This window comes from Reyranella sp. CPCC 100927, from assembly GCF_007859315.1.
In the GTDB taxonomy this organism is placed as follows: Bacteria; Pseudomonadota; Alphaproteobacteria; order Reyranellales; family Reyranellaceae; genus Vineibacter.
This window is the reverse complement of record NZ_VOHA01000013.1, coordinates 1-113,234: the sequence shown is the minus strand read 5'-3', so window position 1 is coordinate 113,234 and position 113,234 is coordinate 1. Positions and strand designations below refer to the sequence as shown.

Sequence of the window (113,234 nt, the reverse complement as noted above, 5' to 3'; positions counted from 1 at the left end):
GAATTCATCCTGTCGACGGCGGGTGTCGGCCATGCCATCGCCTACGCCTATGACAATTTCGACAATCGCCGCATGTACGGACTGATCGTCTTCGTGATCGGCTTCATGGTGGTGGTGAATACGATGGTGTTGCTGTGGGAGCGGCGCCTGGCCCAGCGCCGCGGTGCGCGATGAGGGGGCAGACATGACCATCGCGGCAAGAGGGCGCGACAGCATCCTGGTCCTGATCGCCATCCTGGCGGTCTGGCAGGCGATCAACCTGGTCGGCGGCGACAACCTCATGACGTCGCCGCTGGCCACCGTGCAACATGCCATCGACATGATGGGACAGGCACGCTTCTGGCCGCATCTGCGCGAAACGATCACCGCCTATCTCGCGGCGCTGGCCATTGCGGTGCTGGGTGGTGTCGGCTTCGGCGTGTTGCTGGGCGCGCACCGACTGACCGGTGACGTGGCCGAGCCGATCTTCGTGGCGCTGTACTCGATCCCCAAGGTGACACTATATCCGGTGATCCTGCTGGCATTCGGCCTCGGCATCCAGGCCAAGATCGCATTCGGCGCCCTGCATGGCATCATCCCGATCGTCATCTTCTCCTTGAATGCCGTGCGCCAGATCAACCGCACCTGGCTGCGCACGGCGCGCACGATGTCGCTGACGCCGCTGCAGACCGTGCGCCACGTCATCATCCCCGCCACGGTGCCCGAGATCTTCTCGGGCCTGCGGGTGGGTGCGGCGCTGACACTGCTGGGAACCATGCTGGGCGAGCTGTTCGCCTCCCAGCGCGGGCTGGGATTCCTGCTGATGACGGCGATCGACCTGCACGACGTGAAGACGATCATGGCCATTGCCCTCTTGATCACGCTGTTTTCCGTCGCCATGAACACGGTCATGCTGACGCTGGACCGACGCCTCCATGCCCGATTCTGAAACACCGCCTGATGGGACGATCGCCCTGGCGCGCGTCCAGGGCTCGCCGCTGCATCACCAGGTCTACCTGATCCTGCGCGACACGCTGCGGTCGGGCCGCTACCGGCCGGGCGAGATGCTGCCGACCGAGGATGCGCTGTCGACCCAGTTCGGCGTGTCACGGATCACCATTCGCCGGGCGCTCGACACGTTGGAGCGTGCAAACCTGATCGAACGGCGCCAGGGCAAGGGCACCTACATCCGCCGCGACGCCCCCTCCTCGCCGATTCACGTGCCAATCTACAGCATTATCGAGCAGATCACCCGGCTGGGCGCCACGACGGATGTACGGGTGATCGAGTTCAGCCACGAGGCGCCGCCGCCGGACGTGCGCGCACTCTTCGGCCTGGAGGAGACGCAAACACTGCAGCGCGCCGTGCGCGTGCGCCTGCAGAACGGCGAGCCCTTCGTGCATCTCACCACGTTCGTCGCCGAGCGGGTGAGCGCTACCTTCGGTCGGGCCGACATGGAGCGGATGTCGCTGTTCGACCTGATCCATCGGGCCGGCGTGCGGCTGCATTCCGGCCACCAGACAGTCAGCGCCACGCTCGCCACGCCGCTGATCAGCCAGCGCCTGAACGTCAAGATCGGCTCGCCGCTCCTGCGCACCATCCGCGTACTCAACGACGCCGAAGGCCACCCTATCGAGCACCTCGAGGTGCTGGCATCCCCGGAGTTGTTTCAACTGCGCTTTTCATTGGAGCCAGACGACCTCGCAGCCATCCATCAGCGCCGCGCCGAGCCATCCTCGCCCCCCTGAGGGCAGCGGCTGCGTGTCTGGCATAGGTGGTCTGATAAAAGCCGCGAAGGGCTTTACAGAATCACCACTGCGTTCCTAAATTTAGCAGTGAGACATTAACTGGTACGCGTCGTCGGGTGGCAATGCTTTCCCTGGCCCGACGACAGCGGCGGGGATTGGGATGCTGCTGGCGAAAATCCTGCGGAGGCTGGTGCGCACCGGGACGTTGACACTCGTCGACGCCGCGGGGCAGCCACATCGCGTCGAAGGCAGTCAATCCGGACCGGACGTCACGGTCCGCTTTCGTGACCATGTGACGCCCTGGCGGCTGGCTCTCAGTCCGCGCCTGGCCATCGGCGAAGCGTACATGGACGGCACGCTCACGATTGATGACGGCCGCCTGGTCGAGTTTCTCGACCTGCTCGGCCGCAACATGGCAACGATGGAGCGCTCCTGGTGGCTGGCCTGGTCCTTCCGCGTGCAGCGATTCACGCGCTGGATTCAGCAGAGCAATCCCATTGGCCGCGCCCAACGCAACGTCGCGCACCACTACGACCTCAACGGCGCGCTCTACGCCCTCTTCCTCGACCGCGACCGACAATACTCCTGTGCCTACTTCCCCAATTCCGACGCTACTCTCGAGGTGGCTCAGGCGGCCAAGAAGCGCCACATCCTGGCCAAGCTCCGAGTCGAGCCGAATCACAAGGTGCTCGACATCGGCTCGGGCTGGGGCGGTCTGGGCCTCTACATCGCGCGCGAGAGCGGCGCCGACGTCACCGGCGTCACGCTCTCCAGCGAGCAACATGCCGTCTCCACGCAGCGCGCCGCGACCGAAGGACAAGGCACGCGCGTCAACTTCAAGCTGCAGGACTACCGTCTGGAGACGGAACGCTACGATCGCATCGTGTCGGTCGGCATGTTCGAACATGTCGGCGCCGTCCATTACGACGAATACTTCAGCAAGGTGCGTGATCTACTGAGTGATGACGGTGTCATGGTACTGCACGCCATCGGCCGCATGGAGCCACCCGGCGGCACCAACCCGTGGATCCGCAAGTACATCTTCCCGGGCGGCTATACACCCGCCCTGTCGGAGGTGCTGGCGTCGATCGAGCGCGTGGGCCTATGGGTCACGGATATCGAGATCCTGCGGCTGCACTACGCCGAGACGCTGCGGCACTGGCGTGACCGCTTCATGCAGAACCGCGAGGAGGTCAAACGGCTGGCCGGCCTCGATGACCGCTTCTGCCGCATGTGGGAATTCTACCTCGCCGCGTGCGAGATGAGTTTCCGTCACATGAACCAGATGGTCTTCCAGATCCAGATCGCCAAGCGTGTCGACAGCGTGCCGCTGACCCGCGACTACATGTACGACGCCGAGCGCACCACCGACTTGCCCCTGCCGCGACCGGTGGCAGCGGAGTAATAGTGGCACCACGGTCAACCGGGGCGGTCACGGCCGCCGCAGCCAGAGTCATCCCGAGCGCAGCGAGGGATCTCCTGCGTAAGACGCACAGCACGCCGCTCGCAGGAGATCCCTCGCTGCGCTCGGGATGACGAGGGCCCCACCCTCACTGACGACGCTGCGCCAATATGAAAAGCCGGCGGAAGGGAAACAGCGTGCTGCCGCCGGCCTCCGGTGGATAGGCCGCCCGCACGCGCGCCCGGTAGTCGGCCTCGAAGGCGCCGCGTTCGGGCTCCTGCAGCCGGTCGAGGAACTGCTTGAGCCACGAACCCTTCACGAACTCGGCCACGGGGTTCTCGCCCTTCAGCACCTGCAGATACTCGATCTCACAGATGTCGAGCGAGGCGGCCCGGCCCTCCAGGAGCCGCCAATAGTCCTGTGGCGCGCCGACCGGCCGGCGCCGCAGCAGCGGCTCCAGCGCTGCCCGCCACGGTCCCTGCTCGATCGTTTCGATGACGCAGGTGTGTGACGGTGCAGCGAAATTGCGTGGCATCTGGACCGCCATCCAGCCGCCGGGCGCCACGGTCTCGAGCAATGCCGGAAACAGCGTGTCGTGGCCGTCCAGCCAATGCAGTGCCGCGTTGCTGTAGAGCACATCGACGGACCGATCCGGTCGCCATGTCGCGAAATCGGCCTGTACGAAGCTGGCCTGCGGATAGTCGGCGCGCGCCTTGGCCAGCATCTGCGGCGAGGAGTCGACGCCGATGAGCTTCGCCTGCGGCCAGCGCTGCTGGAACAAGGGCGCCAGATTGCCCGCGCCGCATCCCAAATCTACGACGGTGGCAGGCGCCGCGGCCGGAATGCGCGCCAGCAGATCCAGCGCCGGCCGCAGCCGCTCACCGGCGAATTTCAGATACTGGGTCGGATCCCAATCGCTCATGGTCGCTACCTCTCCATCGGCAACGACCGTGCCTGAAGGCCCTAACGCCGACAAGCATCGCCGCCTGTCATGCCTCCGCCGGCACCGGCTTGGGCAGCGGCATCAGCGCCACGGCCATGGAGACACAGCCGATTTCCCCCTCGACATCCAACAGCGCACCGCGCCCCATACCCAGGCCGCGCGCCGGCTCCCAGCGGGTGGTCGGCTGGACCCCGATCCAGTCGCCACGCGGCGGCCGGAACAGGTGGACCGTCAGGTTGGGATTGGGATCGGCCAGGACGTTCGACAGCGGCCTCGCGATGCCATGAGCCCAGTCCGCCGGCCCCAGCACCCGCGCCAGCGGGCCCGCGCCCTCGACCACGTCCACGGTCAAGCGGAACCAGGCGACACCGTCGCCACTGCGGACTTCCATCGCATCCATGAACCAGGGGCCGCCATGCGGCGCCCTCGTCGTGCGCAACGGCAGTTGTGCCGGATCGACATCGCGAAACGCATCGCCGCCGAAGGCCGGCACGGCGATGGCCCGCTCGCGCGCCAGCGTCACCCGGACAGTCGCGCACGGCTCGGCCTCGCCGTCCGGCCACAGCGTATTGTCGACCACGGCAACGCGCCCGCCGGCACGCACGACAGCGACCTGCGTGCGCAGACGCGCTTTCGGTGTCGGTCGGAAGAACCAGGCTGCGGCACTGACGGCACTGCCCCACCCCTGCGCCGCAGCCTGGGCCTCGATCTCGGCCGTCAGCAAGCCCGCCACCGCGCCGCCCTGCAGGCCGACAAACGGACCGGACGCCAGCGCTGACGGCCCATAGGTCCCGCTCTGCGAATCGAAGTCGAATACCGCCACGTCCCCCTCCACCAACATCGGACGCGCCGACGACCGATGAACCTGCTTGATCGATCCTGCAATCTGGCCAAGTGTCAGGTGGCAAACAAAGGGCCGATCCTCACCTAAGATGAAATCTGCTCATCTCTCAGAAAATCCCCTGTCGCCCGCGCAGGCAATCCCGCCGTTGTCGGCGCTGCTGGCCTTTGAACGCGCCGCGACCCACCTCAGCTTCCGGCGCGCGGCGCAGGACCTGGCGATCAGCCCCTCCGCCGTCAGCCACCAGATCCGCGGGCTGGAGGAACGCTTCGGTGTGCGCCTGTTTGCCCGGACCGGGCGCGCGGTGCGTCTGACGCCCGACGGCGAGCGCTACCTGCACGCAGCATCGGCAGGCTTATCATTGCTTGATGAGGCCGGCCGCGCGTTGCACCGGCGCGGGCGCGGCGGCCCGCGCGAGTTGCGGGTCAGCGCGCTGCCGTTCTTCACCAGCACCGTGTTGATCCCGTCCCTGGCCGCGTTCACCAGCCGCCATCCGGACCTGACCGTGCATATCGAAGCAACCCACCAGTACGCCGATTTCGACAACGCCGGCGTCGATGTCGCCATTCGCTACGGCCGCGAGCGCTCGGCAGGACTGCGTCTGGAGCCACTGGTGGACGTGCGCAGCCAGCCGGTGTGCGCGCCCATCATCGCGCGCGCCGGCTTGCGCAAGCCCGCGGACCTGGCGCGACAGGTGCTGATCCATGTCGACCAGCAGCCACGGGCATGGCCGGCATGGCTCAAGGAAATGGGGGTCGCACATTTGAAGCCGCGCGGTGATCTTTGGTTCGATTCCATGCCCGCGGCACTTGAAGCCGCCGAACAGGGGCTCGGCGTGGCGCTGGCGATGTACCCGCTGATCAAGGGCCGCCAAAGTTTCGGCACCCGGTTGGTGATGCCTTTCGACGGGCGTGCCGAGCGCAGCAGTACGCTGTACTTCGTTTGCCGGCCCGAGCAAGCCAAGGACAGGCGGATCAGCGCCTTTCGACGGTGGCTGATCGCAGCCGTCGCACGCGCCAGCGGCCACTAGGCGTCGCGACGCGGCATCAGCGGCCACCGGATTGGCCACTTGCGGTTCACGGCAATCGTCGCGGTCGCGATTGCCAGCATGCCGGCGATCTGGGCCGGCGTCATCCGCACGTCGTAGACCCAGGCATCGGCGATCAGCGCCGTGACCGGATAGATGAAGGTCAGGGCGGCGATGGCCGCACCGGACAGCCGCGGATAGGCGGCATACATCAGCACGTAGACGATTCCCGTATGCAGTACGCCCAACCCGATCAACCAGGGCCATGCGGGCGAGACGAGTTGCTGCGCACCTGGTGTTGCAAGCGGCGCCATCAGTGCGACACCCATGATCGTATGCGCCAAGGTCACGACGGCGGGCCTTGTCTGCGTGATGGCCTTGGCGGCGACGACGGCGCCAGCGTAGAGCAGCGAGGCGGCCAGTGACAAACCAGCGCCCAGCAAAACGACGCCGGCCTCCCCTTTCAATCCCGGATCGAAGCCGACCGCCAGCACCAGTCCTGCGAAGGCGAACAGTACCCAGACGATCTGGTCGCGTGTCGGCGCATCGCGGAAGGCGAACCAGACCAGGAGCAGCACCCAGAAAGGCTGCACGTGATAGACGATGGTCATCAGCGTGATCGAGATCGAGGCCAACGCCTCGAATCCCAGGACCCAATTCGCCACGATGCACAAGCCACCGACAATGGTCAGAACAACGTCACGGCGGTTGCCGAATGGTCGCCGCAGGTAGCCCGCCAACACACAGAAAACCAGCATCGCCGCGGCACCGATGGCGCACCGCCAGAAGACGGCGTTCAACGCGCCGACACCGCTTTCCTTGACGAACAGACCGATCGTGCCGGCGATCGCCATGGCGAGGCTGAGTTGCAGGGTGGGGCCGATACGGCCGTTAGTCATCGCCTGCGGCCTCCAAGGCGCAGGGACGCGGCCGTTCGCGCACCATCAGGTGAAAGGCCGCCGCGCTGAGACTGAGGCCGACGACAGCAACCCATACCAGCGTGTAGCTGCCGGTGCGGTCGAACACGAAACCGCCGGCCCAGGCGCCTGCAAAGGCGCCGATCTGATGTCCGACGAAGGCAATGCCGAACAGGAATCCCAGCTCGCGCCGCCCCCAGAGATCGGCGACCAGGCCGGACGTCAGCGGAACGACCCCGGTCCACAGCAGACCGATCAACGCCGCGAAGACGATCGCCGACGGTGCCGAGGGCGGCAGCGCCAGGAAGCCGAGGACGACCGCGGCCCGAGCAATATAGACCACCGCCAGAACGCGCGCCTTGGGCTGGCGGCCACCGGCGAGACCGGCGAGGTAGGTTCCTGGAATGTTAAAGGCGCCGATGCAGGCGAGCACCCCCGCTGCGACGGCGACGGACAACTCACCGTCCGTGAGGATCGTCGGCAGATAGGTGGCGATGAAGGCAAGCTGGAAGCCGCAACTGGCAAATCCCAGGTTCAGCAACCAGTAGTCACGATCGGCGATCGCCGCGGCGAAGGCGCCGCCGACCGGCACCGCGGCTGCGCCGGCTGGCGGCGGCCGCTTTTCGGTGAGCCCCAGGCCAAGCAACGGCATCGTCGCGGCAACGGCGGCCAGGACCAGGAAGGTCGTTCGCCAGTCGGCGACGTCGAGCAGCACGCTGGTCGCCGGCACCATGGCGAACATGCCCACCGAGCCGGCGGCGGATGCCACGCCCAGATGCCGGCTACGCTGCCTCTCGGGCACGAGACGCCCGATGAGCGCGAGGATCACGGCGTAGGTCGTGCCGCTTTGCCCCAGGCCGACCAGTACGCCCAGGCCGAGGATAAAAAAGGCGCTATCGGCCGCCACGGCAGCCAGGCCGAGGCCGAGCGCGTAGCAACCACCGGTGCCGACCACGACCCATCGCGCCCCGATACGATCAGCCACCAGGCCCGCGAACGGCTGCGTGAGGCCCCACACCAGGTTCTGGATGCCGACCGCCAGGCCGAAGACTTCGCGCGAGAAACCGAGGTCAGCTGTGACCGGGCGCAGGAACAGCCCGGAGACCTGGCGCACGCCCAGCGCGATCGTCATGACCAGCGAGCCGCAGATCAGGGCGATTATCCAGGACGGCAGCAATGAGGTGCGTGTGTGCATGGCGCATGCTCATCGGACACGCGACTTCACACAAACGAATAGATTTGAATATCCACTTCAATTTGACTTATGCTTTGACGATGGTCGAGCATCTAAGCCTGGATCTGCTGCGCCTGCTGGTCGCCGTCGCCGATGCCGGCACCTTCAGTCGCGCCGCCACGGCCCTGGGACGTACCCAGTCCGCCGTCAGCATGCAGGTGCGCCGTCTGGAGGACATTGCCGGCCGCCCGCTCTTCATTCGTGAACCGCGGCGCGTGCGGCTCACGCCCGCGGGCGAAAGCCTCGCGGGCTACGCACGCCGCATCTTGGCACTGGAACGCGAAGCGCGTGCCGATCTGGTCGAGGACCAGCTCTCTGCCGTGGTGCGTCTGGGCGTGCCGGATGACTATGCCCATCTCCTGCCCGACCTGCTGCAACGCTTCGCCGAGCGCTACCCGAAGATCATCGTCGATCTGACGTGTGGCGAGAGCGCGCGGCTGTTCCCCGCCATCGACGCGGGCGAGATCGATCTTGCCATCGTCACGCGCGGTACCGGTCAGGACGCCGAGGTGCTGCGCCGCGAGCCTTTGGTCTGGATCGGGCCCCGTACCGCTTATCCCGAGCGCCGCGAGCCGCTGCCGCTTGCTCTCTATCAGCCCGGCTGCGTCGCGCGCGATCACGTGCTGCGGGCGCTGGCGAAGGGCGATCGGACGTGCCGCCTCGCCTACGAAAGCCCGAGCATGACGGGCCTGCTCGCGGTCGTGCGTGCCGGCCTTGCTGTTGCCATCCTGGCCCGAACGAGCGTGCCGCCTGATCTGCGAATCATCACCGCCGATGTCGGCCTGCCGTCCCTGCCGACCGTTGAAATCGGCCTGGCGCGCAACCGCGCAGCGACATCACCGGCCATCGAAGCGCTCGCGACCCTGATCGTCGATACGATCGGAGCCCCTATGCTGGATGCGGCAGCTGACTAGCCTGCGCCCGCTACGACTAACCCCGCAGAACGGCGTACGCAACGAACAGTGGCGCCAAGCACCGCCAACACCGTTACAGAGTGACGCACGCGCCGATGGACGTCGATGTACGGGGAGGTAATTACGGTATAGGACGCACTGGCCCGTGTGAGCGAGATGCTCTTATCGACAATACACACAGTTCCCACAGGCGAAGGCTGCGTGCGCCCCTCTTACGAACGGAATAGCGTCTGTTGATGGACCCAGCCCCCAAGGACAGCAACGTTACCCGCCTGCCCCATGCCGGCGACGACGTGCAACTCCGCGAACCGCCGCACAATTTCCAGGTCGAGCAGGCACTGCTCGGCGCAATTCTGGTCAACAACCTCGCCTATAACCGGGTCTCCGACTTCCTCAAGACGGAGCATTTTGCCGATCCTCTGCACGGGCGGATCTTCGATACCGCCGCCCGCATGATCGAGCGCAGCCAGGTCGTCGACTACAAGACGCTGCGGACCTTCTTCGAGAACGACGAGACCCTGGTCGCTGCCGGCCGCCAGAACTATCTGGCCGAACTTGCCGCCGCCGCCATCAGCATCATCGACGCCGGCGACTACGGACGGCAGATCCACGACCTCTTCCTGCGGCGCCAGTTGATCGACGTCGGCGAGACGATGGTGAACGACGCTTTCGTGCGCGACATCGAAGCGCCGGCGCTGATGCAGATCGAGGTCGCCGAAAAGAAGCTGTACGAGCTGGCATCGGCCGGTCAGATCGAAGGCGGCTTCCGTCCGTTCAAAATGGCGATCACGGAAGCGGTGGAACAGGCGGAAAGCGCCTACAAGCGTGTCAGCGGCCTGACCGGCGTCGCGACCGGCCTGCATGCGCTGGATCACCTGCTGGGCGGCCTCCACCACAGCGATCTGATCATCCTCGCCGGGCGTCCCAGCATGGGCAAGACGGCGCTGGCCACCAACATGGCGTTCCATGCCGCGCGCAACTACCGCGAGGAGTTCGATGAGAACAACCAGCCCAAGGTGGCCGAAGGTGCCGTGGTCGGCTTCTTCTCGCTGGAAATGTCGGCCGAGCAGCTTGCCACCCGTATCCTCGCGGAACGGTCCGAGGTGTCGTCGGAAAAAATCCGCCGCGGCGAACTGAACGCGCACGACTTCGACCAGGTTCTGGCCTGCAGCCGCGAACTGGAAATGATGCCGTTGTTCATCGACGACACGCCAGGACTCACCGTGCAAGCGCTGCGCACGCGCGCGCGACGGCTGAAACGCCAGCATGGGCTGGGCCTGCTGGTGATCGACTATCTGCAGCTGCTGCAGGGCGCCTCGCGCGGCCGCGACGCCAATCGCGTGCAGGAAATCTCCGAGATCACCCGTGGGCTGAAGATGCTGGCCAAGGAGCTGAACGTGCCGGTGATCGCACTGTCGCAGCTCAGCCGTGCCGTCGAGCAGCGCGAGGACAAGCGGCCGCAGCTCGCCGACTTGCGTGAGTCGGGCTCGATCGAACAGGACGCCGACGTGGTGATGTTCGTCTATCGCGAAGAGTACTACCTGACCCGCAGCGAGCCGACGCGGCGGCCGGACGAAAGCGACGAACGCTTCAACGAACGGCATGACCAGTGGAAGCAGCGCTGCGAGCAGGCCTACGGCAAGGCCGAGACGATCGTCGCCAAGCAGCGCCACGGCCCCACCGGCGCAGTGCGGCTGAAGTTCGAAGGCGCCATCACCAAGTTCGACAACCTGCCGGCCGACGACAGCTACGTGCGGGACCAGTATTGAGTTCCTTCTCCCGTAAACGGGAGAGGGATCAACGCGTCCGGTGTTTTTCGAGCCAGCCCATGGTCGCTTCCGGCACGCTGTCGGTGCTGGGCAGGTAGGGCTTGATGTCCAGCAACGGCGTGCCGTCGAGGCAGTCGAGGTAGCGCACCTTCAACGTATCCGCCGTTGCAAAGCCGTCGAAGGCAACCACCGACATGCCCAGCTTGTTGGGTCGTCGCGGCGCGCGCGTGGCGAACACGCCCCGCGGCGTGGCGTCGAACGGCGGCGTGAACGTGAGTTCGGTCACGCGCATCTCGTGCAGCGCATAGATCAGGATCAGGTGCGAGAAGCCTTCCAGGCTCTGCAGGCCGGGCTGGAACTCCTTGAACACATGCGCAAGACAGATCGGCGCCGGATCGAGCTGGCGGCCGTTGCGCGGGCAGTCGGCCAGCGTCTTGAACGGCGTCTCGATACGGCCGATGGCCTGCAGGACCGGCAGTTCATCTACATTGTGATGGGCCATGATTGCCGCGCCGTGGTGAAAATTCTGATTGCCACACTACCGCAAAGGATATCTTGCCGGCGCACCCAATCGCGCCCATGCTCACATGGTCAGGTATACGAACGGCCCCTTGCGTGGTTCGTTTCGGACCTCGCATCGCGTCCTGGTATGCCTTGGCATGCGTCCAAGGAGGGTTCCATGGACACCATGCGGATGTTGTTGAGTACCCATCGGTCCTGGGAGGACTGGGCCGTGATGGGCTTCGGCGCGCTGATCGTCGTTTCCCCCTGGCTGACGCCGGGTGAGGCGGCGACCTTGTCGCAGACCATCGTGATCAACGCGGTTGTCGTCGGGTTGATCGTTTGCGCGTTGGCCGCACTGGAAATGCTGGCGCTTGAGCACTGGGAAGAAGCGATCGGCTTCATCTGCGGCGCGTGGCTGATGATATCGCCTTACGTCCTGGGCTACATCGGTGATGGCGCCCTGCGCTTCTGGCATGTCGGCCTGGGCGCCTTGGTGGCGCTCTTCGCCGTCATGGAGTTCTGGCAGGACACAGGCCCGGAAGGGACGGAGAAGTCGTAGCGCTCTGCGCCCTCTCCACGCCAAAGACGTGAAGAGGGCTGGCCGCCACAACGTCCCGTTGTCACACCACCGTGGCGGCAGCCCGGTAGCGATGTACCTCGCGCACCAGGGATGCACCGAGGTCCTTGATCAGCTTGACGGCCATCTCGTCGTTCAGCGTGCCGTCAGCGCCGAACTTCGTATGCGCCGCACCGATCATCACCTCTGGCTTGTTGATGGGGCGACCATCGAGGAACACCATGATCTGGCGCAGGTGGTATTGCGCGCGGGCGGTACCGAGGACGCCCATCGAGGCACCCAGCAACGCGATCGGCTTGACGGCAAAGGGCTGTGGTGTGGTGCGCGACAGCCAGTCGATGGCATTCTTGAGCACGCCCGAGGTCGAATAGTTGTACTCCGGCGTGGCGATCACGACAGCGTCGGCGCCATGGATCGTGTCGCGCGCCGCAGCCACGGCGGCAGGCACACCGGCCTCCAGGATTTCCTGGTTGTAGAGCGGAAAGTCGCCGATCTCGACCGGCACCACTTTGGCCCCTTCCGGCAGATTCTGTGCAAATATTGACAGCGCCAGGCGGTTGAACGACGCCTTGCGCAGACTGCCGCACAGGCCGGCAATCGTGATCGGATCTTGGCTCATCAAGAGGCTCCCCCAGGACCTTAAACGCCCACGCACCCTGCCTCACCCGGGCGCCGTCTTTCAACCACCCAGGCCAAACCGTCGACTTTACCCACAAAAGTCACATGGCCACGCGTATACCTTCGCGCCACATCGTGTTGATGTACCACATCTTTTGCCCCATACACGGTGTCGATGTTGCCCTCCCCTCAAGCCCATCTCGCGGACGCTGTTCTCACCGTCGATCTCGACGCCGTTGCTGCCAATTGGCGGTACCTGCGCGATCTCGGCCGTGCCGCGGGACGCCCCGTCGACTGCGCTGCGGTGCTCAAGGCGGACGCCTACGGCCTGGGTGCTGCGCCGGTTGCCCAGCGCTTGTTCGCTGAAGGCTGCCGCCACTTCTTCGTTGCCCATGCCGATGAGGGTGTTGCGGTGCGTGCCGTCGTGCCCGACGCTTGGATCTGCGTCCTTAACGGCTTGCCGACAGGCGCCGATGCCGACTACGTCGAACTGGGGCTGGTGCCGGCGCTGAACGATCTGGGCCAGGTTTCGACCTGGCGTTCGGCAGCGCAGCGATATGTCCAGCCGCTGGACGCCGTGGTGCATCTCGACACGGGGATGAACCGGCTGGGTCTGACGGTCGATGAGGCAGCGCTGCTGGCCAACGACCGCATGCGCCTGCGCGGCCTGCGCCTGGCCCTGCTGATGAGCCATCTGGTGTCGGCCGAAAAGCCCGCCGATCCCATCAACCGGGAGCAGCTTGACCGGTTCCGGACTTTCGTCTCACGCATGCCGGGCGCACCGGCGTCGGTGGCCAACTCGTCGGGCATCTTCCTGGGCGGCGACTTCCATTTCGACCTGATGCGGCCCGGCGCCGCACTCTACGGCATCAATCCGACCCCAGGCGCCACCAACCCGATGCGCCAGGTTGCCTCCTTGCGCGCCCGCATCCTGCAAGTCCGGCAAATTGATGCCATGACGGGGGTTGGCTATAACCACGACTGGCGCTCGGCGCGGCCCAGCCGCATCGCGGTGATCGCGGTAGGCTATGCCGACGGCTATCTGCGTGCGCTGGGCAACCGCGGCGAGGTCATGATCGACAATCATTTGGCAAGAGTCGTCGGCCGCGTGTCCATGGACCTCATCACCGTCGATGTCACCGACCTGCCCGAGACCGTCGTACGACCCGGCGCGTTCGCCGAGTTGATCGGCGCGCACCAGACGCCGGACCAGGTCGCCGAAAAGGCCCACACCAACGGCTACGAAATCCTGACGTCGCTCGGCGCGCGCTATCACCGCGCCTATATCGGTGCCGCATCGTGACGTTGGCGCCATTGACGCTGCTGGGCCGCATGACGCTGGCGTTCATGACGCTGGTGGGTTCGGTCACGATCTTCGCGGCACAGGCCATCGCCCAAGGGTTGCGTCCACCCTACTACCGCCAGCAGATCGTCCGGCAGATGCTGGAGATCGGCTACTACTCCCTGCCCGTGGTCGGCCTGACCGCGATCTTCACCGGCATGGTGCTGGCGCTGCAGAGCTATACCGGCTTCGCGCGCTTCTCGGCCGAAAGCGCCATTCCACAGGTCGTCGTCGTTTCCCTCACCCGCGAGCTGGGCCCGGTGCTGGCCGCCCTCATGGTTGCCGGCCGGGTCGGCGCCGCCATGGCAGCCGAGATCGGCACCATGCGCGTTACCGAGCAGATCGACGCGCTCACCACCCTGTCCACCGATCCGTTTCGCTACCTGGTGGCGCCGCGCCTGATCGCCGCTGTCGTGAGTTTGCCGATCCTGGTCCTGGTCGCCGATCTGATCGGCGTGCTGGGGGGTTACCTGGTGGCGGTCTATAAGCTGGAGTTCAACGACCTCACCTATCTGAAGAACACCATCGACTACCTGCAGTTCGAGGACGTGTTCTCCGGCGTGGTGAAGGCGGCCGTGTTCGGCTTCCTGATCGCGCTGATGGGCTGCTACCAGGGTTACCACTCCAAGGGCGGCGCCCAGGGCGTCGGTGCCGCCACCACGGCGGCGGTCGTGTCCGCCTCGATCCTGATCCTGACCTTCAACTATTTCCTGACCGAAGCCTTCTTCGCGCGCTGAGACATGGACGCTCCCAAGATCAGCCTCAAAGGCGTGCGCAAGTCGTTCGGGCCCAAGACGGTGCTGGCCGGCATCGATGTCGACGTCGGTAGCGGCCAGTCGCTGGTCGTCATCGGCGGATCCGGCTCAGGCAAGTCGGTGCTGCTGAAGTGTATCCTCGGCCTGCTGCGGCCAGAGGCCGGCTCGATCCGGATCGATGGCGAGGAAACGGTCGGCATCAACGGCACCGAGCGCGCCCGCGTCATGAAGAAATTCGGCATGCTGTTCCAGGGTGGCGCGCTCTTCGATTCGCTGCGGGTCTGGCAGAACGTTGCCTTTGGTCCGATCCAGGCCGACGGTGTACCGCCGGCCAAGGCCAAGGAGATCGCGCTCACCAAGCTGGGCGCCGTCGGCCTTCCGCCCGAGGTGGGGGAACTCTACCCCGCCGAGCTCTCAGGCGGCATGCAGAAGCGCGTGTCGCTGGCGCGGGCGATCGCGCGCGAGCCCGAGATCATCTTCTTCGACGAGCCGACCACCGGGCTCGATCCGATCATGGCCGACGTGATCAACGAGCTGATCGTGAAGTGCGTGCGCGAGTTGGGCGCCACCGCCATTTCGATCACGCATGACATGGCCAGCGCCCGCAAGATCGGCGACCGCATCGCCATGATCTATGAAGGCAAGCTGATCTGGCAGGGATCCACCGCCGAGGTCGATCGTTCTGATAACGCCCACGTCGATCAGTTCATCCATGGTCGCGCCGAGGGCCCGATCAAGATGCAGGTCAAGAAGCTGTGAAATCGCCGTGGGGCAGCGACGGAGAAACATGGCGTGACGATCGCAAGTCAGCCGCCGTTCCGCTGCCGATCGTCGTTGCATTCCGCAGGTCCAGGGTTGTCACCTTCGGTGTCGTGATCGTGTTCGCTCTCGCCATGGTCGCGCTCGGCGTCTTTCTTTGGATCCAGGCTGCGCAGCAGACACGGTTCAACCCTGTCATCGGACGGATCGGCGCTGCTGTTCTGATCGGACTTTTCGCTCCCCTGGGCATCGCCCTTGGCGTGCAGGTGCTGAAACGCGCACCGGCACTGATTATCGACGCCGAGGGAATCGTGGACAACACCACGCTGGTGTCGGCCGGACGGGTACCCTGGCTTGATATCCAGCGGGTGCGCGCGACCGTCGTCGGTGAAGAGCGTTTTCTCACCCTGGACGTTGCCGATCCTGCGAAGTATGTGCGGCAGGGAAATATGCTGAGGCGCTGTTTCAACGCCCTGAACCTGCGCATCTATGGCAGTCCGGTGCATATCTCGGCCAATGCCCTGGCGATCAGCTTCGACGGTCTGGCTGCCATCATCAACCGCCTTCACGCACAGCACCAGGCAACGCGCGCAGGAGGAGCATAGGATCATGGCCCGCGCCACGCGCTCCTTCGTCTGCCAATCCTGCGGCGCGGTCTACGCCAAGTGGGCGGGCAAGTGCGAGGCGTGCGACGGCTGGAATTGCATCGTCGAGGAGACCGCGGGCACGGCGGCCGCCGGCGCGCCACCAGGCCGCCTGGGCAGCGGCAAGGGTCGGCGCATCGAGTTCGCGGCACTCTCCGGCACCTCCGAGCAGCCACCGCGGCTGGTCACGTCCATCAGCGAATTCGACCGCGTGTGCGGTAGCGGCCTGGTGCCCGGCTCGGCGCTGCTGATCGGCGGCGATCCCGGCATCGGCAAGTCGACCCTGTTGCTGCAGGTGGCGGCGGCGCTGGCCAGGAGCGGCATTGGCTGCGCCTACATCTCCGGCGAAGAGGCATTGGACCAGGTGCGGCTGCGCGCCAAGCGGCTGGGCCTGGAGCAGACCGACGTTCAACTCGCCGCGGCAACCTCGATCCGCGACATCGTGGCCACGCTGGAAGCCCGTGACGGGCCGGCGGTCGCCGTCATCGACTCCATCCAGACGATGTGGCTGGACACGGTCGACAGCGTACCGGGCACAGTGACCCAGGTACGCGCCAGCGCCCAGGCCTTGATCGAGTTGGCCAAGCGGCGCGGCGTCACCGTGCTGCTGGTCGGCCACGTCACCAAGGAAGGCACCATCGCCGGACCGCGGGTGCTGGAGCACATGGTCGACACGGTGCTCTATTTCGAAGGCGAGCGCGGGCACCAGTTCCGGATCCTGCGCGCGGTCAAGAACCGCTTCGGCCCGACCGACGAGATCGGCGTGTTCGAGATGTCCGACCGTGGGCTCACCGATGTGGCCAACCCTTCGGCCCTGTTCCTGGCCGAGCGGCGCGGCGCGGTCTCCGGCGCCTGCGTCTTCGCCGGCGTCGAGGGCACGCGGCCGGTGCTGGTCGAAATCCAGGCCCTGGTCGCGCCCTCGTCCTTCGCCACACCGCGGCATGCCGTGGTCGGCTGGGATTCAGGGCGGCTGGCGATGGTCATCGCCGTGCTGGAGGCGCGTTGCGGTGTCACCATCGGTCCGAACGACGTCTACCTGAATGTCGCGGGCGGACTGCGCATTGCCGAGCCTGCCGCAGACCTGGCGGTCGCCGCGGCGCTGATCTCGTCGCTGGCCGACACGCCGGTGCCATCAGACATGGTGGTGTTCGGCGAGATCGGCTTGGGTGGCGAAGTGCGCGCTGTCGGCCAGCGCGAGGCGCGACTGAAGGAAGCAGCCAAGCTCGGCTTTCGCACCGCGCTGTCACCCACCATCATCGCCGCCGCTGGTCAACCGGCAGCGCGGCCAGTGGGCGGCATCAACGTTGACGAAATTGGCCATCTGTCCGACCTTGTAGCCCGGTTGCGGCCGCCGGGGCGTGCGCTCGGGCGAACGCCTGACGCGGACGAGCGGCGTCGGCCCTATGCCCCAGCCGGACGCCGGCAGGGCTCTTACGATTGAGGGATCATGGAATCGCTCGGCCTCACTCCGCTCGACTTCGTCGCACTGGCCGTTCTGGTCTTCACGGCCATGATGGGCCTATCCAGCGGACTGGTACATTCACTGCTATTCATTGCCGCCTGGGTCGGCGCCGGCATCACTGCCTGGCACCTGCGGCCGGCACTGCAACCCGAACTCGAGAAATTCGTGTCCTCGGAGCAGGTCGCCTACTTCGCGACCCTGCTGGGCATTTTCATCATCGCGCTGATGCTGTTCAGCATCCTGGCGAGCGCCTTTGGCAAGATGGTGCAGTCCAGTCCCCTGCGCATCCCCGACAAGATCCTGGGACTCGGGTTCGGCGCTGTCTGCGGCGCTCTGCTCCTGTCGACCGCCTTCCTGCTCTACACCTACATTGCCAAGCCCGCCGACCCGCCGCCGCCGATCATCAGCAACGCCCGGACCTATCCGATGGTGAAGGCCGGGGCCGACTGGATCGAACCGTTCCTGCCGGAGAGCTTCAAGACGCGCGCCCGCGCCGCCGGGCGGTCGGCCTCGCCGCCGTCTGATCCCGCCACCGGCGGCGCGCCGCCAGCCCCCAGCGCACCGGCAACGCCGCCACCAGCGGCCCCGTCGGCGCCCAAACAGTAGCGGACCGTCTTTTCCCAAGGAAAGGACAGTATGTGCGACGCTAAATCTGGTGGCGAATTGATTTGAGAGGAGTATAAGGGCCCCGCTTCCGGCAGGACCGGTGGCGCGGTGTGAGGCGGAGCAAGATGGTGACGCCGTTTCCCGGCACGAACCCCCTCGACGACGACCACCTGCACGAAGAGTGCGCACTTTTCGGCATCTACGGCACCAGCGACGCCGCCGCTCATACGGCGCTCGGCCTGCACGCCCTGCAGCACCGGGGCCAGGAGGCCTCGGGCATCGTCTCGTTCGACGGCACAGCTTTCCACAGCCACCGCGACATGGGGCTGGTCGGTGACATCTTTGGCGACGCCAACGTCATCCAGAAGCTGAAGGGTCACGCCGCCGTCGGCCACAATCGTTACGCCACCACCGGCGACACCGTGCTGCGCAACGTGCAGCCGATCTACGCCGACTTCGAGTTCGGCGGCCTCGCCGTGGCGCACAACGGCAACATCACCAATGCGCATATCCTGCGCCGCGACCTGGTCAAGCGCGGTTGCCTGTTCCAGTCGACCATGGACACCGAGGTCATCAACCATCTGATCGCGCGTTCAACCTACCACACGGTCGTCGACCGGGTGATCGATGCGCTGCAGCAGGTGAAGGGCGCCTACTCGCTGGTCATGCTCACGGCCGACGGGTTGATGGGCGTGCGCGACCCCTACGGCGTGCGGCCGCTGGTCCTGGGCCGTTTCGAGAATGCCTGGATCCTGGCGTCCGAAACCGTAGCGCTGGATATCCTTGGCGCGACCTTCGTCCGCGAGATCGAACCGGGCGAGCTGGTGCTGGTGGGCGAGCACGGCCTGAAATCGATCAAACCGTTCAACAAGGCGCCGCGCCGGCTTTGCATCTTCGAGCACATCTATTTCGCCCGTCCTGACTCGATCATGGACGGGCTTGGCATCTATGAGGTGCGCAAGCGCATCGGCATGGAGCTGGCCAAGGAAAGCAACGTGCCGGCCGATGTGATCGTGCCGGTGCCCGATTCCGGCGTGCCGGCCGCGATGGGCTATGCCCAGCAGTCCGGCGTGCCGTTCGAACTCGGCATCATCCGCAACCATTACGTCGGACGCACCTTCATCGAGCCGGCCGACCATATCCGCCATCTGGGCGTGAAGCTGAAGCACAACGCCAACCGCGCAACCCTGCAGGGCAAGCGCGTGATCCTGGTCGACGACTCGATCGTGCGCGGCACGACGTCGGTGAAGATCGTCGCCATGGTGCGCGCCGCCGGCGCGCGCGAGGTGCATATGCGCATCGCCGCGCCGCCCACCACGCATTCCTGCTACTACGGCGTCGATACGCCCGAGCGCGACAAGCTGCTGGCGGCACGCATGGACGTGGCCAGCATGGCGCGGTTCATCGGCGTCGATTCGCTGGCCTTCGTGACCATGGACGGGCTCTATCGCGCCGTCGGCGAGCCCAAGCGCGATCCCTTCAGCCCCAAATTCTGCGACGCCTGCTTCACGGGCGACTATCCGATCTCGCTCGACGACCTGGACGACCCCGAGCAACGCCAACTGTCGCTGTTGCGCGAATCGGCCTGACCATGACTGCTGTCCCTCCGCCAGCGGGCGCGGGCCGGCTGGCCGGTAAACTCGCGCTGGTCACCGGCGCCTCGCGCGGCATCGGTGCCGCCGTGGCGCGCCGCTTCGCCGCCGAAGGGGCGCACGTCATTGCCGTCGCGCGCACCATCGGCGCACTCGAAGAACTCGACGACGCGATCAAGGCCGGCGGCGGCAGCGCGACCCTGGTACCGTTCGACCTCACCGAGTTCGATGCCATCGACCGCATGGGCCACGCGCTCTTCGAGCGTTTCGGCAAGCTGGACGTGCTGGTCGGCAACGCCGCCCTGCTCGGGACCCTGTCGCCCGTCGGCCATATCGAACCCAAGGTTTTCGAGCGTGTGCTGGCCGTCAACGTCACGGCCAACTGGCGCCTCATTCGCTCGCTTGACCCGCTCCTGCGCCGATCCGACGCCGGCCGCGCCATTTTCGTGACGTCGGGCATTACCCGCCATGCGGCACCCTATTGGGGCGTCTATGCCGCCACCAAGGCTGCGCTTGAAACCCTCGTGCGCATCTACGCCGCCGAGGTGGTACACACGCCGGTCAAGGCCAACCTGATCAATCCCGGCCCGACCCGCACCCGCATGCGGGCCGATGCCTTCCCCGGCGAAAACCCGGAAACGCTGCCGACGCCGGACGCCATTGCCGCCGCATTCGTGCCGCTGGCCGAAGCGTCCTGCACGCTGCACGGCGAGTGGATCGCGGCTGACGAATGGCTGAAAAGCCAGGGCGCTACCAGACAGTGAAAATCAGGCGACGATCGATCGCCACGCACAACACACTGCTGTTGCGCTGCGCGCAGCCCGAGTCTGACTTGTGCGGGCGCGAAACGACTGGCGCGAGGCGTACCCTTTGCCGCTATCCAGCGCTTCTACAAGAGCGGCATGGTCGAAGGCGGCATCAAAAGGTTGATCGACATGCCCATCCCCACCTTCATCCGTGAGCAACCCTCAGTCCTTGACCGCTGCATCGCTTCGACACGCACCTTCACCGCAACATGGTCGCCCGGCCCGTTCGACAGCATCGCCCTGGTCGGCTCCGGTTCGTCATTCAACGCCCTCCAGGTAGCACGGCCGCGCTTCGCTGCTGCGCGGCGTGGACCGGTCTGCGTGCAGGAGCCGGAGGACTTCGTCGCCGAACTGGGGGATGCCACGGCCCGCCCCCTGGTCGTCGTGCTCTCGCAAAGCGGCGCCAGCATGACGTCCATTGCCGCGGCAAAAGCGGCCGTCGAGGCCGGTTTCGCAACGCTGGCCATCACCGCAACACCGGACGCACCGCTGGCACGCAGTGGCGCCCAGGTCCTGATCATGCCGGTGGGTGACGAACCGGTCGGCCCGAAGACCAAGGGGTTTCTCGGTTCGATGGTCATGTTGTTCCTGCTCGCCGAGGCGCTCGGTGCGCCGGCATCGGCTGCGATCACCGGCGAGATGCTGGCACGGCTGATCGAGCCTGCCCGTGAGGCCGCCGCGACACTCGTCCCAACGTTGGAAGCTGTCGATCAGATCGTGGTCGCCGGTCGGCGGTCCCATTATGGACTGGCGCTCGAGGCCTCGCTCAAGATCAGCGAGATGGCCGGCCTCCCCACGGCGGCCTTCCCGACCGAGGAACTGCTGCACGGACGCCTGCATGGCCTCACGAGCCGCAGCCTGGCATTCATCATCGCCGAGGGCGATGGCGAACAGGCCGAGGCGGAACGTGCCGCCACCGTCATGGCAACGCACGGGTGCAGGCTGCTGGTGGTCGATTCCGCCGGCTCGCACTGGCCCAAGGACCTGGCTCTGCCGGTCGCCCCCTGGAGCGCGCTCGGCCTGATTCTGCCTTTCCAATGGCTGGCCGTGCTTCTGGCACAGGCGCGTGGTCTGCGCCCCGAAGCGATGCGGTATGGCAGCCTGTCGGCCGCGTTGGCGATCAAGACGGACAACCGGCCATGAGCAATCCCGCGGTCGGGATCGACGTGGGTGGCACCACGATCAAGCTGGGGCTCATCACGCGCGATGGACGCGTTTGCGCGCGTCACCGCGTCCCCTATGCCGCCTCGCGTACCTTCGACGAGATTGCCGATAGTCTGGCCAACGCGGTGCGAACGATGGAGGCACAGGCCGGCATGAAGGCGGCAAGCCTGGGCATTGCCGCCCCCGGCCACGCCCAGCCCGGCGACGGCGTCATGGTCGACGGCACGCGCAACGTGCCGCTGCTGAAAGACAGATCGCTTGCCATGGCCGTGAGCGAACGCCTGGCGTTACCGTTCTTGACCTTGAACGACGGCAGTGCCGCGACGCTCGGCGAACAACACTACGGCGCCGGCCGGGGCCTGTCGCGCTTCGCGCTGATTACGCTGGGCACCGGGGTGGGCGGTGGCATTGTCATTGACGGCCGGCTGGTTACCGGCGGCGACGGCATCCCACCAGAGCTTGGCGCGATCGTCCTCGACGATCAGCGTAGCTCGCGTCGTACGCTTGAAGACTTTGCGTCCGCCAGCGGTTTCGTCGCCGCCTATGAAACCGCGGGCGGCACATCCGGCTGTCTCGCGGCTGAGATCTTCCAGCGCGCCACGGCCGGTGATGCCTGCGCCAGCGCGGCGATCGACGCCGTCTGTCGTCGCATCGCCCACGGCCTGGGCATTCTGATCAACGCTCTGAACCTGCAGGCCTGCCTGGTCGGTGGCGGCATCGCCCAGGCCGGCGCACCGCTCGTTGACGCTATCGTCCGCCACCTTCCCGACTTCACGTGGCATTTCCTGCTCGCCCGGGCACGCGTCGCCCTGGCCGAGACCGGCGATGACGCCGGTATCCTGGGCGCGGCGAGATCGGCGCTCGATCAACCCGCGGTTAGTCTTCCGCGCTGACGTACGGGTTCTTCGGCTTGCGCATCACGATGCGGATCGGCACGCCGGGCATGTCGAAGTCGTCGCGCAGGCCGTTCACCAGATAGCGCGTATAGCTTTCAGGCAGGGCCGCCGGCTTGCTGACGAACAGCGCAAAGGTCGGCGGCCGCGACTTGATCTGGGAGCCATAGCGGATACGAATGCGTCGTGCATCGACCAGGGGCGGCGGGTTGCGTTCGACCATCGCCGTCAGCCAGCGATTGAAAGCCGCGGTCGGAATGCGGCGATTCCACAGGGCATAAATCTTCATCACCGCCGGCATCAGCTTGTCGACACCACGGCCGGAGTGCGCCGACAGACCGACGATCGGCACGCCCTTGACCTGCGCCAAGGATACCTGCAGGCGATCACGCAGCCGTCGCCACGCCGCCGCCTGTGCCTTGGCATCGCCACGTGCCAGTTCGTCGATCTTGTTGACGGCGATGACCAGGGCACGGCCCTCCTCCACCACCATGCGCGCGATGGCGAGATCCTGCTTTTCCAGCATCGGGCCGGCGTCGATGGCTAACACCACAACATCGGCGAAACGTACGGCTTCGAGCGTATCGCGCGCCGACAGCACCTCGAGGCGCTCCGATACGTTGGCACGCCGCCGCAGACCGGCGGTGTCGATCAATCGAATCCGTTGCTCCTCGAATCGCCAGTCGACGGCGATCGCATCGCGCGTGATGCCGGCTTCCGGACCGGTCAGCACACGGTCCTCACCCAGCAGCCGGTTCAGCAGGGTGGACTTGCCGACATTGGGGCGACCGACGATGGCAAGCTGCAGTGGTCGGTCAGGTGGTCCGTCCGGACCGCCTTCCCAATCGGTCTCCTCGCCGTCCACAGGATCGTCGTGCCCGATATCGTCACCGACCGCGTCGTCCGACACCGTCTCCGGCGCGATCAACGGCACCAGGGCATCGCGCAGATCGGACAATCCCAGGCCGTGCTCGCCCGACAGCGGCACCGGCTCGCCCAGCCCCAGGCCATAGGCTTCGGCGACGCCCGAGATACCGTCGCGACCTTCGCATTTGTTGGCCACCATGATGGTCTTGCGCGCGTGCGCCCGCAGCCAACGGGCGAAGTTCTGGTCCATCGGCGTGACACCGGCCCGGGCATCGATCAGGAACAGCACGGCGTCGGCATCCTTGACGGCCTGCTCCGTCTGGCGCCGCATGCGCGCCTCGAGCGCCTCGCCCTTGGCCTCCTCCCAGCCCGCGGTGTCGATCACCGTGAATTCGAGGTCGGCCAGCCGGCCGGCGCCCTCGCGACGGTCGCGCGTCGTGCCCGGATCGTCGGCAACGATTGCCGAGCGCCGACCGATCAGCCGATTGAACAGGGTCGATTTGCCGACGTTGGGCCGGCCGACCAGGGCAAGCTTGCGCATGTGTCGTCTCGAGAGGACCTCATGTTTCGGACCGCACGCGGCCACGCGCGCCCATGACCCGGCGCTAGGCGCCGGTGCGCGCGTGGACGCGCGCGGTCCGAAACAACATTCTACCGCAGCGCGACCAGACGTCCGGTGTCGGTGAGTACATAGGCGGTCCGGTCGGCGATGACCGGCGCGATCATGATCGGCGAACGCAGGTCCAGCTTGCCCAAGGGCCGGCCGTCATACGGCGACACCGACAGCAGCTCGCCCGTCGAGCCGCCGATCAGCAGCCGATCACCGGCCAGCACAGGTCCGGCCCACACGATCGGCTCACGCTTCTTCTTGTCTTTGAACGCGGTCAGCGGCGTCACCCAGTGGACTTTGCCGTCATTGCGGTTGAGGCAGATGATCTCGGCGCTGCCGCTGATGACATAGACCTGCGATCCCGCGACCCAGGGCGTCTGGGCGCCCGCGATCGACTTTTCCCACAGCCGCGCGCCGGTGCGCAGATCGATGGCCGCGATCTGTCCGGCACTGCCGATGGCAATCGCACGGTCACGATCGATCACCGGCCGGCCGCGAATGTCGACCATCGCCGCCACGGGACCACCCGGGCCGCGACGCTGGCCGATCAGCGACTCGTTCCAGACCTGCTTGCCGTTGTCGAGGCGCAGTGCCACCAGTTCGCCGGAACTGAACGGCGCCACCACGATATCGCCCGACGCCGCCGGGCTGGTGCCCGCCATGAACGCCGCCGTCTCCGACAGCGACGGATAATCCCACTGCTCGGAGCCGTCGGCCGCCGCCAGCGCATGCAAGCGCCCGTCGATGCTGATGGCCAGCACGCGGTCCTGAAACACCGTCGGCGCGCCACGCACTGGCGCCGACACCGGAGCGCGCCAGACTTCGTCGCCCGTGTTCGGGTCGAGCGAGAAGACGAACGCGAACCCGGTGGTGACGAACAAGCGACCCGAGTAGTAGGCCAGTCCGCCGCCGAATTCGTCGTTGTCGCGGGCCTTGTCGTTCTTGAGCGCCTTGCGCCACATCAGCTTGCCGGTGGCGGCTTCGAAGGCCGACACCGTACCCTCGGCATCCTTCACGAACACACGCCCGTCGGCGATGATCGGCGGGGTCAGAAGTTGGCGGTCGGAGTTCGAGCCGGCGCCGATGTCGGCTGTCCAGGCGATCTGCGGATTTTCGCCGAGCTCCAGATGCTGCATGGCGAAGTTGGCGAAGCCGCCCGACTGCGGCCAGGAGTCGTTGACCACAGGGCGCGGCAGGCTGACGTCGCCACTACCCGCTTCTGCCGTGACCTCGGTTTGCGGCGCCAGGACGCTGGTCCGGTCGCCGGGCAGCGGCGGGCCCTTGGAGCTGCCGAAAATATCGCAGCCGCCGAGCGCCAAGGCACCGACAGCGAGCAGCGGCACGGCAGCCAAACGAAGACTTGCTGATTGTTTCATGGCCTACCTGTTACGCGATATCGATCAATTCTTCTTGCTGCTGCCGTCGCCGCCCAGGATGGCGGCCATTTCACGAGCCCGCTCGCGCAGTCCCGGCGGTGTCGTCGTGTCGTCACGCAACTCGGCCCACAGCGTCCGCGCCGCCGCCGTATCGTTACGCTTCATCGCCACCACCGCCATCATCTCCAGGGCCGATGGCCGCCACGGCTGTCCCTGTACGGCCAGCGGCTGCAGCTTCGCCTGGAGTTCGTCGGGGCTGGCGGTGTCGAACGCCTGCATGACGCCCATCAGGACCGACAGGTCCTTCAGATCCGACGCGTTTGCTGACGGCGACGCCGCCGCATAGGCCGCCGCCGCCGCGGCATGGTCGCCGGCCTCGGCCTTGAGCTGAGCGATCTTGAGCCGGGCCAGCGACGCATAGGGCTCGACACCCGTGGTCAGCTTTTCCAGGGCCGTGATGGCAGCCGTCCGGTCCTTGGCCGCACCGTCGACAGCTCCGGTGAAGACGATGCTGGCCTTGCTGCGCTCGCTGGTTTGATACCAGTTCCAGCCGTTCCAGCCGGCAACCGCCAGGATCAGCACCACGGCGGCGCCGATCACCATATTGCCGTAGCGCTGCCACCACTCCTTCGCCCGGTCCTGGCGTAGAGCTTCATCGACTTCCTGGAAAATATCGGCCACGCGCCCTATCCGGTGGTTAAGAGGGGATTTTTTCTTGCGCGGCGTTTCTATCCCGGCAAGCGCGTTTTGGCAAATTCACACGGTGTGCTGGACGGCTTTACCGCCCCTGTGGATTCTGCAACAATTTCAACAAAATTGGTGTCAGTTACGGTAATCGGCGACGGCTCGATGACGGTGTATCAGTTGACCGAGGCGCGGGCGCGCCGGAAGGTGGTCACCTTCGACCGCCGCGAGTTGATGGACCTTCTCAATCTCTACAGCCGCCGCGTCGCGTCAGGCGAATGGCGCGACTACGCCATCGACTTCCGGCCCGGCATGGCCCTTTTCTCGATCTTTCGCCACAGCTGCGAACAGCCGCTGTTCGCCATCGCCAAGGTCGCCGGGCAGCCGCGGCACGATCGCTACCAGGTGTTTACCGGCCCGCGCCGGCTGGCACAGGGCGAAACCCTGGCCGATGCACTGAAGGTCTTCGAGCGTAAGCCACGCCTGCTGAAGCCGTAGGAATCCTTCCCTGAAGTCTGGCTCGCGTAACGTTCGGGCAACGCTTGCGCTCTAGTAACGCGCGTATTATATGAGCGTCCATGAGTACTGACCAGTCAGTCATTATCCCAGCCGAGGCTGGGGCGGGGCTGGCTGGCCGCAGTCGGCGCCCCGAGGACCGCGAGCGCGACATCGTGCACGCGGCCCTGCGTCTTTTCGTCGAACGCGGCTTTGCGGCCACGAAGCTCGATGATGTCGCGCGCGCCGCCGGGGTCAGCAAGGGGCTGCCCTATCTCTACTTCCGCAGCAAGGAAGAGCTGTTCAAGGCCGTCATCGGCGAGGCCATCCTGGGGCCGTTCCATTCCGGCGAAGATCTGGTCGCGACCTTCGAGGGCACCACCGAGGCTCTGCTGCGCGAGATCGTCGCCCGCACCCGGGCCTTCACGGACACCCCGGCCGGCGGAGTCGTCAAGCTGATCGTGGCCGAAGCGGGGAATTTCCCCGATGTCGCCCGCTACTTCATCGAAGAGGTCGATCGCCACGGCCTCCAGGTGTTCATCGACGTTCTGAAGCGCGGTATCGCCCGCCGGGAGATCCGGCCGCTGGATGACATCGACAGCGCCGCCGTGATACTGCGCATGCCGCTGGGCATGTATTCGATCTGGAAATGGTCGCTGGCAGCGCACACGGAGCCAGCACCGGCAGCCGACCCATTCTTCGAGACGTACATCGACATCTTTCTTAAAGGTCTAAGACCATGAGGTTTCGTCGTCTGCTGATTGCCGGCGTCGCCCTGGTCATCGCCGTTGGCGGCGTCGGTCTCCTGGTCGGCGCCCAGCGTCAGCCGGCAGCCCTTACACCGAACGCACCGACGCCGGCCGAACGGCCGCTCGAACTGCTCGACATCGAGGTCCACACGATCGCCCCGCGCACGCTCAAGGAGAAAGTGCGTTTCACGGGCTCGACGCAGCCGGTCGACCAGACGGTCGTGAAGTCCCGGGTCGCGGCGCGCCTGGCCGAGGTGCTGGTGCGTGAGGGTGACCGGGTTGCGCAAGGCCAGGTTCTGGCCCGCTTCGAGATCACCGAGTTGCAGGCACGCCTCAATGAAAAGATGTCCAACCTGGAGGCGGCCCGCGCCGAATCGCGATGGGCGGAAAAGGATCACTCCGACAAGGCGTTGCTCTACGAACAACGCGCCGGGTCCCGCGCGGCATTCGAGCAGGCGCGTTCCGTCGCCGAGGCCAAGAAATCGATGGTGGCGGTGGCCGAAGCGCAAGTCGCCGTGGCGAACGAAAACCTGAGCAATGCCGTCGTGGTGGCCCCGTTCGCCGGCATCATCGGCGAGCGCTTTGCCAACCAAGGCGAGTCGATCGCGGTCGACGGCAAACTGTTGAGCTTGCTCGATACCCGTCGTGTCGAGGTCGCCGCCCAGGTCCCGGCGGCGGACGTCGTGCCCTTGCGCGTCGGCCAGCCGGCCCTCGTCGTGGTCGAGGGATTCGGTGAACGCCTGTTTGCGGCCAAGGTCACACGCATCAGCCCGACCACGCAGCCGGGCTCGCGCTCCGTGCCGGTCTTCGTCGAGATCGGCGATCACGATGACGCGCTGCGCGGCGGGCTGTTCGGTACCGGCGAAGTCACTGTGGCCGAAGCGCGCGGCGTGATTGCGATCCCGGCCGGCGGCATTCGCCGCGACGACGAGGGCGACCATGTGCTGGCAATCCGCGATGGGCGCCTGGTACGCGTGCCGATCACACAAGGCCGTCGCTGGGCTCGCGGCGACTTCATCGAGATCAGCGGCATCGGTGCCGACGAGCGCATCATTGTCGCCCCCCTGCCCGGCCTTAAACCTGGGCAGGCTGTGAAGACGGTGTCGCCGTGATGAGGGACTCGCTTCCCTTCCCCGCTGCGCGGGGAAGGTGGCCGAAGGCCGGATGGGGAGCCGACGTGGTCTTTGTTACCAAGGCCACGGGGGATCCCCTCCGCCCCTGCGGGGCACCTCCCCACTTCGTGGGGAGGACAAACCTATGAACCTGACACGCATCGCGGTCGACAATCCGGTGTTCGCCACCATGATGATGGTGGCGTTCATCGTGCTGGGCACGTTTTCCTACCGCCAGCTCGGGATTGAGCAGTATCCCAACGTCGACTTTCCGGTGGTGGTGGTCAGCACGATGTATCCCGGCGCCTCGCCGGAAACCGTGGAGACCGAGATCTCGCGCAAGATCGAGGAGCAGGTCAACTCGATCGCCGGGGTCAAGAACCTCACGTCGCGCTCCTACGAAGGCCAGTCGGTGGTTATCGCCGAGTTCGAGCTGTCCGTACCCTCGGCGCTGGCGCTGCAGGACGTCCGCGAGAAAGTGCAACAGGTACGCGCCACGTTCCGCGACGAGGTCAAGGAACCGCTGGTCCTGCGCTTCAACCCCGATGACATCCCCATCGTCTCGGTCGCCATCCGCTCCGATGTACGCTCCAAGCGCGACCTGACGACGATCGCCGACCGCATCGTGCTGAAGCGGCTGGAAACCGTGCGCGGCGTCGGCAAGGTCACCATCGTCGGCGGCGTAAAGCGCCAGGTCAACATCCACCTCAACCCCGAACGGCTGCAGGCGCTGCGCATCGGCCTCAACGAGGTGCTGAACGCGATTCGCACCGAGAACCAGAACTTCCCGGCCGGCAACGTCACGCGGCACAACGACGACAAGGTGATCGAGATCGATGGCCGGATCGTCGATCCCAAGCGCTTTGCCGATCTGATCGTGGCGCGCCGCGGCAACGCGCCGGTCTATCTCGGCCAGGTCGCCGAGATCGTGGACGGCGAACAGGAGCGTGAGAGCGCCGCGCTGCTGAACGGTGAGCCGGCAATCGCCATCGACGTGGTCAAGTCGCAGGGCACCAACACCATCGAGATCGCCGATGGCATACGGCGCACCGTGGCCGAATTGATGAAGAACGGCCTGCCGTCCGACGTGCGCCTGGATATCGTGGTCGACACCTCGCGCGGCATCCGCAATTCGGTCGACAACGTGCAGCGCACCCTGATCGAGGGTGGCCTGCTGACGGTCGCCATCGTCTTCCTGTTCCTGCATTCGTGGCGCAGCACCATCATCACCGGTTTGGCGCTGCCGGTGTCGGTGCTGGGTGCTTTCATCGTGCTGGCGCTGTTCGGCTTCACGCTGAACATCATGACCTTGATGGCGCTCAGCCTGGTCATCGGCATCCTGATCGACGACGCCATTGTGGTGCGCGAGAACATCACCCGCCACCTGGCGATGGGCAAATCGCATCGCCAGGCGGCATTGGACGGCACCAACGAGATCGGGCTGGCGGTGCTGGCCACCACCTTCACCATTGTTGCCGTGTTCCTGCCCGTCGCCTTCATGGGCGGCATCATCGGCCGGTTCTTCTTCCAGTTCGGCGTCATGGTGTCGGCCGCGGTGCTGATCTCGCTGTTCGTCTCCTTCACCCTCGACCCCATGCTGTCGAGCGTCTGGTACGATCCGCAGGCGCACGGCGCCAACGGCCGCTTTGCGCGGGCGCTGGAAGCGGTCCAGCGTTGGCTCGCCGCCGGTTACCGTCGGCTGCTGGGCTGGGCGCTGAACTGGCGCAAGACAACCCTGGCGGTGGCGTTGGCCGCCTTTGTCGGCAGCTTCGGCCTGATCCCCTTCATCGGGGTGGAGTTCGTACCGGAGGCGGATCTGGGCGAACAGATCATCTCGGTCGAGACGCCGACCGGCTCATCGCTGGAATACACGGCCGCCAAGCTGCGCCAGGTCGAGGCGGCCGTGCGCAGCTTTCCCGAGATTGCCTACACCTACGGCTCGGTAAACACCGGCTACGTGGTCGGCAAGAACCAGGCCAACCTTTACGTACGCTACAAGGACCTGACGCAGCGCAAACGCTCGCCGGCACAATTGGCGCAGCCGATCCGCGACCGGCTCGCCGCGATCCCCGGCATCGTCTACTCGGTGACTGCCGCCAGCGGACCGGGCGGCGCGCAGAAACTGATCCAGCTGTCGCTGCAGGGCCCCGACATGGTCACGCTGGACCGGTTGTCGCGCCAGGTCATGGACATCGTGGCCACGATCCCGGGCACGGTCGACATCGACCGCAACCTGAAGGCCGCGCGGCCGATCGTCAGCGTCAAGGTGAGGCGCGACGTGGCATCCGATCTCGGCGTCAACTCGGCGCTGGTGGCGGAAACCGTGCGCCCGCTGTTTGCCGGTGATGAAACCAGCCTGTGGAAGGCACCCGACGGCGAGAACTACACCGTCATGGTGCGCCTGCCGCTGGCCGATCGGGCCAGCCGCGAGGACCTCGAGCGCATCTGGCTCGCGACCAGCCCGGACGCCAATGGCTCGCCCCGCATGGTGCAGCTGAGCCAGATCGCATCGATCACCACGTCGGTGGGCGCCTCACAGATCAACCGCCGCGACCTGCAGCGCGAAGTGCAGATCACGGCGAACGTCGCCGGCCGCGCCGGCGGCGAGGTCAGCCGCGACCTGCAGTTGGCGATCGCCAAAATAGAGCTGCCGCCGGGCTACCGCTTCGTGTTCTCCGGCTCGACCCGTGACATGCAGGAAAGCGCCGCCTATGCCGGCCAGGCGCTGCTGATGGCCGTGATCCTGATCTACCTGATCCTGGCGTCCCAGTTCGGCAGTTTCCTGCAGCCGATGGCCATCATGCTGTCGCTGCCGCTGTCCCTGATCGGCGTATTCCTGGGGCTGCTCATTGCCGGCACGACGCTGAACCTCTTCAGCGCCATCGGCTTCATCATGTTGATGGGCCTGGTCACCAAGAATGCCATCCTGCTGGTGGACTTCGCCAACCAGGCCCGGGCTCACGGAGCGACGCTCCGTGACGCCCTGCTGGAGGCCGGCACGATCCGGTTGCGGCCGATCCTGATGACCACGCTGGCGATGATCTTCGGCATGATCCCGCTGGCGCTCGGCCTGGGCGAGGGCGGCTCGCAACGCGCGCCGATGGCCCATGCGGTGATCGGCGGCCTGATCAGTTCGACCCTGCTGACCCTGATCGTGGTGCCGGTGTCACTGATCTACATCGACCGGATCGCGGGCTGGGCCAAGCGCCGCTTCAGCCACTCGGCCGACACGCGCGCCGGCGGACATCCGACGCCCGCAGAGTAACGTACCGGCCTCGACAGTGTGATCAGCCACCGCGATGAACCGTGGGCCCGTTTGGCTGGCGTTTGCTGGGCTTCCGCGGGCGCCCGTGGCAATTGGCTGCGCTAGCACCCCGCCACGGCGCTTGACAACCGGTCACGCCTGACTATTTTCGCCCAACTTTGACGGATTTCGCCCCGGCCGGGGCCAGGAACGGACCAACATGGCCAAGCCAACCTCGATCCTCGTGAAGATGGTGTCCACCGCCGACACCGGCTTTTTCTACGTCGCGAAGAAAAATCCGCGCACCAAGACGGAGAAGCTCGAGCTGAAGAAGTACGATCCGCGGGCGCGCAAGCACGTGCTGTTCAAGGAATCGAAGATCAAGTAGCCGCCAGGCTGCAGCCATCAAAAGGCCGCCCGCTCGGGCGGCCTTTTTTGTTTGCCAACACGACCGGCTATTCATTGCGTCATACCGAGCGACGTTCCGCCGCGTGGGTGCATGCGCGGTTGCGGTGTAGAACCAATGCCCTGACGTCTCGCGTGAATGGCATTGCTGTGTCCTTGCACAAGATCACCCATGATCGCGAACCGCGGTCATCGCACGACAGCCGAAAGCCCACCGGATTGATGTTCCACATCGTGGCCGGTGCGATCCTGGTTGTCGTGATGGTGTTCGCCGCGCTCTACGTCATCGCGTTCTAACGCTCGTGCCGCGCGCGACGCGGCATTTGCAGCACAAGTTTTGAACATGGCGCCACAAGAAATGGTTTTTTGACCCGGCGTCCCATCGCAACCATTTTCCGTTCAGCCACGATGCACACGCGCTCGACATGCTGTCGCTGTGTGCCCCATCCGTCGGCAACGGAGAATGCCATGGACAGCACGGCCACATCCCAGATCCGGCAAATCAACGCGCCGCTGAACTATCTCGTGCGAACCGGCGAGCACCCGTACAGCTATCAGTACGAGCCGCCGTCCGGCGTCCCGCTGCGCAGCGGGCAGTATGTCGCCGAGACTGTCACCGTCCGTGACGGACGAGCCCTGGTCGATACCTTGTCGCTCGATCGGCACGGTTTCGAACTGCGAACCCATCCCAGCGCCGTCACGGATTTTACCGACGACGATGCCATCCGCGCCGCCTACTACCCCGAGATCGCGCAACTGGTGAGGGATGCCACCGGCGCAGCGCGCGTGCTGGTGTTCGACCACAACGTCCGGCTGGGTGCTGCCGCGCGGCCCGACGGGATCCGCGAGCCGGTCAAGCGCGTCCACAACGACTACACGGAGACGTCGGCCCCGCAACGCATCCGCGATCTGCTCGGCGACGAGGCCGAGGCCTTGCTGCGCCACCGCTACGCCTTCATCAACGTATGGCGCCCCATCCGCGAACCGGTCCTATCCTCGCCATTGGCGGTGTGCGACGCCCAGAGCGTGGCCCCAGACGACATGATCCCGAGCGAGCTGCGGTATCGCGATCGTACCGGCGAGACCTACGCCTTCGCCTATAGTCCACGGCATCGCTGGTTCTACTTCCCCAAGATGCGACGGAGCGAGGCGTTGTTCCTGAAGTGCTTCGACTCGGCGACCGACGGACGGGCACGGCTGACCGCCCATACGGCATTCGACGACCCCACGATACCCGCCGACGCGCCGCCTCGCGAAAGCATCGAAGCCCGCACCATCGCCTTCTTCACGCCGGACAGCACCGGGCGATAAGCGTCGATCATTCGTGGCAAGGGCCCGATCAGCCGATCGGGCCCTTGCTGCTAGAAGCGGCTTTGCAACGTTTTGCAGTGGAACAGTCACCACTTTGCCACGGCTTGCCTCGCTCTTTCCTTAATCGTGACCCCGCGCTGACCAGATCGACCGCCACGTTCAGGGCTGGCGGAAACATTTGGTGAGTTCCTAACCCACCCGGTCCGCTGAGCGAGGAGACCCAATGACCCGCAAATTCATTGCCGCTGTAATCGCCGCTGTGGTCGGTATCAGCATCGGCATCGCCAGCCCGGCCATGGCCCGCGACGGAAAGCACGGCCGTGACGGCTGGCGCGATCGACATCACAGCCACGACGGATGGGGCGACAAGCGCCACCGGGGCTGGGATCAGGGCCAGCACCGTGGCTGGCGGGACCGCAACCACGATGGGCGCGTCGACTGGCGCGATCGCGGCCGGTACCGGGACCGCAATCACGACGGTCGTGTCGACTGGCGTGACCGGCGGTGGCGCGATCGCAACCACGATGGGCGCGTCGACTGGCGTGACCGCCGCGGCCACCGGCACGACCGGCCGTGGTGGTACTAACGGCTAGCCAGCATCATCGTCTGATCGGGGACAGGCGCGCTCAAGGCGCGCCTGTCCTTTTTTCGTCCCGGGGTTGCGGATTGACGGCAACAAGGGCCTGATCCGGAACATGCGGATCGGCATCGACCTTGGCGGCACCAAGATAGAAGGCATTGTGCTCAGCGACGACGGCAGCGAAATGGCACGCCGACGTATCGCCACGCCGCCGGGCACCTACGACGACATCCTTGTGGCAATCCGCGATCTGGTCACCGGGCTGGAACGGCAGGTCGGAGCACCCTGCTCCGTCGGGGTCGGCACGCCCGGCGCGATCTCACCCGCGACCGGCCTGATCAAGAACGCCAATTCGACCCGCCTGATCGGCCATCCCCTGGATCATGACCTGGAGCGCATGCTGGGGCGCCAGATCCGCGTTGCCAACGATGCCAACTGCTTTGCGGTGTCGGAGGCGACCGATGGTGCCGCGGCGGGTGCCGGTATCGTGTTCGGTGTCATCCTGGGTACGGGCGTGGGCGCCGGCGTGGTGATCGGTGGCCGGCCTATTGCGGGCGCCCAGGCCATCGCCGGGGAATGGGGACATAATCCGCTGCCCGTGCCCTTCGACGATGAACGTCCCGGCCCGCTTTGTTACTGCGGCCGCCATGGCTGCATCGAGACGTGGTTGTCAGGCCCCAGCCTTGCCGGCCAACACGCGGCCCTGACGGGCCATCACCTCGATGCCCCTGGCATCGCAGCCGCGGCCGACGCGGGCGACCTGACGGCTACAGCACTGATCGAACGCTATTGTCACCGCCTGGCGCGCAGCCTGGGAACGGTAATCAATGTGCTCGACCCTGACGTCATCGTCCTCGGCGGCGGCGTGTCGGGCATCGCCGCGCTTTACCGGCGCATACCGGCCTTGTGGCACAACTTCATTTTCAGCGAACCGGCCCATATCCGCACCCGGCTCGTGCCGCCGCGTCATGGCGACAGCAGCGGTGTGCGCGGCGCTGCATGGCTCTGGCCGAAATCCCCGGACCCTGCGTAGGCCCGGCGCCCGGCCGCTTCTCCGGAGGCGTTCAGCACTCCGGCTTGGGCAGCGCTTCGATGCGAATCAGGCGGTATTCCAGGCGCAGTTCGCCCTGTTCGTGAGTGCCCCAGATTTCGATGCCGTTGTCGAGGGTCACGCTGCTCAACTCGTGCCGCGGTTCGCCAGTCGACGTGGCTTCCTCATCGTAGAAAGCGGCATGGAAATAGAAGCGGTCGCGCCCCTCGACCAGGCTGCGATCACCTTGCGGCAGCGGCAGGTCGGCCACGCGCCGCGGCGGCTTGCCCAGCAGCACGGAAACCGATTGCGGCGCCTCCGGCTTGTCGCCGATGAAGAAACGAGCCTCGAAGCCGGTCTCGCCGTCGCGCGCCGCCTTGACCGTGCGGCGCATGATGGAGATCGGGAACAACGTGCCGGCCGGAATCGGGACAACCCGCCCGGTCGGCTGGCTGAAGCGCGCCTGCCCATGGCCCTCGTCGCCCGGTATCACCTCACCGCGAACTTCGGGCTCGCTTTTGCCGTCCAGCGAACTCTTGTGAGAAAACCGGTAGCGCTTGCCATCGGCCGATTCCGAGCCGGTCGAGGTCTGGTCGATCTCCGCCGAACCGGACGGCGAGCGGGCCTCGAACCGCAGCCGCTGTTCGAACTTCAGACCACCGCCACATTCACCTTGGAGGCGAAACGCGTAGGTGCCACGCACCTCGGGTGGCGACGCTCCGGCGGACGCCCGGCCGGTGACGATCTCGTAGACTGCCAGGTGCGGCGTCATCTCCTGCGCCGACGCCGATACCGTGACACCGGCACTCGTCAACCACGCCGCGGCGGCGGCTACTCGCAAGCAAGAATGGATCAGCATTTCGGCCTCGGTAGCGCCTCGATGCGCTGCAGCTTCGCGTCGAGGGCGAAGTCGCCATAGTCCAGCACCATCGAGCGGGCAATGCCGTTCGCCAGCAGGTCCATGGACACCTCGTACTCAGGCTGACCCGCCTGGTCGTCTGCGGGAAAGAAGGCCAGCCGGACAGTCCACGCCGGCTGATTGCGCAGCAGCACGACATCGCCCTTGGGTGCCGCTCCCGCCACCGGCCTGGGCGCCCTGCCGATCACAGCGTTGACCTTGAAGGCGCCATCAAGCCGGGCGCCGTCGAAGACGTTGTAGGCGACAACCTTCTCGCCGACCTTGGCATGCTCGATGAGGCGCGACAGATGCGCCATGGGAAACGTGGTGCCGGCCGGCAAGTCGAAGCTGCGCGGCTCGGGCAACGTGAAACTGGCCCGTCCGGGACCACCCTGAACGACCTCGGCCACACCCCGCAGTTCCTCCTCCACCTCGCCGTTCTGTGTGTTGCGCACGCTGAACTGCATGCTGGAGCCGTCCTTCGCCTCAAAACTGGTGAAGGCTGAATCGGTAACGAATTCTTCGGTATCAGGCCGCAGGAATGTCAGTCGGATGCGCTGCTTGGTTTCCCAGGCATCGCAGGCGTCGACCGACTCCATCACCATCAGGCCGCGGACATCGATCACCCCCACGGCCCGTCGGCCGGGGTTGAGGCGCATCTCATAGGTGGCCCGGTGCGGTACCAGGTCGGCCGCCGCTGTTGCATCCGCGAACGCGACCAGCAACGCCCCCGCGGCAGCCAAATCGCGAAGGGGACGACAAATTGTAGCGAAAATCGACAATCCTTACGCCGCATGTTGAGGTGGGCGCCTTCCTTGCTAAGGTAGACGTTAGCGATCAAAAGTCGAGTCGTAACGCATCGCAAAACCCACAGGAGCGCCATGTCCGACCACAAACCACGGGTCCTGGCCACGCGACTTTTCCCACCTGCCGTCGAAGCCCGTCTGCAGGCCAACTTCGATGCCGTGCTCAACCCACGCGATGTGGTCTACGACGCCGATCAGCTGGTCCAGGCTGCCGATGGTTGCACGGGACTGATGTGTGCCGCCGGCGATGCGCTTAACGCAGCGGCGATCGCCCGGTTCCCCGATACGCTGCGCATCATCGCAACTTTTTCTGTCGGCTATGAGCACATCGACGTTGCCGCCGCCGCCAAGCGCGGCATCGTCGTAACCAACACGCCCGACGTGCTGACCGACGCCACGGCCGACATCACGCTGCTGTGCCTGCTGGGTGCCGCGCGCCGGGCACAGGAAGGCATCGACATGCTGCGCGGGCGGCGCTGGGAGGGCTGGGCTCCAACTCAGCTCATGGGCACGCATGTTACCGGCAAGCGCCTGGGCATTGTCGGCATGGGCCGTATCGGTCAAGCGGTTGCCGATCGGGCCCGGGCGTTTCGCATGACCATTCACTACAGCAATCGCCGCCGCCTTCCCCCTGATCAGGAAAACGGCGCGATCTTCCACGCCGACCCCGAGGCGATGCTGGGGCACTGCGACTTCCTGTCACTCAATTGTCCGCTGACGGCAGACACCCGCCACTGGCTCAACGCCGCCCGCATCGCCCGCCTGCCCGATGGTGCCATTGTCGTGAACACCGCACGCGGTCCCGTGGTCGATGACGCAGCGCTGATCGCCGCCGTGCGCAGCGGCAAACTGGCATCCGTCGGCCTCGACGTGTTCGACGGCGAACCCAGGCTGAACCCGGGCTACCACGACCTGCCCACCGCTTTCCTGTTACCGCACATGGGCTCGGCGACCTTGGAAACCCGCAACGCCATGGGCTTCCGGGCGCTCGACAATCTGGAGGCACTGCTGCTGCGCGGGGAGACCCCGCCCCATGTCGTGACGGTGGCGTAGTTCCCGGAATCACGTGTCCCTGATACAGCTGTCATCCCGAGGCACACTCTAGCGATAGTCGGTAGTAGGCGGCTCACAAGGCCGGCGAGACGCCCGCGCTCCCCGCCATCGCGAGCGGATGCACTAACGACGCTTCACGCTGGCCGCCGGCCGGCTCTTGGAGACAACCCTGACCTTGCCGGCCGGGCGAGTGGCGCGCGTGCGTGTGGAGGCCGGCTTGGGAGCGACAGCCGCAGGCGTCGGCGCCAACACCGGCGGTGGCGCCGCTGCGGCAGGCGCTTCCATGTTCGCAGCGGGTGCCCACGCCTGCAGCGCATCCTTCGCGTCGGTACCCGTCAACATCCGGCCGCCCTGGCGCGGCGCGGTATAGACAGTAACCATGCCGCCTTCGCCGACTTCGCGGAAGGGCGCGTCGTAGTCGACGTCGTAGGGGTTGCCTTCGCCGGGCTTGTAGTCGGCGCACATCTCGCGGCCCTTGACCACTCGCCACATGGCGCAGTCCTTGCCGGCGCTGATCGACAGCAGGTGATCCGTGCCGGCCTTCTCCGTGGTCACCAGCAGGGCGCCGTCGAGCGCATAGGAAGCGGCGGACACGGCGATCGGGATGGCACACCCACCCAGCCACAGCGGCATCGACGCCACAACCAGGATCCCAAGCAGCCGCACGCCACCCTCATAAACTCATACTTTAGATTAGAATATCACAATATCCTTATGATAAGAAATGATTTTACCACCCCCTGATGATGCTGCTTACGTGAGGCAATGTGATATCGCCTCCCTATTCCGCCTTCTTCGGCGGCAGCTGGACACGCACGTGCGCGTCGCGCAGCCGCTCGGGCGGCACCTCGGCGGGCGCGTCCATCATCAGGTCCATCGCCTGCTGGTTCATCGGGAAGGTGATGACCTCGCGGATATTGGGCTCGTCGGCCAGCAGCATGACGATTCGATCGACACCGGGCGCCGCACCGCCGTGCGGCGGCGCGCCATAACGGAAGGCGTTGAGCATGCCGCCGAAGCGCTGCTCGACATCCTCCCGGCTGTAGCCGGCAATGCCGAAGGCCTTGTACATGATCTCCGGCTTGTGGTTCCGGATCGCCCCCGAGCACAATTCGATGCCGTTGCAGACGATATCGTACTGCCAGGCCTTGATGGTCAGCGGATCCTCTTTCTCCAGCGCGTCCAACCCGCCTTGCGGCATGGAGAACGGGTTGTGGCTGAAGTCGATCTTGTTGCCGTTCTTCTCGTCGAGCTCGAACATCGGGAAGTCGACGATCCAGCAGAACCTGAAGGCGCCCTTCTCGATCAGGTCCATTTCCTGGCCGACCCGGGTCCGTACCTGGCCGGCGAACTTCCAGGCCGCTTCCTTCTTGTCGGCAACGAAGAACACGGCATCGCCGTCCTGCGCCCCCGTCAGGGCCTTCAGCTTTTCCAGACGTGGCGCGTCGACGAACTTCGCGATCGGTCCCTTGCCGCTGCCGGCCTCGAGCACGATGTAGCCCAGGCCCGGCTTGCCTTCACCCTGGGCCCACGCATTCAGCTTGTCGAAGAAGCTGCGCGGCTGCGCCGCGGCATTGGGCGCCCGGATGGCGCGCACGACGCCGCCCGTGGCCACGATCGAGGCAAACACCTTGAAGGTCGAGCCGGCGAACACCTCGCTGATGTCGCTGACCAGCAGCGGGTTGCGCAGGTCGGGCTTGTCGGTGCCGTATTTCAGCAGCGCCTCTTCGTAGGGAATGCGCGGGAACGGCGATGCCGACACCTGCCAGGGCTTGTCCTTGCCAAAGCCGGCGAACTCCTCGAACACGCCGTGCAGAACAGGCTCGATGGCGGCGAACACGTCGTCCTGGGTGACGTAGCTCATCTCGAAATCAAGCTGGTAGAACTCACCCGGCGCGCGGTCGGCCCGCGCATCCTCGTCGCGGAAGCAGGGCGCGATCTGGAAGTAGCGGTCGAAACCCGACACCATCAGCAGCTGCTTGAACATCTGCGGCGCCTGCGGCAGGGCGTAGAACTTGCCGGGATGCAGGCGGCTGGGCACCAGGTACGAGCGTGCACCCTCGGGGCTGTCGGCGGTCAGGATCGGGGTCTGGAACTCGGTGAAGCCCTGCTCGATCATGCGCCGCCGCAGGCTCGCGATCACCTGGCTGCGCAGCATGATGTTGCGATGCAGCTTGTCCTTGCGCAGGTCGAGGAAGCGGTACTTCAGCCGCAGCTCCTCGGGCGTGGTGTCGTTCTCGACATAGACCGGGATCGGCAGCGGATCGGCCATCGACTGCACGACGACGTCAGCGGCATGGATCTCGATCTCGCCGGTCGGCAGCTTGGCGTTGATGGTCGAGGGCTCACGCTTCACCACCTTGCCGGTGATGGTGATCACGCTCTCGCTGCGCACGGCCTCGGCCTGGGCGAACGCAGCGGCCGAGACGTCGAACACGACCTGGGTGACGCCGTAATGGTCGCGCAGGTCGATGAACAGCAGGCCGCCATGGTCGCGTTTGCGCTGCACCCAGCCGGAGACCCGCACGGTCTGGCCGACATGCTCGGCGCGGAGCTGCCCGCAGGTATGGGTGCGATAGGCGTGCATGAACATCGTCCTCGTGATCCCGGACGATGCGCCGGCGCAAAACGCGCTGTCCTCACCCCCGGACCGGAAATCGGAAGCCGGGAAAAGGCACAGATTCGCGGCTGAAGTCAACCGCAGCGCATACGTTCGCCGGATGGCAGGCGAAGGTGCCCGAAGGGCGGATGGGGGTGGCCCTTACGCACCACGCCCGCACTGACGCCCCCATCCGGCGCTGCGCGCCACCTTCCCCCGCGAAGCGGGGGAAGGTACTGGCCTTACGACACCTGGACGCCCTGGCTGGCCAGCGGCAGGGCGCGGATGCGCTTGCCGGTGGCGGCGAAGATGGCATTCGCCACCGCCGGCCCGATCGGCGGCACGCCGGGCTCGCCGACGCCGGTCGGCGTCTGGGCCGAGGGCAGGATGTGCACCTCGACTCGTGGCATCTGCTCGATGCGCAGCGGTGTGTAGTCGTGGAAGTTCGACTGCTCGACCGCACCGCCCTTCAAGGTGATGGCCTCGGCGAAGATCGACGACAGGCCGAAGCCGATGCCGCCTTCCATCTGGGCCCGCACCACGTCGGGATTGACGGCAATACCGCAATCGACGGCGCACACGACGCGATCGACCGTCACCTTGCCCTTGTCGTCGACCGTCACCTCGGCGACCTGCGCCACATAGGAGTTGAACGACTCGTGCACGGCGATACCCCTGCCCTTGCCTTTGGCCAGCGGCTTGCCCCAGCCGGCCTTCTCGGCCGCGAGGTTCAGCACGGCGAGGTGACGCGGATGCTTGGCCAGCAGGGACCGGCGCAGCACGACCGGATCCTTGTTGGCCGCACGCGCCAGTTCGTCCATGAACACCTCGGTCGAGTAGGCCGTGTGCGTGCTGCCGACCGAGCGCCACCACAACACCGGCACGCCCACCTGCGTGGTGTGCAGATCGACGTGAAGGTTGGGAATGGCGTAGGGCAAGGTCGAAGCACCCTCGACCGAGGTGGCATCGACGCCGTTCTTCACCAGGCCGCCCTCGAACGGCGTGCCGGCGACGATCGACTGGCCGACGATGCGGTGCTGCCAGCCGACAATGTTGCCCTGCGCGTCGAGGCCAGCCCGTAGGCGGTGGAAGTACATCGGCCGATAGCGGCCGCCCCGGATGTCGTCCTCGCGGGTCCACACCAGGCGGATGGGCTTGCCGGTCGCCTTGGCGATGGTCACGCCCTCGACGATGTAATCGGAAACGGCATTGGCGCGGCGGCCGAAGCTGCCGCCGGCAAACAGCGTGTTGATCACCACGCGATCGGGCGACAGCCCCGCCGCCTTGGCGGCGTTGATCTGATCAATCGTCTGGAACTGATCGCCAGCCCAGATTTCGCAGGAATCGGCTGACAGGCGCACGACGCAGGTCAACGGTTCCATGGGCGTGTGTGCCAGGTAGGGAAACTCGAAGTCGGCCTCGACGGTTTTGACCGCCCGTTTGATCGCAGCTTCGGCGTCCCCAGCCGTCTTGGCGACCGTGCCGGGTTTGGCCGCGAGTTCCTTGTAGGACGCCATGATCGCGGCGCTGTCGCGCTTTTCGGCGGCGCTGTCATCCCATGTCACGGCCAGCGCCTCGCGTCCCTTGATCGCGGCCCATGTGTTGGCCGCCACCACCGCCACGCCGGCCGGAATCTGCACCACGTCGACGACGCCCGGCACCTGCTTGGCCCGGGTGGCGTCGAAAGAAGCCAGCGTGGCGCCGAACAGCGGCGCCCGCTGCACGACGGCCACCAGTGCGTCGGGGATGCGCTGGTCGATCGCGAACACTGCCGTGCCCGTGCTTTTCGCCTGCACGTCCAGCCGCGGCGTCTCCTTGCCGATCAGCCGGAAGATCTTGGGATCCTTCAACGGCGGATCTGCCGGTGGCGTCTCCTTGGCCGCCAGTTCGACCAGTTCGCCGAAGGTCGCGCGCTTGCCCGATCGCAGGCTCACGACGCCGCGCTCGACCTTGATCTGACCCACCGGCACGTTCCAGCTCTTGGCCGCCGCCGCGACCAGCATCGCGCGCGCCGCAGCACCGGCCTTGCGCAGCTGCATCCAGGAATTATGGATCGACGAACTGCCACCGGTACCCTGCACCGTGCCGCCCCAATCAATATTGCCGTAGACCTTGCCATCGGCCGGCGCCGCCACGACCTTCACATTGGCCCAGTCGGCATCGAGTTCTTCGGCCAGGACGGTCGCCAGACCGGTGTGGGAGCCCTGCCCCATCTCCAGGTGCTTGGCAAACACCGTCACCGAGTTGTCCTTGCCGATACGCACGAACGCATTCGGCGCCAGCGCGCCATCCGCCGTCAGCATCTGTGCTTTGGCCGGGCGCCAGTGAAAGCCGACCACCAGAGCTGCGCCGCCGACCGCGGCGCCGGCGAGGAAGCCACGCCGACCGGCGGCGACTTGTGTGTCGATACGACCCAACATGTGATCCTCCCTCAGCCCTGCAGGCTCTTGGCTGCCGTATGGATGGCGGCACGAATCCGCTGGTAGGTCGCACATCGACAGATGTTGCCGTTCATCGCCGCATCGATATCAGCATCGGTGGGTTTGGCGTTCTGCGTCAGCAACGCCGTGGCCGACATGATCTGGCCGGACTGGCAATAGCCGCATTGCGGCACTTCAAGCCGCACCCAGGCGGCCTGCACAGCCTGCGCGGCCTTGCTCTGCAGACCTTCGATGGTGGTGATCTTCTGGCCCGACACCGCCGACACCGGCGTGATACAGGAGCGGATCGGCTGGCCATCGGCGTGCACCGTACAGGCGCCGCACTGGGCCATGCCACAGCCGAACTTGGTGCCGGTCAGGCCGACGACGTCGCGGATCGCCCACAGGAGCGGCATGTCCTCAGGCACGTCCAGCGACAGGTCCTTGCCATTGAGTGAAATGGAAACAGCCATGCTTCCTCCGAAATCCGGGTGATGGATGCGCGCGGCATCGCTCCAGTCTCTGTCCGAAAAGCGAGGCATCCGCGCATCGCTGCGGCAAGAAATGGGCACTGCCGACACGGCTGCCAACCGTACGATCACGAGCCGGTGAAGAATGCGAAACCCAGGGATGTCTGCGTATCGGTGCGCGAAGCCTTCCCGGACCCCCGACAACCGGCTATACAGCGGCCAGTATGCAGTTGATCACCACCACAGACGCACTGGCGGCGTTCTGCGATCGCCTGGGCGAAGCCGAGTACGTCACCGTCGACACCGAGTTCATGCGCGAGCGGACCTACTGGCCGCAGCTCTGTCTCGTGCAACTTGGCGGGCCCGATGAGGCAGCCGCCATCGACTCCATGGCACCGGGCATCGAGCTGGGCCCGCTGTTCGCGGTGCTCGACAACCCGAGCGTGCTCAAGGTTTTCCATGCCGCACGGCAGGACCTCGAGATCTTCTTCAACCTGACGGGTCGGTTGCCCAACCCGATCTTCGACACCCAGGTCGCGGCGATGGTCTGCGGCTTCGGCGATCAGGTCGCCTACGATACGCTGGCCGCGCGTATGGCCAAGGCGCGCATCGACAAATCCAGCCGCTTCACCGACTGGAGCCGCCGGCCGCTCAGCGAGAAGCAACTCCACTATGCGCTGGCCGACGTCACGCACCTGCGCGTCGTCTACGAGAAGCTGCGCGACCGCCTGGAGAAGACGCACCGCAGCGCCTGGATCGCCGAAGAAATGGCGATCCTGCGCGATCCCGCCACGTTCCAGGTCCAGCCCGAGCAGGCCTGGCGGCGGCTCAAGCCGCGCAACCCCACGCCGCGGGCCCTGGCGGTCCTGCGAGAGCTCGCTGCTTGGCGCGAGCGCGAGGCGCAGCGGGTCGACGTGCCGCGCCAGCGCATCCTGCGCGACGAGCAGATCCTGGAGATCGCTTCCCACGTGCCGAAGTCGGTTGCCGAGCTGGCGCATACGCGCGGGCTGGGCAAGGGATTCGTCGAAGGCAAGCAGGGCCAGGCCGTGCTTGAAATCGTCGAGCGCGCGCTGGCCATTCCCGAGTCGGAACTGCCGCCGCGTGAGCGGCCGGCGGAAGCGCTTCAGGTGCCGGGCGCCGTCGTCGACCTGCTCAAAGTGCTGCTGCGGTTGCGCTGCGATGCCATGGGTGTCGCCACACGCCTGGTCGCGTCATCCGATGACCTCGACCGGCTGGCCGCCGGCAAACGCGATCCGGACTGCCTGCACGGCTGGCGTGCCGAGATTTTCGGCAACGACGCCTTGCGCCTGATCGCCGGCGAACTGGCCCTCGTCCTCAAAGGCGATAAGATCCAGCTGATCGACGTCGTGGCCTAGCGCTTACGCAAACACGACTTCGTGGCGTAAATCGAAAGCCGCGGCGACGGCGGCCATGCGGCGGCCGGTGACGTCGCCGAGCTGATTGCGCAGCGCCACGGGAACCACCAGTTCGATCGCCTTCTCGGAGCGCCGCAGGGCGATCTGCGACAACAGCCCGGGCGCGCCGCCAGAAAGGTTGTAGGCTAGGCGCAACGCGGTGCCGAGGCGACGCGCGAAGCGTTGCTCCTCGATCGTGGTCACCGTGAGGGCGGTCGCCACGGTCTTGTCCTTGATGTTGCTGTCGTAGCGCCAGGCCATGGTCAGCGCCAACGTGGCGCGTTCGTGATGATCCATGCCCGGCGCCGGCAGCTGCAGCACCCGCTCATAAGCCATGACAGCCCGATAATCGGGATGATCGTCCCAGCCGATGTCGCTCAAGTGCGCCGCGGCCAGACGCAGGATGCGTTCGCTGGTGCTTTCACCGGCAAAAATCGGTGTCAACCAGTCGAAGATCTCGACCGGCGACAGCGTGAACCGCCGCCAGTGGGCGCCTTCATCCTCGGCAAAAGCGATCAGCGGATGGCGCGCCTTCTCGGCTTCGGGCAGCTGGGAAAAATAGAATCCCTCGCGCAGGCCGAAGGCGGAGAACACGATCTGCCGCGGTTTCAGTGCGCCGATCACCCGTTCCAGCGCGAGCGCCGCCAACGGCAGGCTCTCCAGCCGGCGCTTGGAGACACCGGCCATCTTCTCCAGCGACTTCGAACTCTGGCTGGCGATGATGTGGGCCAGTTCGCGCACGGCCTCGGCCGGAATCGCATACTGGTGGATGATGTGGAGCGGGTAGTCGGTCTTCTCCATATGCAGGCGCGCAAAGGCACGCCAGGCCCCACCCACCGGATAGAACGTGCGGCCGCGGAACTGATCGAGCCATCCGACATCGGCAATCGCCTGCTCCACGGCACGCTTGGGATCGCGGCCAGCCGTCAGCAGCCGCAGCGGGCCGATCGGCAACGTGGTCGACGGCCCCAGCCTGTCGCCCGACAGGCCGACCAGTTCGAGGCTGCCGCCGCCCAGGTCGCCCATCACGCCGTCGACTACGGGAATGCCGCACATGACGCCGAGGCCGGACAGCCGGGCTTCCTCGTCGCCGCTGATGATGCGGGTGCTGATGCCGGTCAGCGCGCCGATGCGGCGCACGAAGTCGGCGCCGTCACTGGCGTCGCGCACGGCCGCGGTGGCCAGCAGATCAAGGCGCGCCACCTGCATATTGCGCGCCAGTGCGGCAAAACGCTCGATATTGGCCAGGGCCAGTTCGACGCCCGCGGAGTGCAGGCGACCGGTCACATCCAGCTCGCGGGCCAGCCCGCACAGCACCTTTTCATTGAAAACGGGTAGCGGCGAGCGGTTGGCTCGCTCGTAGACGACCAGACGGATCGAGTTCGATCCGATGTCGATGATGGCGACGCGCCCGCTGTGCATGGCGGGCGTTGCATAGCCGAAAACTTTTGCCGATGGCAGCAGGAAAAACCGCCGCAGTCCAAAAGGGCCGCGGCGTCGGAACGTCGCGGCCCCTTTGTCACATCTCCGTCATGCCGCCTGCCGCGGCGTCGGACCGACATAGCGCGACAGCGGCCGGATGATGCGGCCGCCCCGCTCCTGCTCGAATATATGGGCGCACCAGCCGATGGCCCGGCCGACCGCGAACAGCGGCGTGAAGGCACCTCGCGGGATGCCGACCGCCTCCAGCGCCAGCGCGGTGTAGAATTCGACGTTGGTATCCAGGCGCCGACCAGGCTTCAGGCGCCGCAGCGTGGCCAGGGCCTGGCGTTCGACCTCGGCGGCGAAAGCCAGGCGCCCCGGGGCTGGGCCCAGGTCCCGCACGACCTGTTTCAGCACATCCGCCCGCGGATCGCGCACCTTGTAGATGCGGTGGCCGAACCCCATCAGGCGGCTGCCATCGACAACGGCCTTCTCCAGCCACGGACCGATATTGTCGAACGTGCCGATCTCGTCGAGCATGTCGAGCACGGGCCCCGGTGCCCCACCGTGCAGCGGCCCTTTCAGGGCGCACAGGCCACCGATCACCGCCGAGATCAGCCCGGCCTGGGTCGACGCGATCACCCGCGCGGCGAAGGTCGAGGCGTTGAAGCCATGATCGGCCACGGTGGCGAGGTAGATGTCGAGCGCGCGCACATGGGCTGCCGGTGCCGCGCTATCGCGCAGCATGTGCAGCAGATCAGCGGCGGTGCCCAGCGTCGGGTCCGGCGCCACGGGCGCCTCCCCCGTGCCGTGGCGCAGCAGGGCGGCAAGGTAGACCGGCAGGGCACCGCAGACCCGCAGGTGTGCCGGCAGTTCATCCTGATCCGGCAGCATCGCCAGGCCGACGCGCAACGCCTCGATCGGCGTGAGCCGGCCGGCAACCGACAGCAGCCCGGGTACGAGGGCGAACGCCGCCTGCCGTGCCGCGCCGAGGTCCCGCCGCACGGCCGTCGCATCACCGCCGCCCGCCGCGAAGCCGTCCCACAACAAAGCCGCCACATCTTCCAGGCCGCCATGTCGGACGAGGTCCTCGATCGGGTGGCCACGCACGATCAATGTGCCCGCCTCCCCGTCGACGTGGCTGAGCACCGTCTCGCCGGCCATCACGCCGTCGAGGCCATCATTGTGTCCGACCTTCATCTCGCCCTCCTTGCAGCTAACCGCACAAGGCAGACTTGATATTGGTCAATTATATTGTCAATTTTGAATATATTGATCAATATATTGACATGACGGATCAATCTTTACTGACAGCCGCTGAGGCTGCGGCGGCACTCGGCGTCAACCGGCAGACGCTCTACGCCTACGTCAGTCGCGGCATGGTGCGATCCGAGGACACCGCCGCCGGTCGCGAGCGACGATACCGTGCCGAGGACATCCGCACGCTGGCGGAGCGCAAGGCGCGCGGCCGCGGTGCCGAGGCCGTGGCGGGCCAGGCGCTTCATTTCGGAACGCCGGTCCTCGATTCCAGCCTGACCCTCATCGAGGCTGACCGCCTGCTCTATCGCGGCAAGGATGCCTGCAGACTGGCCGAGAGAGCCGGCCTGGAGCAGGTCGGGCGACTGCTGTGGGACGTCGCCATCGACCCGTTCGCCGCGCCCGAAAGCCTGCCAGTGGTCGGCACGTCGCTGCGAACGACCTGGCCCGGCGCCGCCGCTTTTGCCCCCATCGACCGCTGCCTGGCCGTCCTGCCGGTGGCCGCCGCCAGTGACACGCGGGCCTTTGCCCGCGATCCGATGGCGACGGCGACCACCGGTGCCCGCGTCGTGCGTCTGCTGGCCGGCGCCATTTGCGGCCGGCTGCCCACGGCCGCGCCTGTTCATCAGCAGCTGGCCGAAGCCTGGGGCCTCGATGAGCACGGCGCCGACCTTGCCCGCGCCGCCCTCGTGTTGAGCGCGGACCATGAACTCAACGCCTCGACGTTCGCCGTGCGCATCGCGACGTCGACCGGGGTCACGCCGTGGGGCGCCGTCATCGCCGGCCTGGCCGTCCTGCAGGGCCCCTACCACGGCGGCATGACACGGCGCGTCAACGAGCTCTTCACCGTCCTGCACGACGCACCCGATATCGAAGCTGCCCTGGTCGAGCGGATCCAGAGCGGGGCCCGGGTGCCGGGTTTCGGCCATCGCCTCTATCCAGCGGGCGACGTGCGGGCGCGCTTCCTGCTGGACCGTCTTTATCACCGCGTCGGCGATCGCCCCGAGACGCGCTTGGTGCGCCGCATGGTCGAGGCCGGCGCGCGCGTGCTGGGCGAGCCGCCGACCATCGATGTGGCGCTGGTGGCGATTGAACGGGCCTGCGCCCTGCCCAAGGGCGCAGCGCTCGCGCTATTCCTGTTGGGCCGCTCTGTCGGCTGGATCGCGCATCTGCTGGAGCAACGCGCCAGCGACCACATCATCCGGCCCCGCGCCCGCTACGTCGGCCCACGGCCGGACTGAGTGGATCTCTTTCGGAACGCGCGTCCACGCGCGCGGTCCGAAATAAATCAGGCTTCGTCGAGGACCAGGCGCGGGACGGCGCTCGACGCGGCCTTGAGCGCGCTGCCGCGGCCCGACAGTGACGGATTGGTCATGAAATACGTGTGGGCGCTGAAGGCATCGGCCGGCGACGGGCGACGGCTGTAGCGCCCGTCCGATGCCAAGTCCCAGGACTGCGCCTCGTCCTTGAGATTGGCGACCATGATCTGCTCCAGGATCTGCTGGTGCACGGTCGGATTCTCGACCGGGATCAGCACCTCGACGCGGCGATCGAGGTTGCGCGGCATCCAGTCAGCCGAGGACATGAACACGTTGGCGTGTCGCGACGGCAAGCGGTGGCCGTTGCCGAAGCAGACGATGCGGCAATGCTCCAGGAACCGGCCGATGATGCTTTTGACGCGGATGTTCTCGCTCAGACCCGGCACACCGGGGCGCAGGCAGCAGATGCCACGGATCACGAGATCGATCTGCACGCCGGCGCGCGATGCGCGGTAGAGCGCGTCGATGATGTGCGGGTCGACCAGCGAATTCATCTTGGCCCAGATCGCTGCCGGCTTGCCGGCCTTGGCGTTCTCGATCTCGCGGTCGATCATGCGCATTAGCTTGTCGCGCAGCATGGTCGGCGAGACGGCGATCTTCTCCATCTTCTCGGGCTGGGCATAGCCCGTCATATAGTTGAAGAGCTTCGCGGCATCGCGGCCCATGGCCGGATCGCAGGTGAAGAACGACACGTCGGTGTAGATGCGCGCCGTCACGGGATGATAGTTGCCCGTGCCGAAATGCACATAGGTGCGCGTACCGCTACTCTCGCGCCGCACGACCATCGAGACCTTGGCGTGGGTCTTGAGATCGATGAAGCCGTAGACCACCTGCACGCCGGCCCGCTCCATGTCCTGCGCCCAGCGGATGTTGGCTTCCTCGTCGAAGCGCGCTTTCAGCTCGACCAGGGCGGTTACCGTCTTGCCGGCTTCGGCCGCCTCGATCAGCGCCTTGACGATCGGCGAGTCCTTGCTGGTGCGGTACAGCGTCTGCTTGATGGCGATCACGGCCGGATCGCGCGTCGCCTGGCGCAGGAACTGCACCACCACATCGAAGCTTTCATACGGATGATGCACTACGAGGTCCTTGGCGCGAATGGCCGCGAAAGAATCGCCGCCGAAGTCGCGGATGCGCTCGGGAAAGCGCGGCTCGTAGGGCTTGAACTTCAGGTCAGGCCGGTCGTCGACGATCAGTGCCGACACGTCGCCGATATTGAGGATCCGGTCGAGTTCAAACACATCGACGGTGCCACGCGTGAGCTCGAGCTGATCGAACAGGAAGCCGCGCAGCGCCTCGGGCATATCGGCATTGACCGAAATCGACACCACTTCGCCGCGCCGCCGCCGCTTGAGCGCCGACTGGTAGATCTGCACCAGGTCCTCGGCCTCTTCGTTGATCTCGACGTCGCTGTCGCGGATGAGCCGGAAGCGACCGCGATGGACCACGGCGTGCCCCGGGAACAACCGGTCGAGGAAGAGTTGGATGAGCTCCTCAAGCGGCAGGAAGCGGATCGACGGACCCGGCAGGCGTACGAAACGATCGATCTGCGGCGGCAGCGGCAGCAGCGCCATCAGCGTGCGTTTGCCCTGCACGCGGCGCAGTTGCAGGATCTCGCAGAAGCCGAGGTTCTGGATGAACGGAAAGGGATGCGCCGGATCGACGGCCAGCGGCGTCAGGACCGGGAACACATGCTCGGTGAAATAGTCGCTGAGCCAGGCGCGTTCGGCTTCGGTGATTTCGCTGTCGTCGAGCACGGCGATGTCGCACTGGCGCAGCTCCTGGCGCAGCGCGTCCCATACGTTCTGCTGCGTATGCATCAGGTCGGTGGCCGCAGCGCGGATCGCGGCGAGTTGCTCGGCTGGCGTCAGGCCGTCGTCCGACAGCAGATTGGCGCGGGTCGGCAGCATGTCGCGCAGACCGGCGACGCGCACCATGTAGAATTCATCGAGGTTGTTGGCCGAGATCGACAGGAAGCGCACCCGCTCCAGCAGCGGATGGCGTGGATTGCTCGCCTCCTCCAGCACGCGGGTGTTGAAGGCCAACCATGACAATTCGCGATTGATGAACCGCCGTGGCGAATCGGGCGCGGGCAATGTTGCAGGCGCGGCCTGGGCCGCATTGTTCGTTGACGCGACTTCCGACACTGCCGCCTGTGACACTGGCGCGTTCACCGTTGACCTCGCTTTCGCCGGCTCGTGCACGGCGCTCTCCACAATTATAGTAGCCCGCTCCCGGTGGCAAAGTCATGACACCCATCGACCTTACCGAAATCTGCCACGGCGCGCAGAAATGCATTGATGGCTGCTTTGTGGGACCTATGCTGCGGCCTCCTAGGGAGGGCCGGAGAAGCCGGCGGCGCCTGACACGTGACGCAATCGAGCCGACCATCAATCCGAACACAGGTGGATCCATGAAAGAGCTGCTGCTGATGCGGCACGCCAAGGCGGTTGCGCATACGGTCGATTCCGGCGACCAGGGCCGACCACTGAACGGCCGCGGACGGCGGGCGGCCACCGCCGTCGCCCGCGAACTCCATCGCCGCGGTATACGCCCTGACCTGATCCTGTGCTCGACGTCGCGGCGTACCCGCGAGACGCTGGATCATGTGCTGGACGTCTACGAACCGGCGCCGACAACGCAGCTTGAACCCGACCTCTACCTGGCCGACGCCGGGTACCTGATCGAGCGCTGCCGCCAATTGGACAGTGAGATCGGCTGTGCCCTGCTGATCGGCCACAACGAGGGACTGGGAGAGGCCGCCGTCGCTTTGGCGACGGCTGGTGATCCGGTGCAGCTGGCGTCGATGCGCGTGAAATTCCCGACCGGGGCCGTGGCCTGGCTGCGCTTCGCCGCCGATGATTGGCGTCAACTGGGCCGCAGTCGGTGTGACCTCGCCGCCTTCATCCGTCCGCGCGACCTTGGAATTGCCGCGTGACGCCGTTTCGCTCGATTGTGCTGACCGGTGCCTCCAGCGGCATCGGCGCGGCGTTGGCGCGCGACTATGCATCCAAGAGCGTACGACTGGCGCTGATCGGCCGCGATGCAACGCGTCTGGCCGACGTTGCCACGGCCTGCCGGGACAAGGGCGCCGACGTCGCGACCGCCACGATCGACATCACCGAACGCGCGACGCTCGAAGCCTGGTTGCAGCGGCAGGATGCCGAGCGCGCCGTCGACCTGGTCATCGCCAATGCCGGTGTGGCGCTGGAGAAGGGTCGCGATCTCGGCGACGGCGAGTCGCTGCGGCGAACCATGGCGATCAATGTCGATGGCACGCTCAACACCATCCTGCCGCTGCTGCCGGCAATGCGCGCGCGTCGTGTCGGCCAGATCGGCATTGTGAGTTCGCTGGCCGGTTTCTTCGGTCTGCCGCAAGCCGCCGGCTACAACGCCAGCAAGGCGGCCGGCCGCGTGCTGGCGGAGAGCCTGCGGATTCAACTCAAGGCCGACAAGGTCGGCGTCAGCGCCATTTGTCCCGGGTTTGTGGAGAGCGCCATTACGCGCGGCAACAGCTTCCCCATGCCGTTTCTGATGACGGCCGAGCGCGCGTCGAACATCATCCGCCGCGGCCTGGCACAAAACCGTGCCCGGATCGCCTTTCCGCTGCCGACCAAGGCCGCGGTATGGCTCGGCATGGCTCTCCCGGGTGGTTTGACGTCCCGCCTGCTGGGCGGTTGACGACAACGTCGGGGTCACTCATCCCGGAAAGCGTCGACGGCAGCGGTCAAGCGCACGATCGTCGTCCACAGACACAAGGCCGCGAAGGCCGCCGCCAGCCAGGCGAATACCTCGGGCCACAGGCACATCGCCACGAAGAACAGCACGGTCTCGGTGCCCTCCACGAGGCCGGCGCTGTAGTAGATCGACTTGCGGCCCCGATCCGTCGTGGTGTGGCCCCGTTTGGCGGCAACGGCGGCCCAGGCCAGGAAAGAGCTGCTGGTGCCCATGAACCCCGTCAGCAGTACCGCCGCCCAGATCGCATTCTCGGGATCGGCCAGGGCAAAACCCAGGACCGTGACGGCGTAGAACACCATGTCGGCGACAATGTCGAAATACCCGCCGAAGTCAGTGAGCGCGGTGCGTCGCGCAACGGCGCCGTCGAGACCATCGATCAGACGATTGGCCAGGATCGCCAGCAGTGCGGCGTCATAATTTTGCGCCGCCAATAGCGGCAACGTCAGCAGGCCGATGGCCAGCCCCGCGCCCGTCAGGAAATTTGCGCCGACACCCCGGCGCGCGAGCCATGCACCGGCCAGGTCAAGCGGCGGATCAATCAGCCGTCGGACAAATGGATCAAGCATGCGCCGTCCCCACCACGTGGGGAGGACTATATCCCGTCTCTCACAACCGCGAGCGGTCGTCGTTACCGCCCGCCGGTCGCAACTCGACGATACCGGCTCCTGCTGGCCGGGCGTCGGGTTCGGTCGTCGCGGCGGCGGACGCCTGCGCCGCGCGGTCCGTAGCTTCCAGTCGCTGGTAGGCCCGCCAGCTCACCGGCAGGCTTCCCAGGTACAACAGCATGAGACACGGCAGCGTCACCCAGGGTGACGTCGCCAGCAGGCCCACGACCAGGGCGATACCGAGGAACACCGGCAACACCATGTGAGGCGGAATTCGGCCCTTCTTGAACGAAAATGTCGGCAGGCGGCTTACCATCAAGGCCGCCACGCCGATCAGGAAGGCGCCACCGACGATCGGGTGCCGCAGCCAGCTCCAGTTGAGGTCCGGGCTGAGGCTCAGCATCAGCGGCACCAGCACCAGAAGCGCCCCGATCGGGGCGGGCACGCCGGTGAAGAAGGCCGCGGCCCATACCGGCGGCGGTTCGTCGGCGGCCAGGCCGACGTTGAAGCGGGCCAGCCGCATGGCGCTGCAAATCGGAAACATCAGGGTGATGACCCAACCCAGGCTGCCCGCCGCCTCCATGCTCGACAGGTAGACCAGCAGCGCCGGAGCGACGCCGAAGGCGCAGAAATCCGACAGCGAGTCGAGTTCGGCACCGAACCGGCTGGTGACATTGAGGCGGCGTGCCACCCGCCCATCCAGCGCATCGAAGATCGCCGCCACGATCACGGCCAGCACGGCCGAGCGATAATCCCCGGTCAAGCCGTATCGAATCGCCGTCAGCCCCGAGCACAGGGCAATGGTGGTCAGCGCGTTGGGCAGGAGCCGATTGATCGACAACCCGCGCAGCGCGCCGGGGCGCGGTGGCGGTGATCCGGGTGGTGTGCCGGCCATGGCTGGCCTCCCTACCTCAAAGCTCGACCGCCGACCGCGGCTGCGGATCGGCCGTGGTGATGTCGGCGATTACCGTCTCGCCACCGATCATGCGTTGTCCGCGACAGACCAGCGGCATCACGCCGTCGGGAAGGTAGAGATCGGTGCGGCTGCCGAAGCGTATCAAGCCGTAACGCTCGCCTGCACGCACGGGTTGCCCCGGCTTCAGGTGGCAGACGATGCGGCGCGCCACCAGTCCGGCGATCTGGATGACGGCCGCAGACCGACCATCGGCCAGGCGCAGGCTGACGGCCGTCCGCTCGTTTTCCTCGCTCGCCTTGTCGTCGGCGGCGCTGAGGAATTTGCCCGGATGATAGGCAACGGTCTCGACCACGGCATCAACCGGGACCCGGTTGATGTGGACGTCAAAGACGCTGAGAAACGTGCTGACCCGCATCATCGGAGCGGATCCCAGCCCCAGCTCCGCGGGCGGCACCGCCAAACCGACATCGCGCACCAGGCCATCGGCGGGCGCAATGAACAGGCCTTCGCGCTGCGGCGTCAACCGCGGCGGATCCCTGAAAAAATAGACACACCAGAGGCTTAGCAGCAGAAACGGCCAAAATAGCGGCGCAATGAACAATGCCGCTACCAACGTGACGCCGGCGAAGATGCCGACAAACCGCCAGCCCTCGCGATGGATGGGAATCAGAAAATCAGCCAACATTTCAGTGCTCTACACCCACTGTGTCAGTCGCAATCGCGGATAAATCTCATCTGTGAGATTAGGAAAATTCTTTAACCTATTATTAATCAAGTGATTTTGGCACAACGAACGTTTGCCCGGGATAGATAAGATTAGGATCGCGTATCTGATTCTTGTTGGCCTCGTAGATCACGGTGTATCGCTGCCCGTCACCATAGCGGGCGCGGGCTATGTTCCACAGATTGTCGCCGCGCGCGATCGTGACAACCCCCGGCCGTGCCAATGTGACCCGCTCGAACGGCACTTCCAACCGTGACGTCACAGCCCCGCCTGGCCCAAGCTGATCGATCCGCACCGTACGCCGACCAAGCTCGATGGCATCCGCCGGCTGAACCGCCCACCGCCCATCGGGCCCCACCGTCGCATCGCCGACCGGACGATTGTCGATGTAGACCCGAACAGTCGTCCCCGGGGGCGCCTGGCCGGTCGCCACCACGCGCCCCTGCTCGTCATAGTCGACCGCGCCCAGCACCAGCTGGCCAGATCGCGCCAGCGTGTCCGGCCCGCCTGGCGCCTGAATAACCGTACTGGGTCCACCGCCTGTAGGCGTCGACACGATCAAGGGCATCGATGACGGTGCGGCCGCGCTCTTGGACGATGCGGGGCCCACCGCAGCCGGCACATTCACCGTAATCGTCCGGTCAGAGCGCGCCACGACCGCGCCGTCGCGCTGCTGGACCAGACGCAGGTCGTGGGCGCCCGGTGCCAGCGGCGGGTCGATGACGACCACCCACTCGCCGCGGCTGTCGGCCACCACGGCGGCAAACTCGCGATCGCCATCCAGCACCGTGACGCGGCTGCCCGGCGCCGCTCGCCCTGCGATGACGCCCCGCCCGTCAGGCCCGATACGCACAATGTCGAAGCTCGGCGCCGCGCCGGCGGGGGCCGCGGTCGAACCCGGCGTCGTGGCATCCGCTGGCGGCACGGGTGAGCCCGGGGGCGTCGCGTCGGCAGGTTTCGCCGGATCCAACGCCCCGGGGGCTGGCTTGGGCGCGGAGTCTGGCTGTGCCGGCGTTACGCCGGAGGTCCGTGGGGCGCCGGGATCCACCGGCTGGCTCGGCGGCGCGCGGTCCGCTGGCCGCGTACCGCCGGGTCCCCTTGCCGGCGCAGCGGCCGGGACGCTGACATCGCCCGTTTGCCACGGCGGCAAGCCAGCCCAGTAACCAGCTGCCACCATGAGCAGCAGGACAACGACCGCACCCGGAATCCAGCGCGAGGGTCGGAAACCAGGTCGCTCGCCGGCAGAAGCCGCGGCAACCCGTGTTGGCGCACCCGACTTCGTGGTCACACTGGCCACCGTTTCGGCCGCGGCCGTTGCCGACCCGGGAACGACCCAGATGTCCTCGTCATTCGGCGGAGGCACGGAAGCGTCCGACTGAGGGCGATTGATGGTGAGGCGCCGTGTGGTCGCCATGGCGCTGTCGGTCGCCGGCGGACTGTGCAGCTGTTCTTCCGCGGGTTCGCGCGGCGTTGCGGTCGCCGGCGCGGTCTGGGGCGCGGCAGGACCAAGCTGCTTGGCCAACGCCGCGACGGCCGAGCGAATCGTCTCCTCGTCTGGTACGTCCGGCGGCGACCCCGGGGGTGGGGCTGACTCGCGACTCATTGGTCTGTCCGTTGCGTCTTTACCGGCGCGGCACTTCGTGGGAACACCATCATGCCACCGGGTGCCGCGCGCAGGAACCGCTTTTGGTACCTGCCGTCCGGACGCTCGCTGTGGACGGAACCCTGATCCATCGGCCCGAAAGTACCGAGATGACCACCGTGACACCCCCTGCCCTGCACGCCGTCTGCGTTTTCTGCGGCTCCAGCCCGGGGCTGGACCCGCGGTACGCCAGTGAAGCCACCCGCTTTGGCCGTCTGCTGGCTGAAAACAGTGTCAGCCTGGTTTATGGCGGTGGTGCGGTCGGCCTGATGGGTGCCGTGGCCAACGGTGCCCTCACCGCCGGCGGCCATGTGGTGGGAATCATCCCCCGCTTCCTGCTGCGCGCCGAAGTCGGCCACGAGCACCTGAGCGAACGCATCGTGGTCGAGACCATGCACGAGCGGAAGATGGCCATGTTCGAACGCGCCGATGCCTTTGTCGTCCTGCCCGGCGGCATCGGTACCCTGGAGGAGCTGTTCGAGATCCTGTCCTGGCGCACGCTGGCCTTGCATGCCAAGCCGATGGTCGTCATCGAGGGCAATGGCTACTGGGACCCCCTCAAGGACCTGATCGAGCGTTGCGTGGCAGCCCGTTTCGCGCGCCCCGAACTGCATGACTACATCCGGTTCGTCGATACCATCGACGCGGTACTGCCGACGCTGACCGCGATGCCTTTCGACCCACGGCCGTCGAAAGTTGAAAAGACGTGATGCCGGCGGCGCCAACGAGAACGCCGACGCCTTGCCGGTCTGCACCCCGTCCGCTAGAACCCGCGCGCCGGCGGGGCGTCGTGGGGCCACGCCGAGTCCTCCTTACTTCCACGGCAAAAGGTTAACTCCATGGCCAAGATCAAGGTGAAGAACCCGGTTGTCGAGATGGACGGCGACGAGATGACTCGCATCATCTGGCAGTTCATCAAGGACAAGCTGATTCTGCCCTACCTCGATGTCGATCTGAAATATTACGACCTCGGCGTCGAGGCACGCGATCGCACCAGCGACCAGATCACGGTCGACTCGGCAAAGGCGACCCAGCAGTACGGCGTCGCCGTGAAGTGCGCCACCATCACGCCCGACGAAGCGCGCGTGAAGGAGTTCAACCTCAAGGAAATGTGGAAGTCGCCCAACGGCACGATCCGCAACATCGTCGGCGGCACCATCTTCCGCGAACCGATCGTGTGCAAGAACGTGCCCCGCCTGGTGCCGGGCTGGACCAAGCCGATCGTGATCGGCCGCCATGCCTTCGGCGACCAGTATCGCGCCACCGACTTCGTCGTGCCCGGCAAGGGCAAGCTGACGATCAAGTTCGAGGGCGAGGACGGCAAGGTGATCGAGCACAACGTGTTCGATTTCCCCGGCGGTGGCGTCGCCATGGCGATGTACAACATCGACGAATCGATCATCGGCTTCGCCCGCAGCTCGTTCAACTACGGCCTGATCCGCGGCTGGCCGGTCTACCTGTCGACGAAGAACACGATCCTCAAGCGCTATGACGGCCGCTTCAAGGATCTGTTCCAGAAGGTGTTCGACGAGGAGTTCGCCGCCAAGTTCAAGGAGAAGAAGCTCACCTACGAACACCGGCTGATCGACGACATGGTCGCCTCGGCGCTGAAGTGGGAAGGCGCTTTCATCTGGGCGTGCAAGAACTACGATGGCGACGTGCAGAGCGACACCGTGGCCCAGGGCTTCGGCTCGCTGGGCATGATGACATCGGTTCTGATGACGCCTGACGGCAAGACGGTCGAGGCCGAAGCGGCGCACGGCACCGTCACACGCCACTACCGCGAGCACCAAAAGGGTAAGGCGACCTCGACCAACCCGATCGCCTCGATCTTCGCCTGGACCCAGGGCCTGAAGTACCGCGGCACCTTCGATGGCACGCCCGATGTCGTGAAGTTTGCCGACACGCTGGAAAAGGTCTGCGTCGATGCCGTCGAAGGCGGCAAGATGACCAAGGATCTCGCGCTGCTGATCGGGCCGAACGAGCCGTGGCAGACCACGCAGCAGTTCCTCGACACGCTCGACGGCATGCTGAAGGAGCGCATGGCCAAGTGGTAAGCGGCTGACGCCTCTTCCCACGGATGATCAAGGGCCGGGAGCGATCCCGGCCCTTTCTTCATGTGCCCTGGTAACGCGTCCAGCCCTGGGCGCGCAGTTGGCAGGCCGGGCACGTGCCGCAGCCGTAGCCCCAGTCATGGCGCATCGTTCGATCGCCCAGGTAACAGGTGTGCGTTTCGTGAACGATGAGATCGACCAGGGCGCGCCCGCCCAGCCGTTCGGCCAGTCGCCACGTGTCCGCCTTGTCGATCCACATCAAAGGTGTGTCGACGACAACCCGGCGATCGAGCCCCAGAGTCAACGCCACTTGCAGTGCTTTCAGTGTGTCATCGCGACAGTCGGGATAGCCCGAATAGTCGGTCTCGCACATGCCGCCCACCAGGCGTTTCAGATCGCGCCGATAGGCCACGGCCGCAGCGTATGTGAAAAACAGAATGTTGCGGCCGGGTACGAACGTGTTGGGCAAACCGTTCTTCTCAAACGCGATGGCGGCATCGCCGGTCAAGGCCGTATCGCCGATCGCGGCCAGCGTGCGCAGATCCAGCACGTGATCATCGCCCAACCGTGAAGCCCATGTCGGAAAATCCCGGCGCAGCGCCATCCGCACTGCGCCGCGACAGGTCATTTCGACGGCATGCCGCTGCCCATAGTCGAAGCCGATGGTTTCGACATGCTCGTAGCGGTCCAGCGCCCAAGCCAGGCAGACAGTCGAGTCCTGCCCGCCCGAGAACAACACAAGGGCGCGGTCCGCCATGACATGCTCCGAGCGACAATGCGACGTTGCCGTTTGCCACAACCTCCCCGCCCTGTCACGGCAGCGCTACTCCGGCTTGACGCCGGCGGCCTGTAGAACCGGACCCCAGATCGCCGACTGCCGGGCAAGCCACTGTCCCAGTTCCTCGGCGGTACCGCCCATGGCGTCGAAGCCACGCTTGCTGAGATCCTCACGCGCCTGCGGTGTGGCGACAGAGGCATTCAGGGCGTCATTCAGGCGCTTCACGATGGCGGCTGGCACACCGGCTGGCGCGATCAGGGAATAGGCGATCGTACCTTCGACATCGCCGGCACCCAGTTCGCGGAACGTCGGTACGTCGGGTGCCATCGGCGAGCGGGCGGCAGTGGCCATGGCATAGGGTTTGAGGCGGCCGTCGGCGAAATACTGCTGAACACTGGTCAGGCTGGACACGCCGAGTTCCAGATGGCCCCCGAGCAGGTCCGACACCATGGGGCCGGTGCCTCGAAACGGCACGTGAGTCAGTTTGAGATTGTTGACCAGGCCGAACTGCTCGGCCGCCAGGTGCATGGGCGTGGCAACGCCTGCCGTTCCATACTGGACAGCCCCCGGCGCCGAGCGCGCAGCCTGCATGATCGCCTTGAGATCGGCATAGGGCGCCTTGCCGGAGCCGACCAGGACGGAATCCTGTTTGGCGATAAAGCCGATCGGCGTGAAGGCCGTGTTCGGATCGTACCCCAGCCTGGATACCAGGAACGGAAACAGCATGGTCGTGTTGCTGCCGATCAGCAGCGTGTACCCGTCGGGCGGCTGCTTGGCGACGAACTCGTGCGCCAGGTTGCTGCCAGCGCCTGGCTTGTTGTCGACGATGACCGTTTGTCCCAGGTTGTCGCGCAGCTTGTCGGCAAACGCACGCGCCAGTGCATCCGTGCCGCCACCGGGCGAAAAGCCCACCACCAGGCGGATGGTGTGGCTGGGAAATGTCTGCGCATGCGCCGCCCCCGCGGCCAGCATCATCGCGGCTCCGGCCATCAGGGGCCGGCGCCGCAGCAAAGTCTCCATATCGTTTCTCCCCCAATCACTGGCGCGGCGTGTATGAACCCACGATCAGTGCGGAACACTCACAAGCCGCCGGCGGTGCGAATCGCAGCACCACCGCCACCGAGCTTGATCGGCTGCTTGGTGTCGATCAGCTTGACACCGTCCCAGCGAAAGACCGTGGCGTTTTCTTCCATCATGTTCTGCACCACGATGGTCTTGCCGTCGCGCGAGAACGCGATGCCTTGCGACCAGTGCCCAATCGGCGCTTCGGCGGCTTTGGTGAGACGTGTGCCGTCGACCTTGTAGATCACCAGCCGTCCCGACGGATGATAGAATGGCGAATCCTTCGCCCGGCCGGTGCCGTTGTGCAGCACGACACCACACCACTTGCCGTCGGGCGACAGCATCATGCCTTCCGGCGTCTCGTAGCCGAGGTCGACCCACGCCACGGTGCGCGCCGGATTCTTCGTCAGATCGATGATCGTCAGCGTGTCGACATCGCCCGTGCCACGCCCGACGTTGGCGACCACCGCCATCTTGCCGCTGGGATGCACCACGACGGGATAAGGCCGCGTGCCGACCGAGATTTCGCGCTTGGCGTCCTCGAGCTTCTCGCCGTCGACCTTGAGCACTTTCACCGTATTGTCGCCATACATCGACACCAGCGCCGTCTTGCCGTCAGGCGTGAATGCCACATGGCTTGGCATCGAGGTCTCTTTGCCGACGGTGAGCTTCGTCAGTTCACGTGCCTCCTTGCCGGAAAGCGCATACAGCGAAACACTGCCTTCGTTGCGATTGGCAACAGCCAGCAGCCTGCCATCAGGCGATATCGACAGACCGGAGGGCGCCTTGCCGGCCTGGATCTGACCAACCACCTTGGGAGGGCTGGCCTTCAGATCGATGATCGCGATCCTGTCATCGGCCTCCTGCTTGGTCGGATCCTTGGCATCGATCTTCATGGCTGAAGCGACATAGGCCACTGATCCGTCGCGCGACACGGCCACCGACAGCGGCGGTCCGACCACACTGCCGGGCACATCGATTTCGGCCACGACCTTGGGTGGCTTCGCACCGAGGTCGATCACCGTCGCAGTATCCGGCTTCGGATTGGCGATCACCTTCGGCGTGCCATTGTCGAGAACCATCTTGCGATCATTCGAAGAAACCGCGATCTGCGCCATTGCCTGGACGGACAGACAGGTAAGAGACGCGCCGAGCGCGACTGCGCCGAGAGCCTTCAGCATCTTCCTTCCTCCCATGGCGTTGAGCGCAGGCCGGGCCTGCGCCGGGCGGGAGCATAGGCCTTCGCCAGCGAGACACTCCAGCGGTCATCGGCACCGCAGATCAGTCATGCAGGCCGGTATACGCGCGCCCCGGACCTATGTTAGCGTCGCCCGCAACAAAGCAAGAGATTGGCGCCGCGATGGTCCAGGTCTGCGGGGCCACGGGTGGCGAACGACAGGAGGAACGCTCATGCACAACCGTCGCATGGCCTTGGTGGCCGCATCGCTTGTTGGGATCGTGACGCTGACAACGCCGGCCGTGGCACAACAGTCCGGCGGGACACTGCGGATCTACCATCGCGACATGCCGCCCAGTGCCTCGATCCACGAGGAAGCCACGATCTCGACGAACATGCCGTTCATGGCGGTATTCAACAACCTTGTGATGTTCGATCCCAAGGAAAAGATCAACAGCATCGACAAGATCACGCCAGAGCTGGCCACCAGTTGGTCATGGAATGCCGATAACACCAAGTTGACGATGAAGCTGCGCGAGGGTGTGACGTGGCACGACGGCAAACCATTCACGGCCAAGGATGTCGTCTGCACCTGGACCAAGCTCACGCAGGAGGAATCCGAAAAGGGCGACGCCTTCCGCAAGAATCCGCGGCGGGTCTGGTGGCAGAATCTCCAGAGCGTCACGGCCAACGGCGATCACGAAGTGACATTCAATCTGGGCCGGCCGCAGCCGTCGTTCATGGCCATGCTCGCTGCCGGCTATTCACCGGTCTATCCGTGCCATGTGTCAACGCGTGACTTGCGCACCAAGCCGATCGGCACGGGCCCCTTCAAGTTCGTGGAAATGAAGCGCAACGAGTCGATCCGACTGGTGAAGAATCCCGACTATTGGCGCAAGGGCCATCCCTACCTCGACGCCATCGACTGGCGGATCATTCCCAACCGGTCGACCCGCATCCTGGCGTTCATCGCCGGCGACTTCGACCTGACGTTCGACTCGGATGTCACGTTCCCCTTGCTGAACGACATCAAAGCGCAAGCTCCCAAAGCCGTCTGCGAAGCACGACCGACGAACGTCAACAACAATCTAATCGTCAACCAGGAAGCGCCGCCGTTCGACAATCCCAAGATCCGGCAGGCGATGTTGCTGGCACTGGATCGCAAGGCATTCTCCGACATCCTGAGCCACGGCCATGCCGTGCTCGGCGCCTCGATGCTGCCGGCGCCGGAAGGTGTCTGGTCAATGCCCAAGGAGATGCTCAATGAACTGCCCGGCTTCGGTGATCACACCAAGAACCTCGCCGAAGCGCGCAAGATCATGGAGGGACTGGGCTACGGACCGGACAAAACCCTCAAGGTCAAAGTCTCTACGCGCAACATTCCCATTTACCGCGATCCGGGCGTGATCCTGATTGATCAGCTCAAGAAGATCTATATCGAGGGCGAACTCGAGCCCATCGACACACCGGTGTGGCACGCCAAGGTCGCGCGCAAGGATTACACGGTCGGCATGAACCTGACCGGTGTCGGTGTCGACGATCCTGACGTGAACTTCTATGAGAACTTCACGTGCAAATCGGAGCGCAACTACACCGGCTACTGCAATCCCGACGTGGAGAAGCTGATCGAAGCGCAGTCCCGCGAGATCGACAAGGAGAAGCGCAAGAAGGTGGTCTGGGAGATCGACCGCAAGCTGGCCGAGGACGCGGCTCGCCCCGTGATCTCGCACAATGTCGAGAACACCTGCTGGCAGCCGCGCCTGAAGGGGCTGATCCTGCAGCACAACTCGATCTACAACGGCTGGCGTTTCGACGACGTCTGGCTGGAGAAGTAAGACTCACGCCCTGTCGGTTCGCGGAGACAGCGACGTGGCTTCCTATCTTGTCCGCCGTACGTTCCTGATGGTCCTGACACTGTTCGGGATGTCAGTACTGATCTTCGTGATGTTGCGGCTGGTGCCGGGCAACATCAGCGACATCCTGTTCGATGCGGCGGGGTTCGTGGATCCCAAAGAGAAGGCGCGGCTCGAACGGGACCTTGGCCTCGACCTGCCGATCCTGACACAGTACTGGCATTGGATCTCAGGCTTGGTGCAGGGCGACCTCGGTTTCGCCTACGTGACCGAGAAACCGGCCATCGAGGAGATCGCACCGCGCATCCCCGTCACGGTCAAACTCGCGGTGCTGGCGCTGATCTTTTCGGTGGTTTTTGGCGTGCCGCTGGGCGTGATCAGTGCTGTCCGCCAGAACACAGCCATTGACTATGCCCTGCGCATCCTCAGCCTCAGTGGCTTGTCGCTGCCCTCCTTCTGGCTCGGCTTGCTGATCCTCATGCTGTTCGTGCGGTATTTCGGCTTCATACCGATCTATACCGATCCTCCCGCGACCCTGTGGAAGGAGCTGGCACTACTCAGCGTACCGGCGGCAGCCGTCGGATTCCGAAGTTCGGCGCTCATCATGCGCCTGACACGCTCGTCCATGCTGGAGGTATTGCGCCAGGACTACATCCGCACGGCCCGCTCCAAGGGGGCGACCCCGGGCTCGGTGAACTATGATCACGCCTTGCGTAACGCCGTGCTGCCGGTGGTCACGATCATCGGGATCGAGGCAGCATTCCTGATTGGCGGTCTGATCGTCACCGAGACGGTGTTCAACGTCCCAGGCGTCGCACGTTTCCTGGTCGAAGCCGTCATCTGGCGGGACTACCCGATCGTGCAGAATCTTGTGATGTTCATCGCGGTGGTGGTCGTGGTCGTCAACTTCATCGTCGACATGACCTACATGATCCTCGATCCACGCATCAAGTACGCCGATTGAACGGCGCACCGGCCAGGGAGGCCAGCGTTTGTCCACTATTGATCATGATGCCGAGTTGCTGCGTGCCGGCGCGCATGTGCGGGGAGCCTGGGGTACGGCCGGCTTCCTCATCCGGCGCTATCCCTTGGGTGCCGCCGGAGCGGTGATCGTCATCGTGTTCGTCCTGGCCGCTCTGTTAGCCAATGTGGTCGCCACATTCGATCCCACGGCCACCAGTTCGCGCAACTCGCTGACGCCGCCGGGGTCGGTCTATTGGCTGGGTGCCGACTTCATGGGCCGCGATGTCTTCAGCCGCATCGTACACGGCGCGCGCATCTCGCTGGCGGTCAGCGTCGGCGCCACGGCGCTGGGTTGCGCGGCCGGTATCATTGTCGGCTTGATGTCGGGTTACCTGGGCGGCTGGGTCGACCTCGTCGTGCAACGCATCATGGACATCATGCAGGCGCTGCCGCTGCTGGTCATGGCGCTGGTCATGGCCGCCTCGCTTGGTCCTTCATTGCAGAACACCATTATTGCCATCGCCATCGCGCTGGTGCCCAACATCGCCCGCGTCATTCGTTCCAGCACGCTCTCGCTGCGTGAGCAGCCGTTCGTCGAAGCCGCGCGCGCCACCGGCATGAGCGAGCTGCGCATCGCCGTGCGCCACGTGCTGCCCAATACCCTGGCGCCGCTGATCGTGCTGGCCACCGCGCAGCTTGGCTCGGCGATTTTGACCGAAGCATCGCTGTCCTTCCTCGGTCTTGGCGTGCCAGAGCCGCATCCCTCCTGGGGCCGCATGCTGTCGGAATCGGCGGCAGAATATATTCGCACGGCACCCTGGCTGGTTATCTTCCCGGGTATCGCCATCAGCTTGGCTGTGTTCGGCACCAACCTGCTGGGCGATGCGCTGCGCGATATGCTCGATCCCCGGGAGCGCACTTGATGGCGGGCGCGGATCCGGTAACCACGCCCACCGAGGGGGCGGCGCTGATCGTCGAGCGCCTCAGCACATATTTCTATACGCGTCAGGGAATCGTGAAGGCGGTCAACGATGTGACGTTCACAGTAAGCCGCGGCGAAGCGCTGGCGATCGTAGGCGAATCGGGTTGCGGCAAGAGCATCACGGCGCTGTCGCTGATGCGCCTGATCCCCCAACCACCCGGTCGCATCGTCGACGGCTCGGTACGGCTGGATGGCGTCGACCTGATGCAGCTCGACGAGCCGGCGATGCGCCAGGTGCGCGGCAACGAGATCTCGATGATCTTCCAGGAGCCGATGACGTCACTCAACCCGGTGATGACGATCGGCCGCCAGATCGGCGAGGCGCTGATCCTGCACCAGGATCTGTCGCGCCGTGAAGCCCTGAACAAGGCCGTCGACATGCTGCGGCTGGTGCGCATCCCGGAACCCGAGCAACGGGCGCGCGAATATCCGCATCAGCTCTCCGGCGGCATGCGCCAGCGCGCCATGATCGCCATGGCACTGGCCTGCAACCCCAAGGTCCTGATCGCCGATGAGCCGACGACGGCGCTCGACGTCACCATCCAGGCTCAAATCCTCGATCTGATTGTCGAACTGCAACGCAAACTCGGCACGGCCGTTATCCTGATCACGCACGACCTTGGCGTGGTGGCGGAAACGGCACAGCGCGTGATCGTCATGTATGCCGGCCGCAAGGTCGAGGAAGCGACGGTCACCGATCTCTTCGCGCGTCCTCTGCATCCGTACACGCTGGGTCTGATGGCCTCGATACCGCGACTTGGCCTGATGCGGGGCGAAACCCCGGCGAGCGAGACACGGCTGCAGGAGATTCCCGGCATGGTGCCGGCACTGACCGACCTGCCGCAGGGCTGCGCTTTCGCGCCGCGCTGCGCCTTTGCGCAAGACCGCTGCCACGGTCAGTACCCGGCCTACGAGGAGAAGCAGCCGGGCCACTGGGCTGCCTGCTGGCGATCGCACGAATTGGCGGAGAACGGCCATGCCTGACGCGATGGCCCCGGGCACACCAGCGCCACCGGTCTTGGAAGTACGGGACCTGAAGAAGCACTTCCCGATCCGCAAGGGCCTGCTGCGCCGCGCCGCGGGCCACGTCTTCGCGGTCGACGGTGTGAGCTTCACCATAGCCGAGGGCGAAACCCTGGGCCTGGTGGGCGAAAGCGGCTGCGGCAAGTCGACGGTGGGGCGTACCGTGCTGCGGCTGATCGATCCCACATCGGGCTCGATCCATGTCGGTGGCCAGGACATCTCCCGGCTGCCGCGCAAGGCCCTGCGTCCGTGGCGGCGGCAGATGCAAATCATCTTCCAGGATCCGTTCTCGTCGCTCAATCCGCGCATGACGGCCGGCGAGATCGTCGGCGAGCCGTTGCTGGTCCACGGCGCACACGCGACGAGCGCGCGTCGTGATGCCGTGGCGGCGCTGTTCGAGCGCGTCGGCCTGCGGCGTGCCCAGATGGACAGCTACCCGCACCAGTTCTCGGGCGGCCAGCGGCAGCGCATCGGTATCGCGCGAGCGTTGGCGCTCAATCCCAGGCTGATCATCGGCGATGAGCCCGTGTCGGCGCTTGATGTGTCCATCCAGGCCCAGGTGATCAACCTGCTGATGGACCTGCAGCGCGAGCGGCGCCTCTCCTATCTCTTCATCTCGCACAATCTGGCGGTGGTCGAGCACATCAGCCACCGCATCGCGGTCATGTATCTGGGCCGCATCGTGGAATACACCGACAAGAAGACGCTGTTCACCAACCCTCAGCATCCGTACACCGAGGCGCTGCTCTCGGCGGTTCCCGTACCTGACCCCGCCATCAAGCGTAAGAAGCTGGTCGTTCAGGGCGACGTACCCAGCCCGGTAAAACCGCCGCCCGGTTGCCACTTCCACCCCCGCTGCCCGTATGCGGTGGACCGCTGCAGGGCCGAGGCCCCAGCGCTACGCGAAATCGCCCCCGGTCACCTGGCGGCCTGCCACTTGCGCTAGACCGGATTCGACGATCCGGGGCTACGTCCGGCGACATTTCTCAGGCATCATAGATCATTCGGCCGATGTACCCGCCATCGGCCTGGCCGTACAACGAAGGTCCTGGTCGGCGCACGCCTCCCCGAGGGACGCCGGCCGCCTATAGACTGCGTCGGTTATCCGTCCCTGCCCGTGAGACTCTTGCAATGACACGTTAGCGCTCCGCAGTACACGAGGCACTTTTTATCTCCTGATCGCTCCGATAAGGATTTCTTTGCAATGCGCAGCCTCAATCTCGATCAACTGCGGACCCTCATGGAGGTGATCGAACACGGCAGCTTCTCGGCCGCGGCGCGTCAGCTTAACCTGACCCAACCCGCGGTCAGCCTTCAGATCCGGGAACTCGAGCAGCGTTTCGGCGTGCCGCTCATCGAGCGCATGGGCAAGACCGTGCACGCAACGACACCGGGCCGCGAACTGGTCGAGCATGCGCACCGGATCTTCCGCGAGTGCGACTTCGCCGCCGCCGCCATGCGCCGCTATCGCGACGGCTGGGTCGGCCGGGTCCATATCGGCACGACGAATACCGCACTGACCTATCTGCTGCCGCCGCTCCTGCGCCGGCTGCGCGAGGAGCATCCCGGTATCGAGCTTCTGGTCACCAACCTGCCGACCCGCGATACCGTCGAGAACATCATCCAGAACAGAATGGACCTCGGGCTGGTGACGTTGCCGGTCGACGACACGCACCTGCGAGTCACGCCGTTGCGCTGGGAAAAGCTGCTGGCGATCCTGCCCGCCACCACGCCCGACATCCCCGACGCCGTCACGGCCGACTATGCCGCCCAGCACGCCCTCGTGCTGGAACATGCCCGCGGCGCCGTTCACGCGCTGGTCATGCGATGGCTGTCCAAGCAGATGCCCTTGCCGCGCACGCCCATGCTCATGGGCACTGTCGAGGCGATGAAGAAGGTCGTCGAACTCGGGCTGGGCATCTCGATCGTGCCCGATATCGCCGTCGCCGACCCTATTCCCGGCGTCGCCGTGCGGCCGCTGGAACCGCCGGTCGCATGCACGCTCGCGCTGGTCGAGCACCGAAGCAAGCCGAACGAGCCGGCGCTCGAGGTTGTCCGCAACGCATTGATGGAACTGAGAGTGGACGACGCGCCTAGTCTACCCGGGCCACACGAAACCCTATGAACGGCTGGGTATAGCCGACAAGCTCCCGAACGCGATCCGCCACCCTGGTCCCGTCGGAGCCGCTGGCCCAGCTGCCGCCCCGCAACACACGGCGATAGCAGTCGCCGTCCAGTCGCGCAGCGCCGTTCACGGGCGCACCGGCGTGACTGTCGAACCAGCAGTCGAGCAGCCACTCCTGCGCGTTTCCCAGCATGTCGTGAAAGCCCCACGGATTGGGTTGGAATGCCCCTACCGGGGCTGTGAACGCGTGGCCGTCGGTACAATGGAACAGGCCGAGGTTGCCCTTGACGCCTGTCAGGGTCTTGGCGAACAGCACATCACCGACATTGGCATAGCGACAAGCCTCGTCGCTGCCGTCGCCCCAGAAGCGCTGCGTCGTCGTGCCGGCCCGCGCCGCGTATTCCCACTCGGCCTCCGATGGCAGTCGATAGTTGCCGCCGGTGATCTTCCGCAGCCACGCGACGTATGCCGCTGCATCCTGCCATGTGACATTCACGACAGGGTGTCTGTCCGTCTGCTCAAATCCCGGCCGACGCCAATGATCGGTCGGCCGGTCGGGAAGCTGAGCATCCCTGGCCGGCAGGTAGCCGGTGGCCCGGGCGAAGGCCTCGAACTCCCCCCGCGTCACCTCGTATTTTGCAAGCGAGACCGCATAGTCGATCGCCACACGACGTTGGGGTCCCTCCTTGGCGGCCGGCGATCCCATCTGGAAGCTGCCCCTTGGCAGGACGAGCATCTCCGGGCAGTCGGCGCAATCGCGCTCCCCGTGTCGTTCGCGCATCGCCGTCGCGCGTTGTCGTTCAGCGGCCTCGGCGGCGGCGCGCGCGGCAATCGCGCCCTGCTCGGCCTGGTGCCAGGCATGGATACCCAGTGCGGCGATGCACAGCACCAGACCGCCCGCAGCAAACCACAGCCCACGGAATCGATGCTGAGACACCATGTCAGCCAACCAACCGATGCACCTGCAGCAGCATCATTGCGCCGGCCGAAGCCGCGAGGCACATTGTTTTTTCTGATCATGCCAATAGGGATTCCTTGGAGATGCGCAGCCTCAACCTCGATCAGCTGCGAACCCTCATGGAGGTGATCGAACTTCGCAGCTTTTCGGCAGCGGCGCGGCAGCTCAACCTGACCCAGCCGGCCGTCAGCCTGCAGATCCGGGAACTGGAGCAGCGCTTCGGCGTACCGCTCGTCGAGCGCATGGGCAAGACCGTGCATGCGACGACACCGGGCCGCGAACTGGTCGAGCACGCCCAACGGATCTTTCGGGAGTGTGAGACGGCGGCGGCGGCCATGCGACGCTTCCATCGCGGATGGGTCGGCCGCGTGCATGTCGGCACCACCTTGACCGCCCTGACCTACGCGCTGCCGCCGATCCTGCGGCGCCTGCATCAGGATCACCCCGGCATCGAGATTGTGATCACCAACATGACGACCCGCGACAGCGTGGAAAACGTCATTCAGAACGCGATCGATCTCGCGCTGGTGACGTTGCCGGTCGATGACTCTCACCTGCGCGTCACACCACTGCGTCCCGAAACGCTGGTGGCCATCCTGCCGGACTCCACGCCGGACATCCCCGACGCGGTCACGCCGGAGTATGCCGCCAGTCAACCCCTGGTGCTCGAGAAGCCGCGCGGCGCCGTCAGCGCGCTGGTCCAGCGGTGGCTGTCCAAACAGTTGCCCTTGGCGCGCACGCCGATGCATATCGCCACCGTCGAGGCGATGAAGGGAATTGTCTCGCTGGGTCTGGGTATGTCGATCATACCGGACGTCGCCGCTGTCGAACCGATACCGAATGCCGTCGTTCGTCCCCTGAACCCGAGCGTTCCCTGTACGCTGGCCCTCATCGAGCACCGCAGCAAACCCAATGATCCCGCGCTTGAAATCGTTCGCAACGCGCTGCTGGGTTTGAGAACGGGCCCCTACGCTCCCGCTGACGCGTAATACCGCCGACGGTTGTCAGCCTTGCCTTTTCGCGCGGCAGGCTTGCCGAACGGCCATTCGAAACCGTCGCGAATGCCCGGAGACCGGGCTAAGCTGCCCACTCGAAATCACGATTGGGAAACGCTTGGCATGACCGCGACTGAACTCTGGCAATGGGATGCCGCCGACCTTGCTCCGGCGATCCGCAGCCGCAAGGTTTCGAGCTTCGACGCGACCGTGGCTGTGATCGACCGCATGCATGCGGTCAATCCCAAGGTCAATGCGGTCGTGCGCGACCTTTCCGATGAAGCGCTGACGGCGGCCCGCGCCGCCGACGAGGCCGTGCGCCGCGGCGATCGCCTCGGTCCGCTGCATGGCGTGCCGGTCACCATCAAGGAAAACATCGACCAGATCGGCCTGCCGACAATCAACGGCATCGTCGCCTTCAAGGATTTGACCGCCACGGAAGACAGCCCGCCGGTTGTGAACTGGAAGAAGGCAGGCGCCGTGATCGTCGGTCGTACCAATACCCCGGCCTTCTCGCTGCGCTGGCACACCGACAACGATGTCCACGGACCGACGCTCAATCCCTGGAGCAAGGCACGAACATCGGGCGGTTCGTCCGGCGGCGCCAGCGCCGCGCTGGCCGTCGGCATCGGGCCGCTGGCGCACGGTAACGATTACGGCGGCTCGATCCGTTACCCGGCCTACACCTGTGGCCTTGCCGGCATCCGCCCCACGATGGGGCGCGTTCCCGCGTTCAACCGCACGTCCAGCGTCGAGCGCTCGCCGAGCAACCAGCTCATGGCCGTCAACGGTCCGCTGGCCCGCAGGATCCGTGATGTCCGCATAGGCCTTGCCGCCATGGCGGGATGCGACGCGCGCGACCCGATCTGGGTTCCGGCACCGTTGGACGGTCCGCCGGCGGCAGCGCCCATTCGCGTCGCGCTGGTGGTGCAGCCTAAGGGCCAATATACCCACCCCGCCGTGGCCGACGCCGTGCGCAAGGCCGGCAAGGCCCTGGCCGACAACGGCTACGCCGTCGAGGAGGTTGAGCCGCCGTCATTCGAGGCCGCCTGCCAGGTGTGGCGCAAGCTGGTCTTCACCGAGACCCGGCACCTGACCTTGGAGAGCATCGAGAAGCTCGGCGATGCCCAGGCGCGCAAGAGTGCCGGCCTGTGGCTACAGCTGCAACCTGACATCTCCTTGAAAGAGTACATGCAGACGCTGGCCGAGGTGCTGACCCATCGCCGCGCCTGGGCGGTCTTCATGGAGACCTATCCTCTGATCGTCGGCCCCACCTCGGGCGATCTGCCATTCGAGGTCGGCTTCGACCACAAGGATGCCGAGACGTTCCGGCATGTGCTCGATGCCCAGGCCCTGATGACGGTGGTCAACATGCTGGGCCTGCCGTCGGCCGCCGTGCCTGTCGGCACGACGCCGGTGCCGGACGCGCCGAAAGGCCTGCCCCTGGGTGTGCAGATCATCGCCCCGCGCTTCCGCGAGGACCTGGCGCTTGACGCTGCCGAGATCGTCGAAGCTGTGCACGGCATCTCGACGCCGATCGATCCTGTATGGTGAACCGGGCCTGAGCCATGGCCCTTTTCGACGCCCACTTCCACGTCATCGACCCGCGGTTCCCGCTAGTGGTCAACGACGGCTACGTGCCGCCCGCCTATACGGTCGACGATTACTGGAGCACGGCGGGGCCGCTGGGCGTGGTCGGCGGCGCCATCGTCTCCGGCTCGTTCCAGGCCTACGACCAGACCTACCTGCTCGAAGCTCTGGCGCGCTTCGGCCCGTGCTATGTCGGCGTCACGCAGCTACCCGACGATGTCGATGATCAGACGATCCGCTATCTCGACAGCGTCGGCGTGCGGGCCGTGCGCTTCAACCTGTATCGCGGCGTTACCGCCGATCCGACGGCCATCGTGCGCATGGCGCAGCGGGTCTACGACCTTGCCGGCTGGCACATCGAGCTCTATCTCGACGGCTACGCTCTCCATGAGCTCAAACCGACGCTCCTGACCTTGCCGCGCGTCGTGATCGACCATCTCGGCATGACCGAGAACGCCCTGCCGGCGCTGCTGGAACTGGTATGGCGCGGTGCCAAGGTCAAAGCCAGCGGCTTCGGTCGGGTGTCCATGGGCGTGCGTGCCATGCTGCAGGCCATCGCCGACGCCGACGAGACCGCGTTGATGTTCGGTACTGATCTGCCGTCCACGCGCGCCAATCGTCCGTTCTATCCCAGTGACATCGACCTGATCGCCACCACCCTTGATCCGGTGCGGTCGGAGCGTGCCCTGTTTCACAACGCCATCGCCTGCTACCGTCCGGCGCAGATACCGGTCTGATACAAAAAAGCCTGTTGGGGAGAAGCACCATGACTCTGTCACGCCGCTCGCTGATCGCAGCCTCGGCCGCAACCGCGCTGGCAACACCGGCGATCGTCCGCGCCCAGACATCGTGGCCGACCAAGCCGATCCGGATCCTCATCCCCTTCGCGCCGGGCGGTACGTCCGACATTCTGGCGCGCCTGCTACAACCCAAGCTGCAGGAGTCCTTCGGCCAGTCGGTGGTCGTCGAGAACCGGCCCGGTGCCAACGGCACCATCGCCGTGGACATCGTCGCCAAGGCGGCGCCCGACGGCACGACCCTGGTGCTCACCGACCTCGGCGCGCTCGCCATCTCACCCAGCGTGATGAAGGTACCCTTCGATCTGGCCAAGGATTTCGCACCGGTGATCGTGCTGGCCTACTCGCCGCACATGCTGGCCGTCTTCCCTGGCACGCCGCACAAGACCGTCGCCGACCTGATCACCTACGCCAAGGCCAATCCCGGCAAGCTGAACAACGCGACCTCCGGCCTGGGCAGCGCACCGCACCTTGCGGGCGCGCGTTTTGCGCTCGAGTTGGGCCTGTCATGGACGTACATCCCTCTCAAGGGCGGCGCCGAGGCCATCCAACAGGTCATCGGTGGCCATGCCGATCTGCTGTTCAACGGCATGGTCGCCACCCTGCCGCATGTCCAGAGCGGCAAGCTGCGCGGTCTGGCCGTGTCGAGCGCTCAACGCCAGGCGCAAGTGCCCGACCTGCCGACCATCGCCGAGGCCACCGGCCTGAAGGACTTCGTCACCGGCTCCTACCAGGGCGTTCTCGCCCCGCCAGGCACGCCGGCGGAGATCACCGGCAAGCTGCACGCCGAGATCGCGCGCATCGCCGCCCTCCCCGACGTTGCTCAGCGCCTGAAGGAGCTGGGCGCCGAGCCGGTGCTGAGCAAGCCGGCCGACAGCCACGCCTGGCTGCAGGCCGAGACCGCGCGCTGGGCCAAGGTGGTGAAGGATACCGGGATCAAGCTGGAGTAGCTGCCGTCATGCAATTCATGGTGATCGAGACGTTCCGCAACCAGGACGGCAGGCGGTTTATCGCCGCTTCCGCGACAAGGGCCGCATGGTGCCTGACGGCGTCACGTTCGTCAGCAGCTGGGTGTCGGCCGACCTCGGGCGCTGCTTCCAGGTGATGGAGTGTGACGACGTCGCGCTGCTGCAGCGCTGGGTGACGGAATGGTCCGATCTCATCGCCTTCGAGATCGTGCCTGTCGTACCGGGCAAGGACACCGCCGCGGCGTTGGCCGGACAACTGTGAACGGCTGCCGGCTCACGTCAGGGACATGGCAAAACCGCGCGGCACGATAAAGAACAGGAACGCCGCCAGGATGATCGCCGAGGTGACCATCGCGATCATGTAGGACACCACCTCGCGCCGCTGCTGCGCGCGGCTCTCGATGGGCGGATGCGAGAGTCCCGCGGCATGACGCAGCCCGATGGGCAGACGCAGCCGAATCCGGCGCCGGGGCATTTCAACCCCGACGACGACGCGTTGGACGCTCCGGCGTGCTTTCCGCAGGGTCGTCCTGCGTGCGGTTCTCCGGCACGGGCACGCCGGTGTTGGGCCGGTTGTCGCCTATGTCCTGCGGCCGCTTGGGCGCCGTCGGTTTGCCGGGCACGGCGGGACCGCAAGGCGGCGGCGGCTGTGGGAGACTGGAGGGATCGTTCTGTTCGCGCATGGGGCCTGCCTTGGCTGACGCCAGATCAACGAAGGCAGGTATCGCAAGGTTGCCGGCACAGCCGGCCTGCATCCCATGTGAAGATAGCTCAGAACGTGATGCCGCTCTTCTTGGTCGCGTAGCCGCGCTGGCTCATGCAGCTGTTCATCAACCGGTTGCTGCGGTTGCGATCGTCGGTCGCCGCCATCTGGCCCGGCAGCTGCGTGCGGCCGAGGCGCTGGTCGGTGGCACCCAACGTGGCCTCGCGGTCGGCGACGATCCCGCGCTCCTTTGCCACCAGATCCTTGATCTGGTCCCGGCATAACGCCTCGTCCCGACGTCGCTGATCGTCGGTGCCGCCCTCGCGGCTGTAGTCCGGCCCCGAACAGGCGGCGAGCACAAGGCCCAACGCCAGGGCGAGATAGCGCGCGCCGGCGGCGGACATCAGTTCACCCCCCGCGCGGCGATGGCTTGCTCGATCGCCTTGAGCGCCGCGTCGGCTTGCCCGACATCAGGCCCACCGCCCTGCGCCATGTCGGGCCGGCCGCCGCCGCCCTTGCCGCCCAGCGCGGCGACAGCGGTACGAACCAGATCGACGGCGCTGAGCCGGCCGGCCAGATCCTCCGTCACGCCGACGACCGCCGAGGCCTTGCCGTCCTCGACGCCGATCAGCGCCACGACGCCGGAGCCGACCTGCTTCTTGAAGTCATCGGCCATGCCCTTGAGGTCCTTGCCCGGCACGCCGTCGAGGCGGCGCGCGATCAGCTTGATGCCGGCGATCTCGCGCGGATCATTATCGGCCTTGGCCGCGCCGCCGCCGGCCAGCGCCAGCGCGCGGCGCGCTTCGGTGATCTCGCGCTCCAGCTTGCGTTGCGCGTCGACCAGCGCGGCGATGCGCGTCGGCACCTCGTCGGGCCGTACCCGCAGCGTCGACGCCGCCTCGTTCAGCCGATCTCCCTGGTCGCGGACATAGGCTTCGGCCGCCGCGCCGGCCACCGCCTCGATACGGCGTACGCCGGCGGCGACGGCACCTTCCGACACGATCTTGAACAAGCCGATATCGCCGGTGCGTCGCGCGTGGGTGCCGCCGCACAGTTCGACGGAGTATTCGTCGCCGTCGTGGCCGCCCATGCTGAGGACCCGCACCTCATCGCCGTACTTCTCGCCGAACAGCGCCATGGCGCCGGCCTTCACCGCCTCGTCGGGTGTCATCAGCCGCGTCTCGACCGGGCCATTCAGCCGGACGTGGGCATTGACCTCGTCCTCGACCTTGCGCAGTTCCTCGACCGTCACGGCCTTGGGATGGCTGATGTCGAAGCGCAGCCGGTCGGGCGCCACCAGCGAGCCCTTCTGTGTCACGTGATCGCCCAGGTGGTTGCGCAACGCCTTGTGCAGCAGATGCGTCGCCGAGTGGTGCGCCCGCAGCGCCGAGCGGCGGCCAACGTCGATGGTCAGCGTCACGTCGTCGCCGACCTTGAGCGTGCCCGACTCCAGAGTGCCGACATGGGCATGCACATCGCCCAGCTTCTTCTGCGTGTCGGTGACGACGAAGACGCCACCCGGTGCCGTGATGCGGCCCGTATCACCCATCTGGCCACCGGACTCGCCGTAGAACGGCGTCTGGTTGACGATGACCTGGCCCTTCTGCCCCGCGCTCAGCGCCGGCACTTCCTTGCCGTCGACGAGGATCGCCACGACCTTGCCTTCGGCGGTATCGGTGTCGTAGCCCAGGAAGTCGGTGGCCCCCACCCTTTCGTGCAGGTCGAACCAGACCGCCTCGTTGGCGGCCTCGCCCGAGCCGGCCCAGGCGGCGCGCGCCTTGGCCTTCTGTTCGGCCATGGCGTGATCGAAGCCCTCGAGGTCGACGCCGATCTGGCGCGCCCGCAGCACGTCCTGGGTGAGGTCGAGCGGAAAGCCGTAGGTGTCGTAAAGCTTGAAGGCGACATCGCCCCGCAGGGTGCCGCCGGCGCTCAGGCTGGCGGTCTCCTCCTCGAGCAGCCGCAGGCCGGTACCCAGGGTGGCCCGGAAGCGGGTTTCCTCCAGCTTCAGCGTCTCGGTGATCAGCGCCTGGGCGCGCATCAGTTCGGGGAAGGCATCACCCATCTGGTGCACCAGTTCGGGCACCAGCTTGTAGATCACCGGGTCCTTGGCCCCCAGCATGTGGGCATGGCGCATGGCGCGACGCATGATCCGGCGCAGCACATAGCCGCGGCCCTCGTTGGACGGCAGTACGCCGTCGGCGATCAGGAACGAACTGGCCCGCAGGTGATCGGCAATCACCCGGTGCGATGGCGCCTGCGGCCCATCGGGATCGACACCGGTGACATGCGCCGACGCCTCGATCAGCGCCCGCAACAGGTCGATATCGTAGTTGTTGTGCTTGCCCTGCAGAACGGCGGCCAGGCGCTCCAATCCCATGCCGGTGTCGATGGAAGGTCGTGGCAGGTCCAGGCGTTGATCCTTTGTGACCTGCTCGAACTGCATGAACACCAGGTTCCAGATCTCGATGAAGCGATCGCCGTCGGCGTCAGCCGAACCCGGCGGCCCGCCGGGGATGCTCTCACCGTGGTCGTAGAAGATTTCCGAACACGGACCGCAGGGGCCGGTATCGCCCATCGCCCAGAAATTGTCGGACGTCGGGATGCGGATGATCTTGGAGTCGGGCAGGCCCGCGATCTTCTTCCAATGGCCGGCCGCATCGTCGTCGGTATGGAACACCGTCACCAGCAGCCGATCCTTGGACAGACCGTATTCCTTGGTGATCAGGTTCCAGGCCAGCTCGATCGATCGCTCCTTGAAATAGTCGCCAAACGAGAAATTCCCCAGCATCTCGAAAAACGTATGGTGCCGGGCCGTGTAGCCCACGTTCTCGAGGTCATTGTGCTTGCCGCCGGCGCGTACGCACTTCTGCGAGCTGGCGGCCCGGTTGTAAGGACGCTTCTCCAGGCCGGTGAAGACGTTCTTGAACTGCACCATGCCGGCGTTGGTGAACATCAGGGTCGGATCGTTGCGCGGCACGAGAGGGCTCGACGCCACGACCTGATGGCCGTTGTCGCCGAAGAACTCCAGGAACGTCCGCCTGATTTCGCTTGCCGTTGCCATTGTCCTCAGTGTCCACGCCGCGGGCCGGCGGACATCAACCCCGCGCGACCGATCCTATTGGAAAGTCAAGGTTCTTACCGCGCCAGCCGGTGCGGTGTCCACACGGCGGGCATGGTGGGTCTGCGCCACAACCCGTCCTTGTCAGGGGCCGCTCGTCGGGTCAAGCTTGGCGCCATACAGTCGGGACGGCGTCTGGCCGGTGCGGACAGCCACGCAAGCATGATCGTACCCGACACACGCCATATGCTGCCCGATGCCCGCGCCAGCCATGACGCCGGCCGCCCGCGTCCTTGGGGGAACCGTTCGATATGAGCGCCTCGCCGCCGGAAGAACCCGGTATCGCCGTCAGCGTCCCCAGCGAACGCGTCCCCGCCCGGGCCATCCTGCCGGCGCTGTACCAGCTGGTGGAGGCCCACACGCGGGAGTCGCTCGCGGCGGTCGCCGCCGAAGGACGCTCCATCTCCTGCAAGGCCGGTTGCGGCGCCTGCTGCCGCATGTTCGTCCCGATCTCGGATGTCGAGGCGCATGCGCTTGCCGCCCTGGTCGAGCGGATGCCCGAACCGCGGCGGACAACGATCAAACAGCGCTTTGCCGAGGCCGAGAACCGCTTGGCCGACTGGCGCCCGCTCGACACGCTGATCCAGCGGTCCTCCACGGCGATCGCGGCCGATCACGATCAGATGCTGGCCGACTATTTCCGGCTGGGCATCGCCTGCCCGTTCCTGGAGGACGAAAGCTGCTCCATCCACCCCGACAGGCCGCTGGTGTGCCGTGAGTATTTCGTCACGTCGCCGGCCGAACTGTGCGCCAGCCATGATCGCCGGCGCGAGATCAAGGGTGTGAAGCGCAAGTTCGTGGCCCCCGCGCTCCAGTACCTGACATCGGACACCACGCCGCCGCGATCGACGGTCATGCCGATCACCCTCGTCCTGCGGTGGGTTTCGCGGCAGACCGGCAAGGAGGGCAAGCGCCGCGGCATCGACTGGTTGAAGCGCTTCTCGCGGATTCTGCAGGATCTGGCGCAGCATCACCGCCTCACGCAGGGGAAACAACCGTGACGACCGGCGCCGCGCCCATCGATCCGGCCCGACAGGCCAGCGCCAACCTGCGCCTGCAGGTCGGCACGCTCTCGGTGCAGGGACGCATCACCGTGCCCCTCGACATGGTGAAACCGCAGGCGGTCCTGCCGGCCCTGCAGAACCTCGTCAATGCCGTCGTCACGGCCACGGAGCAGGAACTCGCCGGGAGCCGCAAAACGATCTCCTGCAAGGCGGGCTGCGGTGCCTGCTGCCACCAGGCCGTGCCGATTTCGGCACCCGAGGCCTATTTCCTGCACGACCTTGTCGAGGCCATGCCGCAGCCGCGGCGCGACACCATCAAGGCCCGCTTCGCCGCGATCGGCCGGCGCCTGCGCGACGCCGGGCTCTACGACCGGTCGATGGACATCCGATCGCCGGACCGGGCGTTCGACCGGGCCTATTTCGATCTCGACCTGCCCTGCCCGTTCCTTGAGGATGAAAACTGTTCCATCCACGCCGATCGTCCGCTGATCTGCCGCGAGTACCTGGTGACCTCGCCGGCATCGCGCTGCGCGCGCCCGCACGATGGTGGAATCGAGGGCGTCCCCATCCCCAAACTGTCGGCGCTGCTGCGCCGCGTGGCCGACGTCGATACGCAGGCCCTGACAGTGTCGGTCGCACTGGACTGGGTCGCGGCGCACCCCGACACGCTGCCCCGCCGCCGAGGCACAGAGTGGATCGAGGATTTCCTCGGTCGCCTCGGCAAGGGCGACGCGACAACCGGCGCACCGCCCACCACCACCGCCGGCGACGCCGCGGCAACACGCACCAATGATGTCGACATACCGATGCCCCTGGGCACGGTTTCGGCCGAAGCCATGCTGCCGTCGTTCCGGACATACACCAATGCCCTGGTCAGCGACGCGATTGCGCAGGTCACGGCCACGGGAAAGTCGATCTCCTGCCGCGCCGGGTGCGGTGCCTGCTGCAGCCAGGTCGTCCCCATATCGACGATCGAGGCACACCGCCTCGCCGCGGTCGTCGAGGCCATGCCCGAGCCGCGGCGCAGCGACATCCGTCGCCGCTTCGACGAGGCCGAGCAGCGAATCGCCACCTGGGATCGCGCCGCCGACTACGAGCGATGGGTCAAGCACGAGAACGTCAAGGACAGCGACGTCACCAGCGCCTACTTCACGCTGAACATCCCCTGTCCCTTCCTGGAGGCCGGCAGCTGCTCGATCTACGAGGAGCGGCCATTGGTCTGCCGCGAATATCTGGTCACGAGTCCGGCGGAGAACTGCGCCGCGCTGGGCGACGGGCATCTGCCGATCGACGTGGTGCCCAGCGTCTACACCCATCTGGCGTTGCGGCACCTGGAGACGCCGCCAGACAGGAGAACGGCTTCGTCCGTGCCCCTGACGCGCGCGCTGCGCTGGGCGGCCGAACATCCCAGCCCGACACCGACACTGCGTCCGGCCCAGGTCTGGATGGATCGCTTCCTCGACCGCCTCCAACGCCTGGACACGTTCGGATACGCCGTGCGCCCACTGCAGCAGCCGGATGGTCGGCCTGCCGGCGACGATCGGATAGCCGGCAACAGCGACATGAAGCCCGCCGCGCCGAGCACTGACGGCGGCGACACCCCGGCGGCGCGCACCGTCGGTGTCGACATACCGATGCCCGTGGGCGCTGTGTCGGCTGAACAGATGCTGCCGTCGTTCCGTGCGTACACCGAGGCGCTGATCGGCCATGCGACCGCTCAGGTCGCGGCCAATGGCCAGTCGGTTTCCTGCCGCGCCGAGTGCGATGCCTGCTGCCATCAGCTGGTGCTGGTCTCGACAGTCGAGGCGCGGCGCCTCGCCGCCCTGGTCGATGCCATGCCGGAGCCGCGGCGCAGCGAGATCCGGCACCGTTTCACAGAGGCAGACCAGAGCATCGCAGCCTGGGACCGCGCCGCCGACTACGACCGATGGGTCACGCACGGCAACGCCGAGGACCACGACATCATTGCGGCGTACTTCAAGCTGGACATGCCGTGCCCCTTCCTCGAGGCCAGCAAATGTTCGATCTATGAGGACCGGCCACTGGTCTGCCGCGAGTACCTCGTCACGACGCCGGCAAAGAACTGCGACCATCTCGACGACGAGCAGATGCCGATTCGCATGGTCCCCAGTGCCTGCACCCACCTGGCGTTGCGTCACCTGGAGGCGCCCGCCGACGATGGAACAGCGGCGGCTGTGCCCTTGACGCGCGTGCTGCGCTGGGCGGCGGAGCATCCCGATCCGGCGCCGGCACTGCACCCAGCCCAGACCTGGATGGATCGCTTCGTCGACCGGCTCCGGCGTCTGGACGGATCGCCCAGCGACGGCTTGGCATCGGACGCACGCTAGGCGCCGATGCGTGAGAGCTGTCAAAACGTATTGACACGCCGGCATCTCTCCGCGATGAGTGCGCTCGCGATGATCAGAACCGCTACGATCCGACGCCGACGCATCATGCACCCTGTCCCGGGGCTGCGTGGGCGCGCGCTGTTGCATCGAGATCCCTAGCCGATCAACATCGTCGCCACCGCGAAAAGGCCACGGGCAACCCCCGTGGCCTTTTCGTTTTAGGGCCGCAGCCAAGGCCCCGCTCCTCCCGTCAATCACCGTCGTCACATCCAGAAAGGACACGCCATGAGCAGCGCGCCGGATCCCGTGCAGAGTCTGATGGACATCACCCAGCGTCCCGACGCCGTGTTCGTGCGCGGCGACGGCAGTTGGCTCACCGACCATCGCGGCCGGCGGCACCTCGACTTCGTGCAGGGCTGGGCCGTCAACACACTGGGCCACTGCCCGCCGCAGATCGCCCGCGCGCTCGCCGACCAGGCGGCCAAGCTGATCACGCCCAGCCCGGCGTTCTACAACGAGCCATCGCTGCAGCTGGCCGGCCTGCTGACGCGCCACAGCTGCTTCGATCGCGTGTTCTTCTGCAACAGTGGCGGCGAAGCCAACGAGGGCGCCATCAAGCTGGCGCGCAAATGGGGTAGCCTGCACAAAGGCGGCGCCTACGGCATCATCACCTTTGACGACGGCTTTCACGGCCGGACGCTCGCCACCATGTCGGCCTCGGGCAAGCCGGGGTGGGACAAGCTGTTCGAGCCCAAGGTCCCCGGCTTTGCCAAGGCCAAGCTCAACGATATCGCCTCGGTCGAGGCACTGATCGACAGCAACACCGTCGCGGTGATGCTGGAACCCGTGCAGGGCGAGTCCGGCGTCGTGCCATCGACGCTCGATTTCATGCGCGACCTCCATGCGCTGACGCGCAAACATGGCTTGCTGCTGATCTTCGACGAGATCCAGACCGGCATGGGCCGCAGCGGCGATCTGTTCGCCTATCAGCACTACGGCGTCGAACCCGACATCATGACGCTGGGCAAGGGCATCGGCGGCGGCGTGCCGCTCGCGGCACTGCTCGCCAAGGAAGCCGTCTCGTGTTTCGCGCACGGCGACCAGGGCGGCACCTTCAACGGCAATCCGCTGATGACCGCCGTCGGTGTCGCGATCATGCAGACCCTGCTGGCACCCGGCTTCCTCGATCAGGTGCGCGACAGCGGTGCCTACCTCTCGCATCGGCTGAGCGGACTGGCGGCCGAGTTCGGCATGCCGGGCGAGCGTGGCCTCGGTCTGCTGCGCGCCCTGAAACTGGCGACGCCCGACGGTGCCCGCATCGTCGAGGCCGCCCGGCTGCTGCAACCGGTCGGCCTGCTGGTCAACGCACCGCGGCCCAACCTGCTGCGCTTCATGCCGGCGCTTACCGTCACCAAGGCGGAGATCGACCGCATGATCGAGCTCTTGCGCGAGGCGCTGAGGCTCGTCCTGGCACCGGCGCGCGCGGCGTGACCCAAGGCAACACCGCGCGGCGCCATCCGCCGCGCGGTTTGTTGCGCCGCATCGCCGCGCCGTGCCAGTGTGCTGCCGACACGGAGATTGAGCATGCCGGGACCGACGAGCCCCGATGCCGAGACAGGGCCTGCGGATGCGACGGCAGAGCGGGTGCCACCGCAGGCGGTGCTGCCGCCGCTCCGTGCCTTGGCATCCCACATCATCGACACCGCCGTCGCCAAGGTCGAAGCACGCGGCGAACAGGTCTCTTGCCGCGCCGGTTGCGCCGCCTGCTGTCGCCAGCTCGTGGCGATTTCCGACATCGAGGCGCATGCCATCGTCGACCTCATCGAACGCCTGCCCGCGGCACGACGGGCCGACATCGAAGCGCGCTTCGCCGATGCCGAGCGGCGGATCGCATCGTGGCGGCCGCTCGACGCCGTGATCGACGCCGATGCCGATACCCCCATTGCCGAGCAGGCGCGCGAGGCGCACGCCTATTTCCACCTCGGCATCGACTGTCCCTTCCTCGAGGACGAACGGTGTTCCATCTATGCCGATCGGCCGCTGATGTGCCGCGAGTATCTCGTGACGTCGCCAGCGTCGCACTGCGCCAGTCCCGATACGTTGCGGACCCAATCCGTGCCGCTGGGCAGGCCGTCGCGGGCGCTGGCGCGCCTGACGTCGGACGAGACGCCGCCGCGCCCGACCTACGTGCCGCTGCCGCTGACGCTCTACTGGCATCGCCATCGCAGCCACGCCCTCGAACCGCGGCCCCTGGCGGAGTGGGCGGCGCGCTTCGAGGCCGCCAGCCGGGCCGTCGTCGAGAAGATGGAGAGCGCACCGGCCGACAGCGTGCTCGGCCACGCGCGCCGGGTGCTCGATCAGGATTGAGGTGAAGGCCATGCGTCTGCTGTTCTTGCCCGGCGTCAGCGGCCAGGGCAGCTTCTGGGAACCCGTCGTGGCACAGTTACCGCCGGCCTGGACGCTGGCGCCAGTCGATTGGCCCGGCCTGGGCACCGTGCCGCCCGAGCCCGGCGTGCAGTCGTTCGACGATCTGGTCGCGCGCCTGCTCGATCAGCTCGACCAGCCGGCCGTGCTGGTCGCCCAATCGATGGGCGGCGTCGTGGCCATGCATGCGGCGCTGCGGCGGCCCGATCGCGTGCCGGCGCTGGTGCTCACCGCGACGTCGGGCGGCATCGATCTCGGGCCGTTCGGCGTCTCGGACTGGCGACCCGACTATCGGAACACCTACCCGCAGGCGCCGTCCTGGGTTTACGAGCGCGGCCCCGACCTGTCGCCGGCGCTGGCGACCCTCGACATCCCCACCCTGCTGATCTGGGCAACGGCCGATGCCATCAGCCCGCTGGCCGTCGGCCGTCACCTTGCCGGCCTGCTGCCGCGCGCCAGCCTCATGGTGATCGACAGCGACGACCACTGGGTGGCGCGCATCCACGCCCAGGCCGTTGCCGCGGCGATCGAACAGCATGTGCGTCAGCACCGGCACCGATCGACGCCGTGAGGGTCTGGCAGAAAGGGCAGATACGGCCAGAAAGTCGAATTGGCGTTTGATCCCAGGGTCCTGGACGCGATGGCTCAACGCGGCCAGGTGGCGGCAGAAAGCGGCCAGTTACGGCCAGAAAGTCGTGCGCTCATGGGCAGCACCTCTCGAAGGCATGTGTGGTGTTGCTCGAACGGCGGCAGCAACGCGTCATGCCCGGGCGGATGGGGTATCGACTGCGTGAGATATATATTTTCTCGTTCCAACAACAAGCGGAACGAAAATAAACAATCACACCCATCCCAACGCACAGCGGGCGGCGCCGTGGGGTGCGCCGCCCGCTGGGGTGCCGTCATATGCGACACCAGCGTCCGGGAGTGATGGGGTCAGGATCGTCCCGGACCGATCCGCCTCGGAAGATGCGCCGGCGGCCAGCCCCTCCCTGAGGCCGCCCGCCGGCAAGGGCCCCTCGCCCCTATTCGTCGTCGTCCTCGCCGCCGCCGGACGGATCCATCAAGGCGTTCGACAGGATGCCGGCATTGGTACGGACGGCGGTCTCGATGGCTTGCGCCACCTCCGGATGGTCGCGCAGGAACTGCTTGGCGTTCTCGCGGCCCTGCCCGACGCGCTGGCCGTCATAGGAGAACCACGAGCCCGACTTCTCGACGATGCCGGCCTTCTGGCCGAGATCGATCAACTCGCCGACCTTGGAGATGCCCTCGCCGTACATGATGTCGAACTCGATCACCTTGAACGGCGGTGCCACCTTGTTCTTCACCACCTTGACGCGGGTCTGGTTGCCGACCACTTCCTCGCGCTCCTTGATGGCGCCGATGCGGCGGATATCCAGTCGCACCGAGGCATAGAACTTCAGCGCGTTGCCGCCGGTCGTGGTCTCGGGGTTGCCGAACATCACGCCGATCTTCATGCGGATCTGGTTGATGAAGATCACCAGCGTGTTGGACTTCGAGATCGAGGCGGTGAGCTTGCGCAGCGCCTGGCTCATCAACCGGGCCTGCAGGCCGGGCAGCGAGTCGCCCATCTCGCCCTCGAGCTCGGCCTTGGGCACCAGGGCCGCCACCGAGTCGATCACCATCACGTCGATGGCGCCCGAGCGCACCAGGGTGTCGGCGATCTCCAGCGCCTGCTCGCCGGCGTCCGGCTGCGAGATCAGCAGGTTCTCGACATCGACACCGAGCTTCTTGGCGTAGCCCGGATCCATCGCGTGTTCGGCATCGATGAAGGCGCAGGTGCCGCCCCTCTTCTGCGCCTCGGCCACGCAATGCAGCGCCAGCGTCGTCTTGCCCGAGCTTTCCGGACCGTAGATTTCGACGATGCGGCCCTTGGGCAGGCCGCCGATGCCGAGCGCAATGTCGAGACCCAGCGAGCCGGTCGAGATCGCCTCGATCTCCAGCGCCTCGCGCTGGCCGAGCTTCATGATCGAGCCCTTGCCGAAGGCACGCTCGATCTGGGCCAGCGCCGCGTCCAGCGCCTTGTTCTTGTTGTCCATGCCGTCCTTCTCAACCACTTTGAGCTGCGCCAGCGACATGCCGACCTCCTTGGTTTATCTCTCGGCCCGGCGGGCCCTTGCAATGCTGATAAGTCCGTGAGGCGCGTCAATGTACACTTTTTGTTCCATGCAACAAGGAGGAAATTAAGCCCCTGATTCAACTTTGGAACTTGACACGTGTTCTGGTATTGTTCAGGGCATTTACGTGCCATAGGGCGTAACTGGCCCTATCGACCTAGCTCCGCCTACGGCAGCTCTCATTCCCCGCCAGGCCTGGAACGCCGCTCGGTCCGAGCGCACAGAAGCGCCATCAACGCCAAGCTCATTCCGCACCCCAATGTGACGGAACCTCCAAACCCGATCGTCGCGCCACCCAGTGCCGTGCCCAACGCGATCCCGACGTAGACCGCGGACGCGTTGAGCGCCACGACCAAGGGTGCCTCCAGCGGCGCGATGGCGATGAGGCGATGGATCTGTGCCGGATTCTGCGACCAAACACCGGCACCCCAGCACACCATCAGCGCGCCGATCAGGACAGGCCTGCCCTGAATGAGCCATAGGCTCGCGGCGGCAAGGCCGGCGAACGTCACGGTCATGTGCGCGTACGCGAAACGCAGAACCCGCCCGGCGCCCCATCGATCCGTCAGGAGACCCGCGACGTAGTTTCCAGCGATGGCGCCCGCTCCGTAAAGAACCAGCATGCAGACAACTGCACCGTCGGTCATCGACAGTGCATCGAGGATGGGAACCGTGAAGGCGTACGGCGCATACGCCGCCGACATGCCGAGCACCGTCAGGAACAAGGTGCCCGCCACGCCCGGACGCTTCAGCACCGACATCCGCCGCATGCCAACGCGCGATGCTCCCGCTACGCGCGGCATTGTGACAACGACGCCCACCGCGGCGATGAGGGCCAATGTCGCCACGAGACCCAGGGCCGCGCGCCAGTCGATCACCACGCTGGCAATGCGCCCCAGCGGCACGCCAATGGCAGTCGCGACCGTCAGGCCGCCAATCACGAGGGCCAGTGTCCGTGCCTTTGCCTCAGGCCTGGCGAGAAGCCCCGCAGCCGCTACCGCATTGGGTGAATAGGCGGCAGCCGCTGCGGCGGCAGCCACGCGCGTGGCGATCAGAATGCCCAGCGACGGCGCCAACGCCGAACCGATGTTGGCCAATGCGAGAAACGCCAACGCACCCACCAGCAGTGCTCGCCGCGGCAGCGCCGACGCCAGCGTTGCGATGATCGGCGCAAGGATGGCGTAAGACAGCGCGAATGCTGTCACCGAGTGACCGGCCTCTGCCGGCGTCACCGCCAACCCGTCAGCCATCGCCGGCAGGAAGGCGGCGACAATAAAAGCATCGGTGCCGACGGCGAATGTACCCAGTGCCAGCATGAGCGGCACGCCGAGCCCGACGCTCGGTGCTGCCTCGACCGTCCGGTCGATGGTTTCCGCGACATCGCCCATTCGCGTCTGTTCCCGTCATGGAGATTGAGATCTCCCTGACCAGACGACGTTCGGGGTCGGCATATCTATCCGCTATCCAGTGATGTAGTGGGACAACCCGGAGTAACGGATGCGCAAGGCAGGCCAAGCGGCAAGCCGACGCTCAGATGGCGCCACCAGAGCCGGACCGCACGTGCCTGTCCGCGAAATTCCAGCCGCTCACTGTCACCCGGCGCACGCATCGCTCTTGCGGAGCCAGAACTCGAACCCGCCTTCGGCCGGCTCCACGCGCTGCTCATGCAGCACATCAAACCCAGCCAGCGCCGCCAGGAGTTCGTCGCGCTGGTAATAGGCATAGAACCTGACGCCGCGCAGCAGTGCACGGGCCGCATCGCCTCCCGGATATCGGGGACCAAGCGTCGGCTCTTCGTATCGTTCGCCCTGCCCTTCCTTCATGCTGACGTACAGAACGCCGCTGTGCGCCAGCAGCGCGCGACAGGCGGCGATGCAGTCAATGAACTCGGCTTTCGTCAGGTGGTACAGGCATCCACTGGCCCAAATGCCGTCGAACGCTCCCGCGGGCAGTCGGTTCATGTCGCGCAGGTCGAGGCACGTATATCGACCGTGCGGATCTTTTCCCCTGGCGAGTGCCAGCATGCGCGACGACAGGTCGAATGACAGAGGCTCCAGATCGAGCGATTGCAGGTAACGCGAATCGCGTCCCTCGCCACACCCGGGAACGAGAACCCGAGTCCCCGGCAGATATGCCGCAAACCGGCGCATGGACGCTTCCTTCCACGCACGGATCGCCGGTGCTGCGGTGACGCCGTCGTAGTGATCGGCGATCGCGTCGTACGTCTCCAGGTTGCGAGCGACATGGTCGCGGGCGAACGCGTCGTTCGTCATGTCCAGGCCTCGTTCAGGACGATTCGATCGGGCAATTCTCGAAGACTATCCGCGCCCGGGCCCGGTCGCCATTCATGGTCGTCACGCACAACGCATTGACGTGAACAAACATGACCGATAAAATGAATGAATACTCACCATCCAGTGCGTTGGTGAGACAAGGTGTCCGGCACACTGTTCCGGACGACCGCCAGCGTATTGAACCGCCTCCGTCCCCGCGCCGCGTCGGTATCACATGGCAATCAAGGCCACGATCCTCAGACGAAGCTTCGACTCGCTGTTCACGCCGGCCGCCCCTGGCGTTGCGGCGCAGCTGCGCCTGAGGCTCAAGGTCATGCTGATGGCCGTCGACCCGGGCGGCCAAACGGCCAAGGACGGCTACCGCTACGGGTCGAAGAATTTCGACGAAAGCGACACGCGAACCACCGACAACGTCCATGCGATCAAGAGCTGGAAGAAGGACGAGTTCCGTGCCTTCGAACTGAACTTCAAGCGTGCCGCCGAGCTCGGCTGGAACAATCAGATCATCCTGCTGCCGCCGAGTGACGAGGGTCGCACCGGCCTGAACGACGCCGACTATAAACAGTTCATCTCGCGGCCGGGTCTTGCGGCCCATGTCGCCTGCTCGCTCGAAGTCCAGATCGTGCGCTCCGGCGAAGGCATCGTCCCGCGCGCGATCATCGAGGCCGTCCAGCTGGTGTTTGACGCCGATACCGCCCGCTCGCACCACTTCGTGATCACCAACAAGGACGTTACCCACAGCACCAGCTACTTCAAGGGCATTGCCTACAGCCAGATCACCGCCGCGCACGAAGTCGGCCATTGGCTGGGACCGGACGCATATGCCGCCGACGGCACATTCCAGCACGTCGACTACGCAGCGGCGCGGGCGCGAAACCTGCCGATGAATGCCGACGAAGAGTACGGCCTGACCGCCACGCGCTCGATGTCGATCATGGGCAGAGGCCCCATCGCCACCGAATACGACGCCATGCCATGGCTGGCGCGCATCCAGGAACACACCGGCGTTGCCGCCGGCTGGCGCTATATCCATCGCATCCGGTTCAACAACGGTGTCGCCCCCATCTCGGCGCGACAGACGCGACTGACCGGTGGCCCATCGAGACCGACGCCGCCAGGAATGCGGCGCGTGCCGTGAAATGGCCGCACTGACCGCCAGCACAGCCCGTCCACGTCGACGAGACTTACGCTGCAACGTTTTCAGGGTGCGGGTGGCGCAATCCTGATGGCGCGATCGAACGCGTAGCGCGTCGCGGTGCGGGCCTTCGTGCCGCCCACGTCAACGATGCTCTCGCCGGCCACGGGGCGGCGTGAACCGGGATCGAAATAGGCGGTCACCGCTGCCTTGCGGCCGTTGATCACCGCGTTGTAGGTGAACGTCAGGTAGGACTTGCCGTCGACGGCCTGCGTGCCGCGACACTGCAGATCGGCCAGACCGTTTGCGGGGAAATAGCTCTTCGACGGTGCGTCCTTCTGAAGGTCCGCCAGCTTGTCCGGCGGCACAGGCGCCCAGGATGCTCCCGCGTTCTTGACCCAGCCCTTCGTGTTGTCGGTGACGATGATGTCGACGGCGCGCATCTTGACGCGGAACGACTTTGGGGGCGCCACGTGCACGGTCGTGACGGTCTGTGGCGAGTCCGGGAAGGCCGCTGCCGTTGGTGCGATGAAGATCCGGCCGCTGATTTCATAGGGACCAGCACCGGCGTTGATCCGGTTGACCTCGTTGAAGTCGGACAAGCAATCCGCACGGGCGGTTGCCACGCCAGCCATGACAAGGCCACAGGCGATGATCGCCGCTCGCGCGCTCACGTTTGACCCACCTCCATCTCAGGCCGCATCGTCGATGACAGCAGCGACGATGTCGAGAGGGTCGCCCGGCATGTTTCGTTCGAACGGACGCACGCGATTACTCAATCTCCGCCGTCATCCCGAGCGCAGCGAGGGATCCAGGAACGGCGCTTGGATCCCTCGCTGCGCTCGGGATGACAGCGTGATCCCATTCGAACGAATGAGCTCTAGGCACCGATCAGCCATCGTTCGCACGTTTCTGCGAGACCCGCGCTGTCGGGGCGGCTCACAAGGCCCTCTGCGATGATGTAGGCGTACGTCACATAGGCGCGCATCCGGGCCCCCTCGTCCGCCAGCCCCAGCTGACGCAACAGCGACACCAGATACGCCAGTCGCTGCTGGTCGACTTCCTCGACAGCCGCGGCCGCCGCCGCATCACGCTTGGCCCACAGCCGGATCGCGAGTTCGAGGTTGGCGCCCTTGGCCGAACGGGAGCTGGCAAACGGCAGACGAATGAGACCTCGCAGCCGGTCGCGCGGGCTTTCTTCCGTTCGCTCGAGTCGTTCGATGATCGCAAGCGTCGCGCGGCGCCGCCACGAACCAAGCATGGCCGACAGAAGCGCCGAGCGGTCCGCGAAGTGCCAGTAGAAACTGCCCTTCGTCACCGACAGATCACGCGCCAGCGACTCGACGCGCACAGCATCGACACCGCTCACGGCGAGCGTGTCGAGAGCTGCCGCGATCCAGTCTTCTGCCAGGAGCCGCCTTGCCTCCTTCGTTCGCCGCGCGGTTGATGTCTTAACAACCATTCCAAACCGTATGTTCCTGGGTGATCCTGTAGATCATTCTGGAATCTTTCTCATATCCGAATCTACGGTCAAGGATTTTCACAATTGACCGACTATCGATTCCATGACTATACGGTACCGTATGGAAAAACGAGATACCCCGCAGCCTCTGGTCTCGCCGCGGTTCATTGATGCCGCGGGACACAGGACGCTCTATCGCGAGCTCGGCGCTGGTGAGCCTGTCGTCCTCCTCCATGGCTCGGGGCCGGGCGTTTCCGGTTGGGCGAACTGGTCCAGGATCGCTCCAGTCCTTGCCGATGGGTTTCGCGTTCTGGTGCCGGACATCGCGGGCTTCGGCGACACCTTGGCGCGGCCCGGCGAGCGTTACGGAATCAAGCTGTGGGTGGCGCATCTTCTGGGCTTCCTCGATGCACTGGGAATCCAACGCGCCCACCTTGTCGGGAACTCCTTCGGCGGCGCACTGGCGATCGGCGTGGCCACTGCCGCGGCCCATCGCGTGCAGAGCCTCGTCCTGATGGGAACGCCTGCCGGCGAGTTTCCCCTGTCAGAAGGCTTGCGTGCGGGATGGTTCTACGAGCCGGGAATCGAAGCGATGGCGTCGCTGCTGCGACTCTTCCCCTACGATCAATCCCTGGTCACGTCGGACATGGTGGATGAGCGCTACGTCGCAAGCGCTCGACCCGGCGCCCAGGACGCGTTCCGGGCTCTCATCCCGCAACCGTCGACCCAAGCGGGCGCGACGGTCAAAGGCTTCCCGCCTGCGACCCTCAGCACGATCGCACAGCCAACGCTGGTGCTCCACGGGCGCGACGATCGTGTCGTCCCCGCCGATTGCGGGTTGCTCATCCATCGCTGTGTCCCGCGGTCCGACCTGCACATGTTCGGCCAGTGTGGTCATTGGGTCCAACTCGAGCGGGAGACCGCGTTCCTGGCCCTTGTCCGCCGCCATCTCGCGGAGGCTTGAATGTCCACCGGCAGACTCGAGAAGCTGCTCTACGACCTTGCCATCGACCGCGGCACGAAGGAGCGCTTCCGGTCCGATCCCGCTGCGCTGCTGGCCCGCCTGCATCTCACCGGTATGGAGCGCGACATGGTGCTGCGGTTCGATGTCCGCGGGCTGGCCGATCGCGGCATCAACGTGATGCTGCTGATGGGCTATTGGATGGAGCTCGAAGGCAGCCGCGACCTGCGCGGCTACGTCGCCCGCATGAACCAGCCCGCCTTGTGCCGGGAGGCATCCCATGGCTGAGATCGTCGGCGGTTTCCTTCTGCCGCATGACCCCTTGATCTTCCAGCAGGCCGAGCGGGCTGACGAGGCCCGGCGCAACCGCGTGCGCGCCGCCTATCGCAGGATCGCCGAGCGTGTCGGCGCGCTTCGCGCCGACAGCGCCATCGTCATCGGCTCGGACCACTACATGCTGTTCGGGCCGACGTGTCTGCCGCAGATGCTGATTGTTCTGGATGAAGCGCAGGGTCCGCTGGAGCGGTTGCCGGGAATCGAGCGTGGAGAAATTGCCGTCGATACCGAACTCGCCGCATGGCTCCACACGCGTGGACGCGATGCCGGCTTCGACTGGGCCGTGGCCAAGACGCTCACGGTCGACCACGCCATCGCGATTCCCCACGCTCTGTGCATCGCGCCGAATCGGGATGTCCTGACAGTTCCCATCTACATCGCGTCCGGCGTCGAGCCGATGATCCGCATGTCACGCGCGCGGCAACTGGGCGCGATGATCCGAGACGCCGTGCGTTCATGGCCAGTGGACCGCCGTGTCGTCGTCTTCGGCAGCGGCGGGATGAGCCACTGGGTCGGCATGGCAGAGATGGGGCGCGTCGGCGAAGACTTCGATCTCGAGGTGCTGCGTCACGTGGCGGCGGGTGACCTGGATACGCTCGCGGCCTACCAGGACGACGCGTTGCTCGCCCGCGGCGGCAACGGCGCCTTCGAGCTCCGCAATTTCGTCTGCGCCATGGCGGCCGTCGGATCCTGCGCAGGCAAGGTCATCGCCTATGAGCCGGCGCCGGAATGGATCACCGGCCTCGGCTTTGCGGAACTGGAGGTCCGCTGATGTCGGACGCTGCCGTTCAGAGGTGCGCGGACCTGGTCGACGATAGCAACGGCTGGGTCGATCGTCGCATTTTCTGGGACTCCGAGCTCTACCAGCGCGAGTTGCAGCAGATCTTTGCCCGCTGCTGGCTGTTGCTGGTGCATGAAAGCCAGATCCCCGAACCGGGCGACTTCCGTGTCACCAGCATGGGAGAGGACAGCGTGATCGTGGTCCGCCAAAGCGATCGGACGATCCGCGGGTTCATCAACTCCTGCCCCCATCGCGGCAACCGCGTGTGCCATGCTGAGACGGGCCGCGTCCGCGGATTCGTCTGCAATTACCACGGCTGGGCCTTCGGGCTCGATGGATCGCTGCGCGGGATGCATGAGGCCGCCGCCTACAAGCGCTGCTCCAGCTACGACAAAGCCGCGCTAGGGCTGCAACCGGTGGCCAAGGTCGCAAGCTACAAAGGCCTGGTCTTCGGGACCTTCGACCCGGCGGCGCCCGATCTCGAAACCTATCTCGGTGATTTCCGCTGGTATCTCGACGCGGTCCTCGACAACGACGAGGGCGGCACGGAAGCCCTCCCCGGGGTGACTCGCTGCGTCATGCGCAGCAACTGGAAGTTCGCGGCGGACAATTTTGTCGGCGACGCACTGCACGCCGGCTGGACCCACAGGTCGGGTGCCGAGGCGATGCTGGGCGGACCTGTGCCCCGCCTGTCGGAGGATGGCAACGCCTACTCGGTCAACGTCCTCGGCCACGGCGTCGAGTTCAACATGGACATGGTCGGCAACGCCGCGACCCTGGGTGACCCCAGGATCCGGCATTACCTGCGCGACCGTTTCGAGGTGGTCCGCGCGCGGCTCGGAGAAGCCCGCGCCCGCATGGTCGGCTCCATATCCTCGGCCAATGTCTTCCCGAATTTCTCCTATCTGCCGGGCCAGATGACGTTCCGCACCTGGCAGCCGCGGGGACCGGCACAGACGGAGATGCACGCCTGGGTCCTCGTCAATCGCAACATGCCGGCAGAGATCAAGGCGGCCTACCGCAAGGGCGTGATGATGACGTTCTCGCCGGCCGGCGTGTTCGAGATGGACGATGGTGACAACTGGGAGGGATCGACGGCGGCGAATGCGGGAGCCGTTACCCGCCGGCGGCCCCTGCACTACGGCCTCGGCCTCGATACGCGCGTCGAGGAACCTGACCTGCGCGGCGCCGTGCATCGCTACCAGGTCAACGACGCCAATCAGCGCGCCTTTTACCGGCGGTGGGCCGACCTGATGGACGGCGCCGATGTGTAATGCAGCTTCCGTCGTGGCCGGCGACGTGCCGATCGAGATGACATTGCGGCTGCAGCGGTTCCTCCATCACGAAGCCCGCCTGCTCGACGCGCGGGCCTACCATGACTGGCTCAAGCTGCTCGCCGACGACATCCACTACTGGATGCCCGTCATCGAAAACCGGTTCGAGCGCGATCCGGCCGGCCCGTTCGGGCCGGAACGGATGGCCTACTTCGACGACGGCATCGAGGACCTGCGCCGTCGCGTCACCCGCTTCACGTCACCGTCCGCGTGGATGGAGACGCCCGCGACTCGACATGTCCATATCATCACGAACGTCGAGGTCGAGCCGACAGAGCTGCCTGACGAGTGGCACGTCCATTCGGCTTTCGTGAACTACCGCAATCGCGGCGACGACGACGAGGCGGTGCTGATCGGCAGGCGACAGGATGTCATCCGTCTCGTCGGCGATTCACCACGCCTTGCCCGACGGCTGATCACCCTCGCACAGAGCATGCTGCTCACGAAAAACATCAACACGTTCCTATGAAGGCAGCCCATGCACAGGGGATGGCTTGAAGGCTACGTCGCCCTCGTCACCGGCGGCGGCACAGGCATCGGCCGCGCGGTGGTGGACCGCTTCGTCGCCGAGGGGGCGAAGGTGTGCGCGATGGTCCGCAGCGCGGCCGACGGCACGGACCTGATCCGCGATCACGGTGATGCCGTCAGCGTCATCGAAGGCGACGTGCGAAGCGCAGGCGACAACGCGGCCGCCGTCGCGGCGACGCTCGACCGCTTCGGCCGTCTCGACACATTGGTGGCCAATGCCGGCATCTGGGACTTCTTCCTGTCCCTGGAAGCGACCCACGCCGACGTGCTTGCCGCAACGTTCGATGAAATCATGGCCGTCAACGTGAAAGGCAGCCTGCTGTCGGCCAAGGCCGCCGTCCCGGCGCTGCGCGAGAGCCACGGCTCTATCATCATGACCGTTTCCAATGCCGGATTTCACGCCGGTGGTGGTGGTCCGGTCTACGTCGCCTCGAAGCACGCGCAGGTCGGGCTGATCCGTCAACTCGCCTACGAGCTCACCCCCGATGTACGTGTCAATGGCGTCGCGCCGGGCGCCACGGCCACAGGGCTGCGCGGCGCGGCCGCCGCCGGACAGGCCGAACGGTCGCTGGAGGACGTCGAAGGGCTCGAGGACGCGGTCTCGCGAACACTGCCCCTGGGATTCGTGGCGCAGCCGCAGGACCACGCCGGCCTCTATGTCGTGCTGGCATCACGCGAGAACGCGCGCTGCACGACGGGCGACATCTTCCGAAGCGACGGCGGCTGGGAAGTGCGCGCGCCGGGTCGCCGACCGGGACGGAGGACGGCTTGAGATTCGAAGACGCAATAGGCCGTCTGCGGTTGCCCGTGATCGCCGCGCCGATGTTCCTGGTCTCCGGGCCCGACCTTGTGATCGCCGCAGCGCAAACCGGCATCATCGGCAGCTTCCCTGCCCCCAATGCGCGCACGATCGAAACGCTGGACCGGTGGCTTGCTGACATCCACGCCGCACTCGAGGGAACCGATCATCTCTGGGCTTTGAATTTCGTCACCCATCGCAGCTACGATCGGCTCGGCCCCGAACTCGACCTTGTCTCGCGTCACCGGCCGCCCATCGTGATCACGGCACTGGGCAGCCCGGCGCCCGCCGTCAGGGTGGCACGGCCATACGGCGGACTGGTGTTCGCCGACGTCAGTACGCCCGTCCAAGGGCGCAAGGCGATCGACGCCGGCGCCGATGGCCTGGTTCTCGTCTGCGCCGGCGCCGGCGGACACACGGGCGGCATCAGCCCGTTTGCCTTCGTTGCCGAGGTCCGCCGTTTCTGGTCCGGACCGCTGGTGCTCGCCGGCGCCGTTGGCGAGGCTCGCGCCATCCTGGCAGCGCAAACGCTCGGCGCCGATCTCGTCTACATGGGCACGCGGTTCATCGCGGCCGCCGAGAGCATGGCCAGCGAGACCTACCGGGCGATGCTGGTTCGCGCCAATGCCGCGGACATCGTCCAGACCCGCGCCGTCACCGGCGTGCCGGGAAACTTTCTCCGGGAGAGCCTGTCAGCGGCCGGACTGGATGCCGCCAGCGCAGCACCGGGCATCGACTTCGCAGGCCTGATCACGGACGGCACCAAGGCGTGGAAGCATGTCTGGTCGGCCGGCCAGGGCGTCGGGTCGGTAACAGGCGCAGCCCCGATCGCAACCATCGTCAGCGACATCGAGGCCGAGTACACGCGCCTGCGGCGCCCCAACGATGCGAGGAACGTTCCATGAGCAGCCAGCGCCTGCATGCCGATCGCAGTCTTGCGCCGCGCTTCTGCGATGCCGTCTCGATGCTCGTCGAGGCCGGGCGCTCGTCCGGCGACCGCGTGGCCCTGCGCTGCGGTGCCGAGAGCCTGACGTATCGGCAATATCTCGGCGCGGCGGGTGCATGCGCCAGGACGCTCCTGGACCGGGGGCATGGCGGCAAGCGAATCGTGGTCGCCCTGCCCAACAGCCTTCACCTCAACGTCGTCGTCTTCGGTGTTCTGTCGGCCGGATCGGAGGTGTGCCTCATCAATCCCGCTTACAGCGAGCGCGAACTGCGGCTGCAGTTGGAAGACGCCCGGCCGTCGCTGGTGATTTCCGGACCAGACAGCACTCTCGACCCAACGCTGGCGGCCGCTGTCGACGCCGACTATCTGGCCGTCACCGCCCTGGATTACGCATCGTCACCCGCCACGCTGCCGGACGTGGAGATACGCCCGGACACGCCTGCCGTTCTGCTCTACACGGGAGGCACGACGGGCCGCTCCAAGGGCGTGGCACGCACCCACCGCGACCTGATGCTGACGGTCGAGGGCATGCAGGTGTGCTGGCCTGCCCGCCTGGCACAGGAAACCTGGCTCAACATCGCGCCGGTGTTCCACGTCTGGGGTTTCCTCATGGGCTGCATAGTGCCGGCCTACATGCAAGCGGAGCTGGTCATCGCACCGCGCTACAAGCCGGAGACTCTTGTCGAACTGCTGGCGCAGCACAGAATCACCGTCTTCGGTGGCGGGCCGGCGCCCATCTACTCCGGCCTTCTGGCGGCGACAAATTTCGCCGATCACGATCTGTCGTCGCTGCACCTGTGTCCCTGTGGCGGTTCGCCCTGCCCGCCCGACCTGCTGCGCGCGTGGCGATCCAGGACTGGCGTACCGCTGCTTCAGGCCTACGGCATGACCGAGGTGGCGCCGATCACGGTCTGCGTGGCCGACGTGGATCCCGATGACTGTTCGGTCGGCTTCCCGATGCCGCACCTGCAGGTCGAGGTCGTCGATCTGGAGACCGGTTCGACACTGCCGCCCGGCACCGCCGGAGAAGTCAGGGTGTCGGGCGCCACCGTCCTGCACGAATATCTCAATCGGCCCGACGAGACGGCGCTCGCCGTGCGGTCCGGTTGGTTCTACACGGGCGATATCGGAAAGTTCGACCCCGCAGGCCGGCTCTACCTGGTCGACCGCAAGAAGGACATGCTGATTGTCGGCGGTTTCAACGTCTTCCCCACCGAGATCGATGGCGTCCTGTGCAGTCATCCCGATGTTCTCGAAGCTGCGACCGTCGGAATCCCGGACACCCGAAAGGGTGAGATACCGGTCAGCTTCGTCGCCCTGCAGCCCGGCACAGCGACCGACATAGCCGCCCTGACAAGCCACTGCGCGCGTCTCCTGGTCGATTACAAGCGGCCGCGCACGATCACGCTCGTCGACAGCCTGCCACGCACGCCGGCGGGCAAGATCGACCGGCGGACCCTGGCCGCGCGCGCTGTCGAAGCACCGCCAGCATCACAACGCCTCGAACGTGTTCGTGAGCGGCCTTACCAGCGGTAGGCGAGCGTCGCCGTCACGGCACGGCCCAAGCCGTAGTAGCAGACTCCCGCCGAGCAATTGGCGACGTACCGCTTGCCCAGCACGTTGCTGGCATTGATGTTCAGCGTCACACCCGCCAGCCGCGGCGGCCGGCACGCTAGCAAGCGCGCGAAGCAATCGCAGTAGCGTGCAGATACGCACCCCGCCTGTGTCGACGGCCGCGGCGCCTCCAGGGAAACTTACAGGGGTGCTTAGAATCGCTAATTTGCGGCGCTCTCCCGCATCTCATTCAATACGGCAACGCCAATGCATACGGGTGCCCAGCCTGGGCGACGCGTGAACCGCATCGCCCAGCCGTCCCGCTGTGCGCCTTTTCCGAGATCCGGGGTGAAGTCATGGTGACGATCAGCCGACGCAGGCTTGCAACGCTTCTTTCATCGGCAGCGGCTACCGCCGCACTGCCACACACGCTGCAGGCACAGGAATCTTTTTCGGCGCGGCCGTTGCGCCTGATCGTGCCATGGCCGGCGGGCGGCGGCGTCGACACCCTCGCGCGCGCGATCCAGGCACCGCTGAGCGCCCAACTCGGCCAGACCGTCGTGATCGAGAACATCGGCGGCAGTTCAGGTCGCGTCGGCACGCAGACCGCCGCGCGGGCTGCGCCGGACGGTTACACGTTCCTGCTGGCCAACGACACCTTCGCCGCGACCGAAGCGCTGCCGCTGCCGGGCACGACGCCGATCCGCTCAGCCTTCGCACCCGTGACGCTGGCGGCCTCGGCACCGCAGGGCGTCTTCACCCACCCGAAGTCCGGGCTCAAGAGCATCCAGGATCTCGTTGCCGCCGCCAAGGCACGCCCGGGCGGACTGAATGTCGGCGTGCCGGGCATCGGCAGCTCTCAACACCTCACCAGCGAGCTGCTGCTGCGCGCCGCCGGCAACCTGCGGGTGACCCATGTTCCCTACCGCGGCGGCGGCCCGCTGATGCAGGACCTGCTGGCCGGCACCATTGATGCCGGCGTGGTGACGTTCGCCGCCGGCGTGCAGCAGGTGAACGCCGGCCAGCTGCTGGCGCTGGCCGTGACCAGCGCCGACAGCCCGGCCACATTCCCCAACCTGCCGACCGCCGCGCAGACCGTGGCGCCGGGCTTCGTGCAGACCACCTGGCTCGGATTGCTGGCGCCCAAGGGAACACCTGATGCGGCGCAGGCGCGCCTGCACGCCGCCACGGTTGTCGTGCTGCGCGATCCCGCCGTGATCGAGCGCCTGCGGGGGCTGGGCTTCGATCCGGTCGGCCTTGATGGTGCCGGTTTCAGCGACCTGTTCGAGCGCACGATCAAGACGTTCGCCGACATCGCCACGGAACGCGGGATCGTCGGCGAAAGTTGAATGCCCGCAGCGCAGGATCCTGTGCTGCTGAAGCAAGACGCGCTGCGGCTGATGACGGGTCGGACCGCGTCGCTCCAGCGACGCTCTTCCGGCGAGACTTCGCTTTCGCCGGGGTAGGTAGCGCCGGCTGATGAGCGCCGCTGGAGCGGCGCGGTCCCAGTCGTCACCAGCCCCGCTCGCAGCTGGCCGAACCCACGCAAGGATCAGAACAACAACAACGGCACGGCGCAGATCGGCAGCACGAGGGCCAGGACCGCGGTGACACGCGGCGCGTACGGCAACAGAAAGACCAGCAGCAGGCCGGCCGCCGACAGGATGCCGAACCACGCGACGAGCCCGACGGGCCAGCCCCAGCCGGCGAGGCAAGCCGGCAGGCTGACCGCGAGCAGGAGCCAGCCTGCCAGACGCAGGGCCTGGCGCTGCCAGGGCACGGCGCGATGGCGAAAGACCTGACCGTGGTGGCGATCCATTGCCAGGCACAGCGCAACGAAGCCGGCATAGGCCAGCGCCAGGGCAAGCGAGACCATCGTCGATCAATCCGCGCCGACGCGTGCTGCACGCGCCATGGGCACGCGCCCAACACGGCGGGCCTCGGCGCGCGGCGGACGACGCCAGCCGACATGCCAGGCAACGAGTCCCAGGACGATGCCGATCGCCATCGTCACGAGGTCGACGCCGGCAAGGCCCCAGTCACCGCGCGGCAGAGTGTTGGCGAGGTGGCTCGACGTCGTGATCGCGTTGAGCATCGGCAGGCCGCCGAACAGCAGCGCCGCGGCCACGAGCTGCTCACGCCAGGCGCGCAATCCCGGCCGTAGCGCCGCATGGATCGCGGCCACGATCCAGACGGCGAAGAAGCACCTGATCTCGGCGTCGGCCCGCGCCGCTACATCGACAGGCAGCAGGCGATTGCCCCAGAAATATGCCGCCATGGCCAGCGGCAGGCCGGTGACGGCGGCGACGTTCAAGGCCTCGACGCAGCGATTGCCAAAGGCCGACCACCCCGCGCCGCTCGTCCTGGTCTGACGCTTCACGGCCCACAGGACCAGGCCGGTGGCGACCATGGCCGTGCCGACCAGGCCGGAGAGAAAGAACAGCGCGCGCAGCAGCGGGCCACCGAAGCGGCCCAGGTGCAGCCCGTAAAGCATGTCGTGGGTCGACGCAGCCGCCGGTGTCGCTTCGGGCCTGGTCAGCAATGCGCCGGTCGCGCCATTGAACACCAGGCGTCCGCCGGCGCGCGACATCTCATCGCCGTCATGACGGGTGACCTGGACGGTCGCGTTGGCATCGCCGGGATGGCTGACCGAGATACGGCTGACACGCGCGCCGGACCACACGTGCTCGGCCTGCGCCAGCATAGGGCCCATCGGCGCCAGGGGCGCGGCCACGCCGGCCGCCTTCTTCGGCGGCGCGCTCTGCGCCATCTCGGCGAAGAAGGCCTGGCGGTTGCCGTCGTACGCCACGTCGACGCCCCACGGCATGTACATGGTCATCAAGGTGATCATGCCGGTGTAGGTGATCACCAGGTGATACGGCAATGCCAGCACGGCCAGCGCATTGTGTGCGTCGAGCCAGGCGCGTTGGCCGGCTTTGGCCGGACGGAAGGTGAAGAAATCCTTGAAGATGCGCCGGTGCGTGATGACACCGCTGACGATCGCCACCAGCATGATCATGGCAGCGGCGCCGACGACCCAGCGGCCCCACAGCGGCGGCATGTGCAATTCGAAGTGGAAGCGATAGAAGAAGTCGCCGCCGCGCGTGGCGCGCGCCTGCAGCGGCTCGCCGGTGCCCGCGTTCAGGGTTTCGCGCTGGAAGCGCCGCCCGGCCCCCTCCTCACGCCAGAAGATCTGCATCGACGGATCGCGATCGTCGGGTAGTTCGATGAACCAGTTGTTGGCCCGCGGCGCAACCTGCTGCAGCCGGGCCACCGCGCGCTGGGCGGCGTCCGGCGCCGGCACCACGGCGTGCAGCTCGGGCTGCATCCAGCGGGTGATTTCGGGCCGGAAGTAGCTCGCCGTACCGGTCAGGAAGATCGCGAACAGCAGCCAGCCGACGACCAGGCCGGCCCAGGTATGCAGCCACGCCATCGACGGACGAAAACCCGCCTTCAAGATGCACCTCCGACCGACGCCATGCGCAGGATCCACGCCGTGCCGCCCAGAACAGCTGCCGGCACGATCAGCCCGAGCCAGGCGCGCCACGCGGTGGCGGCCGCGAACACCCACACGACGGCGCCGAGATAGACCAGGAAACTCAGCATCGTGGCCGTCAACACGGCCTCGGCGCGCGACGCCGGCAGCGCCAGCGTCAGCAGCACGGTTGCGATCGATGACAAAGCGTAACCGCCGGCGACCGCCGCCACCGCGCGCGACGCGACTCCCAGACGGTAGCGTGCGCGCTGGGTCGTACGCTTCACTGCCGGGATCGCTTCAGTGTTCGACCTCACCCTGAGGAGCGAGCGCAGCGAGCGTCTCGAAGGGTGGGCCACCGCACCGTACCCGGAGCCCATCCTTCGAGACGGCCGCTGCGCGGCCTCCTCAGGATGAGGTCGATTGATTGTCACGGTGCGCCTGTGAAGGTGATCGTCGCGACGTGGCGGATCTGTTCGAACGGCTTGCCGTCCCAGGTACCGCTGGTCTTTTCGATATGAGCCACTTCCGCTACGTACTGGCCGGACCACGGCGTCTGCACGGTGACGCGCCCGGCATCGTCGGTGCGGAACGGCTTTTCCCACTTCGGCGGGCCGAACACCTTGACCTCGGCCTTGGCCAGCGGCTTGCCCTTCAACAGCAGGACGAAGGTGTTGCTGCCGGCGGCCGTCGGGACCAGCTCCAGGTCGAGCTTGGCTTCGGTGTCCGTGCGACCGGCCTTGGCCTGGTAGAGAATCGCTGTGCCCTTGTCGGTGACGAAGCGTCCCGTCACGCGAACGTCGCCGGGCGCCGTCGCCGCGATGTCGAGGTGCGTGTCGCCCGACGTGACCGTCAACTCCTTGCCGTCCGGCGCGATCGCGCGCGGCGCGCCGACATACTTGCCGTACATCTCCTTCTTCTCACGCACGTCCTCGGACCATTCACCGAAATAGGCCCGCGCCGGACCGCTGCCGTCGCGTTCGGCCCACAGGTAGTGGGCCTGCGCCGTGCCGGCCGCGAGCAGGATTGCGCCGCCGATCATGAGTGTCTTCAGCATGTCGTTACTCCCTTCACCACTGGTAGCGCAGGCTGGCGATGGCCGTGCGGCGGTAGCCGTACCAGCACCAGGCATAGGACAGGCATGAGCCCACGTACTTCTTGTCGAACAGATTGGTGACGTTCAGCGTCGCCTTCAGGCCCTGCAACCGGGGACCGAGCTGGCCGAAGTCGTAGCTGACGGCCGCATCGAACAGCACGTAGTCGGACACCTTGAAGGTGTTGGCCGAATCGCCCCAACTGGTGCCGACGTAGCGCATGCCGCCGCCCAGCATCCATCCGGCGAAGCGGCCGTCCTGCACCGTGTAATCAACCCACAGCGAGGCCGTGTGCCTGGGAATGCCGGTCGGAACCTTGCCCTTCAGCGGCACGGTGACGGTCGGTGCACCGGCGATGATGGTGTCGATCAGGGTCGTGCTGTTGCTCTTGATCGTCTTGTTGTCGAGGTAGGCATAGGACGCCGTCACGTTGAGCCCGTCGGTGAGGCTCGCCTTGCCCTCGATCTCGACGCCGCGCGAGCGCACCTCGCCGGCCGTCATCTGGCAGCGTCCCGTGCCGCAGATGTGGGTCGGATCGGGATCCGTCGTCAGCACGTTGGTGCGCACCAAATCGAACATGGACAGCGTGATGACGCTGTTGATGCCCGGCGGCTGGTACTTCAAGCCGACTTCGTACTGGCGCCCGCGTGTCGGGTCGAACGGCTTGCCGCCAAAGCCGAAGCCGCTCTGCGGTTCGAACGACTGCGTGTAGCTGACATAGGGCGCGAACCCGCTGTCGAACAGGTAGACGAGGCCGGCGCGGCCCGAGAATGCCGAGTCATCCAGGCCGCTGCGGCTCGTGGCGCCGGTCGCGATCGTCTTGGTCCGCGACCGCGTCTTGATCCAGTCGTAGCGGCCGCCCAGCAGCAGCACCCAGCGGTCGAACTTGATCTGGTCCTGCACGTAGAGGCCGATCTGGCGGTCCGTCTGCCACTGGTCCGAGGTGAACGCGGGCGTCGCGATCGGCTTGCCGTAGCTGGGCGTAAACAGATCGATGCGGGCCACGTTGGCGGCCGAGCCCGACAGCGTATCGGTGCCCTGCCAGCGATAGTCGAGACCGAACAGCAGCGTGTGGCTGAGCGGGCCGGTCGTGAAGCGCGCCTGGGCCTGATTGTCCAGCGCGACGGCGTCGATATCGACCTTGGTGGTGATGGCGCTGAGCCACAGCGTGCGCATGTCGGCGTTCAGGCGCGACGCATTGTAGAGGCTGCGGTAGTGGCCGTTCGAATGGATGTAGCGAAAATTCTGCCGCACCGTCCATGTGGTGTCGAAGCGGTGCTCGAAGGCATAGCCGATGGAGGCCTGCTCGCGGTCCGACTTCTCGAAGCGCGCCTCGCCGTCATAGAAGTTGGTGGCGATCCGGCCCAGCGGATTGCGCAGCGCCGATCCCCAGGCCGGCACCGAGCCGTACGATCCGGCATGCGGATCGCGCTGATAGTGACCGAAGATCGTGAGCGTCGTGTTCTCGTCGGGGCGCCAAGCGAACGACGGCGACACGAAGATCCGCCGCTCCCGGGTGTGCTTGACCTGACCGTCGGCATCGCGCACCGATCCCAGAAGCCGGTAGCGGTACTTGCCTTCGGCGTCGATTGGGCCACTGAGGTCGAGCGTGCCGCGGAAATCCTCGTACGTGCCGCCCTGCAGGGTGATTTCGTTGAAGCGCGCCGCCGTCGGCTGCTTGCTGACCATGGCGACGATGCCGCCCGGCGGCGCCTGGCCATAGAGAACCGAGCTGGGGCCTTTCAGCACCTCGATGCGCTCGAGGCGGAACATGTCGACCTGCGGCAGCGCATCGCGGCTGCCGGGCAGGCGCAGGCCATCGAGATACTGTGCCGGACTGAAGCCGCGCACCGTCATCTGGTCCAGGCGCGTCGCGGTGGCACCGCGCGTCTCGGGGATGACCGCCGATGTGTAGCGCAGCGCCTGGTTCAGGGTCTGCGCACCCTGTGCCTCGATCTGCTGGCGCGTCACGACGGAGATCGACTGCGGCGTCTCGATCAGCGGCGTGTCGGTCTTGGTGCCGGTGGCGCTGCGCTGCGCGACATAACCGCGAGCAGGGCCCCAGGCGCGTTCCTGGTTGCCCTGCACCGTCACCGGATCCAGCGGCATGGCGCCGTCCAGCGCACCGCCCGATACCGGCTTCACCAAGGTCACCGTGTCGGCGTTCGTGAAGCGGTAGGTCAGGCCGCTGCCAACCAGCAGCCGGCGCAAGGCGTCCTCGGGCGTCATGGTGCCCGACACCGCCGGTGCGGTGAGCCCGCGCGCGAGGTCGGCGGGGTAGAGCACCTGTAGCCGTGCCGCCGCGCCAAACGCCGTCAGTGCCGATGCCAGCGGCTGGGACGGAATGGCAAACGCCACCGGCGATGCGACGCCCGCCTGCGCCATGAGCGGCGCCGGCGTGATCCGCGGCGAGCCGGGCGACGCCCCGCGATCCTCGGCAGCCGCCGTCCCGGTCCCGACCATGGCGATCATCGCCGTGCCCGCCAGCCAGCGCCGCGACCATCGCGCCCCGCTGTCATGTGCCGCCCCATCAACCGCCGACCACGCTTCGCCCGAACCCATCAATCTCGCCCCCGGCACCTTGCGCAATATGCGACTGATACGCAATTGCATAATGATCAGTGCCAAGACGGATGCCGCCCCGTGCCTCCTCACCTGCCGGCACGAAAATTTCAGGCCGCGCGCAGCACGACCAGGAAACGGGTGAGCGCGACCGACCGCACCGGCAATGTGCTGCGGATCGCATCCAGCACGCGGTCGGGCTGACGGATGTCGAACGTGCCGCTGATGCGCAGGTCGAGCAGCCCGCTATCCAGCACGACGATAGCCCCCTCGCGATAGCGGTTGAGGTCGGCGATCACCTGACGCAGCGGCTGGTCCTCGAACACCAGGCGACCGTTGCGCCATGCCAGGTCGGACCGACCGGTGGTGTTTTCGACGGCACCCAGGCCGGTCGGGCCATAGGCCAGGCGCTGGTCGGCGAACAGGCGCGCTTCGGTCGTCGACACCGCACGACGCGGCCAGGCGACGGACGCTGTGCCGTCCACCACCGCGACGGCAACGTCGCGTGCCCGCCGATGAACGACGAAAGCAGCGCTCTGCGCCGTGGTCACGCCATCGGCGCAGACCACGTCGAACGGGCGGCTGTCGGCATCGGCGACGAAGACGTAGGCCCGGCCCTGCTGCAGGTCGACCCGCCGTCGCGCCGTCGTGAAATCGACCGCGATCGCAGTGTCGGCATCCAGCTCCACCTGCGAGCCATCAGGCAGGTCGACCCGGCGTCGCCCGGCCGTCGCGGTACGGAAGTCGCTGGTCAAAAACGCCGTGGCCCCGGTCCAGTATGCCAAGCCCGCACACGCGGCCGCGGCCGTACCGGCGGCCAGGAACTGGCGGCGCGAGGGCATGAAACGACCCGGCGCCGCACGCGCCGCCGGCAACGGCACGACAATGCGGCGCGGATCGGCAACGGCGTCGAGGTCGGACCACAGAGCGGCCAGCCGGTCGACGGCGCGACGATGCGCCGGATCGCGCGCGATCCACGCGTCGAACCCTGCCCGCTCGTCGGCCGAGGTCGCACCCGACTGCAGGCGCACGAACCAGGCCAGCGCCTGCTGGTCGATGTCGGCGTGTGGGCTGTCAGGCATCCGGCGTGTGCTCAATGGTCCGCTACAGTCTTGCGACGTCTTCAAGACGAAACTCGATGGCCTGTCCCTCATGTCCCTCCTGGCGGGGAAAGGGGCGTTTCCGGCGGATCGCTCAGGCGGTCGCGGCAATGCGCCAGCGCCTTCATGACGTGCTTCTCCACCATGCTGCGGGAAATGCCCAGACGGGCGGCGATGTCCGGATGCGACAGGCCATCGAACCGGTGCATCAGGAACACCTCGCGGCAGCGCGGCGGCAGTTCGTCGATCGCCTGGGCAAGCCGGGTGATGCGTTGCTTGTAGTCGAGCGTCACCTCCGGATCGCGCCGCTCCACCCGCTCGGCATGCTGGGCGAGGTGCGACAGGCGCCGCTGGTGGGCCTGGTCGCTGCGCAACCGGTCGGTGGCGAGATTGCCGGCGACCTGGAAGAGATAGGCGCGTGGGTTGGCGATGTCGGACACTGTCGCGGCGCCGCGCAGGCGCAGGTACGTGTCCTGGGCGACGTCGGCCGCCGTCGTGGCGCTGCCCAGCCGGCGCGTGAGATAGCGCAGCAGGTCGCCGTAATGGGCGGCCAGCAGGGCGAGCAGAGAGGTTTTGTCAGCCGCCGCCATGCCCTCGTCGCCTGCCCCGTCTCCTTGTCGACAGGACGACCAAGGCACACTGTCGGCTGCCCCGCGTCATCCGACGCGGGTTTTAGCGTTGTTGCGATTGATTCGCAATTGCGTAAATTCTATGGACTCAGGGTGTGCGCTTCACCCGGCGCCCGCCAGCGCAATCGTGCGATTTTGCCGCTGCCTTTCAGGATCGCGCGCAGGGCGTCGGCCACGCGCCCGACCGGCCCGGTGGTGTCGATCGTTCTCAGCCAGCGGCGAATGCGCGGCCTGGACGGCTCGATGAAACACAAGAAGCCGTTCTCGATCTCCCTGTCGTTGCCGCAGCCGACCCACAACGGGAACGCCGCATGCTCAAGATCGATGCGCCATCCCCAGTCCTCGGCCTCGGGCGCCGCTGCCGTGAAGCCATACACCGGCAGATTGTCGGCCAGAAAGGCGGCCAGAAGCCTGCCGTGGCGTCCGGGGCCGACGGCGGCCGCCTCGCCGGGCTCGGGCGGGAAGTGGCCGGAGACAAACACGACATGCGTGCGCACGGACCGCGGCTCCCCATCGGGCGACAACGGTCAGAACCTGTAGCCCAGGACCACGCCGGCCGATGGCGCCACGCGCTTTCGCGTCAGCGGACTGTCGGCGGCGTCACCCAGCAGGATCTTCAGACCGACATTGGCCTGCATGAACCAGTGCTCGGACATGGCCCAGGCGAGCCCGACCTGCAGATCGGCACTCTTGATGCCGGCCTTGGCATCGAAGCGCTGGTAGCGGGTCTGCTGGGCTTGCGATGGCGAAATGCCGAAGAAGGCCTGCATGTGTTTATCGTTGGCCCAGGTGAGAGAGGCACCGGTCGACAGCTTGAGCGAGTCGGTGAGCGGAACCTGCAGGGCGGCACTGGGCCGGATCATCAGGCCATCCCCGCCGCCGAAATCCTTGGTGACGTCGAGGCCGAGCCGCAGCATGCCGATGGTATAGAACCCGAATACACGGCCGCGGGCACCGGGGCCGATCTTATCGAGACCGCGCAGCCGACGGTCGTCGTCCTTGGAACGGCCCGGCGCCATGCCGATCGACATCCCCAGCCGCAGGTTCTCCGTGCGCAGGGCGTAGACGCCCAGACCGCGCTCCGGTTCGAGGAAAATACGATCCTTCCAGTCGACCGAGACGAACGGCACCGGCGAAACCTTGAACCTGTCCGATCCTTCATAGCTCGGTCGCAACCGGACGCCGGCACCAACCGCGACGCGCCAATTCCCTTTTGCCGGACGCGCGTCCGGCACGGCGTCGCTGCCTTCCGGCAGGCTCACGCCCTGCGCCGACGCCTGCGGTGCAATCGTGACCATGACGAGCCAGGTGCCCGCGAGCACAATCGCGAACGGCAGTCGCTTGCGCACCGGCGGCGCGATGATCGAGAACATCTTCGGCATGGGGTCCCTATGGGTCGAGCGAGGACCGTGACCATAGAGACCAGCCGGCGCGGGCTGTTTTAAGTTACGTTAAGAGATGTTTCCGGCGGTGGCGTCAGGCCGGCAACGGACAGCGCGGCAGCGACATCCTGACGATGAGGCCATTCGGCAGACGATCGAGAAGCGCGATCCTGCCGTCGTGATCCCGGATGACGTCGCGTGCAATCGAAAGACCCAGGCCAAAGCCGCTGCGCGCCGCCGCACCGCGGGCGCTGTCGCCCTTGAAGAACGGCTCGAACACCCGCTCCCGCACGGCAGCGGAGATGCCGGGCCCATCGTCGGAAACGTCGATCTCCACCATCCGGTCGTCGATCGCGCGCAGGGCGATCAGAACGCCTGAACCGTGCTTGACGCCGTTGTCGACCACGTTGCTGATGGCGCGCGACAAGGCGCTCGGCCGACAGGTCCAGGTGAGTCGCACCGGCCCCTCATAGGCAACGGCGTGACCGACATCGGCAAATTCGGCGCTGATCGTCTGCAGGAGACTCGGCAGGTCCACCCGCGCCATGCCTTCATCCTGTACGCCCGGGCGCAGGTACTCCAGCGTCTCGTCGAGCATCCGGCTGATCGACGCGACCTCGCGCAGAATGCCGTCCCGCACCTCGGGCTCGGCCACGCGCTCACCGCGCAGCCGCAATCGGGTCAGCGGTGTGCGCAGGTCGTGGCTGATGGCGGCGAGCATGCGCCGGCGATCATCGAGAAGCGCCCGGATCCGGGTGCGCATGTCGTTGAGGGCATCCGCCACCTGCCCGATCTCGCGTGGTCCCCGGCGGTTCACACCGCGGCCGGCATCCGCCTGATCGTCTTCGGGCGCGCGCCCGAAGGATTGCGCGGCGGCACCGACGGCGGACAGCGGCGCGATGATCCAGCGCACGGCGTAGATTGACAGGAACAGCACGAACAAGACCATGATGATCAGAATGATCGCCATGAGCGACACGACGGTCCGCCAGGCAGCGCTCGCCAATGTCGGCGCATCGAACAACAGCGCCCATTGGTCGTCGACCCTGACGGCTGCCTGAAATGTCGCGTCGGGCTGATGGTCGATGCCGCCGATGATCTCGATATCCCATCCCACCGCCAACTGGCGCGCGACCAACCGCGCCGCGATCGGCAGATCCGCGCGGCGCGTCAGCCGATCGAGATCGGCCAGGGCGATGCGCGTCACCCCGATGCCGGCGAGTCGCGCGGTGGCGACGATCGTCTCGGCCTCCGCCGGCGTCGGCGCCGCCTGAACCAGGGAGGTAATGGTGGCGATCTGCGACACCGACGCACCGTCACTGTTCCTGGAGGCAGGATTGCCCAGGACAAGGACGAGCAAAAACCAGGCGAGTCCGCCGCCGAGCAGCACGGCGAGCGCGACGATGGCCGTGATCTGGCCGGTGATGCCGTGCGGCATCAGGCGGTGAGCAAGCCGCATCAGGCCTCCTCCACCGGCGGCGTAAACACGTAGCCGCCGAGGCGGACCGTCTTGATGAAGCTGGGGTCGTCGGGATCGGGCTCGATCTTCTGCCGGATGCGGCTGACATGAACGTCGATGCTGCGCTGGACCGGGCTTGCCAGTCCGCTATGCGTCAATTCGATCAGCAGTTCGCGCGAGAGCACCCGGCCGGGATTGCGGCAGAAGGCGGCCAGCAGGTCGAACTCCACGCTCGTCATGGCGACACGGACCCCTTCCGGGTCGTGCAGCTGGCGCGTCGCCGGATCGATCTGCCAGCCGGCGAAGCGCAGCAGGCGCGCGCGATGGCGGTCGCCCTGGCGACTGCTGCCGGCCCGCCGCAGCAGCGCCCGGATCCGCGCCACCAGCTCGCGCGAGTTGAACGGCTTGCAGACATAGTCGTCGGCGCCGGTTTCCAGGCCGATGATCCGGTCGATATCCTCCCCGCGCGCCGTCACCATGATGATGGGCACATCCGAGGATGCCCGCAGCCGGCGACAGATGCTGAAGCCGTCCTCGCCCGGCAGCATGACGTCGAGCACGACGAGATCGACCGGCCGCCGCGCCAGGACCGCATCCATGGCGATTGCAGACCCGACGGCGGACGCACCGAAGCCGCTTTCCGACAGCACGCCCATCAACATCCGGGAGATTTCGGCGTCGTCCTCGACCAGCAGCACGTGCGGTTTCGCTTCCGCGACCATCGATGCCGGTGATTGCATTGTGCTGCCAGATCCCATCATGGGCGTCATTGTCCCCCGCCGTCCGTCCGACCGTCATCGGCAGTATTGTGTTTTTTTGTTAAGCAACGCCCGCCGCCATCGGCCTTCATGTCGCACGACGCGGTCGACCCCATCGTGGTATGCCATATTTGAGGCAAAATGAGCGATCACACACTTCAGTGTGTTTGAGTATTCGAAGGATGTACACGCGATGTGGGTGAATATGCGCCAGGCCGTGATCATGGCGCTGGCCTTGGCGGCAACCGCCGCGCCAGCCCAGGCGCAGGTTCCCTCGGCAGCCGACTGCGCCAAAGCGACGACGGTGGCGGCAAAAACCGCCTGCGTGCAGGCCCGCCAGAGCGCGGCCGACAAGGACATCGCGGCGGCCTACGACCAGTTGTCCCAGACGCTGTCAGCGCCGGCGCGCAATCACCTGCGCAACGACCAGGAGTCATGGCGCGCCGCGCACAATCGGGTGTGCGCCACCGAGACGGTGGATACCGTCACCGGTGCCGGTGCACTCGACCGGCAGGAATGCGTCCTCTCGCGTACGCGTCGCCGCACGGAATGGCTGCGCGTCCTGCCGACGGGCGACAGCTATCCCTACATCGCCGAGCACGCGCGCACCGAGAGCGGCTCGGTGCCCGGCATCCGCTACGCGTTCTCCGCCGTCTATCCGCGCTTTGAACGTCCCGGGATCGATTACAAAGAAGCCAACACCCGGCTCACCCAGGCAGCCGACGCCATGTTCGAAAAGCCTGACCGTAGCGACGCGGCTCCCGGCCGCACCCAGCGCTGGAGTCGCGAATTCGACTACACGCTGCTGTTTGCGACTCCCCGGCTGGCGACGATCATCGGCGCCCGCAACGTCTATCTCGGCGGCGCCCATCCGGTCGGCTACCTCACGACGATCATGGTCGATGTCCCGACCGGCCGGCTGATCGCCCCCACGGACATCTTCGTGCGCGGCTTCGAGAGCAAGATCCTGCCGCTGGTGCAGGCCGACCTGCGCCGGCAGTTTCGCGAGCAGCCGGGCTTCGACGAGGCCTTGCAGCCGGCCAAGCTGCTGAAGCTGCTGCTCGAAGATCGTCGTTGGATCGCCCGCGCCGATCGGATCGATATCGAGTTCAACACGTACGAAGTCGGTCCGTACGTCTCGGGCCCCTATTCAGTGTCGCTGCCCTACGAGCGTATCGCGTCGCTGATCCGGCGCGACGGACCGCTGGCCGACAAGGTACGCTAGGCAACGACAACGCCCCGGAGCTTCCATGTCGCGCATCCATCCCCCGACGCGCCGCGCGGCGCTCATCGCCGCTGCTGTCGCCGCGCTGGCCCTGCCCGCCATCGCATCGGCCCAGCAACCGCCGGCACCGCATGTGCCGCCGTTCGCCGCCGGCCACAACGCGGTAATCGATGACGGCAACCCGGGCGGCTGGGCATCGCCGCAGACGCTGGCCCAGGCGGTGAAGGGCCACGACGGGATCATCGCGCCGATCACGCCCGATCGTGACTGGCCGGAAGAAGCCCGGCGGCTGGGCACCGTCCCGCCGCTGCCGATCTCGAGCGGACGGCCGCCGCAGCCGGTGCAACGCGTCGGCCGCACCGGCCCGATCCTGATGCTGGCGATCGGCAACGACAAGGTGCTGAAACTGTTCGACTACGGCAGCCTGGGCATGGAAGCGCGGCGCGCGCACCTGTTCGATTCGTTCCTGGCGACGATCGGCTACTACGTCGTCCGCGTCCAGGAGTACGAGGACGTCTATTACTATCTGATCTCCGCCACGACCGGCACCATGACCGCGATGTTGGAACGGCCGGTGGTATCGCCCGACCGCGGCCGCGCGTTCTCCTGGCACGATTCGCAGATGGTGGGCCGCACGCTGGAAGTGGTGCGCATCACGCCCGCGCGCGCCACGCCGGAGAAAGTTGCATGGGAGGCCAGCGGAGAGCCCGATGGCCTGACCTACGACGTCGCCTGGGCGCCGGATGCGCAGGCCATCATCGTCACCGAGACCAACAGCAAGACGCGCCAGCGCAAGACGGTGCGCCTGGTGTTCAAGGACGGGGCCTGGCGCCCGGCGTGATTTCACCCCGGGCTTGGTCGCATTTCCCTATCGTCCAAGACGACCCCACCGCCGATTGATAGCGTGCACGGCTGCCTGTGCGGAGCACCAGAGGGGCTCTGTTTTTTGCGTGGCAGCGCATGTTGACCGCCGGATTGGATCGATGGACCAAGGCCTCCCTTTCTTGTCGCGCGTTTCGAGCGAAACGATTCCGGCATCGGTTCGCGTTGCCTACTTTCGCGAGGAGTTCTGTCGCACCGCCATGAAGGCGGAGATCGTCGATTGCAGCGGTGGCGCACCCCACTTCGACTTCACCATACGGTGCTTCGGCCCCGTCCGGGCCGGCACCGTCGACCGCTCGCCGTACGAATTCACCTTCCGCCAACAGGACCAGCTGTCACTGCATCTCATCCACCGCGGCACGGTGCATGCGCGCCAAGCCGGACTGGATTATTCGGCCGATCCCGGCGCCTGCTACGTCCTTGACCACACGCGCGCGTGCCGTACCACCTCGCCCCAGGGTGAACGGATCCGCATCCGCAACATCGGTGTCGATCCCGCTGCGCTGCGTGGGCTCGTCCGTCGGCCGCACGACGCAACCGGCCTGCTGCACAGCAGGCCCACACTGCATCTGCTGGATCACTACCTCGCCGGACTGGAAACCCTTGAGGCGGCCCCCGAGCCGGCGTTGCTGCATAGCATCGGTGTTCACCTGCTGGACCTGTTCGCCGCCGTCCTCGGCCCGACATCCGACGCCCGCGAAGTGATCGCCGCCCGCGGTGTCCAGGCCGCGCGCGTGCAAACCGTGCTGGCAGCCATGGACCGCCATTTCAACCAGCCGCTGTTCACGGTCGGCACGCTGGCGGCCAAGCTCGGCGTATCGCGACGCTATGTGCACCGGTTGCTGGAACGCACCGGCCGCACCTTCAGCCAGCATGTGCTGGACCGCCGCCTGCGTTACGCACACGCGCTGCTGTCCGATCCGCATGTCGCGTCATGGCGCATCATCGACATCGCCGGCACTGCCGGCTTCGACGACATTTCCTACTTCAATCGGCAATTCAGGGCCCGCTTCGGCGAGACGCCGACATCGGTGCGATGCATCATTGCGCGCGCCGGTGCAGCGCCCACCGGCGATATTGCCGCACGTGCATCGACGGCTGCTCATCACCTCAAGAAAGCGATTTTTGCGCCCACGCTCTGCGATACCAGTGCGACGCGCGGGACATGGGGCGGGCCGAACTAGGTCGTGTTGACATTTAGGGGATTCCCTTTTGCGGGAAAAGTTGATTCAAGACTG

Annotated in this window: 109 protein-coding genes (1 of these 109 running past the window's edge); 63 read left to right on the top strand and 46 right to left on the bottom strand. The window is 66.3% G+C overall.

Going from position 1 to position 113,234, the window contains the following annotated elements; translation table 11 throughout:
- From FQU96_RS27915 to FQU96_RS27900, 4 genes are all read left to right on the top strand, one after another.
- A protein-coding gene (locus FQU96_RS27915; protein WP_146544646.1) for an ABC transporter permease crosses the window boundary here: on the top strand, positions 1-174 show its end. Its footprint begins 579 nt before the window's first position; only the last 174 of its 753 coding nucleotides appear in the window; its start codon lies off the left edge, out of view; its stop codon occupies positions 172-174.
- A 10-nt stretch (positions 175-184) separates the two neighbouring features.
- Positions 185-928 (top strand): ABC transporter permease, encoded by a 744-nt coding sequence (locus FQU96_RS27910; protein WP_146544645.1) that lies wholly within the window; start codon positions 185-187, stop codon positions 926-928.
- Positions 915-1,727, top strand: coding sequence for a GntR family transcriptional regulator (locus FQU96_RS27905; protein WP_146544644.1), 813 nt, complete (start codon positions 915-917; stop codon positions 1,725-1,727). The genes FQU96_RS27910 and FQU96_RS27905 overlap by 14 nt, the downstream gene beginning before the upstream one ends.
- Before the next feature lie 160 nt (positions 1,728-1,887).
- Positions 1,888-3,132, top strand: a complete 1,245-nt coding sequence (locus tag FQU96_RS27900) for a cyclopropane-fatty-acyl-phospholipid synthase family protein (protein ID WP_146544643.1) — start codon at positions 1,888-1,890, stop codon at positions 3,130-3,132.
- A gap of 145 nt (positions 3,133-3,277) precedes the next feature.
- Here FQU96_RS27900 and FQU96_RS27895 read toward each other — a convergent pair whose 3' ends face one another.
- Both FQU96_RS27895 and FQU96_RS27890 read right to left on the bottom strand, forming a co-directional pair.
- Positions 3,278-4,051 (bottom strand): methyltransferase domain-containing protein, encoded by a 774-nt coding sequence (locus FQU96_RS27895; RefSeq protein WP_146544642.1) that lies wholly within the window; start codon positions 4,049-4,051, stop codon positions 3,278-3,280.
- 67 nt (positions 4,052-4,118) lie between these two features.
- On the bottom strand, positions 4,119-4,895 hold the full coding sequence (locus FQU96_RS27890) for an acyl-CoA thioesterase domain-containing protein (RefSeq protein ID WP_146544641.1): 777 nt from the start codon (positions 4,893-4,895) through the stop codon (positions 4,119-4,121).
- 166 nt (positions 4,896-5,061) lie between these two features.
- Between FQU96_RS27890 and FQU96_RS27885 the strand changes: the two genes are divergently transcribed.
- Positions 5,062-5,943: a LysR substrate-binding domain-containing protein gene (locus FQU96_RS27885; RefSeq protein ID WP_255468597.1), complete on the top strand. Its 882-nt coding sequence runs from the start codon at positions 5,062-5,064 to the stop codon at positions 5,941-5,943.
- Here FQU96_RS27885 and FQU96_RS27880 read toward each other — a convergent pair.
- Positions 5,940-6,839 (bottom strand): DMT family transporter, encoded by a 900-nt coding sequence (locus FQU96_RS27880; protein WP_146544640.1) that lies wholly within the window; start codon positions 6,837-6,839, stop codon positions 5,940-5,942. The two genes, FQU96_RS27885 and FQU96_RS27880, sit on opposite strands and share 4 nt — an antisense overlap.
- Positions 6,832-8,052: an MFS transporter gene (locus tag FQU96_RS27875; protein ID WP_146544639.1), complete on the bottom strand. Its 1,221-nt coding sequence runs from the start codon at positions 8,050-8,052 to the stop codon at positions 6,832-6,834. Before FQU96_RS27875 ends, FQU96_RS27880 begins: the two co-directional genes overlap by 8 nt.
- A gap of 80 nt (positions 8,053-8,132) precedes the next feature.
- Between FQU96_RS27875 and FQU96_RS27870 the strand changes: the two genes are divergently transcribed.
- Together FQU96_RS27870 and FQU96_RS27865 are read left to right on the top strand one after the other, a co-directional pair.
- A complete protein-coding gene (locus FQU96_RS27870) occupies positions 8,133-9,005 on the top strand; it encodes a LysR substrate-binding domain-containing protein (protein ID WP_146544638.1) in 873 nt (290 codons plus the stop codon).
- Between the two features lie 236 nt (positions 9,006-9,241).
- Positions 9,242-10,774, top strand: a complete 1,533-nt coding sequence (locus tag FQU96_RS27865; protein ID WP_146544720.1) for a replicative DNA helicase — start codon at positions 9,242-9,244, stop codon at positions 10,772-10,774.
- A 28-nt stretch (positions 10,775-10,802) separates the two neighbouring features.
- On the opposite strand, the gene tsaA is transcribed toward FQU96_RS27865, so the two are convergent.
- Complete coding sequence (gene tsaA / locus FQU96_RS27860) at positions 10,803-11,276, bottom strand: tRNA (N6-threonylcarbamoyladenosine(37)-N6)-methyltransferase TrmO (protein WP_146544637.1); 474 nt, start codon at positions 11,274-11,276, stop codon at positions 10,803-10,805.
- 177 nt (positions 11,277-11,453) lie between these two features.
- Here tsaA and FQU96_RS27855 point away from each other — a divergent pair, with 177 nt between their 5' ends.
- Complete coding sequence (locus FQU96_RS27855; RefSeq protein ID WP_255468596.1) at positions 11,454-11,837, top strand: SPW repeat protein; 384 nt, start codon at positions 11,454-11,456, stop codon at positions 11,835-11,837.
- Between the two features lie 61 nt (positions 11,838-11,898).
- Here the strand turns inward: FQU96_RS27855 and FQU96_RS27850 are convergent, their stop codons facing one another.
- Positions 11,899-12,474, bottom strand: coding sequence for an NADPH-dependent FMN reductase (locus tag FQU96_RS27850; RefSeq protein ID WP_146544636.1), 576 nt, complete (start codon positions 12,472-12,474; stop codon positions 11,899-11,901).
- 174 nt (positions 12,475-12,648) lie between these two features.
- Here FQU96_RS27850 and alr point away from each other — a divergent pair, with 174 nt between their 5' ends.
- From alr to FQU96_RS27800, 10 genes are all read left to right on the top strand, one after another.
- Positions 12,649-13,776 (top strand): alanine racemase, encoded by a 1,128-nt coding sequence (gene alr, locus FQU96_RS27845; RefSeq protein ID WP_146544635.1) that lies wholly within the window; start codon positions 12,649-12,651, stop codon positions 13,774-13,776.
- A complete protein-coding gene (locus FQU96_RS27840; protein ID WP_255468595.1) occupies positions 13,773-14,552 on the top strand; it encodes an ABC transporter permease in 780 nt (259 codons plus the stop codon). Before alr ends, FQU96_RS27840 begins: the two co-directional genes overlap by 4 nt.
- A gap of 3 nt (positions 14,553-14,555) precedes the next feature.
- Positions 14,556-15,329 carry an ABC transporter ATP-binding protein gene (locus tag FQU96_RS27835; protein WP_146544634.1) on the top strand — a complete coding sequence of 258 codons (774 nt, stop codon included), beginning with the start codon at positions 14,556-14,558 and terminating at the stop codon, positions 15,327-15,329.
- Entirely contained in the window at positions 15,326-15,934 is a 609-nt protein-coding gene (locus FQU96_RS27830) for an STM3941 family protein (protein WP_146544633.1), read from the top strand. The genes FQU96_RS27835 and FQU96_RS27830 overlap by 4 nt, the downstream gene beginning before the upstream one ends.
- A gap of 4 nt (positions 15,935-15,938) precedes the next feature.
- Positions 15,939-17,414: a DNA repair protein RadA gene (gene radA / locus FQU96_RS27825; protein WP_146544632.1), complete on the top strand. Its 1,476-nt coding sequence runs from the start codon at positions 15,939-15,941 to the stop codon at positions 17,412-17,414.
- Positions 17,415-17,420: 6 nt separating this feature from the next.
- Positions 17,421-18,041 carry a CvpA family protein gene (locus FQU96_RS27820; RefSeq protein ID WP_146544631.1) on the top strand — a complete coding sequence of 207 codons (621 nt, stop codon included), beginning with the start codon at positions 17,421-17,423 and terminating at the stop codon, positions 18,039-18,041.
- 125 nt (positions 18,042-18,166) lie between these two features.
- The gene (gene purF / locus FQU96_RS27815) at positions 18,167-19,630 is read left to right on the top strand and encodes an amidophosphoribosyltransferase (protein WP_146544630.1); all 1,464 of its coding nucleotides are present in this window, start codon (positions 18,167-18,169) and stop codon (positions 19,628-19,630) included.
- 2 nt (positions 19,631-19,632) lie between these two features.
- Positions 19,633-20,397 carry an SDR family NAD(P)-dependent oxidoreductase gene (locus FQU96_RS27810; RefSeq protein WP_146544629.1) on the top strand — a complete coding sequence of 255 codons (765 nt, stop codon included), beginning with the start codon at positions 19,633-19,635 and terminating at the stop codon, positions 20,395-20,397.
- A gap of 171 nt (positions 20,398-20,568) precedes the next feature.
- The gene (locus FQU96_RS27805) at positions 20,569-21,582 is read left to right on the top strand and encodes an SIS domain-containing protein (RefSeq protein ID WP_178130741.1); all 1,014 of its coding nucleotides are present in this window, start codon (positions 20,569-20,571) and stop codon (positions 21,580-21,582) included.
- The gene (locus FQU96_RS27800) at positions 21,579-22,496 is read left to right on the top strand and encodes an ROK family protein (RefSeq protein ID WP_178130740.1); all 918 of its coding nucleotides are present in this window, start codon (positions 21,579-21,581) and stop codon (positions 22,494-22,496) included. The genes FQU96_RS27805 and FQU96_RS27800 overlap by 4 nt, the downstream gene beginning before the upstream one ends.
- Here the strand turns inward: FQU96_RS27800 and der are convergent.
- The 3 genes from der to FQU96_RS27785 all read right to left on the bottom strand — a co-directional run bounded on the left by der (position 22,480) and on the right by FQU96_RS27785 (position 26,030).
- Positions 22,480-23,904, bottom strand: a complete 1,425-nt coding sequence (der, locus tag FQU96_RS27795; RefSeq protein ID WP_146544626.1) for a ribosome biogenesis GTPase Der — start codon at positions 23,902-23,904, stop codon at positions 22,480-22,482. The genes FQU96_RS27800 and der overlap by 17 nt on opposite strands.
- A gap of 110 nt (positions 23,905-24,014) precedes the next feature.
- A complete protein-coding gene (locus FQU96_RS27790; RefSeq protein WP_146544625.1) occupies positions 24,015-25,349 on the bottom strand; it encodes a PQQ-binding-like beta-propeller repeat protein in 1,335 nt (444 codons plus the stop codon).
- A gap of 24 nt (positions 25,350-25,373) precedes the next feature.
- Positions 25,374-26,030, bottom strand: coding sequence for a tetratricopeptide repeat protein (locus tag FQU96_RS27785; RefSeq protein WP_146544624.1), 657 nt, complete (start codon positions 26,028-26,030; stop codon positions 25,374-25,376).
- A gap of 168 nt (positions 26,031-26,198) precedes the next feature.
- On the opposite strand from FQU96_RS27785, the gene FQU96_RS27780 reads away from it, so the two are divergent.
- The 9 genes from FQU96_RS27780 to FQU96_RS27745 all read left to right on the top strand — a co-directional run bounded on the left by FQU96_RS27780 (position 26,199) and on the right by FQU96_RS27745 (position 34,962).
- The gene (locus FQU96_RS27780) at positions 26,199-26,531 is read left to right on the top strand and encodes a DUF2794 domain-containing protein (protein WP_146544623.1); all 333 of its coding nucleotides are present in this window, start codon (positions 26,199-26,201) and stop codon (positions 26,529-26,531) included.
- Positions 26,532-26,611: 80 nt separating this feature from the next.
- Entirely contained in the window at positions 26,612-27,271 is a 660-nt protein-coding gene (locus FQU96_RS27775; protein WP_146544622.1) for a TetR/AcrR family transcriptional regulator, read from the top strand.
- Positions 27,268-28,389 carry an efflux RND transporter periplasmic adaptor subunit gene (locus FQU96_RS27770; RefSeq protein WP_146544621.1) on the top strand — a complete coding sequence of 374 codons (1,122 nt, stop codon included), beginning with the start codon at positions 27,268-27,270 and terminating at the stop codon, positions 28,387-28,389. The genes FQU96_RS27775 and FQU96_RS27770 overlap by 4 nt, the downstream gene beginning before the upstream one ends.
- A 145-nt stretch (positions 28,390-28,534) precedes the next feature.
- Positions 28,535-31,654 carry an efflux RND transporter permease subunit gene (locus FQU96_RS27765; RefSeq protein WP_146544620.1) on the top strand — a complete coding sequence of 1,040 codons (3,120 nt, stop codon included), beginning with the start codon at positions 28,535-28,537 and terminating at the stop codon, positions 31,652-31,654.
- Between the two features lie 199 nt (positions 31,655-31,853).
- A complete protein-coding gene (gene rpmG / locus FQU96_RS27760) occupies positions 31,854-32,021 on the top strand; it encodes a 50S ribosomal protein L33 (RefSeq protein WP_146544619.1) in 168 nt (55 codons plus the stop codon).
- Between the two features lie 152 nt (positions 32,022-32,173).
- Positions 32,174-32,335, top strand: a complete 162-nt coding sequence (locus FQU96_RS42285; protein WP_178130739.1) for a hypothetical protein — start codon at positions 32,174-32,176, stop codon at positions 32,333-32,335.
- Positions 32,336-32,506: 171 nt separating this feature from the next.
- Positions 32,507-33,349 carry a CmcJ/NvfI family oxidoreductase gene (locus FQU96_RS27755; RefSeq protein ID WP_146544618.1) on the top strand — a complete coding sequence of 281 codons (843 nt, stop codon included), beginning with the start codon at positions 32,507-32,509 and terminating at the stop codon, positions 33,347-33,349.
- A gap of 223 nt (positions 33,350-33,572) precedes the next feature.
- Positions 33,573-33,935 (top strand): hypothetical protein, encoded by a 363-nt coding sequence (locus FQU96_RS27750; protein WP_146544617.1) that lies wholly within the window; start codon positions 33,573-33,575, stop codon positions 33,933-33,935.
- 109 nt (positions 33,936-34,044) lie between these two features.
- Complete coding sequence (locus tag FQU96_RS27745) at positions 34,045-34,962, top strand: ROK family protein (RefSeq protein ID WP_146544616.1); 918 nt, start codon at positions 34,045-34,047, stop codon at positions 34,960-34,962.
- A gap of 31 nt (positions 34,963-34,993) precedes the next feature.
- Here the strand turns inward: FQU96_RS27745 and FQU96_RS27740 are convergent, their stop codons facing one another.
- Both FQU96_RS27740 and FQU96_RS27735 read right to left on the bottom strand, forming a co-directional pair.
- Entirely contained in the window at positions 34,994-35,818 is an 825-nt protein-coding gene (locus tag FQU96_RS27740) for an EipB family protein (RefSeq protein WP_146544615.1), read from the bottom strand.
- Positions 35,812-36,582, bottom strand: a complete 771-nt coding sequence (locus FQU96_RS27735; RefSeq protein ID WP_146544614.1) for a cell envelope integrity EipB family protein — start codon at positions 36,580-36,582, stop codon at positions 35,812-35,814. Before FQU96_RS27735 ends, FQU96_RS27740 begins: the two co-directional genes overlap by 7 nt.
- Before the next feature lie 156 nt (positions 36,583-36,738).
- Here FQU96_RS27735 and FQU96_RS27730 point away from each other — a divergent pair, with 156 nt between their 5' ends.
- A complete protein-coding gene (locus FQU96_RS27730; protein WP_146544613.1) occupies positions 36,739-37,716 on the top strand; it encodes a D-glycerate dehydrogenase in 978 nt (325 codons plus the stop codon).
- Positions 37,717-37,839: 123 nt separating this feature from the next.
- Here the strand turns inward: FQU96_RS27730 and FQU96_RS27725 are convergent, their stop codons facing one another.
- The 4 genes from FQU96_RS27725 to FQU96_RS27710 form a co-directional block, all read right to left on the bottom strand.
- A complete protein-coding gene (locus tag FQU96_RS27725) occupies positions 37,840-38,382 on the bottom strand; it encodes a hypothetical protein (protein ID WP_146544612.1) in 543 nt (180 codons plus the stop codon).
- A 115-nt stretch (positions 38,383-38,497) separates the two neighbouring features.
- Positions 38,498-40,303 carry an aspartate--tRNA ligase gene (aspS, locus tag FQU96_RS27720; protein WP_146544611.1) on the bottom strand — a complete coding sequence of 602 codons (1,806 nt, stop codon included), beginning with the start codon at positions 40,301-40,303 and terminating at the stop codon, positions 38,498-38,500.
- Between the two features lie 254 nt (positions 40,304-40,557).
- Positions 40,558-42,735: a xanthine dehydrogenase family protein molybdopterin-binding subunit gene (locus FQU96_RS27715; RefSeq protein ID WP_146544610.1), complete on the bottom strand. Its 2,178-nt coding sequence runs from the start codon at positions 42,733-42,735 to the stop codon at positions 40,558-40,560.
- A gap of 11 nt (positions 42,736-42,746) precedes the next feature.
- On the bottom strand, positions 42,747-43,208 hold the full coding sequence (locus FQU96_RS27710) for a (2Fe-2S)-binding protein (RefSeq protein ID WP_146544609.1): 462 nt from the start codon (positions 43,206-43,208) through the stop codon (positions 42,747-42,749).
- 221 nt (positions 43,209-43,429) lie between these two features.
- Here FQU96_RS27710 and rnd point away from each other — a divergent pair, with 221 nt between their 5' ends.
- Entirely contained in the window at positions 43,430-44,581 is a 1,152-nt protein-coding gene (gene rnd, locus FQU96_RS27705; protein ID WP_146544608.1) for a ribonuclease D, read from the top strand.
- A gap of 3 nt (positions 44,582-44,584) precedes the next feature.
- On the opposite strand, the gene FQU96_RS27700 is transcribed toward rnd, so the two are convergent.
- Positions 44,585-46,042 (bottom strand): Ppx/GppA family phosphatase, encoded by a 1,458-nt coding sequence (locus tag FQU96_RS27700; RefSeq protein WP_146544607.1) that lies wholly within the window; start codon positions 46,040-46,042, stop codon positions 44,585-44,587.
- A 108-nt stretch (positions 46,043-46,150) separates the two neighbouring features.
- The gene (locus FQU96_RS27695; RefSeq protein ID WP_146544606.1) at positions 46,151-47,242 is read right to left on the bottom strand and encodes a citrate synthase/methylcitrate synthase; all 1,092 of its coding nucleotides are present in this window, start codon (positions 47,240-47,242) and stop codon (positions 46,151-46,153) included.
- An 89-nt stretch (positions 47,243-47,331) separates the two neighbouring features.
- Here FQU96_RS27695 and FQU96_RS27690 point away from each other — a divergent pair, with 89 nt between their 5' ends.
- Complete coding sequence (locus tag FQU96_RS27690; RefSeq protein WP_146544605.1) at positions 47,332-48,540, top strand: citrate synthase; 1,209 nt, start codon at positions 47,332-47,334, stop codon at positions 48,538-48,540.
- Between the two features lie 47 nt (positions 48,541-48,587).
- Here FQU96_RS27690 and FQU96_RS27685 read toward each other — a convergent pair whose 3' ends face one another.
- Entirely contained in the window at positions 48,588-50,711 is a 2,124-nt protein-coding gene (locus FQU96_RS27685; RefSeq protein ID WP_255468601.1) for an RNA degradosome polyphosphate kinase, read from the bottom strand.
- 317 nt (positions 50,712-51,028) lie between these two features.
- On the opposite strand from FQU96_RS27685, the gene FQU96_RS27680 reads away from it, so the two are divergent.
- Positions 51,029-51,553, top strand: a complete 525-nt coding sequence (locus FQU96_RS27680) for a histidine phosphatase family protein (protein WP_178130738.1) — start codon at positions 51,029-51,031, stop codon at positions 51,551-51,553.
- Complete coding sequence (locus tag FQU96_RS27675) at positions 51,550-52,296, top strand: SDR family oxidoreductase (RefSeq protein ID WP_146544603.1); 747 nt, start codon at positions 51,550-51,552, stop codon at positions 52,294-52,296. The genes FQU96_RS27680 and FQU96_RS27675 overlap by 4 nt, the downstream gene beginning before the upstream one ends.
- 14 nt (positions 52,297-52,310) lie before the next feature.
- Here the strand turns inward: FQU96_RS27675 and FQU96_RS27670 are convergent, their stop codons facing one another.
- The 4 genes from FQU96_RS27670 to FQU96_RS27655 all read right to left on the bottom strand — a co-directional run bounded on the left by FQU96_RS27670 (position 52,311) and on the right by FQU96_RS27655 (position 55,961).
- Complete coding sequence (locus tag FQU96_RS27670; RefSeq protein ID WP_146544602.1) at positions 52,311-52,919, bottom strand: CDP-alcohol phosphatidyltransferase family protein; 609 nt, start codon at positions 52,917-52,919, stop codon at positions 52,311-52,313.
- A gap of 40 nt (positions 52,920-52,959) precedes the next feature.
- A complete protein-coding gene (gene pssA, locus FQU96_RS27665; protein ID WP_146544601.1) occupies positions 52,960-53,853 on the bottom strand; it encodes a CDP-diacylglycerol--serine O-phosphatidyltransferase in 894 nt (297 codons plus the stop codon).
- Between the two features lie 16 nt (positions 53,854-53,869).
- The gene (locus FQU96_RS27660) at positions 53,870-54,559 is read right to left on the bottom strand and encodes a phosphatidylserine decarboxylase (RefSeq protein WP_146544600.1); all 690 of its coding nucleotides are present in this window, start codon (positions 54,557-54,559) and stop codon (positions 53,870-53,872) included.
- Between the two features lie 82 nt (positions 54,560-54,641).
- Positions 54,642-55,961: a LysM peptidoglycan-binding domain-containing protein gene (locus tag FQU96_RS27655; protein WP_146544599.1), complete on the bottom strand. Its 1,320-nt coding sequence runs from the start codon at positions 55,959-55,961 to the stop codon at positions 54,642-54,644.
- A gap of 350 nt (positions 55,962-56,311) precedes the next feature.
- Between FQU96_RS27655 and FQU96_RS27650 the strand changes: the two genes are divergently transcribed.
- Positions 56,312-56,950 carry a TIGR00730 family Rossman fold protein gene (locus tag FQU96_RS27650; protein ID WP_255468594.1) on the top strand — a complete coding sequence of 213 codons (639 nt, stop codon included), beginning with the start codon at positions 56,312-56,314 and terminating at the stop codon, positions 56,948-56,950.
- A gap of 129 nt (positions 56,951-57,079) precedes the next feature.
- Positions 57,080-58,297, top strand: coding sequence for an NADP-dependent isocitrate dehydrogenase (locus FQU96_RS27645; protein ID WP_146544598.1), 1,218 nt, complete (start codon positions 57,080-57,082; stop codon positions 58,295-58,297).
- 58 nt (positions 58,298-58,355) lie between these two features.
- On the opposite strand, the gene queC is transcribed toward FQU96_RS27645, so the two are convergent.
- The 3 genes from queC to FQU96_RS27630 form a co-directional block, all read right to left on the bottom strand.
- Entirely contained in the window at positions 58,356-59,051 is a 696-nt protein-coding gene (gene queC, locus FQU96_RS27640; protein WP_146544597.1) for a 7-cyano-7-deazaguanine synthase QueC, read from the bottom strand.
- A gap of 66 nt (positions 59,052-59,117) precedes the next feature.
- On the bottom strand, positions 59,118-60,092 hold the full coding sequence (locus FQU96_RS27635; protein WP_146544596.1) for a tripartite tricarboxylate transporter substrate binding protein: 975 nt from the start codon (positions 60,090-60,092) through the stop codon (positions 59,118-59,120).
- A 59-nt stretch (positions 60,093-60,151) separates the two neighbouring features.
- On the bottom strand, positions 60,152-61,216 hold the full coding sequence (locus tag FQU96_RS27630; protein ID WP_178130737.1) for a YncE family protein: 1,065 nt from the start codon (positions 61,214-61,216) through the stop codon (positions 60,152-60,154).
- A gap of 328 nt (positions 61,217-61,544) precedes the next feature.
- On the opposite strand from FQU96_RS27630, the gene FQU96_RS27625 reads away from it, so the two are divergent.
- The 6 genes from FQU96_RS27625 to FQU96_RS27600 all read left to right on the top strand — a co-directional run bounded on the left by FQU96_RS27625 (position 61,545) and on the right by FQU96_RS27600 (position 68,257).
- A complete protein-coding gene (locus tag FQU96_RS27625) occupies positions 61,545-63,146 on the top strand; it encodes an ABC transporter substrate-binding protein (RefSeq protein WP_146544594.1) in 1,602 nt (533 codons plus the stop codon).
- A gap of 34 nt (positions 63,147-63,180) precedes the next feature.
- Entirely contained in the window at positions 63,181-64,128 is a 948-nt protein-coding gene (locus tag FQU96_RS27620) for an ABC transporter permease (RefSeq protein ID WP_146544593.1), read from the top strand.
- 28 nt (positions 64,129-64,156) lie between these two features.
- Positions 64,157-65,050 carry an ABC transporter permease gene (locus FQU96_RS27615; protein ID WP_146544592.1) on the top strand — a complete coding sequence of 298 codons (894 nt, stop codon included), beginning with the start codon at positions 64,157-64,159 and terminating at the stop codon, positions 65,048-65,050.
- The gene (locus FQU96_RS27610) at positions 65,050-66,093 is read left to right on the top strand and encodes an ABC transporter ATP-binding protein (RefSeq protein ID WP_146544591.1); all 1,044 of its coding nucleotides are present in this window, start codon (positions 65,050-65,052) and stop codon (positions 66,091-66,093) included. Before FQU96_RS27615 ends, FQU96_RS27610 begins: the two co-directional genes overlap by 1 nt.
- Complete coding sequence (locus FQU96_RS27605; protein ID WP_255468593.1) at positions 66,086-67,078, top strand: ABC transporter ATP-binding protein; 993 nt, start codon at positions 66,086-66,088, stop codon at positions 67,076-67,078. The genes FQU96_RS27610 and FQU96_RS27605 overlap by 8 nt, the downstream gene beginning before the upstream one ends.
- Positions 67,079-67,336: 258 nt before the next feature.
- Positions 67,337-68,257, top strand: coding sequence for a LysR family transcriptional regulator (locus FQU96_RS27600; protein ID WP_146544590.1), 921 nt, complete (start codon positions 67,337-67,339; stop codon positions 68,255-68,257).
- On the opposite strand, the gene FQU96_RS27595 is transcribed toward FQU96_RS27600, so the two are convergent.
- A complete protein-coding gene (locus FQU96_RS27595) occupies positions 68,226-69,146 on the bottom strand; it encodes a formylglycine-generating enzyme family protein (RefSeq protein WP_178130736.1) in 921 nt (306 codons plus the stop codon). The two genes, FQU96_RS27600 and FQU96_RS27595, sit on opposite strands and share 32 nt — an antisense overlap.
- Here FQU96_RS27595 and FQU96_RS27590 point away from each other — a divergent pair.
- The 5 genes from FQU96_RS27590 (at position 69,128) to FQU96_RS27570 (ending at position 73,827) form a co-directional block, all read left to right on the top strand.
- Positions 69,128-70,204 carry a LysR family transcriptional regulator gene (locus FQU96_RS27590; RefSeq protein WP_255468592.1) on the top strand — a complete coding sequence of 359 codons (1,077 nt, stop codon included), beginning with the start codon at positions 69,128-69,130 and terminating at the stop codon, positions 70,202-70,204. The two genes, FQU96_RS27595 and FQU96_RS27590, sit on opposite strands and share 19 nt — an antisense overlap.
- A gap of 129 nt (positions 70,205-70,333) precedes the next feature.
- Positions 70,334-71,764, top strand: a complete 1,431-nt coding sequence (locus tag FQU96_RS27585; protein ID WP_146544587.1) for an amidase family protein — start codon at positions 70,334-70,336, stop codon at positions 71,762-71,764.
- Positions 71,765-71,778: 14 nt separating this feature from the next.
- Positions 71,779-72,537 carry an amidohydrolase family protein gene (locus tag FQU96_RS27580; RefSeq protein ID WP_146544586.1) on the top strand — a complete coding sequence of 253 codons (759 nt, stop codon included), beginning with the start codon at positions 71,779-71,781 and terminating at the stop codon, positions 72,535-72,537.
- Positions 72,538-72,566: 29 nt separating this feature from the next.
- Positions 72,567-73,547: a tripartite tricarboxylate transporter substrate binding protein gene (locus FQU96_RS27575; RefSeq protein WP_146544585.1), complete on the top strand. Its 981-nt coding sequence runs from the start codon at positions 72,567-72,569 to the stop codon at positions 73,545-73,547.
- Between the two features lie 85 nt (positions 73,548-73,632).
- Positions 73,633-73,827 carry a DUF3303 domain-containing protein gene (locus FQU96_RS27570; RefSeq protein WP_255468591.1) on the top strand — a complete coding sequence of 65 codons (195 nt, stop codon included), beginning with the start codon at positions 73,633-73,635 and terminating at the stop codon, positions 73,825-73,827.
- Positions 73,828-73,839: 12 nt separating this feature from the next.
- On the opposite strand, the gene FQU96_RS27565 is transcribed toward FQU96_RS27570, so the two are convergent.
- The 3 genes from FQU96_RS27565 to alaS form a co-directional block, all read right to left on the bottom strand.
- A complete protein-coding gene (locus tag FQU96_RS27565) occupies positions 73,840-74,040 on the bottom strand; it encodes a hypothetical protein (RefSeq protein WP_146544584.1) in 201 nt (66 codons plus the stop codon).
- 296 nt (positions 74,041-74,336) lie between these two features.
- Entirely contained in the window at positions 74,337-74,672 is a 336-nt protein-coding gene (locus FQU96_RS27560) for a hypothetical protein (RefSeq protein WP_146544583.1), read from the bottom strand.
- Positions 74,672-77,329 (bottom strand): alanine--tRNA ligase, encoded by a 2,658-nt coding sequence (gene alaS / locus FQU96_RS27555; protein WP_146544582.1) that lies wholly within the window; start codon positions 77,327-77,329, stop codon positions 74,672-74,674. The genes FQU96_RS27560 and alaS overlap by 1 nt, the downstream gene beginning before the upstream one ends.
- 308 nt (positions 77,330-77,637) lie before the next feature.
- Here alaS and FQU96_RS27550 point away from each other — a divergent pair, with 308 nt between their 5' ends.
- The 5 genes from FQU96_RS27550 (at position 77,638) to FQU96_RS27530 (ending at position 83,733) form a co-directional block, all read left to right on the top strand.
- Positions 77,638-78,387, top strand: coding sequence for a YkgJ family cysteine cluster protein (locus FQU96_RS27550; RefSeq protein ID WP_146544581.1), 750 nt, complete (start codon positions 77,638-77,640; stop codon positions 78,385-78,387).
- Positions 78,384-80,738, top strand: coding sequence for a YkgJ family cysteine cluster protein (locus FQU96_RS27545; RefSeq protein WP_146544580.1), 2,355 nt, complete (start codon positions 78,384-78,386; stop codon positions 80,736-80,738). Before FQU96_RS27550 ends, FQU96_RS27545 begins: the two co-directional genes overlap by 4 nt.
- A 285-nt stretch (positions 80,739-81,023) precedes the next feature.
- The gene (locus FQU96_RS27540) at positions 81,024-82,229 is read left to right on the top strand and encodes an acetylornithine transaminase (protein ID WP_146544579.1); all 1,206 of its coding nucleotides are present in this window, start codon (positions 81,024-81,026) and stop codon (positions 82,227-82,229) included.
- Positions 82,230-82,322: 93 nt separating this feature from the next.
- The gene (locus FQU96_RS27535) at positions 82,323-83,105 is read left to right on the top strand and encodes a YkgJ family cysteine cluster protein (protein WP_146544578.1); all 783 of its coding nucleotides are present in this window, start codon (positions 82,323-82,325) and stop codon (positions 83,103-83,105) included.
- 10 nt (positions 83,106-83,115) lie between these two features.
- Positions 83,116-83,733: an alpha/beta fold hydrolase gene (locus tag FQU96_RS27530; RefSeq protein ID WP_146544577.1), complete on the top strand. Its 618-nt coding sequence runs from the start codon at positions 83,116-83,118 to the stop codon at positions 83,731-83,733.
- Positions 83,734-84,187: 454 nt separating this feature from the next.
- On the opposite strand, the gene recA is transcribed toward FQU96_RS27530, so the two are convergent.
- From recA to FQU96_RS27515, 3 genes are all read right to left on the bottom strand, one after another.
- On the bottom strand, positions 84,188-85,261 hold the full coding sequence (recA, locus tag FQU96_RS27525) for a recombinase RecA (RefSeq protein WP_146544576.1): 1,074 nt from the start codon (positions 85,259-85,261) through the stop codon (positions 84,188-84,190).
- A 218-nt stretch (positions 85,262-85,479) separates the two neighbouring features.
- On the bottom strand, positions 85,480-86,688 hold the full coding sequence (locus FQU96_RS27520) for an MFS transporter (protein ID WP_146544575.1): 1,209 nt from the start codon (positions 86,686-86,688) through the stop codon (positions 85,480-85,482).
- 204 nt (positions 86,689-86,892) lie between these two features.
- A complete protein-coding gene (locus tag FQU96_RS27515) occupies positions 86,893-87,573 on the bottom strand; it encodes a bifunctional 2-polyprenyl-6-hydroxyphenol methylase/3-demethylubiquinol 3-O-methyltransferase UbiG (RefSeq protein WP_146544574.1) in 681 nt (226 codons plus the stop codon).
- Between the two features lie 235 nt (positions 87,574-87,808).
- Here FQU96_RS27515 and FQU96_RS27510 point away from each other — a divergent pair, with 235 nt between their 5' ends.
- On the top strand, positions 87,809-88,732 hold the full coding sequence (locus FQU96_RS27510; RefSeq protein WP_146544573.1) for a hypothetical protein: 924 nt from the start codon (positions 87,809-87,811) through the stop codon (positions 88,730-88,732).
- Between the two features lie 62 nt (positions 88,733-88,794).
- Here FQU96_RS27510 and FQU96_RS27505 read toward each other — a convergent pair whose 3' ends face one another.
- Together FQU96_RS27505 and FQU96_RS27500 are read right to left on the bottom strand one after the other, a co-directional pair.
- Complete coding sequence (locus tag FQU96_RS27505; RefSeq protein WP_146544572.1) at positions 88,795-89,403, bottom strand: hypothetical protein; 609 nt, start codon at positions 89,401-89,403, stop codon at positions 88,795-88,797.
- Positions 89,404-89,609: 206 nt separating this feature from the next.
- Complete coding sequence (locus tag FQU96_RS27500; RefSeq protein WP_146544571.1) at positions 89,610-90,191, bottom strand: TetR/AcrR family transcriptional regulator; 582 nt, start codon at positions 90,189-90,191, stop codon at positions 89,610-89,612.
- A gap of 121 nt (positions 90,192-90,312) precedes the next feature.
- On the opposite strand from FQU96_RS27500, the gene FQU96_RS27495 reads away from it, so the two are divergent.
- Genes FQU96_RS27495 through FQU96_RS27460 form a run of 8 tightly spaced genes read left to right on the top strand, consistent with a single transcriptional unit; the run spans position 90,313 to position 97,412 of the window.
- Positions 90,313-91,155 (top strand): alpha/beta fold hydrolase, encoded by an 843-nt coding sequence (locus FQU96_RS27495; RefSeq protein WP_146544570.1) that lies wholly within the window; start codon positions 90,313-90,315, stop codon positions 91,153-91,155.
- A complete protein-coding gene (locus FQU96_RS27490) occupies positions 91,156-91,440 on the top strand; it encodes an extradiol ring-cleavage dioxygenase (protein ID WP_146544569.1) in 285 nt (94 codons plus the stop codon).
- Positions 91,433-92,260 (top strand): protocatechuate 3,4-dioxygenase, encoded by an 828-nt coding sequence (locus FQU96_RS27485; RefSeq protein WP_146544568.1) that lies wholly within the window; start codon positions 91,433-91,435, stop codon positions 92,258-92,260. The genes FQU96_RS27490 and FQU96_RS27485 overlap by 8 nt, the downstream gene beginning before the upstream one ends.
- Entirely contained in the window at positions 92,260-93,543 is a 1,284-nt protein-coding gene (locus FQU96_RS27480; RefSeq protein WP_146544567.1) for an aromatic ring-hydroxylating dioxygenase subunit alpha, read from the top strand. The genes FQU96_RS27485 and FQU96_RS27480 overlap by 1 nt, the downstream gene beginning before the upstream one ends.
- Positions 93,544-93,556: 13 nt before the next feature.
- The gene (locus tag FQU96_RS27475) at positions 93,557-94,072 is read left to right on the top strand and encodes a 3-phenylpropionate/cinnamic acid dioxygenase subunit beta (RefSeq protein ID WP_218574897.1); all 516 of its coding nucleotides are present in this window, start codon (positions 93,557-93,559) and stop codon (positions 94,070-94,072) included.
- Positions 94,073-94,081: 9 nt separating this feature from the next.
- On the top strand, positions 94,082-94,903 hold the full coding sequence (gene hcaB / locus FQU96_RS27470) for a 3-(cis-5,6-dihydroxycyclohexa-1,3-dien-1-yl)propanoate dehydrogenase (RefSeq protein WP_146544565.1): 822 nt from the start codon (positions 94,082-94,084) through the stop codon (positions 94,901-94,903).
- Positions 94,900-95,835 carry a nitronate monooxygenase family protein gene (locus tag FQU96_RS27465; protein ID WP_218574896.1) on the top strand — a complete coding sequence of 312 codons (936 nt, stop codon included), beginning with the start codon at positions 94,900-94,902 and terminating at the stop codon, positions 95,833-95,835. Before hcaB ends, FQU96_RS27465 begins: the two co-directional genes overlap by 4 nt.
- Entirely contained in the window at positions 95,832-97,412 is a 1,581-nt protein-coding gene (locus tag FQU96_RS27460) for a class I adenylate-forming enzyme family protein (RefSeq protein WP_146544564.1), read from the top strand. Before FQU96_RS27465 ends, FQU96_RS27460 begins: the two co-directional genes overlap by 4 nt.
- Here FQU96_RS27460 and FQU96_RS42815 read toward each other — a convergent pair.
- Positions 97,400-97,522: a hypothetical protein gene (locus tag FQU96_RS42815; protein WP_255468590.1), complete on the bottom strand. Its 123-nt coding sequence runs from the start codon at positions 97,520-97,522 to the stop codon at positions 97,400-97,402. The genes FQU96_RS27460 and FQU96_RS42815 overlap by 13 nt on opposite strands.
- Positions 97,523-97,786: 264 nt before the next feature.
- Between FQU96_RS42815 and FQU96_RS27455 the strand changes: the two genes are divergently transcribed.
- A complete protein-coding gene (locus FQU96_RS27455) occupies positions 97,787-98,779 on the top strand; it encodes a tripartite tricarboxylate transporter substrate binding protein (RefSeq protein ID WP_146544563.1) in 993 nt (330 codons plus the stop codon).
- A gap of 203 nt (positions 98,780-98,982) precedes the next feature.
- On the opposite strand, the gene FQU96_RS27450 is transcribed toward FQU96_RS27455, so the two are convergent.
- The 11 genes from FQU96_RS27450 to FQU96_RS27400 form a co-directional block, all read right to left on the bottom strand.
- Positions 98,983-99,306, bottom strand: coding sequence for a DUF3325 domain-containing protein (locus tag FQU96_RS27450; RefSeq protein ID WP_146544562.1), 324 nt, complete (start codon positions 99,304-99,306; stop codon positions 98,983-98,985).
- A gap of 6 nt (positions 99,307-99,312) precedes the next feature.
- Positions 99,313-100,887, bottom strand: coding sequence for a PepSY domain-containing protein (locus tag FQU96_RS27445; RefSeq protein ID WP_218574894.1), 1,575 nt, complete (start codon positions 100,885-100,887; stop codon positions 99,313-99,315).
- Positions 100,884-101,192: a DUF3649 domain-containing protein gene (locus FQU96_RS27440; RefSeq protein ID WP_255468589.1), complete on the bottom strand. Its 309-nt coding sequence runs from the start codon at positions 101,190-101,192 to the stop codon at positions 100,884-100,886. Before FQU96_RS27440 ends, FQU96_RS27445 begins: the two co-directional genes overlap by 4 nt.
- A gap of 143 nt (positions 101,193-101,335) precedes the next feature.
- The gene (locus tag FQU96_RS27435; RefSeq protein ID WP_218574893.1) at positions 101,336-101,962 is read right to left on the bottom strand and encodes a DUF4198 domain-containing protein; all 627 of its coding nucleotides are present in this window, start codon (positions 101,960-101,962) and stop codon (positions 101,336-101,338) included.
- A gap of 13 nt (positions 101,963-101,975) precedes the next feature.
- Positions 101,976-104,561 (bottom strand): TonB-dependent siderophore receptor, encoded by a 2,586-nt coding sequence (locus tag FQU96_RS27430; protein ID WP_218574892.1) that lies wholly within the window; start codon positions 104,559-104,561, stop codon positions 101,976-101,978.
- Between the two features lie 110 nt (positions 104,562-104,671).
- Complete coding sequence (locus tag FQU96_RS27425; RefSeq protein WP_178130734.1) at positions 104,672-105,643, bottom strand: FecR domain-containing protein; 972 nt, start codon at positions 105,641-105,643, stop codon at positions 104,672-104,674.
- A 68-nt stretch (positions 105,644-105,711) separates the two neighbouring features.
- Positions 105,712-106,251 (bottom strand): sigma-70 family RNA polymerase sigma factor, encoded by a 540-nt coding sequence (locus FQU96_RS27420; protein ID WP_146544559.1) that lies wholly within the window; start codon positions 106,249-106,251, stop codon positions 105,712-105,714.
- Between the two features lie 119 nt (positions 106,252-106,370).
- Positions 106,371-106,787: a hypothetical protein gene (locus FQU96_RS27415; RefSeq protein ID WP_146544558.1), complete on the bottom strand. Its 417-nt coding sequence runs from the start codon at positions 106,785-106,787 to the stop codon at positions 106,371-106,373.
- Between the two features lie 30 nt (positions 106,788-106,817).
- Complete coding sequence (locus FQU96_RS27410; RefSeq protein ID WP_146544557.1) at positions 106,818-107,672, bottom strand: MipA/OmpV family protein; 855 nt, start codon at positions 107,670-107,672, stop codon at positions 106,818-106,820.
- Positions 107,673-107,766: 94 nt separating this feature from the next.
- Complete coding sequence (locus tag FQU96_RS27405) at positions 107,767-109,131, bottom strand: ATP-binding protein (RefSeq protein WP_146544556.1); 1,365 nt, start codon at positions 109,129-109,131, stop codon at positions 107,767-107,769.
- A complete protein-coding gene (locus FQU96_RS27400) occupies positions 109,131-109,892 on the bottom strand; it encodes a response regulator (RefSeq protein WP_146544555.1) in 762 nt (253 codons plus the stop codon). Before FQU96_RS27400 ends, FQU96_RS27405 begins: the two co-directional genes overlap by 1 nt.
- 190 nt (positions 109,893-110,082) lie before the next feature.
- Between FQU96_RS27400 and FQU96_RS27395 the strand changes: the two genes are divergently transcribed.
- The 3 genes from FQU96_RS27395 to FQU96_RS27385 all read left to right on the top strand — a co-directional run bounded on the left by FQU96_RS27395 (position 110,083) and on the right by FQU96_RS27385 (position 113,180).
- On the top strand, positions 110,083-111,114 hold the full coding sequence (locus FQU96_RS27395; RefSeq protein ID WP_146544554.1) for a DUF3298 domain-containing protein: 1,032 nt from the start codon (positions 110,083-110,085) through the stop codon (positions 111,112-111,114).
- A gap of 25 nt (positions 111,115-111,139) precedes the next feature.
- A complete protein-coding gene (locus tag FQU96_RS27390) occupies positions 111,140-111,955 on the top strand; it encodes a hypothetical protein (RefSeq protein ID WP_146544553.1) in 816 nt (271 codons plus the stop codon).
- Positions 111,956-112,097: 142 nt separating this feature from the next.
- Positions 112,098-113,180, top strand: coding sequence for an AraC family transcriptional regulator (locus FQU96_RS27385; RefSeq protein ID WP_178130733.1), 1,083 nt, complete (start codon positions 112,098-112,100; stop codon positions 113,178-113,180).
- Positions 113,181-113,234 lie beyond the last annotated feature (54 nt).

What these genes read in the sequence shown, in the direction of transcription:
- FQU96_RS27910 (WP_146544645.1), top strand. Translation starts at nt 185, where the DNA reads ATGACCATCGCGGCAAGAGGGCGCGACAGCATCCTGGTCCTGATCGCC.
- FQU96_RS27905 (WP_146544644.1), top strand. Translation starts at nt 915, where the DNA reads ATGCCCGATTCTGAAACACCGCCTGATGGGACGATCGCCCTGGCGCGC.
- FQU96_RS27900 (WP_146544643.1), top strand. Translation starts at nt 1,888, where the DNA reads ATGCTGCTGGCGAAAATCCTGCGGAGGCTGGTGCGCACCGGGACGTTG.
- FQU96_RS27895 (WP_146544642.1), bottom strand. Translation starts at nt 4,051, where the DNA reads ATGAGCGATTGGGATCCGACCCAGTATCTGAAATTCGCCGGTGAGCGG.
- FQU96_RS27880 (WP_146544640.1), bottom strand. Translation starts at nt 6,839, where the DNA reads ATGACTAACGGCCGTATCGGCCCCACCCTGCAACTCAGCCTCGCCATG.
- FQU96_RS27875 (WP_146544639.1), bottom strand. Translation starts at nt 8,052, where the DNA reads ATGCACACACGCACCTCATTGCTGCCGTCCTGGATAATCGCCCTGATC.
- FQU96_RS27870 (WP_146544638.1), top strand. Translation starts at nt 8,133, where the DNA reads ATGGTCGAGCATCTAAGCCTGGATCTGCTGCGCCTGCTGGTCGCCGTC.
- FQU96_RS27865 (WP_146544720.1), top strand. Translation starts at nt 9,242, where the DNA reads ATGGACCCAGCCCCCAAGGACAGCAACGTTACCCGCCTGCCCCATGCC.
- tsaA (WP_146544637.1), bottom strand. Translation starts at nt 11,276, where the DNA reads ATGGCCCATCACAATGTAGATGAACTGCCGGTCCTGCAGGCCATCGGC.
- FQU96_RS27855 (WP_255468596.1), top strand. Translation starts at nt 11,454, where the DNA reads ATGGACACCATGCGGATGTTGTTGAGTACCCATCGGTCCTGGGAGGAC.
- FQU96_RS27850 (WP_146544636.1), bottom strand. Translation starts at nt 12,474, where the DNA reads ATGAGCCAAGATCCGATCACGATTGCCGGCCTGTGCGGCAGTCTGCGC.
- alr (WP_146544635.1), top strand. Translation starts at nt 12,649, where the DNA reads ATGTTGCCCTCCCCTCAAGCCCATCTCGCGGACGCTGTTCTCACCGTC.
- FQU96_RS27835 (WP_146544634.1), top strand. Translation starts at nt 14,556, where the DNA reads ATGGACGCTCCCAAGATCAGCCTCAAAGGCGTGCGCAAGTCGTTCGGG.
- radA (WP_146544632.1), top strand. Translation starts at nt 15,939, where the DNA reads ATGGCCCGCGCCACGCGCTCCTTCGTCTGCCAATCCTGCGGCGCGGTC.
- FQU96_RS27820 (WP_146544631.1), top strand. Translation starts at nt 17,421, where the DNA reads ATGGAATCGCTCGGCCTCACTCCGCTCGACTTCGTCGCACTGGCCGTT.
- purF (WP_146544630.1), top strand. Translation starts at nt 18,167, where the DNA reads ATGGTGACGCCGTTTCCCGGCACGAACCCCCTCGACGACGACCACCTG.
- FQU96_RS27810 (WP_146544629.1), top strand. Translation starts at nt 19,633, where the DNA reads ATGACTGCTGTCCCTCCGCCAGCGGGCGCGGGCCGGCTGGCCGGTAAA.
- FQU96_RS27805 (WP_178130741.1), top strand. Translation starts at nt 20,569, where the DNA reads ATGCCCATCCCCACCTTCATCCGTGAGCAACCCTCAGTCCTTGACCGC.
- FQU96_RS27800 (WP_178130740.1), top strand. Translation starts at nt 21,579, where the DNA reads ATGAGCAATCCCGCGGTCGGGATCGACGTGGGTGGCACCACGATCAAG.
- der (WP_146544626.1), bottom strand. Translation starts at nt 23,904, where the DNA reads ATGCGCAAGCTTGCCCTGGTCGGCCGGCCCAACGTCGGCAAATCGACC.
- FQU96_RS27790 (WP_146544625.1), bottom strand. Translation starts at nt 25,349, where the DNA reads ATGAAACAATCAGCAAGTCTTCGTTTGGCTGCCGTGCCGCTGCTCGCT.
- FQU96_RS27780 (WP_146544623.1), top strand. Translation starts at nt 26,199, where the DNA reads ATGACGGTGTATCAGTTGACCGAGGCGCGGGCGCGCCGGAAGGTGGTC.
- FQU96_RS27775 (WP_146544622.1), top strand. Translation starts at nt 26,612, where the DNA reads ATGAGTACTGACCAGTCAGTCATTATCCCAGCCGAGGCTGGGGCGGGG.
- FQU96_RS27770 (WP_146544621.1), top strand. Translation starts at nt 27,268, where the DNA reads ATGAGGTTTCGTCGTCTGCTGATTGCCGGCGTCGCCCTGGTCATCGCC.
- FQU96_RS27765 (WP_146544620.1), top strand. Translation starts at nt 28,535, where the DNA reads ATGAACCTGACACGCATCGCGGTCGACAATCCGGTGTTCGCCACCATG.
- rpmG (WP_146544619.1), top strand. Translation starts at nt 31,854, where the DNA reads ATGGCCAAGCCAACCTCGATCCTCGTGAAGATGGTGTCCACCGCCGAC.
- FQU96_RS27755 (WP_146544618.1), top strand. Translation starts at nt 32,507, where the DNA reads ATGGACAGCACGGCCACATCCCAGATCCGGCAAATCAACGCGCCGCTG.
- FQU96_RS27750 (WP_146544617.1), top strand. Translation starts at nt 33,573, where the DNA reads ATGACCCGCAAATTCATTGCCGCTGTAATCGCCGCTGTGGTCGGTATC.
- FQU96_RS27745 (WP_146544616.1), top strand. Translation starts at nt 34,045, where the DNA reads ATGCGGATCGGCATCGACCTTGGCGGCACCAAGATAGAAGGCATTGTG.
- FQU96_RS27740 (WP_146544615.1), bottom strand. Translation starts at nt 35,818, where the DNA reads ATGCTGATCCATTCTTGCTTGCGAGTAGCCGCCGCCGCGGCGTGGTTG.
- FQU96_RS27730 (WP_146544613.1), top strand. Translation starts at nt 36,739, where the DNA reads ATGTCCGACCACAAACCACGGGTCCTGGCCACGCGACTTTTCCCACCT.
- aspS (WP_146544611.1), bottom strand. Translation starts at nt 40,303, where the DNA reads ATGCACGCCTATCGCACCCATACCTGCGGGCAGCTCCGCGCCGAGCAT.
- FQU96_RS27715 (WP_146544610.1), bottom strand. Translation starts at nt 42,735, where the DNA reads ATGTTGGGTCGTATCGACACACAAGTCGCCGCCGGTCGGCGTGGCTTC.
- FQU96_RS27710 (WP_146544609.1), bottom strand. Translation starts at nt 43,208, where the DNA reads ATGGCTGTTTCCATTTCACTCAATGGCAAGGACCTGTCGCTGGACGTG.
- rnd (WP_146544608.1), top strand. Translation starts at nt 43,430, where the DNA reads ATGCAGTTGATCACCACCACAGACGCACTGGCGGCGTTCTGCGATCGC.
- FQU96_RS27700 (WP_146544607.1), bottom strand. Translation starts at nt 46,042, where the DNA reads ATGCACAGCGGGCGCGTCGCCATCATCGACATCGGATCGAACTCGATC.
- FQU96_RS27695 (WP_146544606.1), bottom strand. Translation starts at nt 47,242, where the DNA reads ATGAAGGTCGGACACAATGATGGCCTCGACGGCGTGATGGCCGGCGAG.
- FQU96_RS27690 (WP_146544605.1), top strand. Translation starts at nt 47,332, where the DNA reads ATGACGGATCAATCTTTACTGACAGCCGCTGAGGCTGCGGCGGCACTC.
- FQU96_RS27680 (WP_178130738.1), top strand. Translation starts at nt 51,029, where the DNA reads ATGAAAGAGCTGCTGCTGATGCGGCACGCCAAGGCGGTTGCGCATACG.
- FQU96_RS27670 (WP_146544602.1), bottom strand. Translation starts at nt 52,919, where the DNA reads ATGCTTGATCCATTTGTCCGACGGCTGATTGATCCGCCGCTTGACCTG.
- pssA (WP_146544601.1), bottom strand. Translation starts at nt 53,853, where the DNA reads ATGGCCGGCACACCACCCGGATCACCGCCACCGCGCCCCGGCGCGCTG.
- FQU96_RS27660 (WP_146544600.1), bottom strand. Translation starts at nt 54,559, where the DNA reads ATGTTGGCTGATTTTCTGATTCCCATCCATCGCGAGGGCTGGCGGTTT.
- FQU96_RS27645 (WP_146544598.1), top strand. Translation starts at nt 57,080, where the DNA reads ATGGCCAAGATCAAGGTGAAGAACCCGGTTGTCGAGATGGACGGCGAC.
- queC (WP_146544597.1), bottom strand. Translation starts at nt 59,051, where the DNA reads ATGGCGGACCGCGCCCTTGTGTTGTTCTCGGGCGGGCAGGACTCGACT.
- FQU96_RS27635 (WP_146544596.1), bottom strand. Translation starts at nt 60,092, where the DNA reads ATGGAGACTTTGCTGCGGCGCCGGCCCCTGATGGCCGGAGCCGCGATG.
- FQU96_RS27630 (WP_178130737.1), bottom strand. Translation starts at nt 61,216, where the DNA reads ATGGTTCTCGACAATGGCACGCCGAAGGTGATCGCCAATCCGAAGCCG.
- FQU96_RS27625 (WP_146544594.1), top strand. Translation starts at nt 61,545, where the DNA reads ATGCACAACCGTCGCATGGCCTTGGTGGCCGCATCGCTTGTTGGGATC.
- FQU96_RS27610 (WP_146544591.1), top strand. Translation starts at nt 65,050, where the DNA reads ATGGCGGGCGCGGATCCGGTAACCACGCCCACCGAGGGGGCGGCGCTG.
- FQU96_RS27605 (WP_255468593.1), top strand. Translation starts at nt 66,086, where the DNA reads ATGCCTGACGCGATGGCCCCGGGCACACCAGCGCCACCGGTCTTGGAA.
- FQU96_RS27600 (WP_146544590.1), top strand. Translation starts at nt 67,337, where the DNA reads ATGCGCAGCCTCAATCTCGATCAACTGCGGACCCTCATGGAGGTGATC.
- FQU96_RS27585 (WP_146544587.1), top strand. Translation starts at nt 70,334, where the DNA reads ATGACCGCGACTGAACTCTGGCAATGGGATGCCGCCGACCTTGCTCCG.
- FQU96_RS27580 (WP_146544586.1), top strand. Translation starts at nt 71,779, where the DNA reads ATGGCCCTTTTCGACGCCCACTTCCACGTCATCGACCCGCGGTTCCCG.
- FQU96_RS27575 (WP_146544585.1), top strand. Translation starts at nt 72,567, where the DNA reads ATGACTCTGTCACGCCGCTCGCTGATCGCAGCCTCGGCCGCAACCGCG.
- FQU96_RS27570 (WP_255468591.1), top strand. Translation starts at nt 73,633, where the DNA reads ATGGTGCCTGACGGCGTCACGTTCGTCAGCAGCTGGGTGTCGGCCGAC.
- FQU96_RS27565 (WP_146544584.1), bottom strand. Translation starts at nt 74,040, where the DNA reads ATGCCCCGGCGCCGGATTCGGCTGCGTCTGCCCATCGGGCTGCGTCAT.
- FQU96_RS27560 (WP_146544583.1), bottom strand. Translation starts at nt 74,672, where the DNA reads ATGTCCGCCGCCGGCGCGCGCTATCTCGCCCTGGCGTTGGGCCTTGTG.
- alaS (WP_146544582.1), bottom strand. Translation starts at nt 77,329, where the DNA reads ATGGCAACGGCAAGCGAAATCAGGCGGACGTTCCTGGAGTTCTTCGGC.
- FQU96_RS27550 (WP_146544581.1), top strand. Translation starts at nt 77,638, where the DNA reads ATGAGCGCCTCGCCGCCGGAAGAACCCGGTATCGCCGTCAGCGTCCCC.
- FQU96_RS27540 (WP_146544579.1), top strand. Translation starts at nt 81,024, where the DNA reads ATGAGCAGCGCGCCGGATCCCGTGCAGAGTCTGATGGACATCACCCAG.
- FQU96_RS27535 (WP_146544578.1), top strand. Translation starts at nt 82,323, where the DNA reads ATGCCGGGACCGACGAGCCCCGATGCCGAGACAGGGCCTGCGGATGCG.
- FQU96_RS27530 (WP_146544577.1), top strand. Translation starts at nt 83,116, where the DNA reads ATGCGTCTGCTGTTCTTGCCCGGCGTCAGCGGCCAGGGCAGCTTCTGG.
- recA (WP_146544576.1), bottom strand. Translation starts at nt 85,261, where the DNA reads ATGTCGCTGGCGCAGCTCAAAGTGGTTGAGAAGGACGGCATGGACAAC.
- FQU96_RS27520 (WP_146544575.1), bottom strand. Translation starts at nt 86,688, where the DNA reads ATGGGCGATGTCGCGGAAACCATCGACCGGACGGTCGAGGCAGCACCG.
- FQU96_RS27515 (WP_146544574.1), bottom strand. Translation starts at nt 87,573, where the DNA reads ATGACGAACGACGCGTTCGCCCGCGACCATGTCGCTCGCAACCTGGAG.
- FQU96_RS27510 (WP_146544573.1), top strand. Translation starts at nt 87,809, where the DNA reads ATGGCAATCAAGGCCACGATCCTCAGACGAAGCTTCGACTCGCTGTTC.
- FQU96_RS27500 (WP_146544571.1), bottom strand. Translation starts at nt 90,191, where the DNA reads ATGGTTGTTAAGACATCAACCGCGCGGCGAACGAAGGAGGCAAGGCGG.
- FQU96_RS27495 (WP_146544570.1), top strand. Translation starts at nt 90,313, where the DNA reads ATGGAAAAACGAGATACCCCGCAGCCTCTGGTCTCGCCGCGGTTCATT.
- FQU96_RS27490 (WP_146544569.1), top strand. Translation starts at nt 91,156, where the DNA reads ATGTCCACCGGCAGACTCGAGAAGCTGCTCTACGACCTTGCCATCGAC.
- FQU96_RS27485 (WP_146544568.1), top strand. Translation starts at nt 91,433, where the DNA reads ATGGCTGAGATCGTCGGCGGTTTCCTTCTGCCGCATGACCCCTTGATC.
- FQU96_RS27480 (WP_146544567.1), top strand. Translation starts at nt 92,260, where the DNA reads ATGTCGGACGCTGCCGTTCAGAGGTGCGCGGACCTGGTCGACGATAGC.
- hcaB (WP_146544565.1), top strand. Translation starts at nt 94,082, where the DNA reads ATGCACAGGGGATGGCTTGAAGGCTACGTCGCCCTCGTCACCGGCGGC.
- FQU96_RS27460 (WP_146544564.1), top strand. Translation starts at nt 95,832, where the DNA reads ATGAGCAGCCAGCGCCTGCATGCCGATCGCAGTCTTGCGCCGCGCTTC.
- FQU96_RS27455 (WP_146544563.1), top strand. Translation starts at nt 97,787, where the DNA reads ATGGTGACGATCAGCCGACGCAGGCTTGCAACGCTTCTTTCATCGGCA.
- FQU96_RS27450 (WP_146544562.1), bottom strand. Translation starts at nt 99,306, where the DNA reads ATGGTCTCGCTTGCCCTGGCGCTGGCCTATGCCGGCTTCGTTGCGCTG.
- FQU96_RS27435 (WP_218574893.1), bottom strand. Translation starts at nt 101,962, where the DNA reads ATGCTGAAGACACTCATGATCGGCGGCGCAATCCTGCTCGCGGCCGGC.
- FQU96_RS27430 (WP_218574892.1), bottom strand. Translation starts at nt 104,561, where the DNA reads ATGGGTTCGGGCGAAGCGTGGTCGGCGGTTGATGGGGCGGCACATGAC.
- FQU96_RS27425 (WP_178130734.1), bottom strand. Translation starts at nt 105,643, where the DNA reads ATGCCTGACAGCCCACACGCCGACATCGACCAGCAGGCGCTGGCCTGG.
- FQU96_RS27420 (WP_146544559.1), bottom strand. Translation starts at nt 106,251, where the DNA reads ATGGCGGCGGCTGACAAAACCTCTCTGCTCGCCCTGCTGGCCGCCCAT.
- FQU96_RS27410 (WP_146544557.1), bottom strand. Translation starts at nt 107,672, where the DNA reads ATGCCGAAGATGTTCTCGATCATCGCGCCGCCGGTGCGCAAGCGACTG.
- FQU96_RS27405 (WP_146544556.1), bottom strand. Translation starts at nt 109,131, where the DNA reads ATGCGGCTTGCTCACCGCCTGATGCCGCACGGCATCACCGGCCAGATC.
- FQU96_RS27400 (WP_146544555.1), bottom strand. Translation starts at nt 109,892, where the DNA reads ATGATGGGATCTGGCAGCACAATGCAATCACCGGCATCGATGGTCGCG.
- FQU96_RS27395 (WP_146544554.1), top strand. Translation starts at nt 110,083, where the DNA reads ATGTGGGTGAATATGCGCCAGGCCGTGATCATGGCGCTGGCCTTGGCG.
- FQU96_RS27390 (WP_146544553.1), top strand. Translation starts at nt 111,140, where the DNA reads ATGTCGCGCATCCATCCCCCGACGCGCCGCGCGGCGCTCATCGCCGCT.
- FQU96_RS27385 (WP_178130733.1), top strand. Translation starts at nt 112,098, where the DNA reads ATGGACCAAGGCCTCCCTTTCTTGTCGCGCGTTTCGAGCGAAACGATT.